The organism is Mobiluncus sp. (genome assembly GCF_034180645.1).
In the GTDB taxonomy this organism is placed as follows: domain Bacteria; phylum Actinomycetota; class Actinomycetes; order Actinomycetales; family Actinomycetaceae; genus Mobiluncus.
Genome location: NZ_JAXFNY010000006.1, coordinates 1 through 115,343, shown reverse-complemented (window position 1 = coordinate 115,343; position 115,343 = coordinate 1). Strand labels below are relative to the sequence as shown.

Annotated in this window: 92 protein-coding genes, 5 tRNA genes and 1 rRNA gene; 63 read left to right on the top strand and 35 right to left on the bottom strand. The window is 56.4% G+C overall.

Annotation, left to right across the window (positions count from 1 at the left end):
• Window positions 1-28 precede the first annotated feature (28 nt).
• The 4 genes from pth to eno all read left to right on the top strand — a co-directional run bounded on the left by pth (window position 29) and on the right by eno (window position 6,350).
• On the top strand, window positions 29-697 hold the full coding sequence (pth, locus tag SPI05_RS02265) for an aminoacyl-tRNA hydrolase (protein WP_321075755.1): 669 nt from the start codon (window positions 29-31) through the stop codon (window positions 695-697).
• Between the two features lie 51 nt (window positions 698-748).
• Window positions 749-4,246 carry a transcription-repair coupling factor gene (gene mfd / locus SPI05_RS02260; RefSeq protein WP_321075753.1) on the top strand — a complete coding sequence of 1,166 codons (3,498 nt, stop codon included), beginning with the start codon at window positions 749-751 and terminating at the stop codon, window positions 4,244-4,246.
• A 67-nt stretch (window positions 4,247-4,313) separates the two neighbouring features.
• On the top strand, window positions 4,314-4,904 hold the full coding sequence (locus SPI05_RS02255) for a hypothetical protein (RefSeq protein WP_321075752.1): 591 nt from the start codon (window positions 4,314-4,316) through the stop codon (window positions 4,902-4,904).
• A 168-nt stretch (window positions 4,905-5,072) separates the two neighbouring features.
• Window positions 5,073-6,350: a phosphopyruvate hydratase gene (eno, locus tag SPI05_RS02250; RefSeq protein WP_321075751.1), complete on the top strand. Its 1,278-nt coding sequence runs from the start codon at window positions 5,073-5,075 to the stop codon at window positions 6,348-6,350.
• Between the two features lie 116 nt (window positions 6,351-6,466).
• Here the strand turns inward: eno and SPI05_RS02245 are convergent, their stop codons facing one another.
• On the bottom strand, window positions 6,467-7,513 hold the full coding sequence (locus SPI05_RS02245) for an endonuclease/exonuclease/phosphatase family protein (protein ID WP_321075749.1): 1,047 nt from the start codon (window positions 7,511-7,513) through the stop codon (window positions 6,467-6,469).
• The gene (locus SPI05_RS02240) at window positions 7,510-9,066 is read right to left on the bottom strand and encodes a mechanosensitive ion channel family protein (RefSeq protein ID WP_321075747.1); all 1,557 of its coding nucleotides are present in this window, start codon (window positions 9,064-9,066) and stop codon (window positions 7,510-7,512) included. Before SPI05_RS02240 ends, SPI05_RS02245 begins: the two co-directional genes overlap by 4 nt.
• Window positions 9,067-9,176: 110 nt before the next feature.
• Between SPI05_RS02240 and SPI05_RS02235 the strand changes: the two genes are divergently transcribed.
• The 4 genes from SPI05_RS02235 (at window position 9,177) to SPI05_RS02220 (ending at window position 10,161) form a co-directional block, all read left to right on the top strand.
• Window positions 9,177-9,249 (top strand) — tRNA-Glu (locus SPI05_RS02235).
• Between the two features lie 30 nt (window positions 9,250-9,279).
• A tRNA-Asp gene (locus SPI05_RS02230) sits at window positions 9,280-9,353 on the top strand.
• A gap of 35 nt (window positions 9,354-9,388) precedes the next feature.
• A tRNA-Phe gene (locus tag SPI05_RS02225) sits at window positions 9,389-9,464 on the top strand.
• Between the two features lie 100 nt (window positions 9,465-9,564).
• A complete protein-coding gene (locus tag SPI05_RS02220; RefSeq protein ID WP_295027731.1) occupies window positions 9,565-10,161 on the top strand; it encodes an isochorismatase family protein in 597 nt (198 codons plus the stop codon).
• A gap of 89 nt (window positions 10,162-10,250) precedes the next feature.
• Here the strand turns inward: SPI05_RS02220 and SPI05_RS02215 are convergent, their stop codons facing one another.
• Both SPI05_RS02215 and SPI05_RS02210 read right to left on the bottom strand, forming a co-directional pair.
• Window positions 10,251-10,562 carry a DUF5692 family protein gene (locus tag SPI05_RS02215; RefSeq protein WP_321075786.1) on the bottom strand — a complete coding sequence of 104 codons (312 nt, stop codon included), beginning with the start codon at window positions 10,560-10,562 and terminating at the stop codon, window positions 10,251-10,253.
• Window positions 10,563-10,924: 362 nt separating this feature from the next.
• Window positions 10,925-10,997: transfer RNA gene (locus tag SPI05_RS02210), tRNA-Lys, on the bottom strand.
• Window positions 10,998-11,258: 261 nt separating this feature from the next.
• Here SPI05_RS02210 and SPI05_RS02205 point away from each other — a divergent pair.
• The 3 genes from SPI05_RS02205 to SPI05_RS02195 all read left to right on the top strand — a co-directional run bounded on the left by SPI05_RS02205 (window position 11,259) and on the right by SPI05_RS02195 (window position 15,576).
• Entirely contained in the window at window positions 11,259-11,894 is a 636-nt protein-coding gene (locus SPI05_RS02205) for a hypothetical protein (RefSeq protein ID WP_321075744.1), read from the top strand.
• Between the two features lie 96 nt (window positions 11,895-11,990).
• Window positions 11,991-14,465: an RNA degradosome polyphosphate kinase gene (locus SPI05_RS02200; protein WP_321075742.1), complete on the top strand. Its 2,475-nt coding sequence runs from the start codon at window positions 11,991-11,993 to the stop codon at window positions 14,463-14,465.
• A gap of 121 nt (window positions 14,466-14,586) precedes the next feature.
• On the top strand, window positions 14,587-15,576 hold the full coding sequence (locus SPI05_RS02195) for an NUDIX hydrolase (protein WP_321075741.1): 990 nt from the start codon (window positions 14,587-14,589) through the stop codon (window positions 15,574-15,576).
• Between the two features lie 74 nt (window positions 15,577-15,650).
• Here SPI05_RS02195 and SPI05_RS02190 read toward each other — a convergent pair whose 3' ends face one another.
• Window positions 15,651-16,685: an inorganic phosphate transporter gene (locus SPI05_RS02190; protein WP_321075739.1), complete on the bottom strand. Its 1,035-nt coding sequence runs from the start codon at window positions 16,683-16,685 to the stop codon at window positions 15,651-15,653.
• A gap of 12 nt (window positions 16,686-16,697) precedes the next feature.
• Window positions 16,698-17,318, bottom strand: a complete 621-nt coding sequence (locus SPI05_RS02185) for a DUF47 domain-containing protein (RefSeq protein ID WP_295026402.1) — start codon at window positions 17,316-17,318, stop codon at window positions 16,698-16,700.
• Window positions 17,319-17,769: 451 nt separating this feature from the next.
• Between SPI05_RS02185 and SPI05_RS02180 the strand changes: the two genes are divergently transcribed.
• The 10 genes from SPI05_RS02180 (at window position 17,770) to feoB (ending at window position 31,853) form a co-directional block, all read left to right on the top strand.
• A complete protein-coding gene (locus SPI05_RS02180) occupies window positions 17,770-18,720 on the top strand; it encodes a beta-carotene 15,15'-monooxygenase (protein ID WP_321075735.1) in 951 nt (316 codons plus the stop codon).
• Between the two features lie 48 nt (window positions 18,721-18,768).
• Window positions 18,769-19,872 (top strand): folate-binding protein, encoded by a 1,104-nt coding sequence (locus SPI05_RS02175; protein ID WP_321075733.1) that lies wholly within the window; start codon window positions 18,769-18,771, stop codon window positions 19,870-19,872.
• Between the two features lies 1 nt (window position 19,873).
• Entirely contained in the window at window positions 19,874-20,230 is a 357-nt protein-coding gene (locus tag SPI05_RS02170) for a DUF2516 family protein (RefSeq protein ID WP_321075731.1), read from the top strand.
• 50 nt (window positions 20,231-20,280) lie between these two features.
• Window positions 20,281-20,763 (top strand): D-aminoacyl-tRNA deacylase, encoded by a 483-nt coding sequence (dtd, locus tag SPI05_RS02165; protein ID WP_321075730.1) that lies wholly within the window; start codon window positions 20,281-20,283, stop codon window positions 20,761-20,763.
• A 77-nt stretch (window positions 20,764-20,840) separates the two neighbouring features.
• Entirely contained in the window at window positions 20,841-23,495 is a 2,655-nt protein-coding gene (locus SPI05_RS02160; protein ID WP_321075727.1) for an ATP-dependent Clp protease ATP-binding subunit, read from the top strand.
• Window positions 23,496-23,672: 177 nt separating this feature from the next.
• Complete coding sequence (locus SPI05_RS02155; protein ID WP_321075725.1) at window positions 23,673-24,173, top strand: RNA polymerase sigma factor; 501 nt, start codon at window positions 23,673-23,675, stop codon at window positions 24,171-24,173.
• 154 nt (window positions 24,174-24,327) lie between these two features.
• Complete coding sequence (locus SPI05_RS02150) at window positions 24,328-25,965, top strand: hypothetical protein (protein WP_321075723.1); 1,638 nt, start codon at window positions 24,328-24,330, stop codon at window positions 25,963-25,965.
• Window positions 25,966-26,243: 278 nt separating this feature from the next.
• Entirely contained in the window at window positions 26,244-28,976 is a 2,733-nt protein-coding gene (gene ppdK, locus SPI05_RS02145) for a pyruvate, phosphate dikinase (RefSeq protein ID WP_321075721.1), read from the top strand.
• Window positions 28,977-29,119: 143 nt separating this feature from the next.
• Window positions 29,120-29,509 (top strand): FeoA family protein, encoded by a 390-nt coding sequence (locus SPI05_RS02140; protein ID WP_321075720.1) that lies wholly within the window; start codon window positions 29,120-29,122, stop codon window positions 29,507-29,509.
• A 7-nt stretch (window positions 29,510-29,516) separates the two neighbouring features.
• Window positions 29,517-31,853 (top strand): ferrous iron transport protein B, encoded by a 2,337-nt coding sequence (feoB, locus tag SPI05_RS02135; RefSeq protein WP_321075718.1) that lies wholly within the window; start codon window positions 29,517-29,519, stop codon window positions 31,851-31,853.
• A gap of 378 nt (window positions 31,854-32,231) precedes the next feature.
• Here the strand turns inward: feoB and SPI05_RS02130 are convergent, their stop codons facing one another.
• From SPI05_RS02130 to SPI05_RS02105, 6 genes are all read right to left on the bottom strand, one after another.
• Window positions 32,232-33,698, bottom strand: a complete 1,467-nt coding sequence (locus tag SPI05_RS02130; protein WP_321075716.1) for an alpha/beta hydrolase — start codon at window positions 33,696-33,698, stop codon at window positions 32,232-32,234.
• Between the two features lie 140 nt (window positions 33,699-33,838).
• Window positions 33,839-34,972, bottom strand: a complete 1,134-nt coding sequence (metX, locus tag SPI05_RS02125) for a homoserine O-acetyltransferase MetX (protein ID WP_321075715.1) — start codon at window positions 34,970-34,972, stop codon at window positions 33,839-33,841.
• A 30-nt stretch (window positions 34,973-35,002) separates the two neighbouring features.
• Window positions 35,003-37,318: a 5-methyltetrahydropteroyltriglutamate--homocysteine S-methyltransferase gene (gene metE, locus SPI05_RS02120; RefSeq protein WP_321075714.1), complete on the bottom strand. Its 2,316-nt coding sequence runs from the start codon at window positions 37,316-37,318 to the stop codon at window positions 35,003-35,005.
• A gap of 92 nt (window positions 37,319-37,410) precedes the next feature.
• The gene (locus SPI05_RS02115; protein ID WP_321075713.1) at window positions 37,411-38,430 is read right to left on the bottom strand and encodes a methylenetetrahydrofolate reductase; all 1,020 of its coding nucleotides are present in this window, start codon (window positions 38,428-38,430) and stop codon (window positions 37,411-37,413) included.
• Between the two features lie 33 nt (window positions 38,431-38,463).
• Window positions 38,464-39,837: an O-acetylhomoserine aminocarboxypropyltransferase/cysteine synthase family protein gene (locus tag SPI05_RS02110; RefSeq protein ID WP_321075712.1), complete on the bottom strand. Its 1,374-nt coding sequence runs from the start codon at window positions 39,835-39,837 to the stop codon at window positions 38,464-38,466.
• Window positions 39,838-40,065: 228 nt separating this feature from the next.
• Window positions 40,066-41,721, bottom strand: coding sequence for a D-alanyl-D-alanine carboxypeptidase (locus tag SPI05_RS02105; RefSeq protein ID WP_321075711.1), 1,656 nt, complete (start codon window positions 41,719-41,721; stop codon window positions 40,066-40,068).
• A gap of 201 nt (window positions 41,722-41,922) precedes the next feature.
• Between SPI05_RS02105 and SPI05_RS02100 the strand changes: the two genes are divergently transcribed.
• On the top strand, window positions 41,923-42,438 hold the full coding sequence (locus SPI05_RS02100) for an inorganic diphosphatase (protein ID WP_321075785.1): 516 nt from the start codon (window positions 41,923-41,925) through the stop codon (window positions 42,436-42,438).
• Between the two features lie 49 nt (window positions 42,439-42,487).
• On the opposite strand, the gene SPI05_RS02095 is transcribed toward SPI05_RS02100, so the two are convergent.
• Window positions 42,488-42,919 (bottom strand): DUF3499 domain-containing protein, encoded by a 432-nt coding sequence (locus tag SPI05_RS02095; RefSeq protein ID WP_321075709.1) that lies wholly within the window; start codon window positions 42,917-42,919, stop codon window positions 42,488-42,490.
• Between the two features lie 164 nt (window positions 42,920-43,083).
• Between SPI05_RS02095 and SPI05_RS02090 the strand changes: the two genes are divergently transcribed.
• Window positions 43,084-43,581 (top strand): metallopeptidase family protein, encoded by a 498-nt coding sequence (locus SPI05_RS02090; RefSeq protein WP_297346100.1) that lies wholly within the window; start codon window positions 43,084-43,086, stop codon window positions 43,579-43,581.
• A gap of 8 nt (window positions 43,582-43,589) precedes the next feature.
• Here SPI05_RS02090 and SPI05_RS02085 read toward each other — a convergent pair whose 3' ends face one another.
• From SPI05_RS02085 to SPI05_RS02065, 5 genes are read right to left on the bottom strand one after another with little or no spacing between them, the layout of a single operon-like run.
• Window positions 43,590-44,924 carry a DUF58 domain-containing protein gene (locus SPI05_RS02085; protein WP_321075708.1) on the bottom strand — a complete coding sequence of 445 codons (1,335 nt, stop codon included), beginning with the start codon at window positions 44,922-44,924 and terminating at the stop codon, window positions 43,590-43,592.
• 51 nt (window positions 44,925-44,975) lie between these two features.
• Complete coding sequence (locus tag SPI05_RS02080) at window positions 44,976-45,935, bottom strand: AAA family ATPase (protein WP_297346102.1); 960 nt, start codon at window positions 45,933-45,935, stop codon at window positions 44,976-44,978.
• Entirely contained in the window at window positions 45,936-47,093 is a 1,158-nt protein-coding gene (locus tag SPI05_RS02075) for a DUF4350 domain-containing protein (protein WP_321075707.1), read from the bottom strand.
• Window positions 47,090-47,827 carry a DUF4129 domain-containing protein gene (locus SPI05_RS02070; RefSeq protein ID WP_321075705.1) on the bottom strand — a complete coding sequence of 246 codons (738 nt, stop codon included), beginning with the start codon at window positions 47,825-47,827 and terminating at the stop codon, window positions 47,090-47,092. Before SPI05_RS02070 ends, SPI05_RS02075 begins: the two co-directional genes overlap by 4 nt.
• A 34-nt stretch (window positions 47,828-47,861) precedes the next feature.
• Window positions 47,862-49,145 carry a hypothetical protein gene (locus tag SPI05_RS02065; RefSeq protein WP_321075703.1) on the bottom strand — a complete coding sequence of 428 codons (1,284 nt, stop codon included), beginning with the start codon at window positions 49,143-49,145 and terminating at the stop codon, window positions 47,862-47,864.
• A gap of 141 nt (window positions 49,146-49,286) precedes the next feature.
• Here SPI05_RS02065 and mtrA point away from each other — a divergent pair, with 141 nt between their 5' ends.
• The 6 genes from mtrA (at window position 49,287) to secA (ending at window position 58,071) form a co-directional block, all read left to right on the top strand.
• Window positions 49,287-49,970, top strand: a complete 684-nt coding sequence (mtrA, locus tag SPI05_RS02060) for an MtrAB system response regulator MtrA (RefSeq protein ID WP_321075701.1) — start codon at window positions 49,287-49,289, stop codon at window positions 49,968-49,970.
• A 47-nt stretch (window positions 49,971-50,017) separates the two neighbouring features.
• Window positions 50,018-51,709 (top strand): MtrAB system histidine kinase MtrB, encoded by a 1,692-nt coding sequence (mtrB, locus tag SPI05_RS02055; protein ID WP_414601957.1) that lies wholly within the window; start codon window positions 50,018-50,020, stop codon window positions 51,707-51,709.
• A 2-nt stretch (window positions 51,710-51,711) separates the two neighbouring features.
• The gene (locus tag SPI05_RS02050) at window positions 51,712-53,388 is read left to right on the top strand and encodes an LpqB family beta-propeller domain-containing protein (protein WP_321075697.1); all 1,677 of its coding nucleotides are present in this window, start codon (window positions 51,712-51,714) and stop codon (window positions 53,386-53,388) included.
• An 18-nt stretch (window positions 53,389-53,406) separates the two neighbouring features.
• Window positions 53,407-54,186, top strand: a complete 780-nt coding sequence (locus tag SPI05_RS02045) for a ComF family protein (RefSeq protein ID WP_321075695.1) — start codon at window positions 53,407-53,409, stop codon at window positions 54,184-54,186.
• 164 nt (window positions 54,187-54,350) lie between these two features.
• On the top strand, window positions 54,351-54,974 hold the full coding sequence (gene hpf, locus SPI05_RS02040) for a ribosome hibernation-promoting factor, HPF/YfiA family (RefSeq protein WP_282922161.1): 624 nt from the start codon (window positions 54,351-54,353) through the stop codon (window positions 54,972-54,974).
• Between the two features lie 250 nt (window positions 54,975-55,224).
• Window positions 55,225-58,071 carry a preprotein translocase subunit SecA gene (gene secA / locus SPI05_RS02035; RefSeq protein ID WP_321075691.1) on the top strand — a complete coding sequence of 949 codons (2,847 nt, stop codon included), beginning with the start codon at window positions 55,225-55,227 and terminating at the stop codon, window positions 58,069-58,071.
• Between the two features lie 10 nt (window positions 58,072-58,081).
• Here the strand turns inward: secA and SPI05_RS02030 are convergent, their stop codons facing one another.
• Window positions 58,082-58,891, bottom strand: a complete 810-nt coding sequence (locus SPI05_RS02030) for an Rv3235 family protein (RefSeq protein ID WP_321075689.1) — start codon at window positions 58,889-58,891, stop codon at window positions 58,082-58,084.
• A 185-nt stretch (window positions 58,892-59,076) separates the two neighbouring features.
• Between SPI05_RS02030 and SPI05_RS02025 the strand changes: the two genes are divergently transcribed.
• Window positions 59,077-59,586, top strand: coding sequence for a hypothetical protein (locus SPI05_RS02025; RefSeq protein ID WP_321075687.1), 510 nt, complete (start codon window positions 59,077-59,079; stop codon window positions 59,584-59,586).
• 85 nt (window positions 59,587-59,671) lie between these two features.
• Here the strand turns inward: SPI05_RS02025 and SPI05_RS02020 are convergent, their stop codons facing one another.
• Entirely contained in the window at window positions 59,672-59,890 is a 219-nt protein-coding gene (locus SPI05_RS02020) for a helix-turn-helix domain-containing protein (protein ID WP_282922157.1), read from the bottom strand.
• A gap of 103 nt (window positions 59,891-59,993) precedes the next feature.
• Here SPI05_RS02020 and SPI05_RS02015 point away from each other — a divergent pair, with 103 nt between their 5' ends.
• From SPI05_RS02015 to SPI05_RS02005, 3 genes are read left to right on the top strand one after another with little or no spacing between them, the layout of a single operon-like run.
• Window positions 59,994-60,629 (top strand): SAF domain-containing protein, encoded by a 636-nt coding sequence (locus SPI05_RS02015; RefSeq protein WP_321075682.1) that lies wholly within the window; start codon window positions 59,994-59,996, stop codon window positions 60,627-60,629.
• Window positions 60,626-61,954 carry an ATPase gene (locus tag SPI05_RS02010; protein WP_321075680.1) on the top strand — a complete coding sequence of 443 codons (1,329 nt, stop codon included), beginning with the start codon at window positions 60,626-60,628 and terminating at the stop codon, window positions 61,952-61,954. Before SPI05_RS02015 ends, SPI05_RS02010 begins: the two co-directional genes overlap by 4 nt.
• Window positions 61,947-62,474, top strand: a complete 528-nt coding sequence (locus SPI05_RS02005) for a DUF6912 family protein (RefSeq protein ID WP_321075678.1) — start codon at window positions 61,947-61,949, stop codon at window positions 62,472-62,474. Before SPI05_RS02010 ends, SPI05_RS02005 begins: the two co-directional genes overlap by 8 nt.
• Here SPI05_RS02005 and SPI05_RS02000 read toward each other — a convergent pair.
• The 3 genes from SPI05_RS02000 to SPI05_RS01990 are packed head-to-tail and all read right to left on the bottom strand — an operon-like array spanning window position 62,471 to window position 67,749.
• On the bottom strand, window positions 62,471-65,647 hold the full coding sequence (locus tag SPI05_RS02000; RefSeq protein WP_321075675.1) for an SMC family ATPase: 3,177 nt from the start codon (window positions 65,645-65,647) through the stop codon (window positions 62,471-62,473). The genes SPI05_RS02005 and SPI05_RS02000 overlap by 4 nt on opposite strands.
• Window positions 65,644-66,894: an exonuclease SbcCD subunit D gene (locus SPI05_RS01995; RefSeq protein WP_321075674.1), complete on the bottom strand. Its 1,251-nt coding sequence runs from the start codon at window positions 66,892-66,894 to the stop codon at window positions 65,644-65,646. The genes SPI05_RS02000 and SPI05_RS01995 overlap by 4 nt, the downstream gene beginning before the upstream one ends.
• A gap of 60 nt (window positions 66,895-66,954) precedes the next feature.
• Complete coding sequence (locus SPI05_RS01990) at window positions 66,955-67,749, bottom strand: inositol monophosphatase family protein (RefSeq protein ID WP_311497273.1); 795 nt, start codon at window positions 67,747-67,749, stop codon at window positions 66,955-66,957.
• Window positions 67,750-67,817: 68 nt separating this feature from the next.
• Between SPI05_RS01990 and aroA the strand changes: the two genes are divergently transcribed.
• The 3 genes from aroA to SPI05_RS01975 all read left to right on the top strand — a co-directional run bounded on the left by aroA (window position 67,818) and on the right by SPI05_RS01975 (window position 74,134).
• Window positions 67,818-69,203 carry a 3-phosphoshikimate 1-carboxyvinyltransferase gene (aroA, locus tag SPI05_RS01985; RefSeq protein ID WP_321075672.1) on the top strand — a complete coding sequence of 462 codons (1,386 nt, stop codon included), beginning with the start codon at window positions 67,818-67,820 and terminating at the stop codon, window positions 69,201-69,203.
• Window positions 69,200-70,258, top strand: coding sequence for a ribosome small subunit-dependent GTPase A (locus tag SPI05_RS01980; protein ID WP_321075670.1), 1,059 nt, complete (start codon window positions 69,200-69,202; stop codon window positions 70,256-70,258). Before aroA ends, SPI05_RS01980 begins: the two co-directional genes overlap by 4 nt.
• A 150-nt stretch (window positions 70,259-70,408) precedes the next feature.
• The gene (locus tag SPI05_RS01975; RefSeq protein WP_414601954.1) at window positions 70,409-74,134 is read left to right on the top strand and encodes a multifunctional oxoglutarate decarboxylase/oxoglutarate dehydrogenase thiamine pyrophosphate-binding subunit/dihydrolipoyllysine-residue succinyltransferase subunit; all 3,726 of its coding nucleotides are present in this window, start codon (window positions 70,409-70,411) and stop codon (window positions 74,132-74,134) included.
• A 123-nt stretch (window positions 74,135-74,257) separates the two neighbouring features.
• On the opposite strand, the gene SPI05_RS08980 is transcribed toward SPI05_RS01975, so the two are convergent.
• The 3 genes from SPI05_RS08980 to SPI05_RS01965 form a co-directional block, all read right to left on the bottom strand.
• The gene (locus tag SPI05_RS08980; RefSeq protein WP_370446369.1) at window positions 74,258-74,332 is read right to left on the bottom strand and encodes a 50S ribosomal protein bL37; all 75 of its coding nucleotides are present in this window, start codon (window positions 74,330-74,332) and stop codon (window positions 74,258-74,260) included.
• A gap of 103 nt (window positions 74,333-74,435) precedes the next feature.
• Window positions 74,436-74,711 carry a zf-HC2 domain-containing protein gene (locus SPI05_RS01970; protein ID WP_321075667.1) on the bottom strand — a complete coding sequence of 92 codons (276 nt, stop codon included), beginning with the start codon at window positions 74,709-74,711 and terminating at the stop codon, window positions 74,436-74,438.
• Window positions 74,708-75,298, bottom strand: a complete 591-nt coding sequence (locus tag SPI05_RS01965) for a sigma-70 family RNA polymerase sigma factor (RefSeq protein ID WP_321075666.1) — start codon at window positions 75,296-75,298, stop codon at window positions 74,708-74,710. Before SPI05_RS01965 ends, SPI05_RS01970 begins: the two co-directional genes overlap by 4 nt.
• Before the next feature lie 207 nt (window positions 75,299-75,505).
• Between SPI05_RS01965 and SPI05_RS01960 the strand changes: the two genes are divergently transcribed.
• The 13 genes from SPI05_RS01960 to thrB all read left to right on the top strand — a co-directional run bounded on the left by SPI05_RS01960 (window position 75,506) and on the right by thrB (window position 89,419).
• The gene (locus SPI05_RS01960; protein WP_321075664.1) at window positions 75,506-75,967 is read left to right on the top strand and encodes a DoxX family membrane protein; all 462 of its coding nucleotides are present in this window, start codon (window positions 75,506-75,508) and stop codon (window positions 75,965-75,967) included.
• Between the two features lie 127 nt (window positions 75,968-76,094).
• Complete coding sequence (locus tag SPI05_RS01955) at window positions 76,095-77,456, top strand: hemolysin family protein (RefSeq protein WP_414601953.1); 1,362 nt, start codon at window positions 76,095-76,097, stop codon at window positions 77,454-77,456.
• Window positions 77,449-78,483, top strand: coding sequence for a hemolysin family protein (locus SPI05_RS01950; protein ID WP_321075661.1), 1,035 nt, complete (start codon window positions 77,449-77,451; stop codon window positions 78,481-78,483). The genes SPI05_RS01955 and SPI05_RS01950 overlap by 8 nt, the downstream gene beginning before the upstream one ends.
• Before the next feature lie 235 nt (window positions 78,484-78,718).
• Window positions 78,719-79,501 (top strand): M23 family metallopeptidase, encoded by a 783-nt coding sequence (locus tag SPI05_RS01945; RefSeq protein WP_321075659.1) that lies wholly within the window; start codon window positions 78,719-78,721, stop codon window positions 79,499-79,501.
• The gene (locus SPI05_RS01940; protein WP_414601952.1) at window positions 79,492-80,478 is read left to right on the top strand and encodes a glycerophosphodiester phosphodiesterase family protein; all 987 of its coding nucleotides are present in this window, start codon (window positions 79,492-79,494) and stop codon (window positions 80,476-80,478) included. The genes SPI05_RS01945 and SPI05_RS01940 overlap by 10 nt, the downstream gene beginning before the upstream one ends.
• A 142-nt stretch (window positions 80,479-80,620) precedes the next feature.
• A complete protein-coding gene (locus SPI05_RS01935; RefSeq protein ID WP_321075656.1) occupies window positions 80,621-81,010 on the top strand; it encodes a hypothetical protein in 390 nt (129 codons plus the stop codon).
• Between the two features lie 70 nt (window positions 81,011-81,080).
• On the top strand, window positions 81,081-82,337 hold the full coding sequence (locus SPI05_RS01930) for an Nramp family divalent metal transporter (RefSeq protein WP_321075654.1): 1,257 nt from the start codon (window positions 81,081-81,083) through the stop codon (window positions 82,335-82,337).
• A 51-nt stretch (window positions 82,338-82,388) separates the two neighbouring features.
• Window positions 82,389-82,461, top strand: a tRNA-Arg gene (locus tag SPI05_RS01925).
• 110 nt (window positions 82,462-82,571) lie between these two features.
• Window positions 82,572-84,251 (top strand): arginine--tRNA ligase, encoded by a 1,680-nt coding sequence (gene argS, locus SPI05_RS01920; protein WP_321075653.1) that lies wholly within the window; start codon window positions 82,572-82,574, stop codon window positions 84,249-84,251.
• A gap of 55 nt (window positions 84,252-84,306) precedes the next feature.
• On the top strand, window positions 84,307-85,887 hold the full coding sequence (locus SPI05_RS01915) for a diaminopimelate decarboxylase family protein (protein WP_414601956.1): 1,581 nt from the start codon (window positions 84,307-84,309) through the stop codon (window positions 85,885-85,887).
• Between the two features lie 25 nt (window positions 85,888-85,912).
• The gene (locus tag SPI05_RS01910; RefSeq protein WP_321075648.1) at window positions 85,913-87,217 is read left to right on the top strand and encodes a homoserine dehydrogenase; all 1,305 of its coding nucleotides are present in this window, start codon (window positions 85,913-85,915) and stop codon (window positions 87,215-87,217) included.
• A gap of 86 nt (window positions 87,218-87,303) precedes the next feature.
• A complete protein-coding gene (gene thrC, locus SPI05_RS01905) occupies window positions 87,304-88,443 on the top strand; it encodes a threonine synthase (protein ID WP_321075646.1) in 1,140 nt (379 codons plus the stop codon).
• A 70-nt stretch (window positions 88,444-88,513) separates the two neighbouring features.
• Window positions 88,514-89,419 (top strand): homoserine kinase, encoded by a 906-nt coding sequence (thrB, locus tag SPI05_RS01900; protein WP_321075644.1) that lies wholly within the window; start codon window positions 88,514-88,516, stop codon window positions 89,417-89,419.
• 128 nt (window positions 89,420-89,547) lie between these two features.
• On the opposite strand, the gene SPI05_RS01895 is transcribed toward thrB, so the two are convergent.
• From SPI05_RS01895 to SPI05_RS01875, 5 genes are all read right to left on the bottom strand, one after another.
• Window positions 89,548-90,168 (bottom strand): CBS and ACT domain-containing protein, encoded by a 621-nt coding sequence (locus SPI05_RS01895; protein ID WP_321075642.1) that lies wholly within the window; start codon window positions 90,166-90,168, stop codon window positions 89,548-89,550.
• Between the two features lie 20 nt (window positions 90,169-90,188).
• Window positions 90,189-90,893, bottom strand: coding sequence for an ABC transporter ATP-binding protein (locus SPI05_RS01890; RefSeq protein WP_321075640.1), 705 nt, complete (start codon window positions 90,891-90,893; stop codon window positions 90,189-90,191).
• On the bottom strand, window positions 90,886-92,766 hold the full coding sequence (locus SPI05_RS01885) for a branched-chain amino acid ABC transporter ATP-binding protein/permease (RefSeq protein ID WP_321075638.1): 1,881 nt from the start codon (window positions 92,764-92,766) through the stop codon (window positions 90,886-90,888). Before SPI05_RS01885 ends, SPI05_RS01890 begins: the two co-directional genes overlap by 8 nt.
• A 3-nt stretch (window positions 92,767-92,769) precedes the next feature.
• Window positions 92,770-93,654 carry a branched-chain amino acid ABC transporter permease gene (locus tag SPI05_RS01880; protein WP_282922130.1) on the bottom strand — a complete coding sequence of 295 codons (885 nt, stop codon included), beginning with the start codon at window positions 93,652-93,654 and terminating at the stop codon, window positions 92,770-92,772.
• A 93-nt stretch (window positions 93,655-93,747) separates the two neighbouring features.
• On the bottom strand, window positions 93,748-94,938 hold the full coding sequence (locus SPI05_RS01875; RefSeq protein ID WP_321075635.1) for an ABC transporter substrate-binding protein: 1,191 nt from the start codon (window positions 94,936-94,938) through the stop codon (window positions 93,748-93,750).
• A 410-nt stretch (window positions 94,939-95,348) separates the two neighbouring features.
• Here SPI05_RS01875 and rho point away from each other — a divergent pair, with 410 nt between their 5' ends.
• The 4 genes from rho (at window position 95,349) to hpt (ending at window position 100,567) form a co-directional block, all read left to right on the top strand.
• On the top strand, window positions 95,349-97,052 hold the full coding sequence (gene rho, locus SPI05_RS01870; RefSeq protein ID WP_414601955.1) for a transcription termination factor Rho: 1,704 nt from the start codon (window positions 95,349-95,351) through the stop codon (window positions 97,050-97,052).
• A gap of 234 nt (window positions 97,053-97,286) precedes the next feature.
• The gene (locus tag SPI05_RS01865; RefSeq protein WP_321075631.1) at window positions 97,287-98,648 is read left to right on the top strand and encodes an NlpC/P60 family protein; all 1,362 of its coding nucleotides are present in this window, start codon (window positions 97,287-97,289) and stop codon (window positions 98,646-98,648) included.
• 12 nt (window positions 98,649-98,660) lie between these two features.
• Window positions 98,661-99,908, top strand: a complete 1,248-nt coding sequence (tilS, locus tag SPI05_RS01860; RefSeq protein WP_321075630.1) for a tRNA lysidine(34) synthetase TilS — start codon at window positions 98,661-98,663, stop codon at window positions 99,906-99,908.
• Window positions 99,909-100,012: 104 nt separating this feature from the next.
• Window positions 100,013-100,567 carry a hypoxanthine phosphoribosyltransferase gene (gene hpt, locus SPI05_RS01855; RefSeq protein WP_321075628.1) on the top strand — a complete coding sequence of 185 codons (555 nt, stop codon included), beginning with the start codon at window positions 100,013-100,015 and terminating at the stop codon, window positions 100,565-100,567.
• 8 nt (window positions 100,568-100,575) lie between these two features.
• Here hpt and SPI05_RS01850 read toward each other — a convergent pair whose 3' ends face one another.
• The gene (locus SPI05_RS01850; protein ID WP_321075626.1) at window positions 100,576-101,790 is read right to left on the bottom strand and encodes a glycosyltransferase; all 1,215 of its coding nucleotides are present in this window, start codon (window positions 101,788-101,790) and stop codon (window positions 100,576-100,578) included.
• A 99-nt stretch (window positions 101,791-101,889) separates the two neighbouring features.
• Here SPI05_RS01850 and ftsH point away from each other — a divergent pair, with 99 nt between their 5' ends.
• The 5 genes from ftsH (at window position 101,890) to SPI05_RS01825 (ending at window position 107,499) form a co-directional block, all read left to right on the top strand.
• Complete coding sequence (ftsH, locus tag SPI05_RS01845; protein ID WP_321075624.1) at window positions 101,890-104,172, top strand: ATP-dependent zinc metalloprotease FtsH; 2,283 nt, start codon at window positions 101,890-101,892, stop codon at window positions 104,170-104,172.
• Window positions 104,169-104,744, top strand: a complete 576-nt coding sequence (gene folE, locus SPI05_RS01840; protein WP_321075622.1) for a GTP cyclohydrolase I FolE — start codon at window positions 104,169-104,171, stop codon at window positions 104,742-104,744. Before ftsH ends, folE begins: the two co-directional genes overlap by 4 nt.
• A gap of 71 nt (window positions 104,745-104,815) precedes the next feature.
• The gene (gene folP, locus SPI05_RS01835) at window positions 104,816-105,706 is read left to right on the top strand and encodes a dihydropteroate synthase (RefSeq protein ID WP_321075620.1); all 891 of its coding nucleotides are present in this window, start codon (window positions 104,816-104,818) and stop codon (window positions 105,704-105,706) included.
• Between the two features lie 15 nt (window positions 105,707-105,721).
• Entirely contained in the window at window positions 105,722-107,017 is a 1,296-nt protein-coding gene (folK, locus tag SPI05_RS01830; protein WP_321075617.1) for a 2-amino-4-hydroxy-6-hydroxymethyldihydropteridine diphosphokinase, read from the top strand.
• Complete coding sequence (locus SPI05_RS01825) at window positions 107,017-107,499, top strand: DUF3180 domain-containing protein (RefSeq protein WP_321075615.1); 483 nt, start codon at window positions 107,017-107,019, stop codon at window positions 107,497-107,499. The genes folK and SPI05_RS01825 overlap by 1 nt, the downstream gene beginning before the upstream one ends.
• A gap of 37 nt (window positions 107,500-107,536) precedes the next feature.
• Here SPI05_RS01825 and SPI05_RS01820 read toward each other — a convergent pair whose 3' ends face one another.
• Complete coding sequence (locus SPI05_RS01820; protein WP_321075614.1) at window positions 107,537-108,046, bottom strand: hypothetical protein; 510 nt, start codon at window positions 108,044-108,046, stop codon at window positions 107,537-107,539.
• Between the two features lie 84 nt (window positions 108,047-108,130).
• On the opposite strand from SPI05_RS01820, the gene SPI05_RS01815 reads away from it, so the two are divergent.
• The gene (locus SPI05_RS01815) at window positions 108,131-108,943 is read left to right on the top strand and encodes a hypothetical protein (protein WP_321075612.1); all 813 of its coding nucleotides are present in this window, start codon (window positions 108,131-108,133) and stop codon (window positions 108,941-108,943) included.
• Window positions 108,944-108,947: 4 nt separating this feature from the next.
• Window positions 108,948-110,021 (top strand): DNA integrity scanning diadenylate cyclase DisA, encoded by a 1,074-nt coding sequence (gene disA / locus SPI05_RS01810; RefSeq protein WP_321075610.1) that lies wholly within the window; start codon window positions 108,948-108,950, stop codon window positions 110,019-110,021.
• 24 nt (window positions 110,022-110,045) lie between these two features.
• Here the strand turns inward: disA and SPI05_RS01805 are convergent, their stop codons facing one another.
• Together SPI05_RS01805 and SPI05_RS01800 are read right to left on the bottom strand one after the other, a co-directional pair.
• Window positions 110,046-111,014 (bottom strand): DUF808 domain-containing protein, encoded by a 969-nt coding sequence (locus SPI05_RS01805; protein WP_321075608.1) that lies wholly within the window; start codon window positions 111,012-111,014, stop codon window positions 110,046-110,048.
• 97 nt (window positions 111,015-111,111) lie between these two features.
• On the bottom strand, window positions 111,112-112,071 hold the full coding sequence (locus tag SPI05_RS01800) for a type II CAAX endopeptidase family protein (RefSeq protein WP_321075607.1): 960 nt from the start codon (window positions 112,069-112,071) through the stop codon (window positions 111,112-111,114).
• A gap of 290 nt (window positions 112,072-112,361) precedes the next feature.
• Here SPI05_RS01800 and rpsL point away from each other — a divergent pair, with 290 nt between their 5' ends.
• The 3 genes from rpsL to SPI05_RS01785 form a co-directional block, all read left to right on the top strand.
• Window positions 112,362-112,748, top strand: a complete 387-nt coding sequence (gene rpsL / locus SPI05_RS01795; protein ID WP_321075605.1) for a 30S ribosomal protein S12 — start codon at window positions 112,362-112,364, stop codon at window positions 112,746-112,748.
• 3 nt (window positions 112,749-112,751) lie between these two features.
• Window positions 112,752-113,261 (top strand): 30S ribosomal protein S7, encoded by a 510-nt coding sequence (rpsG, locus tag SPI05_RS01790; protein ID WP_321075603.1) that lies wholly within the window; start codon window positions 112,752-112,754, stop codon window positions 113,259-113,261.
• A gap of 314 nt (window positions 113,262-113,575) precedes the next feature.
• Window positions 113,576-115,343: ribosomal RNA gene (locus SPI05_RS01785) — 23S ribosomal RNA — on the top strand; the annotation flags it as partial.

The window sequence follows — 115,343 nt, the reverse complement described above, 5'->3', positions numbered from 1 at the left end:
GGTTTTCTGACACTTGCTTGGATTGCTGATGAGCCCCACTCACGAACCACGTTTGGATCCCTCTCGTCTGGTAGACGAGGAGGGAACCTGGCTCGTGGTGGGGCTCGGCAATCCCGGTGAAAAATATGCCGGAACCCGGCACAACTGTGGATACCTGGTGACTGATCGCTTCGTAAAGCAATCTGGCCAAACGTATCGGAATCAGTCTCTGGCGCGTGCGGGAGTGGTGGCGCGCGTGGCAACAGTGAGCTTGGGCTACGGGGTCGATGCCCCCAAGATTATCGTGGCTCACACCGGCTCGTTCATGAACGAATCCGGTTCGGGGGTGAAAGAACTGCTGGATTACTACCGGCTTGGCTCCGAGCGCCTGCTGGTGGTTCATGATGAGTTAGACCTCGAAATGGGTTACGCAAAGCTGAAAGTTGGCGGCAGCGATGGCGGGCACAACGGGTTGAAATCAATCCAAAAGTCTTTGGGTACGAAAGATTTTGCGCGTTTACGCATCGGTATCGGGCGTCCGGTCAAATTGCCCGGGGAGGGGTCTGACGTCATCAACTGGGTTCTAGGACGTATCCCGAAGTCCCAGCAAAGTATCCTCGATGAGGTTTTGGACCGAGCGGTACAATGCGTGACGGATATTGCGGAAAACGGACTGGCGAAAGCTCAAGCCAGGTTACATTTGGGCAACCCCAAGTAAGGGGCGGCGCGTTCCCAAGTCAGGTCTGAACTTAGGGGGTCAGGTTCATTCATGAGTTTGCACGGTTTACTGGAGGAGACCGGGGCTGCTTTGGCAGGCCTGGAGCCTGATGCGGCGGGTTCGGTGTGCGAATACGTGTCGCCCCCCGGGTTTTACGCCCCGCTCATTGCGGGTTTGCCTGGTGGCCGCGAAGGTCTAACCGTGGTCCTCGCGCCGAGCACTCGTGCCGCCACCCAATTGGCACGTGAGCTGGGAGCTTACACTGCTGGAGTGGAGCTGTTTCCTGACTGGGAAACCTTGCCGCACGAGAGGCTTTCCCCCCGGGCAGACACGATGGCGCGCCGAATTTGGGCTTTGCATCGGGTGACGCATCCCCATCCGTCAGATGCGGTACATTTTCTGGTCATGCCTATGCGAGCCGCTCTAGCCCCGGTGAACGCGCATATCGCTAACTATCCCCTGTTTACGGTGCGGGTGGGAGACGCTTATGAGCGTGACGCCATGGCTGCGGACCTGTTGCGTTTGGGTTACGAACGGGTTGATATGGTCGGAACGCGCGGTCAGTTTGCGGTGCGTGGGGGTCTGATTGATGTTTTTTCGCCCACAGCCGCCCATCCCGTGCGTATAGAACTGTTTGGCGACGAGGTAGACACCATTCGGGCGTTTACGGCAACGGATCAACGAACTTTTGGCGGCGACATCCGGGAACTGGTCGCCCCGGCCTGCCGTGAACTGCTCCTCGACGACGCGGCGCGAGAGCGGGCCGCCAGCCTGGCCGACCAAATGCCCCAAGCTGCTGAATTACTGAATCTGGCAGCCGAGGGCAAGTACGGCGAAGGATTGGAATCCTTGAGTCCACTGCTGGGAGCGGAAATGGTGCCCCTGTTTTCCCTGCTACCGCCCGGAGCCCGTCTGGTGGCAACCGATCGTCCCCGTTTGGAAGCACGCGCGAAAGAACTGGTGGAAACGACCCAAGAGTTCCTGGCGGCTTCCTGGTCAGCGGCCGCGGGCGGCGGGGAAGTGCCCCTGGAGATTGAACAGGCTTCGTTTTTGACCTTGGAACAGCTCCACGCCGCCGCCCAAGAGGCGCGTATGGACACCGTGTTCGTCTCTCCTTTTGCGGTGGGCGAGAACGCTCAGAACGTGGCGGCGCAAATCGTGATGGAGCCTCCCGCCGGAGAAACTGGACTGATTGGTACAATCGGCGATTTGGTGTCACAAAACTGGAATGTCGTGATTACTACGACAGGTAGGGGGATGGCGAGCCGTCTGCGGGATGTCCTCAGCGAGGCAGATGTCCCGGCGAAGGTGGTTGCGGATGCCACAGTGCCGAGCAGCGGCGCGGTACAGATTACGGTGGCACCCCTGGACGAGGGGTACCAGGTCCCCGCAGCGCAACTTTTGGTGGTAGGTGAGGCACAGGTCTTGGGCAAAAAGAAGTCCCGCCATGCCTCCGACAAGGCAAACCTCCCCGCCAGACGACGTAAAGCCATTGACCCTCTCACGTTGAACCAGGGAGACTACGTGGTTCACCTGCACCACGGCATCGGACGCTTTGTAAAACTGTCGAAGCGCACCATGGGACGAGGTCGAGAAACCACCTCGAAAGAGTACGTGGTTTTGGAATACGCCCCCAGCAAACGCAACGGGCCCGCTGATCAGCTCTGGGTTCCTACCGATTCCCTGGACTTGCTCTCGAAGTATGTGGGCGGAGAATCCCCGGCGCTGTCAAAAATGGGCGGGGCAGATTGGGCAAAAACGAAGTCCAAAGCCCGCAAAGCGGTGAAAGAAATCGCTCGCGAACTGGTGCGTCTCTACGCTATTCGCCAAGCCACCACCGGGTATGCCTTCAGCCCGGATACCCCCTGGCAACGCGAGCTGGAAGATAGTTTCGAGTTCGTGGAAACTCCCGACCAGCTCACGGTCATTGATGAAGTCAAGCACGACATGGAACAAACCGTTCCGATGGATAGGCTGGTCTGCGGCGACGTGGGTTACGGAAAAACCGAGATAGCGGTACGCGCGGCCTTTAAAGCTGTTCAGGACGGCAAGCAGGTGGCAATTCTAGCTCCGACGACCCTGCTGGTCAGCCAGCATGAGGAAACGTTTACGAACCGTTTTGCGGGATTCCCGGTGACGGTAGCCGCGCTGTCGCGCTTTACTACTGCCAAAGAGGCCACTCGGATTAAGGCCGGGTTGAAAGACGGCTCTATCGAAGTCGTAATCGGAACCCACGCCCTGCTGTCGGGCAATGTTCGGTTTAAAGACCTGGGTCTGGTGGTGATTGATGAAGAACAACGTTTCGGGGTGGAGCACAAGGAAGCCCTCAAGGCTTTGCGTGCTAACGTTGACGTTTTGACCATGAGCGCCACCCCGATTCCGCGCACCCTGGAAATGGCAATCACCGGCATTCGTGGCATGAGCACCCTCACCACCCCGCCGGAGGACCGCCACCCGGTATTGACCTACGTGGGAGCCTACTCGGATAAGCAGGTTGCGGCCGCTATCCGGCGCGAGCTTTTGCGTGACGGCCAGGTATTTTTCGTGCATAATCGCGTGCAATCCATCAATAAGGTTGCCGCTCACCTCGCCGAGCTGGTGCCCGAAGCGCGGATTCGGGTGGGCCACGGGCAAATGTCGGAAAAACAGCTGGAATCGGTCATGGTGGATTTCTGGAACCAAGAATTCGATGTGCTGGTGTCCACGACAATTGTCGAAAACGGGTTGGATGTGACCAGCGCCAACACAATCATCGTGGACCGCGCGGATCGCTTTGGTCTGTCCCAGCTGCATCAGCTGCGCGGACGAGTCGGCCGCGGGCGGGAACGAGGCTACGCTTACTTCCTCTATCCGTCCGACATTACTATGAATGAAACGGCTTTTGAGAGACTGAAAACGATTGGAACCAACACCGGACTGGGGTCTGGGATGGCTATCGCTACGAAAGACCTGGAAATTCGCGGGGCCGGCAACCTGTTGGGTGGCGAACAGTCCGGACATATCGCCGGAGTTGGTTTTGACCTGTATGTTCGCATGGTGGGCGAGGCGGTAGCGGCCTATAAAGGCCAGGAAGCCCCAGAAGACACCAGTGTGTCTATTGAGCTGCCCATAGATGCCTACATTCCAGAGGACTATCTGGATGTGCAGTCGCTGCGTCTCGATGCCTATACGCGTCTGTCCTCGGCTACCACTGATGAGGAGATTGACCAGTTAATGGAGGAAATGACCGACCGCTACGGACGACCTCCGCAACCGTTTGAACGATTGGGGGCAGTCGCGAAACTGCGTAACCTGGCGCGGACTCAAAAGGTGCAGGAAATAAAGGTCTTGGGTAAATTCATTCGCTTTGCGCCCGTTGAGTTGGCAGATTCACAGATGGCACGTCTGCGGCGCCTGTATCCGGGGGCTCGGCTGAAACTGACTACGCGCGAATTGTTCATACCCGCCCCAACCAGGAAAAATGGGTTGAGCGAAACTCCGATTGTGGACCTGGAGCTCATGGAATGGGTACAGAAAGTCATTCGAGGCGTCATCAAACCCCTGGTTTAAAATTCCCTCCCCAGTCAAAGAAAAGCTAAGATGGGAACGTTGGGCCGGACTATTGAAGGGAAAAACGATGGCGGAAAAGTCCCTCGTGACCAAAACCACAAAAACCGCAACCAAGCTGATGACGGGCGTTGCCGCGCTGGCGCTCGCGGGGGGACTGCTGAGCGGGTGCGAAGCGAAACCAGGAGTAGCCGCCTATGGTGATGGATGGGTCGTCACCGAAGCGCAAATCGGAACGGTCACCAAAGAACTGGCCGAAGCGGGAATTAACCTCAACGACACGCCGGATATGCAGACCGCACGCATTTATGCCCTACGTTATTTGCGGACTCTCAACGAAGGCGGCAAGGATTTGCTCTCGCAGTGCCCGCAGCTTGATGAGATTAAAACCGACCTGTTCAAGGTGGACCCTGCACAGATGTCCCCCGAAACTCGCGATGTCATGCAACTGTTGCTGTGCGCCACCGCCACAGATCAGGGAGTCGCTCACGAGTTGGGTGTGTCACCGGTCAATTCGCAGGTGGCAGCGCAGATTGAACAGGCTTACCAGGCCGGTTTCGACCTAGATAATGCGAAGCTGTCGAATCGGATGAATCAAACTATTCAGCTGATTCAGCAACGTGCCGCGCAAATGCAGATGATGGGTCAGGCCCAGCAGTAAGCGAAAACTGCGGCGAGAACTGGAAAGTTAAATCGAGAAAAATTTGTTTGTCCGGGGAGAAATCCCCGGACAAATGCGCATTTTAACGAAAGAATAGGAGTGGCTGCCTGTGCCCTCTTTCGGGCGGAGCGGCGGAAAAATAACAACCTGTCACATAAGGAGACTCAGTTGGCAATCATCGAAAGTATTTACGGTCGCGAAATTCTCGATTCCCGCGGTAACCCCACGGTCGAAGTCGAGCTTGAGTACGAAGGGGGTATGGTTCGCGCTGCGGTTCCTTCTGGCGCATCGACCGGCCAGTTCGAAGCGGTGGAACTCCGCGATGGTGATAAGGGACGTTACCAGGGTAAGGGCGTATTAAACGCGGTCAAGGCGGTAAATGACATTATTGCTCCCGAGCTGGTGGGATTTGATACCGTCGAACAGCGCAGTATTGACGCAGCAATGATGGACCTGGACGGCACTCCCAATAAGGGCAAACTGGGGGCGAATGCGATTCTGGGCGTGTCCCTGGCAGTGGCGAAGGCTTCGGCCGAGGATGCCGGTCTGGAACTGTTCGAGTATCTCGGCGGTCCTAATGCTCACGTCTTGCCAGTGCCGATGATGAATATCCTGAACGGTGGATCCCACGCGGATTCCAACGTGGACATTCAAGAGTTCATGATTGCCCCGATTGGTGCCGAGACGTTCGCCGAAGCGTTGCGGATGGGCGCTGAGGTGTACCACTGCCTGAAGTCCGTTTTGAAGGACAAGGGTCTGGCCACCGGTTTGGGCGACGAAGGCGGGTTTGCTCCGAACCTGGAGTCTAACGCGGAAGCTCTCGATTTGATTCTGGTTGCTATCGAAAAGGCCGGTTACAAGCCCGGCAAGGACGTGGCATTGGCTCTGGACGTAGCTTCTTCTGAGTTCTACGAGAACGGCAAGTATAACTTCGAGGGAGAAGCCCGCGATGCGGCTTACATGGAGAAATACTACGAGGAACTGATTGAAAAGTATCCGATTGTTTCCATTGAAGATCCGTTGAACGAAGACGCCTGGGAGGACTGGCAGAAACTCACCGCCGCCATTGGCGACAAGGTGCAGCTGGTGGGCGACGACCTGTTCGTTACGAACCCCGAACGCCTAGAGCGTGGCATCAAGGAAGGTGTGGCAAACGCTCTGCTGGTAAAGGTCAACCAGATTGGTTCGCTGACCGAAACACTCGAAGCTATCGAGATGGCCCACCGGGCGGGATTCCACACCATGACTTCGCATCGTTCGGGCGAAACCGAGGACACCACGATTGCGCATCTGGCGGTAGCGTCCAATGCAGGCCAAATTAAGACTGGAGCCCCGGCTCGAACCGAACGCGTCGCCAAGTACAACGAGTTGCTGCGTATCGAAGATATGCTTGGCGATGCCGCCGTTTACGCCGGTAAGTCCGCATTCCCGCGCTTCCGCGGCTAAGTTCATTTCGTTTCCATAAGTTTCCCAGGCTGGCGTCATCATCGGCCTGGGAAATTTTTTACCCGCTCGGGCTCGCGAGCTTCCTCCCGGATGGCTACTACTGCGATGCCAAAGGGCTATTGAGCGGCCTTTACGGGGCGCAAATCGTAGATGACTGCCTGGTGATCCGAGATGGGCAGACGCAAAGCTCGCGGTTCGCCCACCAACTCCCAACCGTTGCCCAGCAACTGATCCAGGGCAATCCACGGCTTGTCTGCCGGATACGACGGGATTGCCGCATGCAGTTCGGGGTGTTGTTCTGCGGGCAAAGGCTGTAGCACTTTGTCGATGTGGTAATCGCGCAGGTTGAAATCCCCCACTAGCAGGCATGATTCAGAACGCAGGTGGTAGAGGGAACGCCAGGCACGCCGCAGCTGAGAAGCGGCCGTGGGGCGGTGAATTTCGAGGTGGGTTGTGCCTAGAGCAACGGTCCCCAGCGGAGTAGCCAGCCGGGCCGCCAACAGCACTCGCATCTGACCAAACCGAATCCCGGTCCTTTTTGCAGCATCGGGAAGGTCACGTAAACCCTCGAGAAAGCCGTGAGAAAATCCCTTCCACGGGTCGCTGCCCCACACTATGCGGGCCCGGACTCTGCCGAGCCGTTTAAAGTGCCAAGATTTCACCGGCCAGCGGGAGAGCAGGGCGATACCGTACCCGCTTTCCGCCTTTAACTCGCTGTCCAAAGGGCGGCGGTGCAGGACTTGGGACTGACCCGCGTAAGACGCTCCGATACGCCAATAGGGCAGGTGCAAAGATTGCGCCAGTATGCGCGCCTGGTGGAGGTAACCAGAACGTCGCTGTCCTTTGTCGACTTCCTGCAACGCCAAAATATCCGGTTTCAACCGCTTGAGTACCAGGGCAGTCTGTCGCAGATTTTCCTCAGTCAGCTGGGTGCGAGTATTGACCGAACCCGATTTGAACAGACTGCGACAGCGTTCCCACAAACCTCGGATAAATGCTCCCGTTCTTGAATTCGCCTTTTGGATATCGGGCCAGCCCTCCGCTGGGGTACCCCACTGTAAATTGCAGGTAATAATCCGCAGGTAATCCGGATTCGGCGTATTTTGGGTGGTCGAGCGGGTTTGGGCGGGAGCAGGTTTCCGAGAGCGTTTACTCCGGCTCATTTCTGTGCCTCCTCAGAAGGTGGGATGGTGTCTTTAGTTGTGTTGTCACTGTCAGCAGTTGGCTTGCGGTCAGTTTGTTTGGGTCCCGTGACAAGTTTGCGGCGTTCCTCTGCATCGGGAGTCCCGGAATAGAGCCGGTCACAAGTCATCGTGGCGGTGGTACTCATCAACTTGGTATCTTGCAGGGCATCTTGGGAGGGGAGAAGCTGTCCGGGAGCTTCGCTCTGGGTTGCATCCAGATGCCGTGCCTTAGAACGCCAAGAGCGGCGTCTTTCCTGAATTTTGCGGGCATACTGGTCTAAAAGCGGCTCCCCGTAAGGATTAGTCGGGACAGCTTCGTGCTCCTGTTTCGCGGCGGCCGCGGTGTGGCGATCGCTGTTCGCTTCCCGGATTGTGGCGATAGCCAACTCGCGAGCCTGTTTCTCAATCTCGATTTCATCTACGGGAAGCTTGACTTCTGTCACTTTGTCGGTTTCAATGCGGCGGCGCGGCAGGGCGTAGGAGGCTTCGCCTTGAATCCACTCAATGAGGCGTTCTCGCAAGAAACACTTGAGATCCCACAAATCCCCGGAGTTCGCGGCGCTCGCCACCAAACGCACCAGCATGGTTTCTTCGGAACTGTCTGTGACCTGCACACTGGCGGTGCGTCCATCCCACAAATCCGTTTCTGAGAGCAATCGATCCACTTCGTTACGGAATGCCGCCAACGGCAGACGCCAATCCACACGCAGTTCCACTATCCCCAACAAATTGGTGTCCCGTTTGGTCCAGTTCTCAAAAGGTTCCTCGGTGAATTTCTTGGACGGCAGGATGAGGCGGCGTTCATCCCACAGATGAATGACAATATACGTCAGCGTGATTTCTTCAATCGTGCCTTGCTGGCCTTGCACAACGACTACATCACCCACCCGAATCGGGTCGGAGAAAGCAATCTGGAGCCCAGCGAACATATTGGCCAACACCCCTTGTGCCGCGATGCCAGCAATCAGGGAGATAATGCCGGCAGAAGCCAGCACCGACCCCATAGCGGCACGCGCTTCTGGAAACGTCAACGTAATCGCGATAGCCCCAAAAACGCCGAAGAAAACTTGTGAAACCCGGTGTAGGACCTGAGCTTGCGTAACCAGACGGTTCGGCTTCGACCCGCCCTCAATCTGCGTCCGGGTCATGTCCTCCAGGACAGCGCACAGTTCAATCATCCACACCGTCACGGCTACAATCATGAAAATCAGCAAGCTGTGTGAAACTATGTCGTAACCAGGAACGTTGGGGTTGCGAACTGTCCAATGCCACCCGATTGTCGCCCCCAGAGCAACACAGGTCAGAGATCCGCCCACCCGGGAACGACGCTCCAGATATTTAATCAGGCGGTGTTTGCGTCCCCAGCGACGCAACAAAAACCCGATGACCTGGGAAGCCACCAGTAAAGCTAGGATGCAGACCAAACTGGCAGCCAGAACTGCCATGATGTCCAGGGAAGTTTCCAGGACTTCCTTGACGGCGGTATCCGGGGTTGGATTCGGCTCCGGGGTCTGGATGAACACAAAACTCATGTCTCTAGCATAGGTTATCGCGCTCGGGATGACCGGGGGACGAAGTTTTGCACTCTAGGCTTTTTTCACCTAAACTATTTCAAGTCCTTAGCCCCCTGGGCTTAGGCGACGCTCCTATCGTCTAGCGGCCTAGGACTCCGCCCTTTCACGGCGGCAACACGGGTTCAAATCCCGTTGGGAGTACATGTAAACCTTCGGGTTTGCGCTTTGAATGGCCCTGTAGCGCAGTTGGTTAGCGCGCCGCCCTGTCACGGCGGAGGTCGCGGGTTCAAGTCCCGTCAGGGTCGCAGTTCGTCGATGGCCACAAGCTAAGACGAACGTTGGCTCTGTAGCTCAGTTGGCAGAGCGAACGACTGAAAATCGTTAGGTCACCGGATCGACGCCGGTCGGAGCCACCAAATCCTCGCGTAAAGCGGGGACTTTTGGTTTTTACACTTCGGTTAGATTAACGGCTGTTCCAGGTCATAATAGAGGTATCCCCAAAACAACGGAGGAACTATGGCCGAAATGAAACGCGCACTGCTGATTGTTGATGTCCAACCGACCTTTTGCGAGGGCGGAGCCTTAGGAGTGGTGGGCGGTAACGATGTCGCGGAGCGGATTGCGGACTTTGTCACCGAGTACGAGGACGAATACGAGATTATAGTCACCACTCAGGACTGGCACATCAATCCGGGGGAACATTTTTCCGACCATCCTGACTTCGTCGACACCTGGCCGCCTCACGGCGTGGCGGGCACGGCGCAGGCGGAACTGCACGACGCCATTGCCGCCCTCCCTTTTGACGACTCCGTTAAGAAAGGCCAGTACGCAGCTGCTTATTCAGGATTTGAAGGGGTGAACAAGGCGGGGGATACCTTGGAAGAGATCTTGCGTCGTGCCGACATCACCGACGTGGATGTGGTCGGTATCGCGGAATCCCACTGCGTGAAGGAAACCGCTCTGGATTCCCTAGATTTGGGTTGGCCGACACGAGTTCTTGAGGACCTCACTGTCCCGGTTTCGGCTGAGCTCGGTCAAGCTGCGCGCATAGAAATGGCGCAGGCCGGGGTAGACGAAATTCCTAGCGCTGACGCTTTCAAAGAAGAGGACTGATCCTCTGGCTTTTTGTGCCGGAGAGCATCTCGGGGGCAAAATGTAACCGGTTCGAGAGCGCGCCCTCGAACCGGTTACGGATAGCCTAGTTAGTCCAGATACCCCAGCTCCTGTGGCGTCTTTCCTAAACGAGCTGCGATACGCTCTTTGACTTCATCAGTCGCGGTGCGGCGGATAATCTTAACGTTTTGCGGCAAATCCGCGTACAGCTCGGTCTTGAACGGATTGCGCTTTGTCTTTACAATCCTCCACACGTGGTAGATGGCCAGTCCCGCGTTGGTTGCCAACGCCAAGAAAGACAGCAGGAACAGCGCGGTGTGGTTTTGACTCGCCACGTGGCTAAACATGGAGTCTTGGGTGAAGTGCGGGAACGAGAGCACGAACGCTGACCAGAAAGTCAGGGTGCATGCGCTACAACACGCGCAGGCGGCACTCCTGGTGCCACTACCTCACCCCCGACATGTTTGAAACCCTCACATCAGCTACAATGACCCACGCAGCATAACCACCCCCGATGTGTCCACTTTCCGGGGGTCAGGCCCAACTCGCCCGACCCCACAAAGGTAGGCCCAGAGGGACTTTTTCTGTTTGGTGCTTCGGCTAAAACGGCACATCGGTGCCGTTTTTTAACGCCTCCGCGCTGTAACGCGCTGACTCATGCTCCCTGCGGTCGCTGCCAGCGCGCGACTGCGTCGAGGGTCCGAGTCCCCAGAACCGTTAAATGTTTGAGTGGGATGGGCAAAGCCCATCCCACTCAAACAAGTAGGCCCAGAGGGACTCGAACCCTCGACCCACGGATTAAAAGTCCGCTGCTCTACCAACTGAGCTATAGGCCCGTAGGAAAGATTATAGGTAAAAAGTCTGCGTAACGACAACTGAGCGGCTGGTTCATTCTGGAACTCAGGCTCGGCAACGGATTGTCCCGAAATTCGGCCTTAATTTGCGCCTCTAGTGCGGGCACTGCAACTGTCAGTGGGGTTCGTCACATTTTTTACAGTCAGGCACGGTTCGTGGGGAAAATACCTTCCGCGTTACCAAGTCCACACAAAATCCCGGGTGAACGGGGATAATTAAAGTGAATCGAACAGGGAGGAACCATGGAAACCAGGAAACCGCGACGCCCGGCCATCATCGAACCAGAGACCTTGGAATACTTGGAAGGCGAGGAAGACCCGGCGCTGTCCAGCGAATCAGCCCACACCTCGGCCCGGATATTGGTGAAATCCCCCAATGGGGAGTGGTCTGATCCCGATCCGGAAACCAAGGAACGCCTGTTGAAGCATATGCAGGATAACGGCGTAGACGAACTGGCTGAGTTGTGGTCACGTTCCCCGGTCAATACCTTGCCGGGCGTTTTGTGGCGGCTGCTGCTGATAGACCAGTGGGTGAAAGGTTACCCCGAAGGCGTGAATACCCGCTTTAAGCAGGGTTTGAATTCGCCGCGACTGTCTGAACACCTTGATATCGAAGGAGCTCATTCCTTGGATTTTCCGGGATGGAAAAAACAGCTAGGACAAATCTTGGGAGGCAGTTTCGACGGTAATTTCGCCGATTTTCTGGATACGTCTCAAGCTGTGCTGCGGGTGTTGGCAGCCAGCGAGTCGGTCTGGATGAAAGAAAATCCTCAGGACGTGCTGGCCAACCCGGTGACCCTACGGGACAACGCTTTGCTGGCTACCGCCGACGAACTGCTAGATGCGGCGACGATGTACCGCGAAGGCCGCTTGGATTGACGACTGCGCCGCGCGCCGCGCTCAGCGGCGGCACAGAAACCTGTGCAACCAGGCAATACTTGAGCAAAATTAACGAAAAAGTTGAGGGGATATAAGGTGTCTGAGAACCAGGAAAACCAAGATACACAGAAAAACAATGAGACAGGAGTTCCGACTCCTCATCCCTTGCCCGGGGAAGCAAAGAAATCCCTTTTCGAGGGAGCTACCGCCGAGGAATTGTTCCCGAAAAAAGATCTCAGCTCAGGTGGTTCCCAAGAATACGATGACGCGGACTTCACGGAACCAGACACCCACCGAGAGGAACAACTGCCCGACTCGGTAGTGATTGCTCGTGCGGACGCCTTGGGCTCGAAGGTCAAAAAGAACAAATCATCAAAGAAATCCGACCACAAGCCCCTGGAGCTTAAGAAAGAAGACGGACTGACTCCCGACGGACTGCAGAAGCTACCCAAAGGACGCTTCGCCGACCGAGAGTTGTCCTGGCTAGCCTTTAACCAACGCGTGTTTGAGCAGGCCCAAGACCCCCGCCTGCACCTGTTGGAGCGGGCGTGGTTCTTGACTATCTATTGTTCCAACTTGGACGAGTTCTATATGGTGCGTGTCGCGGGTCTGAAGCGCCGCATCGCCGCTGGGTTCGCGACAGTGTCCGCTTCGGGGTTGACACCGCGTCAGCTGGAGGGCGAAATCAGCCGTCGCTCTCATGAGATGACCGGTAACGTCTACCGTTATTTCCAAGACGAGATTCGCCCGGCCTTGGATAAAGCTGGTTTGGTCATCACCGACTGGGATAGCCTGAACGAAACCCATCACGAAATCCTGCACCGCTACTTCCGCAACCAGGTGTTTCCTATCCTGTCGCCGCTGGCAGTAGACCCATCGCACCCTTTCCCATACATCACTGGGCTGTCGCTGAACCTGGCGATAATTGTGCGCAACCCCAACACCGGCAAAGAACACTTTGCTCGGATTAAGGTGCCGCCCATCCTGCCGCGTTTCGTGGCAGTGACCGAAAACGGGGTCGAAAATGACCCCTCCAGTGTAATTCTGGCGGGAGAAAAGGTCCATTTCGTGCCTATCGAACAGATTATTTCTGCGCACCTGGACCATTTGTTCCCCGGTATGGAAATTAAAGAAGCCCACGAGTTCAGGGTGACCCGTAACGAAGATTTGGAAGTCGAGGAAGACGATGCGGAAAATATTTTGACCGCAATGGAATCCGAACTCGCGAAACGGCGTTTCGGGCCGGCGGTACGTCTGGAAGTGGCAGAATCCATGCCGGCGTTCCTGCTGGACTTCTTAAAAGAAAACCTCGAAATCGGGACTTCCGACGTGTTCCGGCTCCCCGCGCCGCTGGACTTACGCGGTCTCAACGACCTGCATGATCTGGATATTCCCCAACTCAAATATCCTCCCTATGTTCCCGTGACCCCGGCCGGGCTGGCCGAAAAAGAATCATCGAAAACCGCGGATATTTTCAGCTCCATTCGTAATCACGATGTGCTGATACACCTTCCGTATGATTCTTTCGCCACCTCGGTGCAGCAATTCATCGTGCAAGCCGCTCAAGATCCGAACGTTTTGGCAATCAAACAGACCCTGTACCGTACTTCTGGCGATTCCCCTATTGTTCAGGCCCTGATTGACGCGGCTCGCGCCGGTAAACAGGTCGTGGCCATCGTCGAGATTAAAGCGCGTTTCGATGAGGAAGCCAATATCGGCTGGGCTCGCAAGATGGAACGCGCTGGGGTTCACGTGGTTTACGGTCTGGTCGGTCTCAAGACTCACTGTAAGCTGTGCCTGGTGGTACGTCAAGAACCCGATGGGCTGCATCGCTACTGCCACGTTGGTACCGGCAACTATCACCCCAAGACAGCTCGCGGGTACGAGGACCTGGGTCTGCTGACCGATGACCGCGAGGTTGCCCAGGACCTGACGCGTTTGTTCAACCAGCTCAGCGGATACGCGCCGCGTTCGTCTTTCCACCGTTTGCTGGTCGCGCCCCGCTCCATTCGTGATGGCTTGATTGAGCGGATTAACCGCGAAATTGCTAACAAGAAAGCGGGTAAGAAAGCGGAAATCCTGTTCAAAATCAACTCGATTGTGGACGAACGCCTGACGGACGCACTCTACCGGGCTTCCCAAGCGGGGGTTCCGGTGATGATTCAGGTTCGCGGCATTTGTTCCATTAAGCCAGGTATCCCCGGCCTCAGCGATAACATTCGGGTCGTTTCTATCTTGGGACGATTCCTGGAGCATTCGCGAGTCTATGCGTTTAAGAACGATGGGGATCCGGAAGTCTGGATTGGGTCCGCGGACCTGATGCACCGTAACTTGGATCGCCGCGTCGAGGCGCTGGTGAAAATTGTGGACCCGGAACAGATTCAATATTTGGTTGATCTGGTCAAACACGGCATGGCAGACACTACCGCTTCGTGGCGGTTGATGCCCGACCAGCAGTGGGTGCGAGTCAATACGAATGAGGCTGGGTTGCGTCTGGAGGACATCCAGGAAACCTTGATGAGCCGCGCCTCCTCGCGCGTGTCGGGACGTGGCGGTGTCTCCCGGAATTGAGGTCGACGTGACGCGGTATCCGAGTTGTGACGTAATGAGCCAGGCTAGACCGTGTCGGAACGGTACGGAAAAGCCTGGTCGGTGAGATTTGCAAGGTTGGGTGGACAGAAAAGGGAAGTGAATGAGCAAAGTTTTAGCTGCCGGCGGGGTGGTTTGGCGCGGTGGGGAAGTTCGTCCTGCCTTGGAGGGGACACCCACCCAAACCCCTTATGAATTTTTGGTCGTCCACCGGCCAAAGTACGACGACTGGTCCCTACCAAAGGGAAAACTGGAACTCGGCGAACTGCTACCTGCTTGTGCGGTACGTGAAATCGCCGAGGAGACGGGAGTTCAGGTTTGCCTGGGCCCCCAGCTTGGGGTCACGACTTACCCGGTGGAGGGTGCCGAGAAACAGGTGACGTACTGGTTGGCTCAGGTGCGCCACAGCGCGGCGATACTGGCCCGCTCCTATGCGGAACCGGCCTCGCCATATGAGATAAACGAAACCCGTTGGGTCGACCAGGCCCAAGCGCAGGAGCTTTTGACTCAAGAATACGACCGCAATCTGGTAGCACACGCGGAGCAATGTCTGTCGCAGGGGTGGGGTGACTCGACTCCAGTCATGTTGGTTCGCCACGGAAAAGCCAAGAATCGACTGAAGTGGAAGACCGATGATTCGCTGCGTCCCTTGAAAAAACGTGGTAAGCACCAGGCCGCGGCATTGGCCTCCACCTTGAGTGCATTCGGGATTTCTCGGCTGTATTGTTCGCCGTGGAAGCGTTGCGAGCAAACGGTACGCCCGTACTTGAAAGCTAGCGGGATTAGGTGTGAATACCCGGATGTGTTGAGCGAGGACGGCTTTGCCGCCAATCCTTATGGCGGCTTGGAACTGTTGCGTACACAGCTCAAGGCGGCGCTGACGGAAGGCCCAACTGCCCTGTGTTCCCACGCTCCCGTCCTGATTCCGCTGATTCGGGCTTTGGGTAACGACTTCTTAGAAGAAACCCTGGTGCCTCTGGAAACCGGGGAATCCTTGATTGTTCACGTAATCTCAGACGCCGAGGGCAGCCCAAAGCTCATTGCCGCCGAGCGCGCAGGAGCCGAACCTCCTGTCGGTTACGTGCAGGATTAATGTGATTTTTCGGTAATCACAAGTTTATTCGGCCGGTTTTTCGAGTTCTCTCGGTTGCCGGTGGGCGGCGCTGCCTAAATCCGAAACAGGAATTCCAACAGGGTGTAGACCACGGCTGCAACCGCGGCGGCGGCGGGGAGAGTCAGAACCCAGGCCACCACAATGTTTCCGGCTGTTCCCCAGCGCACTGCGGAAAGCCTGCGGGTCGCGCCCACTCCCATGATGGCGGTGGTCACGGTATGGGTGGTGGAGATCGGGGCGTGCCAGATGAAAGCCGTGAAGTACAGCACCCCCGCGGCAACCGTCTCGGAGACGAAACCGTCGGCCGGATTGACATGAATCACCCTCGAACCCAAGGTTTTCATGATGCGAAACCCGCCCACGAAAGTGCCGGCCGCGATGGCTGTAGCCGCCGCGAACTTGACCCATAGAGGAATCGGGTCGTCCAAGTCGACGTGACCGGAAGCTACCAGAGCGATGAAAATGACCCCCATGGTCTTTTGGGCATCTTGCAAACCGTGACCCAGGGCTAGAGCCGCGGAGGAAAACTTTTGACCAACCCGAAATTTACGCATGGTTCGGTGGTAAGCCAGGTTCTTCATAGACACCATAACCAGGCTCATCAGCACATACGCGAAAGTGAAACCGATGAGCGGGGAAACCACCATCGGAATCAAGACGTGAGAAGTAATCGTCGCCCAGTTCACCGTGACGCCCGCAGCTAAACCCGCTCCCGCCAAGCCGCCAATCAGCGCGTGAGAGGACGAGGAAGGCAATCCGAAATACCAGGTGATGATGTTCCAACAAATGGCCCCGATCAAGCCACCAAGAATAATCAACAGGCCGTGGGCTCTTTCAGCGTGGGAAACCGCCGTAGCATATCCAGACATATCAATGATTCCAGACCCGATGGTCTTTGCCACTTCAGTTCCCAGTAGAGATCCCGCTAGGTTCATGACCGCAGCCATAGCCAAGGCGGTACGCGGTTCCCAAGCTCGCGTGGAAATTGCGGTGGCGATGGCGTTGGCGGCATCGTGAAAACCATTGGTGAAATCAAAAGCAACTGCGATGATAACGACGCAAACAACCAGTACCAGAGAAATGTCCATCTGGGAGAACCCTCAAGATTCCTTAATCGCAATGCCTTCGACCAGAGCAGCCAGATGCTCGAATGCGTCGCAGGCATCCTCCAGCCGCTCGGTGACATCTTTTAGTTTGATGACCGCTATCGGGTCAGGATTATTATTCACAATGTCGGACAGGCAGTGCATATAAATCTGGTCGGCTTGGTTCTCTAAGCGGTTGACTTCCACCCAGTACTCGCGCAGCTCGTCCAAAGTTTTCAGGCGGGGCATAGCACTAGCGGTAACAGCGGCACACTTTTGGAGGATAGCCGCCTGTTTGTGCAAGCACTCGGGGATTTCTTGCAGCTGGTAGACCACGATGAGGTTCCCGGCTTCATCAATCAAATCCATGCAATCATCGAGTCGGTAAGCCAGTTCGCTGAGGTCATCACGATCGAGAGGGGTGACAAAAGTCTGGTTGATTTTGTTCATGAACGCGTGGGTCAAATCATCGGAGGAATTCTCGACCGCGTGCAAGTCGTTGCGCTCTGCGTCGCGCTGAGCGGGGGGGAGAGCCATCAACTTTGCCAAGATATCGGTACCTTCAATCAGGTTGCCGGCAATTTCGGTGAGCTGCTCGAAAAATCTCTCGTCTTTGGCGCGATGGAACAGGCCCATTTTTCACCCTTCTTTGTGATGGATTCGGCGAACTTGGGGACTTTGAGAACCGGTTTTAACAGTTCTGGCAGAATCTGTTTTGTCAGCCTTGACTACTCTATCCGTTCGGAGCCTTCATTGTAAAAACGGTGTAAATTCTGGAGCAATGCGCGCGGTACTGAGGGCATCGCCTGGAGCTTTGTCAGGTTAAAGGGTAGTTAAAGAGAAATTTAATTTAAATCTAGAGACAAAGTTTCGCGGGTGTGGTAATTTAAATAATAAGACATCGATGTCCGTAGAAGCCCCGGGCTCCATATACTGCCGCTACGAGCGGCCTTCGCGCCGACAGGCGCTTTACGGTTTCGGTGTCGTTGAAGGCTCCGCTCGTCGGAGCCTTCAAAGTTTTAACCCTCTCGGAACACGTAATCCGGTCAGTTCCTGAGAGTTCCCCAACTTATGAGAGAATCGGAATATGACTTCCCAGCCCAACGCGGAGATACCGAATCCTTCGCTGACCGACACGGTAAAAATTACGCGCCGCGTGCGGCGGGAGGAACACCAGGCAGAAAAGATTGAAAAGCTGCCGAAAGTTCCTGAGTCCCTGATAGGGCGAGTTATCTGTGCCCACCCCGAGATTATTACCGCCCTGGCTGCTTTGGGAATGTCCCTGATTTTTTTGCTTCCTTCCGATTTTCTGACCGTAGCTGCAGCCATCGCGGTGGTATGTTTTGCTTACGGCTGGGCGCATTTGGCGCATCTGCCCGCCCCGCGAGCCTCTTTCATCTTGCTGACCGTATTCGGGGTGTTGGCTTTGTTGTCGGGAAGAATCTTTGGAGATTTCTCGATAGTGGCAGAAGTCGTGGGATTGGGAGTCATTGGGGCTTTCATCGCGGAAATGGTGCGTCGCCCCCGGCAGGACTTGCTGAACTCAGTTGCGGGCAACGTGGCGGGAATCCTCATCGTTTCCACTGCCGGGGCTTGGGTCATGCTCGAGACGGAAACACTGTGGTACTTCCTCTTGGTGCCCGGAGCAGTCACTCTCATCGGAGGATGCATCGGGATGGCGATGAGCGCCAACTGGCACTTGAAATGGAGAGTTTTCACGGGAATCCTGTTCTCGGTAATTTTCGGTTTGGCAGCCGGGGCCGCCATCCTTGTGATGGAAGGAACTTCCCGGGATCAGCTGGTGCTTTTCGCTGGAGGCCACCTTCCCAGCCTGACCGTGGCCCTAGTTTCCGGCCTGCTGTTGGGAGTGGTGTTTGGAATCGCGTTCGCGTCATTGACCGTGCTTTTCAGCGGAGACTTGGCTCCGTCAACAGTTTCGGCTGCGGTGAGCCAGGCTTTCATTCCCGTTCTGGCGGCGTCCGTTCCGCTATACATTCTGGCGCGGCTCTTAGTGGGGCAGGGCCCTACACTTGCTTGAGGGATTGTTTCTCACGTCAGCGTCCAAAGTGGTGAACAGGGGGTAAAAATGCAGGTCACCTATCCGAGTATCGACCGGATCTGGCCGGGAACGGCGATAGAGGCGGGCTGGAATCACGGCACAGAACTGCTCGAAGGCCGTGGCTACGCCACTATTCCTCTGGGAGTGCTAAAAGTCTCCGGGCCGGATCGCTGGGCTTGGCTGAACTCTATCAGCACCCAGGACTTCTCCAACTGGGAGCCTGCCTCACCGCGCGAAGCCCTCATCCTCGACCCCACCGGACACATAGAGCTGAGTTTTTTCGCAGTCGATGATGACAGCGCCGTGTGGATTTTGACTGAAGAACCGGGGGGTGCCGCCATTTTTTTCCAGTCGATGCGATTCCGTTCCCGCGTTGAAATTGCCGATGTGAGCGCGGACTTTGCGGTCTTGGGCTATCTGAACACTGGCGATGCTATCTCCCCAGCGGCCCGGTTCTGGAGCGAACATTCCTCTGTGACCTGGACTGATCCGTGGCCCGGTCCGGTGGGAAACACGACTACTTTCGCCACAGCGGGCACAAGCCATCCGGGAGACGACCCCGCAGCCCCGCACCGTAAACTAGCGGTAGTTTCGCGTATAGATCTGCCCAAGTTCGAGGCCAAAGCGGCCGTGAGCGGTCTGGTAAAAGCGGACTTGGGTGCTTGGGAAGCCGTGAGAATTGCCCTGTGGCGCCCCCGCCTGGGACGTGAAGGCAAACCGGGGACCCTCCCTCATGAGTTGGACTGGCTGCGCGTCGCCGTCAGTTTGCAAAAGGGTTGCTATCCCGGTCAAGAAACCGTGGCGAAACTAACCAACCGGGGACGTCCTCCGCGCCGACTCACGTTTTTCGACCTTGATGGGTCCCGCGAGGAACTTCCAGCCATAGGTTCCCCCCTGACTTTGGAGTCTGACGGTTGCGAAGTTGGGGTGCTGACCTCGGTGGCGTACCATCCCACGGACGGGCAAATCGGTCTGGGGTTGGTCAAACGTCAGGTTGACCCTGCGGAAATGCTGCTGGTGGAAGGAATGCGTGCCGCCCCAAGCATCATCGTGGATCCGAGCGGGGAAAACCCGCGCCGCCTGGATGATAGCCAGCTGGGCGGCTTACTGGGCTTGAAAGCGAGGAAATAAAATGTCGAATGTTTTCGCGGCCATCAACTCGGCGCAAACGTTACTGGTGCTGGGATTGGTCCTGGTTGTGGTGGGAATGAGCCTGTATGCCTTGATACACGCCCTGACTACCCCAGCCCAAGCTTTTCCAACGGAGGGTAAACGAACTCGCAATTTTTGGGCTCTGCTGAATCTGCTGGCACTCGTGATTTCCTTTCTGGGACTGACGCCCAACGCTTTTGTTGGCTTGTTCGGGGTGATGATGGCTCTGATTATTCCCGCGGTTTATCTGGCGGATGTGCGTCCCGCCGTGGCTTCGTGGCGCCGGCGGGGCAAGAACTCGCGAGGAACCGGTCAACGTCCCCCCACGCCCTGGTGAATCCCGGAACAGACCGGCCAAAACGGCACAGAACAGGAGAACGAAAACTCATGCGGGCAGTGATTCAACGTGTTGCAGGCGCAAAATGCGCGGTTAACGGCGAGGTTACCGGCGAATTTGCCGGACCTGGACTGGTGGTACTGCTGGGGGTCACGCATACTGACGGTACGGCACAGGTCGAAAAAATGGCGCGCAAGATTGCGAATTTGCGTATTTTTGACGCTCCCGGTGCCTACGATGCTGCTGGCGGGTCTGAGAAGCTGGCACAAGCGCGTGGTGCGGAAGTTTCCGCGCTCCAGCTGGGTCTGCCGGTGCTGTTGATTAGCCAATTCACGCTCTACGGAGACGCTCGCAAAGGCAATCGCCCCTCGTGGGTGGCAGCGGCACCGGGAGAGGTCGCTCAACCGCTGGTCGATGCGGTGGGAGCAGCGCTGCAGGATCAAGGAATGCAGGTGGAACGGGGAATTTTCGGGGCAGACATGAAAGTTAGTTTCACCAATGACGGGCCTTTCACGATTCTGTTGGAAGTGTGAATTAGCCGGTAGTGAACACGGTCGCGTTTTCACGGCGCGGGGGCATAAATTGGTTACGAGTGTAAAAGGGAGTGCGTATGTTTGAAAGATTTACCGACCGAGCCCGCCGGGTGGTGGTGTTAGCCCAAGACGAAGCCCGCCGGCTGAACCAAAACTACATCGGCACGGAGCACCTGCTGCTGGGGCTAATCCACGAAGGTGACGGTATTGCGGCGCGGGCTTTGGAAACGATGGGTATCTCGCTGGAGGCCGTGCGCGCTCAGGTCATTGAGATTATCGGCGAGGGTGAACAGCCTACCACCGGCCACATTCCCTTTACGCCGCGCGCCCGCAAGGTGCTGGAATTTTCTATGCGTGAGGCTCTGCAGCTGGGACACAACTACATCGGCACTGAACATATCCTGCTGGGGCTGCTGCGGGAAGGCGACGGGGTCGCCGCCCAAGTCCTCATTAAACTCGGCGCTGACCTGAACAATGTGCGCCAGACTGTCATTGAACTGCTGTCTGGTTACCAAGGCAGCCAGCCTCAACAGAGCGGTCGCGACACGGTGGGTGTCGGCGGCGGACGAGCGGATAACCCCAACGCGGGGGGCAACTCGGCGATTTTGGACCAATTCGGACGCAACCTCACCCAGGCTGCGCGCGAGTCCAAACTTGACCCAGTTATCGGGCGGACCAAGGAAATGGAACGCGTCATGCAAATCCTGTCCCGGCGCACCAAGAACAATCCCGTCTTGGTCGGCGAACCCGGGGTGGGTAAAACCGCCGTGGTGGAAGGCCTGGCTCAGGGCATTGTCCGCGGCGACGTCCCGGAAACTTTGAAAGATAAACAGCTTTATTCCTTGGATATGGGTTCCTTGGTGGCGGGCTCGCGCTACCGCGGTGACTTCGAGGAACGTCTCAAGAAGGTACTGAAGGAAATCCGCACCCGTGGGGACATCATCTTGTTCATCGATGAGATTCATACCCTGGTTGGTGCGGGGGCGGCAGAAGGTGCGATTGACGCCGCCTCGATTCTGAAGCCCATGCTAGCGCGTGGCGAGCTGCAGACTATTGGCGCTACCACCATTGACGAGTACCGCAAGTACATTGAGAAAGACTCCGCTCTGGAACGCCGTTTCCAGCCGGTGAAAGTCGAAGAACCCAGTGTAGAAGAAACCGTCGCCATCCTCAAAGGGCTGCGGGATCGCTACGAATCCCACCACCGGGTCATGATTACTGACGCGGCTCTCGCTGCCGCGGCTCAGCTCGCTGACCGTTACGTTTCTGACAGGTTTTTGCCAGATAAGGCGATTGACCTGGTTGACGAAGCTGGGGCGCGCCTACGCATCAAGCGGATGACGGCTCCTCCGGAGCTGAAAGAAGTTGACGAGAAAATCGCCAAGGCTCGTCAAGCGAAAGAGGCCGCCATTGACGCCCAGGACTTCGAAAAGGCTGCCCAGCTGCGTGACGAAGAAAAGAATCTGACGGAAGAACGCGCGGCGAAGGAATCCCAGTGGCGACAAGGTGAAGACACCTCCGAGTCGGTGGTTGACGAAGAACAAATCGCCGAGGTTTTGGCGATGGCCACCGGCATTCCGGTGTTCAAACTCACTCAGGCAGAATCCTCGAAACTGCTGCGGATGGAGGACGAGTTACACAAGCGCATCATCGGTCAGGACGAAGCGGTCAAAGCTGTGTCCCAGTCCATTCGCCGCACCCGTGCTGGTCTGAAAGACCCGAAGCGTCCCGGCGGCTCGTTTGTGTTCGCCGGCCCGACCGGGGTGGGCAAGACCGAGCTCGCCAAGGCACTGGCAGAATTCCTCTTTGGAGACGAGAACGCTCTGGTACAGCTAGATATGTCCGAGTTCTCGGAAAAGCATACGGCTTCCCGACTGTTCGGTTCGCCTCCGGGCTACGTCGGCTATGACGAGGGCGGTCAGCTCACCGAAAAGGTGCGCCGCAAGCCCTTCAGCGTAGTGCTGTTCGATGAAGTGGAGAAGGCCCACCCGGACATCTTTAACAGCTTGCTGCAGGTATTAGAGGAGGGCCACCTCACCGATTCACAAGGTCGCCTGGTCGATTTTAAGAACACCATCATCATCATGACCACGAACCTCGGCACTCGCGAAATCAACAAGGGGGTGCTGACCGGTTTCCAGGCCAGCGGTGAGCTGTCCACGGACTATCAGCGGATGAAGGGCAAGGTTCAGGAAGAACTGAAACAGCACTTCCGGCCCGAATTCCTCAACCGTGTGGATGAAATCGTGGTGTTCCCGCAGCTTGAAAAGGCCGAAATCCTCCAGATTGTTGATTTGATGGTCGCCAAGCTCGACGATCGGATGCTGGATCAGGGTATGGCTTTGCAGCTGACGCCCTCGGCGCGAGCTCTGTTGGCGCACAAGGGCTTTGACAAGACGTTGGGGGCTCGTCCGTTGCGTCGGGCCGTGCAGCGCGAAATTGAGGATGTCTTGTCTGAAAAGATTTTGTTCTCTGAACTACGTGAAGGTCAGACCGTCACGGTAGATGTCGAGCCGAAGTTCATCAAGCACGAATCTGCGGACAAGCTCAATGGGACGGATTGGGAGTTCACCGACGACGCCGAGTTCAAGTTTACCGGCGAGGATGGTCTGCCCGAGGGCCGGACGCAACAGCGCCGCAAGCTCGAAGACGTGACCGCGGCGACGATTCGGGAGGCCGAACTGGCGGCTAAGGAAGCGGAAGAATCCCCGGACAAGGAACCCGCTTCGTAAACGCCTTGATGCCAGCACGCGGGTCCGCCCCGGCGGGCCCGCGAAACATTTATTCCCAACGCCAGGTTCGATTCTTTTCAGATTCAAACCAGTGGTGGGTTCCTGGATGAGCACGTTACGGGGTATATTCGTATGAGTTAACTATTTTTGTGCAGCGTCAAGGGAGAGGCCGAACGTATGTCCACCGCTATCCACGATGAACAGTGGTTTGAGCGGGTATTTGCGGAACACAGCACGGCCATAGTGCGATTTCTCTATAGACGCGGAGCCTATAGCGATGCCGAGGACCTCGCCGCCGAAGTCTTTACCGTGATGTGGAAGAAAAAAACCGAGATCCCCGATGGAGCCGAACTGCCCTGGCTGTACAAAACCGCCGGCTTGACCTTGGCTAACTGGTACCGCAAAAAGAAGTCCCTGCCGATGGGAGATAACCAGGAAAACTTGGATTGCACCGATTTTTCCGACCCTGCTCAACTCGTTGTTGAGGATCAGGGAATGCGAGCTGCCCTGCTGAACCTCAGTGAACGCGACCGCGAGATTATCTTGGCGGTCGCGTGGGAAGGGCTGAGCGGCGTTGCCTTAGCGCAATACCTGGGAGTGAGCCGTTCGGCCGCGGATGCAGCCTTATCTCGGGCACGAAAACGGCTGGAGGAAGCAATTGAAAAAAATACTTCTTAAAAAAGTGTAAGAAACGCCAGGCCAGTTACATGTATATGTTGCAAGGTCGAAACTGCGCCGGGCCTGAGGACGGTTTCGACCAGCCAATCTTGAATAAATAGAACGACAAAATACGGTAATCACAGCGATTGCTGTCCAGAAGAAGGACGGGGAAGTGGACAACCACGAAAATGAGATGAGCGGGCTGGAGGCTCTGCGCTCACTCGACCCTGCCCGGAATCTGCCCGTCAATTTGGATTCTTTGCGCGCTAAGGTTGCTGCGCAGATGGAGTCCGAAGGTCTGGCTTTTGAGGCTCAGCCGCCCACGCATGTGGTTCCGGTGGAAGCGGTGGATGCTCAGGCCCCGGTGGCTGAAGTCGTTTCTCTGGCGGTGCGGCGTCACACCTTGGCGGTGCGGCGCAACTGGCTGGTTGGTTTGAGCGCGGCCGCTGCTGCGACGGTGGTAGGTTTCACCGGGTGGAGCGTGCTTTCCCCCGGCGAACCGGGTGAAGTGCCCAGTCAAGACGACGGTGTCGTGGTTACGGATGGGCCGCTTATTATCGCCGCCGGCTCTGAGACTGTGATACCCGGAGCCAGTCAGCGTTTGGAACACATCGGCGATGTAGAGTTCGTAGCGACGGGCAATTTTTCCACGGTTCCTACCAAAGCCCCGATTTCGCGGGTCGGGAAAGGTGCCAAAGTATCCGCTGGTCAAGTCCAGAAAGTCGCAGACTCTTTGGGGATGAAGGGTTCCGTTAAAAAGAGCGGCGCCGGATTTACGGTTACTGACACCAAAGGGGCGACCTTGACGGTCACCGTGGGTCAGCTGACCTCTTTGAGCTTTGATAATCCCTCCGCGGTGCGGATGGAATGCGTACCGGTGAAGCCCGGAGACGGCACTATAGAGCTGCCGAATCCCGACGCGACCAGGAATCCCTCGGGGAACTCCACTCCGAGCCCCAATAACCCCGCTACCCCGAGTACCCCTAGTACTCCCAGTACCACCCCTTCGGAACCTAGTGACCCGATTGAGATCACACCGACACCGAAGTGGACTCCAACTCCGACTGAAACTCCGACGGAGACGGTCCCGCCGGCCGTGCGTCCCGATGGGCCGGAACCGAGCCACCCCAACACAGCGGGAGCTCAGCGCAACGTGGAAACCTCTGATACCGCCAACTTGTCGGGGACAGCTGTCGAGGTCGGACAACTGCAGGTATTGCTGATTGTGACTGAAACTACGGATCCTTCCGGGTCTTCCCTGGTGGAGTCCGTTGAGCCCCAGTCGACCCAAAACCCTTCACCTGGCCCGACACCCTGTGTCATGAAAGTGGTGGGCAACGCGCCCTCTTCTGAAACAGCCATTGCCCAAGTTGAGAAAGTGGCTGCTTCCCTGGGCGCTACCGTGATGAGCCGCTCGGCAGGAACCAGCCAGAAAGATGGTCTGACCACGGTGAGTGTCCCGGTTAAGATGCCCGGTCAAGCACAAGCCCAAAACTGGAAAGCCGTGGTTTCAGAAACCGGAGTGGCTTCGATTCGCGCCAATCTGGGCAAGGAAACGAAGATTGGCGAGTACAAGGTCATTTCTGAGGCTCAGGCAGTGCAGCGCCTCAACGACCCGAAGTATGGTCCTTTGGATGTACGCAACCAAAAGGGTTTGCCAGCCAAGATTGACGGCAAAATCGACTTGGTGAGTGCCCGGCTGATTAGTCAGCCAGTCAAGCAAAGGGACGGTTCCATACTGGACATGCCGGTCTATCTATTGACTGACGCTCAGGGGCGGGTCTGGACCGTCTTGGCAGTAGCGGAATAAGCCCGTTCCAAAAACTTTTATATTTGTTCCTTTCAATCAAGCAGGTTCCTCGCCCGTTGTCGCGGGAGGGGAACCTGCCGCATTTTCCGGTGTTCCCGTTTTACAGCGCGACCAAGGGGCGATTAAACCGGTTAGGACGTTGGGCCGTACCAGGCTCGAGACGTGGCGAAACCCGTGAGGGGGCGCAAATAGGGCGGTGTGAGTGAGAAGGGAAATATTGCTAGGATGGTTTTGGCGCGTGGTGCGCAGATAGTTCGAAAAAGTTGGAGGCTTAACACATGCCCAAATTCGTTTACCGTTTTGCAGAAGGCAATAAGGATCAGAAGGACCTGTTGGGTGGCAAGGGTGCAAACCTGGCGGAGATGAGCAACCTCGGGTTGCCGGTTCCCCCGGGATTTACGATTACTACCGATGCCTGCCGAGCTTACCTGAAGGAAGGTAAAGTCCCGGAGGAAACTACCGTGCAGGTCACCAAGGCTTTGCGTGAAGTAGAAGAAACCGTTGGCCGCGAGTTGGGTGCGGCTGAGGACCCGCTGTTGGTGTCGGTGCGTTCTGGCGCAAAGTTCTCCATGCCCGGCATGATGGAAACCGTTTTGAATGTCGGTCTGAACGACAAATCCGTGGAAGGCTTAGCCAAGGTAGCCGGCAGTGACCGCTTCGCTTGGGATTCATACCGTCGCTTGATTCAAATGTTCGGCAAGACCGTGCAGGATATTGATGGCGACCTGTTCTCCGATGCGTTGGACAACATGAAAAAGAACCGCGGAGCTAAGGCAGACACCGATTTGAATGCCAGCGATCTGAAAGAACTCACCGCTCAGTTCAAAGAAATCGTTGAGGCACAAACCGGCAAGCCGTTCCCGCAAGATCCGCGCACCCAGATGGACATGGCGATTGAAGCCGTGTTCCGTTCCTGGAACTCTGAACGCGCTCGCATCTATCGTCGCCGCGAGCGGATTCCTCACGACTTGGGCACCGCCGTCAACATTGTGACCATGGTGTTCGGCAATATGGGCGAGGACTCCGGCACCGGGGTGTGCTTCACCCGTGACCCCTCCTCGGGCCGTCCGGGGGTGTACGGCGACATCCTCATGAACGCTCAGGGCGAAGACGTGGTGGCCGGTATCCGCAACACCGAAACCCTGAAAGACCTGGAGGGACACGACAAAAAGTCCTATGACGAACTGTTGGGTATTATGCGGAAGCTCGAAACCCACTACGAGGACATGTGCGATATCGAGTTCACCATCGAACGTGGCAAGCTGTGGATGCTGCAGGTGCGTGTGGGCAAACGCACCCCGGCCGCGGCTTTCCGAATCGCCACCCAGCTGGTTGATGAAGGTTTGATTACCACCGATGAAGCTCTGCTGCGGGTCACTGGTGAACAGCTGCAAAACTTGATGTTCCCGATGTTTGACATGTCCGGTAAGCCCGAGGTGTTCACCAAGGGTATGGCTGCGTCTCCCGGGGCTGCGGTGGGCAAGATTGTGTTTGATAACGACGCTGCCGAGGCTTCCGCTAACGCGGGAGTGCCGTGCATCCTGGTGCGTCGTGAGACGAACCCTGACGACCTGCGGGGTATGGTTGCGGCCGCGGGCGTGTTGACCAGCCGCGGTGGCAAGACTTCCCACGCTGCGGTAGTGGCTCGTGGCATGGGCAAGACCTGTGTGGTCGGGGCAGAAACCATCGTGGTTGACCAAGCCGCTAAGACCGCTACCGTAGGGGACACCGTCCTGCACGAAGGGGACGAAATCTCCATTGACGGCGGTACCGGCGAGGTGTTCCTCGGCGTGGTTCCGGTGCAGGATTCCCCGGTGACCACTTACCTGTCTCACGGTTTGCAGGCCGGTTTGGATGCTTCGGCCACCGAAGATGAGAAGGACTTGATTAAGGCAGTCGATCGGTTGATGACCCACGCTGATGAGGTTCGTCGCCTGGTGGTGCGCACTAACGCCGACACTCCCGCGGACACGCAGCGGGCTTTGGACTTCGGTGCGGAAGGTATCGGCTTGTGCCGTACCGAGCATATGTTCCTCGGCGATCGTCGACCCCTGGTAGAGAAACTGATTCTTTCCCCAGAAGGGTCCGATGAACGTCAACACGCCCTGGACGCCTTGGAGCCGCTGCAAAAGGGCGACTTTACGGAAATGCTTAAGATTATGGACGGCAAACATATGACCGTTCGTCTCATTGACCCGCCGCTGCACGAGTTCCTGCCGGACTTGACGACTCTGGAAATTAAGAACGCGGTGGCTAAAGCACAGGGTGAAACGCTCTCGGAGGAAGACCAGCACATGCTGGCTGCCGTGCGCCGGATGCATGAAGAAAACCCGATGCTGGGTCTGCGCGGCGTCCGCTTGGGTATTTACCTGCCGGGCTTGTTTAAGATGCAGATGAAGGCGCTGGTTTCGGCGGCTTGCGAGTTAAAGAAGGAGGGCTTGGACCCGCATCCGGAGATTATGGTTCCGCTGATTGGTTCCATTCGTGAGCTCCAGCTGGTGCGTGATGAAGCCGAGGAGATCATTGCTCAGGTTCAGGGTGAATACGGCGTTACCTTTGATGTCCCGGTGGGCTGCATGATTGAGCTGCCGCGTGCCGCCATGACCGCTGACACCATCGCCAAGGAAGCCGAGTTCTTTAGCTTTGGCACCAACGACCTGACCCAAACCACGTGGGGATTCAGCCGTGACGACGTGGAAGGCGTGTTCTTCCCGCAGTACGTGGAAGCCGGAATCTTCGGGGTTTCCCCGTTCGAATCCATCGACACCCACGGGGTGGGTCGCGTTGTCGCCGAAGGTGTGAAGCGCGGACGGTCCACCAAACCGAATCTGCCGATGGGTATCTGTGGTGAACACGGTGGCGATCCGATTTCGATTCACTTCTTCCACCAGGTCGGGCTGGATTACGTGTCCTGTTCGCCGTTCCGGGTGCCGGTGGCTCGCCTCGAGGCGGGTCGCGCCGCTGCGGAACATCTGAAGTGGGACGAGTCCGCCACGCAAGGTGTGGAGTAGTCCGCAGCCTCCAATTAAATAAACCGCATTTTTTGGTGCCGGGTTCCGTCAAGGGCCCGGCACCGGCGGTTTTAGAAAGAACGAGTTTTAATAACGAAAGACAATTGTTGAAAAAAGATTTTAGCTAGGTTAGGCTTAGTTTCGTGCGATTGTGTGAATGTCCTGTTGGGGTTCCTATGATTATGGTGGATTTAGGGTGTCACAACAGATTCTGTGGGCGGATTCACGAGCTGGGTCTGCGTCCCGGCACGCGTTTCACAGTCACGCAAAAGGGTGCTTTTGGAGGTCGTGTTCTCTTCGTGCGCGGGACTCGTTTGGCGGTGGATCGCGGTTTTGCCAAGACCGCCTTGGTGCGCCCCTGCATCCAGTTTGCGCAAAAGCTCGGTTTGGACCAGGAAAAGGCCGCCCTCGAAGCCGCGTTAGCTCTCCACGACCTTTCGCCGCAATTCGTGCCCCGTTTGGCGGCCTGTGGCATTGCGGCACACCTCGAGGACTCCCCGAAAGATATCCTCGCGGCAGACAACGGAGAGTAAACATCCGATGAACTGCCCCAAATGCAATCCGCTACCGCCCGAATCTGCCGATCTCTTAACCACAATGGCAGTCGCGCAGACACATCGTGTTTACCTGCCCAAGCGCGACACCACCAACGTGGTCTTGGTAGGAAACCCCAATGTGGGGAAATCTTCGCTGTTTAACACCCTGACCGGAATGCATCAAACGGTCGTGAATGCACCCGGAACCACGGTAGAAGTCTTTACCGGTTTCAATAAGTCGCTGGGGGTGCGTTTTATCGACACCCCCGGAACGTACTCGCTGGTGCCCAATTCTCCTGATGAGTCCGTGGTGGTTCAAACTTTGGCGGGACAACCCGGTTCGATAACCGACATCGGACGAGACGACGGAGGAATTGACCTGGTCGTAACCCTTTTAGACGCCAGCGCACTGTCGCGCTCCCTGTACCTGTTGGCACAGGTAGCCCAGACCGGTCTACCGGTTGCGGTCATCCTGACCATGCAGGACGTTGCCGCGCAAAGCGATGAGGCTATTGACGCGGATAATCTGTCCTGTCTGCTGGGAGTCCCCGTAGCGACGATGAATCCGCGGACCGGCGAAGGTTTGCAGGACGCGACACGACTCATTGCCGCGGCATTGCAGAATCCGACTTACATCAGCGGTTTGCCCTGGGATGTTAATGCCCCCGGCTACAACCAGGCGGCAGTCACGGCGGCCAAAGCCTTACTGTCCAGGATGCCCGCGCCAGTTGAGGCCGAGACCGAAAGCGGCTCTGGCCTTTTGACCCATGATATTTCCGCAAGTCTCAGCCCCTGCGGCGGGACAAATTGTCAACCGGGTGAACCATCGGGTCGCCCGCTTCCAGGGCTAATCACCGAACCAATGGAAGAAACACAGCGGGCAGCTTTGCTTTTCGACTGGATTGAAAATATCGAATCCGGTTTGCGTCAGGAACGTATCGAAGTTCCGCGGGCGACGCGCTCGGACAAAGTCGATCGGGTGCTGCTCAATCCTTTTGCTGGTACTTTGCTTTTCATGTTGGCTATGTACGCGGTGTTTTGGCTAGCCAATACATTCGCGGCAATTTTTCAAGATCCTCTCGAGGGGATTTTTGATGCTGTCGGCGGCTGGGATTTCACGATTCCCGCCCAGCTTCTCAAGGTGCCATTTACCTCCATCGGAGCTCCCGGCCAGGACATCACAGTGTTTCATGCCCCTTCTCTAGCCGATGGTGTGTTGACTTGGTTGACATGGATGGGCTGGGATAACCCGATTTTACAGGGTTTATTGATAAACGGACTGTTGACCGGTATGGGGGTCGTACTGTCTTTCGCTCCGCTGATGCTGGTCATGTTCGCCGCCATAGCCGTCATGGAGGACTCCGGTTATATGGCTCGCGTTGCCTTCCTGGGTGACCGCATGATGCGTGCCATTGGTTTAGACGGCCGAGTCATCATGCCCTTCATCGTGGGATTTGGCTGTAACCTTCCCACTTTGGCGGCGCTGCGTACCGTTCCGGATTCCCGCCAGCGCATGATGGCAGTCATCCTCACCCCATATATCACCTGTTCGGCGCGCATGATTGTCTATATGTTCATCGCCCAAGTGTTCTTTGGCACTCATGCCACCGAAGTGGTGTGGTTGATGTACTTCCTGTCCATAGTCATGGTGGTCTTGGGAGGGTTGCTGTTGCGTCCGCTGTTCATGCGCGCTTCCACCGGGGCGCCGCTGATGCTGGTTCTTCCCGCTTACCAGACCCCTCGAGGCATCATCTTGGTGCGTTCAGCTTTGCAGCGCACCTGGGCTTTTCTCAAGGGCGCGGGTAAGGTCATTGTGGTGATGACCATCGTGATTTGGCTCCTGATGGTTACGCCTGTTACCGGTGAGGGCCGTTTTGGGGAGGCCCTGCCAGCCGATGAATCTGCTTACGGGGTGGCGGCTTCGGCGATAGCTCCTGTGTTTGCCCCCGCCGGTTTCGGCGACTGGCACCTAACGGGATCGCTGATAACCGGGTTTGTCGCGAAAGAAACCATGCTGGGCGCGCTGGCGGCGACCTACACCGATGTCGATATTTCCGAACAGGACGTAGCTGCTGCCCAAGACGCCGGAAGCCCCACCCCGACTATGCGCGAACTGACCCGCGAAACGTTCACCGATTCCGCAGGCTCCGCGGCGGCGGCACCCGTGGCTGCCCTAGCGTTCCTGATTTTTGTTTTGACTTACACCCCGTGTCTGGCTACCGTCGCCGAACAGTGGCGTCAGCTGGGGGCGAAACGCGTCTGCGCGGCGGTAGGCGGACAGCTGATTATCGCCTGGCTGCTCGCGGTAGCAGTGTTCCAAGTGGGCCGCATCTTTGTTTGAGATAACCTTATGAACAGCGCTGATGACCCTAAATACGCAATGCAGGCCGCGGGAAAAACATTACGGAGCGCGTCTGGTGAATCTCGTGCCGCGATCTTTATCGACTCTCTGAGCCAAGGTTCTACTTTCTTAGCGGCGGTGAGGCGTAGTGGGGTGAGTGTGGAACACGGGCAGCTGCTTTTAGAGCACCTGCGCCGCACGGGACTGTTGGCGAACCGAAATAACTCGGTAAACACGTCTTGTGCTCACGGGGCTTGCGTGCCGGGAGAAGTAACCCCCATGAGTGACCAACAGCGTCTTCACTGTGTTGGCTGCCCTCTAAGTCAGCTTTAAATAAGGATATCAATCCAGGTAATAAGCGTTTGGAAACAGATTTGCTTATTTATTTAGGATGCCGGAGTGAGAAATCCAAGCCGCCACTTCCGCGAAAAACTCGGCACGTTCCAGAGGCTGGGACAGTGTTAAATCGTGCAAACCGGACATCTGCTGCAGCGTTAATCCGCCGCCCACCCGACCGTAAAGGGTATTAATCCGATCTTCGATGAGATTTCCATTCAATACCGTGTCAGTATGGCGCGCCGCCTCAGTCCAGTCCACTAAGGCGGTTTTATAAGAATAGTCCCGCTCAGAACTGTTGTCACGCTCACGAATATGCCTTGACATGGTTGACAGGTAAAGACGGCGCTTTTCCAGGTTTCGGCACAGCGGTGTCTTCCCGGCAGACTTCCACTTTTTTCCCATCAGAGAGTCAATTCGGGCAATCTCGGGATGATAAAAAGCATCCGGGTCATGCGCTGCGGTCAGGCAGAGGACCGGTTGGTTGGAAAAACGAGCATGATCCACCAGCCATTGCTGGGTGCTGAGGATGGCAGAGAGCCATCCAAATAGAATCGGTGCTCCGTCAATAATGCGCCACTGCGGGTTTGTGACCCAGCCGCACACGGCCGGATCATTGCCAAAGGGAACCAAGCGGCGGGGCAGGGGAGAACCAATCGTGGTATACCCCGCCAAAGAATCCTGGTAAACCGTAGAACCAGGGCCAAGCATCGGTACGTGCAGCCCCTTCAAATATTTGGAAATGATGGTGCTTACAGTATTGCCGGCGGGGATTCCGGATACGTCTTGCACCACCCAGGGAGAAATAAAGATGAGACCGTCATAGGCATCGTGGTGGCGTGACGCCCACCCGGAAACTACGGCACCACCGTTGGAATGAGCCATCACGACTACAGGCAAATCAGGGTGTTCCTGGCGAGCCGTGGCGAGGGCCCAATCCAGCTCCCGGTCGTAGGTTGTGTAATCGTCTTCGTAGCAGTTGAAAGGAATTAAGCCGGAGCGTCTCGGCATATTTCGACCATAACGGTGCAGGTCAATCCCGTAAAAGGCGGCGCCCATATGGGTCATCATCCGGGCTAGATGAGCTTGATAAAAATAGTCATTCCACCCGTGGACATAGACGGCGATAAATTGCGGAGCTGAGGGTGCGTCAAGCTCGTCAAGAACTGTAATTTCGCGACCCCGCAGCTCTGGAGTTAAGTAATCCTGCAGGTAATCCAGGTTTCGGGCGGGTGAATCATCCCACCGTGATGAAACGTCAGACTGAGAATTGCTGCCTGCACGCTGCTGCGGGCTGGCTGAGGGCGGAAGAATCCGGAAACTGCCCTGGTTGGGCTCCCCTCCCGGCTTCACGTTGACCGGGACTATGCGGTCGGGTAGCTGTGATTTTGGATCCTCAGTGGGGGTGTAGCGCACCAAAGTAGCGGAACGCGGGGAAATCTGATCAGGTTCCAACTGGAGTTTAGCGGCGCCAAATCCGGGACCCAGTACATCAGGAAGGTATCGCATTCTCGAATTCTAACGTGCCTCGCGTGTCGCGGCGGGAGAATGGCTGATTTCCCGAGGCTGTGGCGGCAGAACAGCGTGACCGCAGTGTTAGCCGGCGAGGCGGGCGACTGAGCCACCCTGTTGGGAGCCAACGGGGTGTCCTATGCGGCGAGGAACTCACCGATGGCCTGACCGACAGGTTCGTTTTCAATTAAGAAACCATCGTGGCCGGAATCGGAATGAATTATGACCGCCTCGCCGTGCCGGGTCAATCTAGCCAGCTGCTGCGTTTGGGAAGGGTAAAACAGGCGGTCAGAGTCCACTCCCAGTGCTAGGACGCGAGCCTGCACCCGAGAGAGCGCGACTTCTAAACCGCCCCGGCCTCGCCCCACGTCGTGAGTCAGCATCGAGCGAGTCAGCACCCGGTAAGACCCGGCGTCAAAGCGTTTCGCCAACTTCACTCCGTGATAGTCCAGGTAAGACTGCACAGCCAAGCGGCCTCCCGAAAGCGGATCTTCACGGTAGCCCGGATCGCGCCCGAACCGCTCCTGCAGTTCCTTGGGGCTGCGGTAGGTAGTGTGCGCGACCTCCCGCGCCAAAGCCAACCCCCGGAAGGGTCCCTGACCAGGGGGATTATCGTAGTAGTCGCCGTTGTGAAAATTTGTGTCCAGTTCCAGCACGTGCATCTGTACATGGCACCAAGCGGCCTGTTCAGCGGTGGTGGCGCAGCCGGTAGCCACCGCCACCAGCCGCTCCACCTGCTCGGGATAAGTCACCGCCCACTCCAGTGCCCGGTGTCCCCCGTGCGAACAGCCGATGACCGCAAACCAGCGGGGAATACCGAGCTGATCCATGAGGATTTTTTCCGCCGCCACCTGATCGCGAGTCGTCAGCAGGGGAAAGCGCGACCCCCAGGCTCGCCCGTTCGGAGCCAAAGTAGCGGGGCCGGTAGAACCTTGACAACCTCCTAATACATTGGGACAAACCACAAACCACCGATTCGTATCCACCGCGGCACCGGGCCCGACGACTTCGTTCCACCATCCTGGTGTAACGTGGCCCGGCCCGGCTTCACCGTACACATGAGAATCTCCGGTGAGGGCGTGATTGATGAGGATAGCGTTGGACTTTTCCGCATTCAAAGTGCCGAAAGTCTCAAAGGCGAGCCGGGCGCCCGGCAGAGCAGACCCGCCCTCGAGCTTCAGCATCCCCAGAGCGGCGAACTGACGATTTCCCTTGGGGTCAGTGGGTTTCCAAGCCCCACTGACCGGTATTAACTCACTGGTTTGCGGCATCGCTATCCTTATGGTCTACGGTTTTCAGGTTCAGGCTTCGAGCTTCGCGCGCACCGCCCTCGCGGCTCCGACCAAGTTCTCTAAGGTGGCCACCGTTTCGGGATAGGCGCGGGTTTTCAACCCGCAGTCCGGGTTGACCCAAACTTGGTGGGGGTCCAAAGCGGCGACGGCCTTTTCCAGCAGCCCTACTTCCTCATCGAGTTTCGGTACCCGGGGAGAGTGAATATCCCAAATTCCCGGTCCCAGTCCACGCTCGAAACCGTGCTCGTGCACAGCCGGCAAAATGTCCATCTTGGAACGACTGGCCTCAATCGAAGTGACGTCCGCATCCAGGTGATCGATTGCGTCCACCACCACGTTGAACTCCGAATAGCACAGGTGAGTATGGATTTGTAGCTCTTTAGGAGCCCCGCCGGTGGCTAAACGGAAAGCTCCCACGGACCATTGCAAATATTTCTCCCGTCCCGCTGCGCGCAGCGGCAACAGCTCGCGGATGGCCGGTTCATCCACCTGCACAATCTTGATGCCAGCCGCATTGAGGTCGGCGATCTCGGCTCGCAGCGCCAACCCCAGTTGATCCGCCACCTCCGCACGAGCCTCATCATCGCGGACAAAAGACCACGCCATGATGGTGACAGGGCCGGTCAGCATTCCTTTCATTGGTTTTGCGGTGAGGGATTGGGCATAAGTGGACCACTCAACCGTTATCGGGTGGGAACGTGTGATGTCCCCCCACAAAATCGAGGGTCGAGTACAGCGTGAGCCGTAGGACTGTACCCAGCCGTGCTCCGTGGTGGCGAAACCTTCCAGGTTTTCGGCGAAGAACTGCACCATGTCATTGCGTTCTGCTTCCCCGTGTACCAGCACGTCCAAACCGAGATCTTCCTGCAGTTTTACGACCCGAGCAATCTCATTGCGGATTTCCTCATCATATTGAGCCTCATCGATTTCGTGGCGGCGGAACGCGGCTCGAGCCTGGCGAATCTCGGTGGTTTGCGGGAAAGAACCAATCGTAGTGGTGGGCAGCAGGGGCAACTGCAAAATCTCCGCTTGTGCCGCCAAACGTTGCGGATAGGGGGCGCGAGTCCGGTCGGCAGCCGTCACGGCCGCGGTAGCCTGACGCACCTCGGCACGTTTCACTCCTGGATGGTTGGCGCGGGAAGCCAAGATTTTGGCATTTTCCGCCAGTTCAGCGGTGATGGAATCGGGATCCGCCAAGCCGCGCGCCAAGGTCTGTACCTCGGCAATCTTTTGGTCCGCAAAAGCCAACCAGGAACGCACTTGTGGATCCAGGGACGTTTCTTTGGTCGCATCGTGAGGGACATGTTGTAGCGAAGTCGAGGTCGACACGCTGAGGTTCGGGACGACCTGGTGAATTGCTTGCAAAGTCTCGAGGGCCTGTCGCAAGTCGGTACGCCACACGTTGCGACCGGAAACGATGCCCGCCACCAGGGTTTTGTCCCCGAGGGCCTGTAGGTCCTCGCGGCTCGGGACCGGGCCGGCGACCAAATCCAGGCCGATGGCTTCCACATCGGTGGCGCTCAGCACGTTTAGCCCATCGAGGCCCAACGGTCCGTACGGGGCATTGACAAAAATTTGGGGACGATTGGTCAATTTGCTCAGGAATTCATAGGTTTTACGAGCTGCCGCCAGCACTTCCTCGCGGGAAGTCGACCAGGTGTCACACACCAAAGCCGGCTCGTCAAACTGAACCCAAGTTACTCCGGCCGCCGCGAACTGGCTGAGGAAAACCTCGAATCCAGCCAATACTGCGTCCAGTCGTTTCAGGGGATGGAAATGAGCGGGGGCGTCCGCGCTGGCTTTCGCTCCCAACAGATAGGTAACCGGACCGGTGAGGACCGGACGCACTGCGCTACCTCCGGCCTTCACCTGTTCCAGCCAAGGATTGGCTACGGCGGAAATCTGAGTGTACGGGCCGATTTCGGGGACCAGGTAGTGATAATTCGTGTCGAACCACTTAGTCATTTCCAAAGCTGGTTTATCATCAATGCCCCGGGCTAGAGTGAACTCTCCGTCCACGTCCAGGGAGCCGTCGGGGCGCACCAGGTTACCAAAACGCTGGGGTACCGCCCCTAGCGCACAAGTCAGGGCCAAAACCTGGTCGTAGAGGACAAAGTCTGCAGGATTGGCCCCCGGTTCGTTCAATCCCAAGTCTTTCAGGTGGCTGATACGTGTCGCCAACTGTTGTTTTATCTGGGTGTCGAAGGTGGCGCGGTCGATTTTTTGAGCCCAGTAGTGCTCCAGGCTTCGCTTCAGTTCGCGGTTTGCGCCAATCCGGGGGTAACCCGCTACGGTCGCGGCGGGAAAAGGCTGCTTTTCAGTCATTTTCTATAAATCCCTTCAATAGGTTCGAATGTATGTTTTTCTTTGTTAAGTTCGGTTTGGTTCGGTCTGCCGGGTTTATCGAGCAACAGAACTTAGGGAGAGATGCGGTGCATGGCGGCGTTCATCAGCCCGAGCAGGTCGTGCGAATCTTCCTGGTCCACGTGGGCAAATCCGCGAGAACGCAGGTGCTCCACCAAGTCCAATACTGGCCGGGGTCGGTTAAACGTGTAAAAGTGAATGCCGGGCGCGTTGGCTTCGATGAGATCGTTGACGAAATCCAGGGTGGCACCCAGGCTCTCCAAGATTCTCTCGGCAGGATCGGCGATATTAGCTAAGGTCATAATCTTTTCCGGCACCGGTACCCCGGTGAGACCCTCGAGACGCTGGAGACGGCGCACATCTGTAAACGGAATGATTCCCGGAACAATGGGTATCGTCACGCCCTGGTACGTTGCTGACTGAACCAACTCGGCATAGTCCTGGGCTCGGTAAAACACCTGAGTGATAGCAAAATCAGCGCCGGCCGCCTGCTTTTGCGCCAGAGCCTGAACCGCATCCGTGCGGGTCTGAATGCTTCCCGCCGGATAGGCAGCCACCGCGATACTGACGGCGTGTTCGTCCCCGAGGTAATCAGCGGAAACCTCTCGAATCAGCTGCACAAGTTGGAACGCTCGGTCAAATTCGCCCGATTCTGCTTCTCCTGGCTCATCCTCCGGTGCCTCATCCCCGCGCAGTGCGAGGAAATCGCGCACTCCTAAGTCCATCATGTCTTGAACGATTCCCACCAGCTTGGCCCGGGTTTTCCCCACGCAGGTCAGATGAGCCAGGACAGGCCGCCCCGAACGCTTCAAAGCATGCCAGAGGACGGATTGTGAAGCATCCGGTGCTGTACCACTCGTTCCAAAAGTTACGGAGACGTAATCGGGACGAGAATCTAAAAGCCGGTCTATGCCTGCCCAGGCCTGGGAGGTCGGGCGGGCATTGCGCGGCGGATACAGCTCGTACGATACCCGCAAGTCTCGCCCTGACCCGTCCCCGCGAGGGGTAGAGCCAGCCTCACCGGGAGGCGATAGCGCGGGGCGGTGAGCCGCGTAGAGGTCTTTGATAGTCATCGGTTTTCCTAAGCGAGAGATAGTTTCATCCAGTTACGCGGCATTCGCCTGCCGTGCCGCGGTCAGACCGCGCTGAATGTCAGCCAAAATATCCTTGGGGTCTTCGGTGCCAATCGACAGCCTGACGGTACCGGGCGTGATGCCCTGCGCCAACAGTTCGGCTGTAGTCAGCTGAGCATGAGTGGTGGAAGCCGGGTGAATCGCCAAGGAACGCACATCTCCGATATTAGCGACATTTGCCAGTAATTCCAGGGAATTGATAAATGCTTTACCGGCTTGTAGGCCTCCGGCCAAATCGAAGTTCAACAGGGAACCGCACCCCTTCGGGGTATATTTTTGGGCCAGGGCATAGAACGGGGAGGAAGGTAGCGAGGACCACCGCACCGTCTCCACTAAGCCCGCGCCCACCTGAGACTCCAGGAATTCAGCGACCAGACGAGTGTTGGCAATATGGCGTTCCATCCGCAGGCTCAACGTATCCACTCCCAGTCCGACTGTCCACACCGCGAAAGGTGAAGCCACGAAGCCCAAGTCCCGCTGGCCTTCTACACGCGCTTTCAAAATAAACGCCAGGTTCGCCCCCAATGCTCCCTGAACACCGAAATCGCGGGCATAAATAACCCCGTGATAGGAAGGGTCGGGAGTGTTGAAACCGGGGAAACGCGAGGCTGCTTTCGCTGCAGCGTAATCAAAACGGCCGGAATCAACCACGATACCGAGCATGGCTGACCCGTGTCCGCCCAGGTACTTGGTGGCGGAATGCACTACGATATCCGCCCCGAACTCGATGGGACGGCACAGATAAGGGGTAGGCACCGTATTGTCGACAATGAGTGGAACCCCGGCTTGGTGTGCGGTTTGGGCTAACGGTTCGAGATCCAGTACATCGCCTTGCGGATTGGGCACCAGCTCCCCGTAGTAAGCCGCCGTGTTTGCGTCCGTGCGGGCTGCCCACTGGCTAATGTCACGAGGATCGTCAACAAAACGCACTTCGATGCCGAGGCGTTCTAAAGTATGGCCCAGGAGGTTGAAGGTGCCCCCGTAAATCGAGTTTGAGGCCACCACATTTTGACCTTTCGATGCCAAAGTCAAAATAGTTAGCGTGATGGCAGCTTGACCCGACCCGGTGGCAATCGCCCCGGCCCCGCCTTCCAGCGCAGCAATCCGAGCTTCCAAAGCATCGTTGGTGGGATTACCCAGGCGGGAATAAATCGGTCCCAGCTCCTGCAAAGCAAAACGGGCAGCCGCCGATTCCACACTGGGGAAGTGAAACGCGTTCGTGGCATAAATCGGCACCGTTTGCGTGCCGGTGGTCGGATCGCCGGTGTAGCCGGCATGAATTTGCAGAGTATCGAAACCCCATTCGGGGTGGTCGACCCAGTTGGGTCCAATAGTGGTTTTAGACATCGTAGTTTCCTTTGCGTGAGTTATGGCTGTACAAACTTGTCCCAAAGATTTTGACTCTGACGGGCACGCAGGAACATGGAGATACGAATGCTCAGCACCGGACGTGGCGCTGGACGTTTAGAGGCTGACGTGCACGTCAGCGAGGCATTCGTTTAGTCATGTTGCGATTGTAGCAATCTCGCAGCCAAAAAGCGAAACCAGTATTTCAGAATGTGGGATGCGGCTGTTTTAGTCGACGGGAGCAGCGGGATTCGCCGGCGCGGGGGCATTTGGAGCAGGGGTGGACGGCTGGCTCTTCGGGTCGACGTTAGAGAAAGAGGTTGTCGCGCCGAGCAAACCGTTGATGAACATCTGTTTAGCTTGAATACTGGGTCCGCCCTGAGATTCCGGGTAACCGGAGATGACCAGGGCATAGACGAACTCCTGGTTATTGCGCACGAATGTCCCTGCCAGAGAATTCGTAATTCCCAACGTGCCGGTTTTGCCGCGAACCACTCCCGCGGCAAAAGTGCCCTGGTAAACGTGTTCCAGAGTACCGTCTGCCCCGGCTACCGGGACATTGGCAGTAACAGAATGCAGTTCGGGATGGTCTTTACGCATTGATAACCGCACCGCATCCGCTAAAACTCGGGCAGGTATCCGGGTGTCATAAGCCAGCCCCGAGCAGCCTTTCAATTCAGTTTCGCCCAAGTCCAAGCCCAATTCCCGCAGAGAATCCATGACCGCCGCCCCGGAGGCAGCGAATGTCGGTTTTGCCTTACGGTGCAGCGCTACCAGCCGCCCAAGGCTTTCAGCCAAAGTATTATCCGAAATCTTTAACATTTGCCGTTCCACCTGAGCGAGCGGTGCCCCTTGTGCGTAGGCAATCGGGGTCGGACCGTGACTGGTGGAAACCTCAGTAGCGATTTGCGGTAGCTCGGAGAGCGGGTCCAGGAGCTTATTCGAGGCCAAACCAGATTTTCCTACCTCGATTTTGGCTGGTCCTGCCCCGCCTAAACGATTCAAGGCCTCGGCAAATGCCTGACCTACAACCTGTGCAGCATCCGGGTGATATCCATTGTCAGAGTTCGGGTCGACCAGACCGGTATTGATGGCCATGCCTTGAATAGGGCCGACCCAGCGGTTATCTCCCTCACGCCAAAATGGAGAGGCTGTTTCAGAGCCAAACCAGGAGGTGTCCAACACCAACGTGTAGGGCTTTCCATTCAACAGGCTGCCCGTGGGGGCATTGTTCTCAGAGGCCGGTGCGTTCGTGATCGAGGCCACCGATTTGTTGGTGGGGGAGGCCTCGTGATGTTCAGATTTCCCTGGAGTTTGGGAGGAAAGTGCCACAATCGTGTCAGTCGCGAGAGTGTCTAGGCCGGCGTAGCCTTTTATGGAACGCGGAGCGTCCGCCCCTAACCCCAGCAGCGCATCGCCGCCGCCGATTAAAAACAGCTTGCGCTTATCGTTATCCCAGGCCACTACCGTGCGAGCTCGCGCCTCCGGGCCGAATTCGTGCAGTGCCGCCACCGCGGTGAGTAGTTTTGTCGTAGAAGCAGCAGTAAGTGCGCTTTGGGGCTCATAAGAGGCCAGTTCCACACCATCCCGGTCGCCTACCCAGAAGGAGAGTTTCGCGTTGGCGAGGCGGTAATCTGTGGCGAATTGGCGCACTAAGGTTTTATAAGTATTGGCATCGAAATCGGTGGATTTGGCAAAGAGAGGAATCTCGGTAGGCTCGGGGTTGACTGCGGGGGAATCAGGGAATGGAACCACTCGGGGGAGAGGTGGTTTGAAGGTCAAAATACCTGGCACTAAGTCCGCTCCGTCAGCACCGACGTAAGCGCCGCCGAGAATCAGGGCGCCTGCGATTATCGTTGCGTTTAGTCGTCCTTTGGCGCGCACCGACCCCCCTTGTCAAACGGTTTTCTGTTCGGAAACAACCCCATCTAGTATAGAAGATGTCGCTCTGGGGGGCGGGTGTGGCACAATGGTTTTACAGAGATGCTCGCCAAAGCAGGTGACATCGATGCAAAGCAATGCCAATCCGGAGACACCGGTGGCACAAAAGTAAGGATGCCGAAGAAAATAATGGCTGAAGATTTTTTGACGTTCAATGTGACCATTGAGATTCCAAAGGGGAATCGCAATAAGTACGAAGTCGATCACGAGACAGGTCGGATTGTTTTGGATCGAATGCTGTTCACCTCTACACGCTACCCTGATGACTACGGTTTCATTGATGACTCCCTGGGTATGGATGGCGACCCGCTCGACGCCTTGGTCCTTTTGGAAGAACCAACGTTCCCCGGATGCGTCATCAAGTGCCGGGCGCTGGGAATGTTCCGTATGACTGACGAACACGGTGGCGACGATAAAGTCCTGTGTGTTCCTGCTACCGACCAGCGCGCTGCGTGGCGCACCGAGCTCGAGGATGTTTCGGAGTTCCATCGCCTGGAAATTCAGCACTTCTTTGAGGTTTATAAAGACCTGGAACCTGGCAAGTCGGTGGAAGGAGCCAGCTGGGTCGGCCGAGAAGAAGCGGAGAAAGAAATTCACGCCTCGTGGAAGCGTTTCCGGGACAAGGAAGGCTCTGACGCGCACACCTACATTCACTTGTGAACGAATCACAATTAGACCGGTCAGCAGCTAAGTTAGCCGGTCTAATGTTTTAGCTGACTTGTTTCGGGGGCGGCACTAAAGTCAGGTGACCGTGGCGTTTCCCGGCGGTATCGGGCGTTCCGGGCGCGCTATCCCCCCACCCGGGCTGAGGTTCCCTTCCCAAGGGGCCGCGATAGCCTTCGGGATGCACAGTTTGGCGGGGGGCGGGATTTTGCGCCGCTGCTTTCACCGCGTTGGCCAAAGCCATCAGTTCCTCATCGTTGGGAGGCGGGGGTGTAAAGGAATTCGTCAAATGGACGACCTCCCAGCCCCGTGGCGCCGTCAGTTTTTCGGCGTGTTCACGGCAAAAATCGTATGCTCCAGGATTCCGATGGGCAGAGAGTGGGCCAACGATTGCGCTGCGCTCCCGATAGTCAAAAGTCATCGTCGCCACCGCCGGATTAGGGCAGCTCGGTTTGGAACAACGGCGCGTATAAGTCACTTTCCCAGCATACTGCCTACCAGTGCCAGATGCAGTCAGGCTCGCTTGTTAACGCCGATTCCGAGCTGGGAAATAGCCTGGATTGAGAGCTTGACTTGGGCGTTCGCGGCGATTTGTACGGGACATCCTCGACCCGAGTGCCGCCGCGGGATAAGCTAGGAGCAATGAGTGAAAAAACTGGAACCAACCGGGTTCGTGTCTTGGATTTGGGCGGCGAGATTTGCTGGGATGTCAGCAGCGGGCCGCGGCTGAGGCGTGCCTATGTTTGCCGCGATCGACATGGCCGGGGCAATCGTGGAGTCTTGGTTCCAGCGATGCTGCCGCGTTACCGAACCCGTCGAGAAACCTTTGATGAACTGGTCATTCAGGAAGTTCGCTCCCTGGTGGCGGCTTGTCCAGAACTAGCTGCTATCCAGTACGGGGTGGAGGACGTTCCGCCTTCGGACCCTGCACCTTGGGAGAGCGAGTCAGTGGTCTTGGGCAGAGGTTTCGGCGCTGACCCGGGCAAAAGTTTGCCCGCCCAGGTAGTGGTGTATCGCCGTCCCCTGGAGCAGCGGGCTCGCTCCACGGATGATCTGCGTTCTCTCATTCACGGAGTGGTGCTGGAGGAATCTTCCCAGCTCATCGGCAAACATCCCGAAGATATCGACCCGTACTGGTAAACCGCGTCTCAAATCTGCCCGCGGCGTTTTAACGAAATGTAGGCATCTGCCAAGTTGGGAGGTAGCTTTTCAGGGGTGGCGTTCAACAAATGTCCCCCCAATAGAGGCAGCAGATTCCCCGCTTCCTCGTGTTCGTTCAACTCCGCCATCGCCGCTGCCGCCAGGAAAGCGTCCACGGGATTGAACCGACTCAGCGACTGCTTGGCGTCATTGAGATTCCATTGGCCAGGCAGTTGAGCCAAACGGGTCAACTCGGGATCCAAAGAGTTCGCCACCAGCACGTGATGTCGGGAGGACAGCGCTTCTACCATCGGCATCAAACCGGACCGTTCCGCCCCGCCTTCCAAACCTGTCAAAATCACAACCAGAGAACGTTGCCGCAATCCGGAGAGCAAAGTGTGGCTCAGTCCAGACCAGTTCGCTTCGGTGAGTGAAACCTGCAAATCGGCCAAGGCCTGCGCCATCTCGGTGATGAGTCCGACACCTCGATCCGGTTGAATATGAAAACGAATCTGATTGTCGAACGCGATAAGGTGTACCCGATCCCCGGCGCTGCCAGCCAATGCTCCGAGCAGCAGGGCCGCCTCCATAGAGGCATCCAGCCGGGGGTATTTATCAAGCCGCACCGCGGCGCTGCGCGAGGAATCCAAGCAGATGATGACGTTGCGGTCGCGCTCGGGGCGCCAAGTCTTTACCACCGGAGTGCGCAACCTTGCGGAAGAGTGCCACTCGATATCGCGCACGTCGTCGCCAGGGACGTATTCCCGCAGGGAATCGAACTCCGAGCCTTGCCCGCGTTGCATCACTAGGGAGTTGCCCTCCAAACGGCGTAACGTTTTCAGGCGCGAGGGCAGGTACTTGGCGCTGCGAAACTCCGGCAGTACTTTCACTTCCTGCACGATGGGGGCAGAAAACTGGCGGGCGCCCAGCCCCAGGGGTCCATAAGAGCGTACGGTAACGGCATCGCTACGCAGAGTGCCTTTGCGTTGCGGGGTAAAACTGGCCTGCAAAGTGGTCGAGCTTTGTGCGTCCAGTGTTAGACGCTGCTGGCGTGGCAGGGCTTGGAGCGAGGGCGGCCACGCGTCGCGTATCTGAGCGCGGAATTTACGTTTGGTGGGATTTTTCACGCTCACGGTGTAGGGCGTTTCGGTGCGTTGACGCAGTGTGTGGGGTAGGGAGCGCGTTATCGCGAGGTGGCGGGGACTGGGCGCGGCGATGACGTCAAACAGCCACACCAGCAGGCACACCAGCAGCCAGAAAAAGGCGCCAGAGTTCCAGTGAGTCAGCAGCACCAGCGGAATACCCAGCGCGATCAAGAACGCCAGGCGTTTGGAAACTGCCATTTCGCCTCCCCTCTATAACTCTTTGACGGTGGAAACCGGGTTATGCTGCGTTTATCGCGGTACCGGAGTGGTAGCCAGGACGCTGTCCAGGACGGTCTTGGCGTTGACGCCTTCCATTTCGGCTTCGGGACGCAGCCGGAGACGGTGGCGGAATGTGGGCAGGACCAGGGACTTGACATCGTCTGGGGTGACGTAGTCGCGTCCGGACAGCCATGCCCAAGCCCGGGAAGTCGACAGCAGGGCCGTCGCGCCACGGGGCGACACTCCCAACTCCACTTGCGGTAACGCGCGAGTGGCTCGCACGAGGTCGACTATGTAGCCCAACACCTCGCTGCTGGCCTTGACTTCCTTGACGGCCTGGCGAGCCGCCGCTATGTCTGCCGCGTTGGCAGCCACGTTCACTCCCGCGGCGTCGAGGTCGTGAGTGTTGAAGCCACTCAAATGCAGCTGCAAAACCTCCAACTCCGTTTCCCGTGTCGGGAGAGGCACGTCTAGTTTCAGCAAAAACCGGTCCAGCTGAGCTTCGGGCAGGGGATAGGTGCCTTCGTATTCCACCGGGTTCTGGGTTGCGATGACCGTAAACGGTTCCGGCAAAGCGCGGCTCACCCCATCGGTAGTGACTTGGTGTTCCTCCATGGCTTCCAGCAAGGCAGCTTGAGTTTTCGGAGGGGTGCGGTTAATTTCATCCGCCAGCAGTAAGTTTGTGAAAACGGGACCTTCTCGGAAAGTAAACGAAGACTCTTGAGCATTAAAAATCAGCGAACCGGTCAAGTCGCCGGGCATCAAATCCGGGGTGAACTGCACCCGCTTGTGGCTCAGGTCCAGCGACTTTGCCAAAGTCCGCACCAGCAGGGTCTTGGCGACTCCGGGAACGCCTTCCAGGAGCACGTGCCCTTCCGCCAACAACGCGATTACCAGCCCGGTTACCACCGCATCTTGGCCTTTCACCACCTTGTTGATTTCGGTACGCAACGCGATGAGCTTGCGCAAAGTCGGATCTTGCATATCCATTTAGCTTTCCTTTCGCGGATTTGTTTTGGTCAGAAGGTATAAGTCGTGCAATAGGTTTCCCAACCCGCGAGCGGTGGCGGGCACCTCACCGTAGAGGAGGTCATAGACCTGAGACTCGCCAACCCCGGTGTATCGCGACACTTCTCGCACCATGACAGTTGGAGTCGTCGGGGTCGGAATATGCAAAGCGGCACCTAAACGTCGAGCCGTGTATTCCCGAGCCTTGTGGGCGGCTACCGAGACGGCCCCGGTTTTTTCGTAGAGGCGCCCGCGACCGTAAACTGCCTCGGCGCCATGCACCACGACCGGTAACTCTTCGGGAACCACACGACCCAAGCGACGCCCTTGTGCCAACGTAAACACGAAAGCTGCCGCGAATAAATACACTAGGGCAATGAGGAAGAAATCGGGCAACAGAGGCTGAGCCTCGCCGTTTTCGTCAAAACCCTGCTGGAACGTGGTGCCGTTGACCCAACCGACCCGGGGGCTGGAACTCAACAGATTCAACAGCAAAGCGGCATTGCCGGCCTCGGTGATAGTGTCGTTGCGCGCCAGGCTGTCCTCGGAAAGCAAGGCTAAGCGGAAACCTTCAGGACGTTTGAACGATACGTACGCGAAAGCGTTATCCTGAATCGGAAAACACGCGGTTTCGGGCTGCCGCAAAGGGCGGAGCGAACCACGAGTTGAAGAAATCGTTCGGGCTGCTTTCGCACCAGGAAAATCGCACTGAGCACTGATTTCCTTGGGAGAACCCGTTGGTGCGGATTCCACATAGGGGTCGAAACGTTTCCCTTGCGCCAAAGTCCCTATTACCAAAAGGTTTGTGGGGGTGTGCAGGATTTCTCGCAGGGTAGCATCGTTGATTTCATTGGTATTGGTGATGACAACAGTGTCCTTGGAACTATAGGACTCCAGGTCACGTACGGAATACGCCTCACCGACCAGCACGCCCTCGTGGCGAAGCACTTCGGCCAGAGCCATCGCCCCGCTGCTTTTTGGGTTGCGGATAGAAAGACTGATTTCGTCGGTGGGAGTACGCAGCACGGCGCTGAGGAAAGAAAAAACTGCCAGCAACACCAGACCGCCGATGACCCAGCGACCCCGAAGAATTGCTTCCGAGATGCGCGGTGTGGCTGTAGGTGGGGTCGTACTGCTCACAGGAGCGCACCTCCTGCCTGCGCCAGCGCGTCCCGTGGTGAATCGGTGGGGTTAACACGGATGCGGGAGTGCGAAATGAAAGAATCTAGGCGGGAATCCAGGGCAATCAATCTTTGCACCTGGGTGTTGTCCGACTGTCGTCGCCCATACCGTATTGCGTTAAACACGTTGGCTGCCCAAGCTAATTCCTCTGATTCTGCAGGAACTGCCTGGCTGAGAGCGGCGCTACCCTCCCCGGCAGTGAGTCCGGGAGTGATTACCAACAGTTCGTTGGCTTCACAAAGACGCAGCAGATGGCGAAATTGTTCCAAGAAAGCCGTGGAGTAGTCCCCGCGGGAGAGGGCATTTTTGGCTGCCGCCAGATATTGCACCGCGCTGCGGTTATCCTCGAAAACCGCAGCATCATCAGTGAGGGTCGGCTTGACCTGTTCCCGGAACTTCCAGTTACCCGAAAACAAAATCATGATGATGATGACCAGCATAGCTACGACTAAGGCGGCAATGAGCCACAGCCAAGAAGGCAAGACGGGATTGACGTTTGCGGACGAAAAAATCTCGGCAAACCACTCCCAAATTATTTTCAGTAGGGAGGGTCGTTCCTGGTAAATCGGTTTGGAGAGTTCCTCTTCGAGCGTCTCGCGCCCGTCCCGGTCCGACACGTCAGAGAACACTAGGTAGCACAAATCAACGTGATGGAGCCGTAAGCCCTCCAATTGCGTCGAAATGTTCAGCATACCTACCCGAGAATCCCTTCTGTGGTACCGTTCGTCAGCCCTGCTGGACCGCCTGGAGCAAACTTACCGCCAGACCCTCGCGGCGCATCCGCGTATCGATATAGAGCAGACCTAGAACTGCCCCGTAGAACGGCATGGTCAGTCCGGTAATGATGGTGCCTAAAAAGGCGGAGAGAGTCATTACTATCGTTACATTCTGGTTTATCAGTAGCACTGCGGAGAGAATCAAGCCAATCACGGTGTTCAATCCGTTGGCCAGGAACGAAACTATGAGGGAAGTTAGTAAAATGACGCCAAAAATCTTCCAGAAACTGCCTTTGGTCAGCGTCCAGGAACGTTTCAACGCGGGGACGATGCCGATATCTTCCATGATGGCAGTGGGGATAGCAAAAACAAGTTTTACGTAGATCCAGGTGGAAAACACGGCAACGGCAATGAGGGTGAGGAAAGTAAGACCCAACAAGCCCAGAGAGGCCCCGAGATCTTTGATGTTAAGCAGGAAAAACCCGCCCAGCGGAAGCAGGCCCAGCCCTAGCAACAGGGCTGATCCCAAGATGAGCAACAAAGAATAGCCGACGATACCCCAGAGGTGGCTTTTCAAAGTCTGCCACGCATCGGCTACCGTGGGGCGGCGTCCCAGAATCAAGGGTCCCAATCCGGCAACACAAATTGCCAAAGTCAGAAAGACGATAAATAGTTGGAGCAGGCCGGTGATGACACCAATGAGTATCGTTGATTCGGTAAATTCCAGAAAACTGTCCACCGTGGCTTCCGTGCCGTCAAAATCGAAGTCGTTAGCCAGGTAGGTATTGAGGTCAGGAGCGAGGAAATAAAGCAGCACTCCCATCAACCCGCCAAGTCCTGCCCAGAGAGCCAAAACCAGACCGAACATGACAGAAGGAGCCTGGCGAATCGCGGAGAATGCTCCGTTGTAAATATCCCCAAGTTTCAGCGGACGAAGCGGAATAATCCCGGGTTGGACCTGCTGATAGTTCAAACCATAAGGGTCGAATCCGGTGTTGTTGGCGCCGTTCCTATAGTTTGTACCGCTCGTTCCAAAATTGGGGGTGGAGGTTTGCGGGGTGGCTGCGGCGGGGTATCCGGACGGAAGAAGATTCGGGAGGGACTCTGGCTTACCGGTGCTGTCCTCCGGGGTCAGTGTCCACGAGCCCGTGTTGAAACTGCCTGGGGCGGGCGTGGGAGGAGACGTAAATGAAGGTTCCGGCGGCACCGGGCTGCTCTGACCCGGTGTCTGGGGAACATTACCATAGCTGTTCTCCGGGGGGGTGCTCTGATTGAGGTAAGAGTTGTCGCTCATAATGCCTTTCCAATAACTGGTTCACTTAATATTGCCACGACACCGCGCAGATGCGCTCGTTTAAACCGAAAAACTCTATAGCAATGCCAAGCTCCTCTGCGGGTCTTCTCGCAAATTGTGAAATCGTGACAAAATAGGAATATGAGTGCAAAAATCCTGGTAGTAGATGATGACCAAGCCCTAAGCGAGATGATTGGCATTATTCTGGAATCATCCGCCTATGAACCAAGTTTTTGTGCCGACGGCGCAAAAGCCGTGGATAAGTTCCGGGAAGTTGAACCAGACTTGCTGCTGCTCGACCTGATGCTGCCAGGAATGGATGGTATCGAGATTTGCCGTAGAATCCGTGAATTCTCGAATGTGCCCATCATCATGTTGACCGCAAAATCCGACACCACTGATGTGGTCGCGGGGTTGGAAGCCGGTGCTGACGACTACATTCCTAAGCCTTTCAAACCCAAAGAACTGCTGGCGCGAGTCGCCGCGCGGCTGCGCAACCTAGAAGCGGCCGAACATGACATTCTGAAAGCTGCGGGGGTGGAAATTAATCTGACATCTCACGAGGTGAGCCGGGACGGAAAGCCTTTAAACCTCACCCCGCTAGAGTATGACCTCTTGGTTGCCCTAGCCACAAAGCCCGGGCGGGTGTTTTCCCGCGAAGAATTGCTGGAGCAGGTCTGGGGGCTGCGCCACGCTTCCGACACCCGTCTGGTCAACGTGCATGTCCAGCGGTTGCGCGCCAAGGTAGAGCTTGACCCGGATAATCCTACTGTGGTTCTCACAGTCCGTGGGGTGGGCTATCGAATCGGGACTGAACCTCAGTGAGTTCCTCGCAATACACGGTGTTTCGCCGGACTCGCCGGCAGCGAAGAATCTCGCAATTCTTCGGTAGCGCCACCCGCTATTTAGTTGGCGTCACGCAAGCTACCTGGGTTCCAAAACGGCTTCGGCGTTCGTTGGCTCTGCGGATGGCTAGTATCATGCTGGTCGCAACGTTCGTGATTCTGTTCGCGGTAGGGATTTATGCTTCCACAGCCATCAAAAACGGCATCTTTCAAGAGCGGCTGAATCAGGTGTTGGAGGAGGCTGCCACCCAAGCAAGGACGGCGCAAAATCGTTTCGACCAGGCTCCGGCCTCGACTGTGGAACAGGTACAGTCCCTCGCTCAGGACGTTGTCACCTCAATCTCCACCCTCACTTCCGGTTCTAGCGCCCCCGCCGTGCTGCTTTTGCGCAACCCCAGCGAAACCTCCTCCTTTGTGATTAACGAAATCGCTACCCAAAACATGCGGGAAGTCATTACTTCCCAACTGCGTGAGGCGGTACAGCAAAAGACCGGCCAGCATTGGCAGTCTATTGAGATTACGGACGCACAAGGCAAGCGGCATCCCGGTATTGCGGTAGGGACTGCTGTGAGCCTGCCCTTAGCGGGGGCTCACGAACTTTACCTGGTGTACTCCCTAGCTGACGAACAGGCGGCAATAAACCTGGTGATGGGGGTTTTAGGCGGCGGCGGCCTCGCTGTGCTGGTGCTGGTGGCGGGCATGACCTGGGTAGTGGTTTATTCCGTGCTGGTGCCGGTGCGCCGCACGGTGCGCACGGCGGAACGTTTGGCAGCTGGGGATTTGAACGCACGCGTACTCTCACAAGGCCAGGATGAAACCGCGCAACTGGCTGATTCCTTCAATAAAATGGCGGATTCTTTGCAGTCCAAGATTGATACTTTGGGTCAGATGTCCCGGCTGCAGCAGCGTTTTGTCTCCGATGTGTCCCACGAGTTGCGCACTCCGCTGACCACGATGCGGATTGCCGATGACGTCATCTATGATGCCCGCGAAGAACTCGACCCTGCCGCGCTGCGAAGCGCGGAACTGCTGCATGACCAGATTGATCGATTCGATGCCATGCTGGCGGATTTGCTTGAAATTTCGCGTATTGACTCCGGATCCGCCCGGCTTGATTTTGAGATGGTGAACCTGAACAAACTCGTTGAGCAAGTTGTGGAGGATAACGCCACTTTGGCTGAACAGGTGGGGTGCCGGGTCATTTTTAACCCGCCAAAGTACCCCTGCGCAGCGGAGCTTGATACCCGCCGAGTGACCCGTATCGTGCGAAATTTGCTGGTTAACGCCATTGAGCACTCCGAAGGAAATCCCGTAGTAATTACTACCGATTCCAGCGAAACCGCCGTGGCTCTGCGGGTTTCTGATCACGGGGTGGGGATGTCACCGGAAGTGACCAGCCGAGTGTTTGACCGTTTCTATCGTGCTGACCCGGCACGAGCGCGGACCACGGGCGGTACCGGGTTGGGCTTAGCCATCTCTTTGGAGGATGCTCGCCTGTCAGGGGGCACTCTGCAGGCATGGGGCAAAACCGGCTATGGCTCGTCTTTCTTGCTGACCCTGCCACGGCGTCACGATATGGAGATTGGCCCTTCGCCTCTGGATATTACTGACTATGTGGAACCTACCTTGGATAGTTACGTTCCTCCTCAGCCTGCGCCGGAAAAAGCAATAACACCAGCGAACGTGTCGGACGCTCTGGGGAAAAATGGGGAGGTGTAGCCATGTTAAACAAAAATCGAACTCGGTGGTGGGGCGCTGTCCTCGGGGGCATTTCTGCTCTCAGCCTGGTCGGTTGTGCCGCGTTGCCAACTGCCGGTCCCGTCAATGATTCCGAAGTACGGGTCGGCATGAATCAGCCGCTGCTAGGCTTGAGCGCCCCCGGGCCTGTCCCGAACGCAACTGTGGAACAAATTGTGACCGGTTTTATTCGTGCCTGTTCGGCGGGATATTCCGATGACTTCACCGTGGCACGTTCCTTCCTCGCTCCCAAAGCGGCGATAGACTGGCGCCCCGATGTCCAAGTGGAAATTTTCGATACGGATTCCGCGCTGGAGACTCGTCAACTGGGAGATGGCTCTGTTGAAGTGACAGCTCGCGCGCTCGGAAGCGTCGACGAGCATGGAAACTATACCGTGGCAGGTCCCTCCGAGAGAGTTCGTACCGTGTTTTCCCTGGTGAAGCCCGCCGACAATCAGTGGCGTATCGCCGCTTTGGAGGACGGAGTGATACTTTCCCAATCGGCTTTCAGTTCGATTTACGCTTCGGCTCCCGTGTACTTCCTCACCAACGATGCGGGAGCTCTGGTCCCGGATCTGCGCTGGTATCCGCGTCGACGGCTACCTACCTACCTGGTTAATGCGCTCTTGGCAGGGCCGCAAGCTGGCTTTAAAGGGGCGGTTCGTTCTGCTTTCCCCGCCGGCAGCACTTTGGCAGGGGGAGCGGTAGATGTTTTTGACGGTGTCGCTAACGTGTCTTTAAATATCCCGGATGCTTTCAGCGATTCCACCACGATTAACTTGGCGTATTGGCAGATAGAATCGACACTGCGCGATGTTTCGGGAATCTCTACCGTCAGTTTGAGCATCGGTAAAGTGCCTTTGGAGAACACGAATCCAATCACGCAAAGTACCACTCCGCAATTCCCCATAATGGTCAAAGACGGCAACGTGGTGCGTCTGAACTCCGGAGCCACCGAGGTCCTGGTTCCTGCCGGTGTGGTGGCTTCCGGTGTTATCACGAATCCGGCTATTTCTACCGCTGGCAACGAAATCGTTTTTACAGATTCCAGTTATCGCCGGCTTTATGTGTGGGGGCACGGTGCGGTGACGCAGCTGTATAACGGTCGAGAGCTGTTGGCTGCTTCCATCGATAGAAACGGTTGGATTTGGACTCTGGATAAAGCCAATCCGCGCCAAGTTATTGCGTTGCGTCCCGATGGAACCAGGGCGAATTTGGAAGTGCCGTGGGAGACCGGAGACCCGGTCCATGCTTTTACCGTTAGCCCGGACGGAACACGGGTTGCCTTCGTGCGCCACGTAGGTCAGGCAGATATTGTGAGTGTCGCGGTCGTCATTCGGGACGGCTCGGGCACTCCGAAATCTTTTTCCGCTCCGGTGACGTTGCAGGCTGGGAACGAGGTTGTTCCCGCAATTGCATGGCTACAAGGAGATTCCCTGGTGCTGCTGACCGGTTCAGGAGATAACACTACCGTTCGGATTGCTCCGCTTTTTGGACCGGTATCAACTTTGCCGGGGGTTAAGAACGCCGTAGATTTGGCTGCCGGCGAGGAGGAAAACCAGATTTATTTGATTACTACGGGTGGCGATTTATACAAGCGTTCCGGTAGGAACTGGCAGCAAGTCCTCAACGGGGTCGCCGATCCCAGTTACCCCGGATAGCCAGATAAGGAACGCGCTATGGTGGTTTTCTCGGGTTTCTGGGACGCGGCAGGGGAACTGGGAAAGGTATTGCTGCCCACGGAATGCGTTGGCTGCGGGGCTTGGGATGAAGAAATCTGTGACACCTGTCTGGCGCAGATGCTGGGACGACCGTTCCCGCTGCAGATTGCTGAGGACGAAGATAATGTAACAGACGTTCCAGTATTTGCTATCGCCAAATATGACGGCCCGATGCGGCGCGTAGTTTTGACTGGTAAGCATGATAAACGGCGGGATCTACGCCGGTATTTCACGGCGGCGGGTCAATCGGCAGTGCAGGGCTTGGTGACAGAAGGCCTGCTGGCTAGGGACAAATTTGGAACTGACGGTACAATCCGGCGGGAGGTTTTCGTAGTCCCAGCCCCTTCCACCCATCCCCGTGATCCTTCTGAAGTCGCTGCCGCATTCGCTCAGGGCGCGGCGCGGGGATTGGTGCGAGCGGGACTGTGTCGTCAGGCGTCAGTGCTAGAAATCCTGGAACTCGCGGCAGGCTCCACGACTCAAGCTGGCCTGGGGTGGGAATCTCGCAACTTGAATCGGCACGGCAAAATGCAGGTTCGTGGCAGTACAGCGGTGGCAAAACGCGAACTTGCCGGCAAGAGCCTGCTGATAATCGATGATGTCAGTGCCACCGGGGCGACTTTGAGAGAAATGATTCGCGTTTTGTCCGGTTTAGAGGCAACTGTCCTCGCGGGGCTGGTTTTTGCTTCATCACGGCGCGAAATGCCAGTATCGTTCCCGGAGAATTCCGAAAAGTAAGTGGAAGTCCTGCACGGCTTTGCGGTGTGCTCTAAAATATAAAGCACATGCAAAAATCGCAGGTGACACACCGGAGTGCACCTGTGTGAGAAAGAGGTGAGAACCGAACACTCCGTCCCAGCAAATGATAGTTGGAACCCAATTCCTAACCTAAGGAGGCCCTCATGGAAATCACCGTGAAAGCACGTAATGCTGAAATCCACCCGAATTTTCGGGAATACATCGAGGAGAAAATGGCCAAAGTGGAGCAGCTGGCTCCCCGTACGCAACGTGTCGATGTGGAACTGACACATGAAAAGAATCCGCGACAAGCTGATACTGCGGAACGTATCGAACTGACTGTTCTCGGCAAAGGGCCGGTGGTGCGGGCGGAGGCGTCTTCGTCAGACCGCTACGCCGCTGTGGATATTGCCGCCGGAAAACTTTTTGAGCGTTTGCGCCGAGCTCGGGATCGGGCTAAGGACCACCGCAAATACGAGATTCCACCGGACGTGGAATTGGATGTGCAGATTCCGGAAACGGCTGAGGCTCCCGTCGCCAAGCCGCCCTTGAAACTGGGTGAGTCTCGTGAGGAGCAGTTGGGTGATTCTCCCGTCATTGTGCGTGAAAAACTGCACGAAAGCCGGGCTATGAGTGTTGAGGATGCCCTGGATGAGATGGAATTGGTGGGCCACCCGTTCTACCTGTTCATTGACTCCGAGACCGCGCAGCCGGCGGTGGTTTACCACCGGAAAGGCTGGACCTATGGCGTGATTCGCCTAGACGCCACCTGCAAGCTCAACGACTAAGTTTAAGGCCGGATCCTGGGACGCAATCCCAGGGTCCCTCTTTATTTATCTTCGGTGAGCCAAAGCAACTGCCCCCAAGAACCGGAGCTTCGCGCCTCGCTTTCGCGAAGCTAGGCGCTTTCAACTAAAATGGTCGAGGCTGAGTCATCACGGTCGGGTCAAACCCCTGACAATCGTAGATAAAAGGCTGTTTGACCTCAATGGATAGCCCCGTAAGGCCATCCCATAGACCTGAAAAGGAAGGCGAAACGTGTCCTTACTTGATAAGTTCATGCGCATCGGTGAAGGTAAAATCCTCAAGAAGCTGGTGAAAGTAGCTGATGCGGTGGACCTGCTTGAAGACGAATACCGCGAGCTGAGCGATAGCGAACTGAAAGCAAAGACTGACGAGTTCAAGCAGCGCCTGGAAGAGGGCGAGAAACTTGACGACCTTATGGTTGAGGCTTTCGCAACTGTTCGTGAAGCCTCCGATCGAGTGCTCGGACTGCGTCACTTCCGGGAACAGATTATGGGCGGGGCGGCCTTGCACTGGGGCAACATTGCCGAAATGAAAACCGGTGAAGGCAAGACTCTGGTAGCCACGCTGCCCTGCTACCTGCGGGCGCTGAGCGGCAAAGGCGTACACGTCGTCACCGTGAACGACTACCTGGCGTCTTACCAGGGCGAATTGATGGGACGCGTATACCGTTACTTGGGTCTGAGCACCGGCATCATCATGGCTCAGATGGATCCCGAGGAACGCCGTAAACAGTACAACTGCGACATCACCTACGGCACCAACAACGAGTTCGGTTTTGATTACCTGCGCGACAATATGGCGCAACGAGTCGAAGACCTAGTGCAGCGGGAACACAACTACATCATCGTCGATGAGGTGGACTCCATCCTCATTGACGAAGCCCGTACCCCCCTGATTATCTCCGGTCCCGCCCAGGGCGATGTCAACCACTGGTACACGGACTTCGCCAAGATTGTCCAGGATTTGCATCCTGGCGAAGACTACGAGGTGGACCAAAAGAAACGCACCGTGGGGGTCTTGGAACCCGGCATTGACAAAGTTGAGGACTACCTGGGTATCGACAATCTCTATGAGGTCGCCAACACCCCCCTGATTGGGTTTTTGAATAACGCCATCAAGGCTAAAGAGCTGTTTAAGCTGGATAAAGACTACATTGTCACCCCGGAAGGGGAAGTGCTGATTGTTGATGAGCACACTGGGCGTGTCCTGCCCGGAAGGCGCTACAACGAAGGGATGCACCAGGCGATTGAAGCTAAAGAAGGCGTAGAAATTAAGGCTGAAAACCAGACTTTAGCCACGATTACTCTGCAGAACTACGTGCGTCTCTACCCGAAGGGCTCGCGTGCCGGCATGACCGGTACCGCTGAGACTGAGGCCGCCGAATTTAACGATGTTTACAAGATGGGCGTGGTCCCGATTCCCACACACAAACCCATGATTCGCGAGGACAAAGACGACGTGGTGTACAAAACCGCCGAAGCGAAATTCAACGCGGTCGTTGAGGACATCGAAGAAAACTATCACCGCGGTCAGCCTGTCCTGGTCGGCACCACCTCGGTGGAGAAATCCGAATACCTCTCGCACTTGCTGAACCAGCGGAAGATTCCCCACCAGGTCTTGAACGCGAAACAGCACGAACGTGAAGCTGCAGTTGTGGCGATGGCTGGCCGAAAGGGCCAGGTCACGGTCGCGACCAACATGGCCGGGCGCGGTACCGATATTATGCTGGGCGGCAACGCCGAATTCTTGGCGGTACAGGATTTGAAAGATCGCGGGCTGGATCCGGAGGAAAACTCTGAAGAATATGAGGCCGCTTGGCCCCAAGCCTTGAAGGATGCCAAAGCCAAGGTGGCTCAGGAGCACGACGAGGTTGTGGAACTTGGTGGACTCTACGTCCTAGGCACGGAACGCCACGAGTCACGCCGTATCGACAACCAGCTGCGTGGCCGTGCGGGACGTCAAGGAGACCCCGGTCGCTCCCGCTTCTACCTGTCGATGGAAGACGAGCTGATGCGTTTTGCCAACCAAGGCTGGCTCGGCAACGTGATGCGTTCGAGTCTGCCCGAGGACATTCCCATGGAGTTTAAGATGGTTTCTGGCGCGATTCGTTCGGCGCAAACCCAGGTGGAGGGTCGTAACGCGGAAATCCGTAAGAATGTTTTGAAGTACGACGATGTGATGACTGAGCAGCGCGAAACTGTCTACGGGGAACGGGGACGAGTGCTGCGTGGGGAGGACCTCTCGGCCACGGTTGACTCCTTCATCGAGGGCACAATTGCGGATGCGGTTGCGCAGGCCACGGACCTTCCCGATACTAGCGAATGGGATTTGAAGACCTTGTGGGCGGGGCTAAAGAATCTCTACCCGGTGTCGCTTTCGGTGGAGGATTTGGAAAACGCGGTGGGCGGTAAATCGGCTTTGACCACGGATTTCATCACCGAACAGCTGGTCGATGACGCCAAGTTGCAGTACGAGCTAGCTGGTAAGTCTTTGGCGGAAAATCCCATTGCGCAAGCCCAGCTGGGCGATGAACCGATGAAGGAGTTGGAACGGCGAGTTCTGCTCTCGGTGGTGGATCGGCTGTGGCGTGAGCACCTGTACGAAATGGATTACCTGAAGGAAGGCATCGGGCTGCGGGCGATGGGCCAGCGCAACCCCCTGGTGGAATATAAGACTGAGGGCTACCTCATGTTCAGCGCCATGATGGGACGTATTAAGGAAGAGACTGTCCAGAATGTATTTGGGTACGTCAAGGCCTTTGTCGATGCCCTGGAGCGCGCTGAAGCCGCAGCTCAGGAAGCCGGAGAAGCTGGCGAAGGCCAGGCGGAAGCAACGGAAGAGCCGACACCGGACAGTAAAGCGCCTCTCTCTAAGAGCGCGGCAAAAAAGAAAGCCCGCAACTTTAAGAAATCCGGGCGCAGGGCCGGCCTGAAATCGGTATCCGCTAATCGCACGGTTATGGGCGATACCGGACATCAGGCTATGAACTCACAAATCTCTTATTCCAGCGATGGCTCCACTGAACAAGCCCCGCAGGGCAACAGAGCGCAGCGTCGTGCGGCAAAACGGCGGGGCTGAGGGTCTCAGTTTAGCCCAGGCGAATCGCGGCAATCATCCATTGATCGCCATGATTTTCTAAGGTTAGCGCGGCGGCACGAGTCCGCTGGCCATCGTTGAGTACGACAACCGCTTCGTGAGTGGTCGCGGAGGTAGCCCGGCTGTGGGCACTGAGCACTCTCACTGGTGACACCCGGCGTGTCTTGCCTCCGACGAGTCCCGGCTGTGGCTTTTGCTTGGAGCTAATAGCGTTTCGGCGCTGTTCGAGGTAGCGATAAGCCTGCGGCGAGGCCCAGCGGGTCATCTGGGACAAAGGGCGCATGCCCTCAATGATTTCTAGCCCGCACCGAGCCATCTGAGCGGCCCAAACTCGAGGGGAATGTTGAACATCCTCGATGAAAGATTTCCCTTGGGGCCTTACGACTGGGGCTGGGTCCGTCCCGACGTTTCCGGTTTTTTCTGTTTGGCGCTGCGGAGCTATCGATTGCCATGTCTGGCCCCTTTGGGCATAAGTCGCCTTGACTAAACTCCGCAAGGACGGCTTGGCAACCTGACGGCGTTTCAAGGCAGGACCGACTACTGGCTGGAGTCGTTGGTTCGTCACGAGTGCGGCGGCGTGCTTCAGATCATTTTGGCCAGACTCATGATGCTTGACCTCCTGCTGGAATCCCCGTTCGGTCTCCATCAGTAGATTTTCGGTAACTTCGGTGGACATCGGCTGCGAGCTCACCTCAGAAGGGAGGGATATTGAGGACGCGGGAGAGGTGCTGAGCGCAGGGCGAGTCGCCTCGGCAGAGTCATTGGTTTCGGCAGTATTGGGTTCAAGAAGTGCGGTTTCCATAGTATTTCCCTTTGTTAGCAAGTTTTATTTAGTTATTGCACGTTTGATAGCGTTTGATTCCTTATCCTAAGATTCTTTTCGTTTCTTTGTCAATATCCGGCTTTTTAAGGCTATTTACAGCATTCTTGGTAGCCAGTAATATGTTTTGCTTCTCCCGATGCGGCGGGTGAGCTAGACTACAGTACGTGGAGCATGACGATTATCTTGATGATCTCTCGGCTGATTTCGCGGCGAAGCTGCGCGCACAGCGGCAAGCCGAAGCGACTGAGTTGTCGGCGGCGGATGCGGCGGAGGTGACTCTCTCCGGTCGTTTGTTAGCCAGTAAGGGCACTGCGGTCGAGATTCGGCTCATCAACGGGGAATCGCTGCGTGGTGAAGTCGCTGATGCTGCAGCGAGTTGGCTGATACTGCGCTTGCTGCGTATGGATATCTTCATAAGGTACTCGGCCATCGAAGTCGTTTCCGGCCTGGGGACCGCACCGCAATGGCCCACTTTGGTTGAAGCGAGAATTCCAGGCACAGTGAAGCTGCGCGAGTTTGCCGCCACCCGCCGCGAAGTCCAATTCACCACTCACAACCAGACTTTGAAAGGCTACATTGAGAGAGTTGGTGCGGACTTTGTGGATATTGTCGATCACGGTCGCCATGAAGCCATTGCACTGTCTGGACTGCTCTATGTCTCTTGCCCGCGTTGAGGAGCGCTACTGGGAATAAAAAGCGTCAACCCCCGCTATGTGTAACCAGGAGCGGTTAATCAAGCGGGGGCTGCGAAAGAAGGGGCTAGTCCACCAAGGCTGCACCGGAAGCGATTTTTTCCTCGCTTTGGGCGTATTGTCCCTTGATGTATTCCTCCATTGCGGATTCCTCGATGCGCCAGAGGCCGCGCCCGCCAATCTGGATAGCTTTGAGCTCTCCGTTATTGATGAGGTTACGCACTGCGCCGTGAGAAACCTTCAGCATGTCAGCAACATCAGCAATCGTGTAAAAATTATATCCCATGAGTTTATGGTACATCAAATGACACAAAACCACAACAAAAACATTCCTATGCTTCGATAGTTTAATGATATAAAGCCTATAAGGAGATTTCAGGGAGGCCTGTATGCCCATTGGTTCGGAAATATCAAGCAAATCTCGGTACTTGAATCGGCGTACCGCACTGGGAATCGGTCTGATGGTACTGGCTGTAATCCTGGTCATAGTTACGGTGCGGCTGGCCAGCCACCTGGAAGGTTACTTGGTGGCAAAAACAACCCTCGTTGCAGGACATACCGTGCAATCCAGTGATGTTGAAGTTATTTCGGCAAACCCGGGGCGGGCAGCGGGTCTGTACCTGCGTGAAGGCGAGCTTAAGGAAGGCAGCGTGGTCGTGCAAACTATTGCCGGCGGACAGTTGCTCCCCAAAACCTCTCTGAGCCAAACCGAACCCTACAACAAACGGATTGTTCTTGAGCTAGCAGCACCCCTGCCAAGTAGTGTAAAAAAGGGAGATTACCTCGAAATCTGGCAACTCCCTGACGAAAACTCCGCCAGTGTCTTTGACAAGAATCTCCCGTTGAAAAATGCTCAAAAGCTGGCAGATAAAGCCGTGTTCCTGGCGGAAAAAAGCTCGGAAACGGCGCTCGGGTCGAAAAATAAAACGAATGTAGAAATAAGCGTACCGGAAGAGGACTTGTCGCCTATCTTGGCTGCTATCGGTACAAAAACCCCGCTGATGGCGATACCGGTGGCATCATGAGTTTTATCGGGGTGGCGACTTGCCTGCATCCAGATTTGGAAGCGGACATCATCAGGACCATTGAGTCAGATTCTCTGCCCCTGCAAGTCATCCGGCGCTGCCGTGACGCCACGGAGCTATTATCGATAGCCAAGGCGCACCTGGTGCAGCTGGTAGCGGTGGATACCGAGATGCTGGAACTGGAAGGAGCCACCATCCAGGAACTAGCCGCTGAAAATGTTGCTATCATTGCCTTTGCCCCTCTGGAGGACGTGGATCAGTTGAACAGCCACGGGGGGATTTCGGTTTTAGCCAAAGCGGATCCCCGAGTGGAAGAGCCTGAACAGAGTGAGGCAGCCCGTCTGCTGGAACAGATGATGTCCACCCTGATGCCTCCGCCGCCCCCCAACCCTCGTGAGGAATTCGGTAACGATAATGCTGAATTGGCCGGTTCAATAGGTCAGATTGTCGCTTTTTGGGGTCCGGTGGGCGCACCGGGAAAGTCTACGCTAGCTTTGAACATCGCCTCGCGTTTACGTAACTTTGGTCGGGTTCTGCTGGTCGATGCCGATACGGTCGAGTCGTCTCTGGTACAGATGCTGGGGATTGCTTTAGACACTTCCGGGGTGGTGACCGGTTGTCGTTTAGCGGAACAAGGAAAGCTAAAGCCAGATAGTTTTCCGCAGCTGGTGACGCGGGTGGGCTTTGGAGTTGATTTGCTGACCGGACTGACAAAGGCGGAGCGGTGGCGTGAGGTCGGCCAGCACGCGTTGTCAGCTCTTTTAGAGATGGCTCGGATTAACTATCGCTGGATTTTGGTGGATTTAGCGAGTGGTGCTGACGACCAGTCGGATTTGCTGGCGGCTATGGGGCCGACCCGTTACGGAGCTGCCTTAGGAGCTTTTGACGTTGCCGACTTGGTGGTGGAAGTCGGTCTGGCTGACCCGGTGGGGATTCGCCGGCTGCTGGTCAACCACAATTGGGCTCGTGAACAGGAACTTTGGAGCTGCCCGACGTTGGCGGTAGTGAATCGCGGGAGGGCTTCCGTGGGAGGGGCGAACTGGCGCAATTCCATAGTTCGTGTCGTGTCCGCTTCGGTTTCAAACCTGCCGGTGACGGTGGTGCGAGAAGCCGGAGAAGATTTTGACCGTGCTCTGGTGGCCGCTTGTGATGTGATGACGGCGAATCCTCGCGCTGCGGTTCTGGAGGACCTGGAAGGGCTGCAGAATGACATTTTTAAACAACTCGGTTTGCTTCCCCGGCGCGGCTCGGGACGGAGCAGGATTCGGGAGAGCAAACTGTTGAAGTTCAAACGTGGCGAACAGAAGGAACCAGAAAATGAGTAAAGCCCCCCAACGGACGAAAACGATTCGTGCCTACATCGCGCTGTGTCCCCAATCCCTACAGGACAAGACCTGGGAGGGTGCGCCGGTCACGGTCGTGGACGGGGCCTGGTGCGCCGCTGCTGGTTTTCCTGCTCCCAGCGAGCTGCACGGGGAGGACCGAGAGGTGGCGGAAGACGAGGCTTTACACGTCGCCGCTTTGAAATCTTTAGACGCGCAAACCGAAAGCTCCCAGCCTCTCCGGGTGGTGGCGGTGGCGGAAGTCGCGGACACGGACCTGCGACCCTGCCACCCGGAATTGGCCGGAGGATACATCCTGACCAGACCGATTCAGTATTCTGAAGTGGTTTCCTACCATGTAGACGAACCGGCGGCTGGCGCAGAAGTGGCAAAACTAGCATCGGGGCAGGCCGCCCGCGCGGCAGGGGCGGGGGAATCCCCCCAGGACTTAGAGTTGCCGGAACTGTTGTGGTTCGACGGCTCCGAGCTCGGGGTCCTGCGAGAATTCCTGGGCTTGAGCTAGACCGTATCTAAACCGTTGATTTGTAGGTAGGAGCCAATCTTGCGTTTTCCGCCTGGTTTCAGTTCCGTGGTGTTGCCGCTGTGGTAGTTTCGCACCTGAACCTGGAGGGGAATTTCCTCTTGTAGTTCACTGACATGTGAGATGATTCCTACGCAACGTCCTCCCTCCTTCTGCAGACTATGCAGCGTGTACATGACCGCCTCTCTGGTGTCATTGTCCAAGGTGCCGAAACCTTCATCGATGAAAATGTTTTCCAGAGTGATGCCGCCCCTTTCCCGTTGCACGACTTCGGAAAGCGCCAAGGCAATAGCGAGTGAACAGTAAAATTTTTCGCCCCCGGACAGCGACTTTGGCGGTACCACCTTGTCCTGAGCGCCGTTGTACATTTCGATGCCCAGTCCGTGATATTTCTGATTGCGGTCCGACTCATAGTTTTCGTTATGCCTGATTTCGTAGTATCCCCCGGAAACATCAGAAATCAGCTGGTTAGCTACAAAAGTCACCTGTCCCAGACGCTTGCTCAAGTAGTAAGCGCTCAAAGTAGTTTTCATCGTGTTTTCCCCATTGAGTACTTGAGATAAACGTTCATAGCCGGCAATCTTTGGCGCTTCTTTGTCCCATTCCTGTTTGGTCTGTTCGTACCTTTCCTTGTGGGTGCACAAATTCTGGTGGGAACTATCCAAAGACGCCGACTGTTGGGTGAGAGAGCGATATTCCTGCTTGCTGGCTTCGGTAGCTGCTCGAAGGCTCTCCAGTTCGGGGGGCTTGACTGCAGCTTTGTCTCGGTACACGTCGGTATCCAGTTTCGCGCGCAGTTCAGCTACTTCGTTGCGGTGAGAAGAAACTGTTTCTTGGTCAGTTTCCAGAAGCTGGCGAGGTTTGGCATAGGTCTGGGCTTCGGCTACTGACTCGAAACCGTGGTCTGTCAATGACTTGCGCAACGTTTCATGAGCGCTAATCCACTCTTGGCGGATTGGCAGCCAGGAATCATAAAACTTGGCGAGCTGTTTGACCGCGTCCAGACTGTGCTGGTTCGTATCTAACAAGTCTTGCGGGTCAGAATTGGAATCAAAATCAGCCAACTCCGCTCGAATTTTGTCAGCAAGTGCCTGAATATCCTCGTGGAGGTTTTCAACCTCCGAGCTTAATCCTGCTTCCTGTTTGATGAGTTTTTCACGCTCGGTTTGGTTTTGTTTGTCTGATTCTTCCAGTTCGGAAATTTTCTTTTCCAACTTGGGTACTTGCTTGCTAGCTACGGCGGATTCACTGACGGCCTTCTCAGCCACAGAGAGGGCCGCAGCCAAAGACTGTATATTCCGGTCCTGGAGCTGATCCGTAACTGTTTGCAATCTGGCGCTAATCTCAGTTTCCTTATTGTTTGCCTCAGAGAGCTTGTCGTGAGTTTTTTTGGCTTCGCTCGCAGCTGCTTCATAGTCCTGAAAGGTTGTTTTGTCAGCCGTTTCGGCTGCGGGATGCGGATGATCCAGAGAACCGCAGACCGGACAGGACTCTCCGTCCTGCAACTGTGCCGATAAGCGAGACGCCGCGGTATCAGACCATTTTCGCAAAACGGACTCGGCGTTTTCCTGTGCCCGGTCGTAGCTTTCTTGCAGCCGGGCAGCATTTTTCGTGGCAGCTTTCAAATCCTTGGCTAACTTTTCAGCCGATTTTGCCCAATCGTGGTGCTCCTGAGCATTTTTCAGCTCTGTCTGCCGGCTGGGTAACCCGTCCGCAAGCTGCTTCTGTTCTCGCAGTATCTGGCGCTGTTTGTCCAGCGTTTCTGTGGTTTTTTTAGCAGTGTCGCTGAGCTGGCGAATCTGACTGCGCAGAGACTTCAGCTGTTCTTCCTTACTGTTGGCAGCGGTAGTTTTTTGACTCTGAAGGGAGAGATTGGCTTTGATGGCCTCCAGCCTCTTTTGGTTGTCATTAATCTTTTCGCTCATCTCATCACGCAGGTCAGACAAATTGGTACTGGGTTCCTCCCTTTCTAACCAGGTTTGCAATTTTGTGTCCGACAGATTTGATACTTGGTCCCTAAATTCGGCTAAATCCGTATCGTTATCGACCAGCTGTGTCAAAGAACCAAGAATACTGGCACGCTGGTGCTCGGCTGACCGGTAAGGTTTCTGCTCTGCTTTCTCGCTGTCCATGACGGCGTTGGCATGCACGGCTTTCTGGTTGCGTTGGTCCAGTTGTTCAATTTCGGTTGTCTTTTCGGAAAGTTCGGCAAGTCTTTCAGTCATCCGTCGTGCCTCTGAGATGACGCTCTGCTCGGTTTCCGCTGTAGTGAGTTTTGTCTGAGCCGCTTGGTATTTTTTCTGAGCTTGCTCGGCGGCGTCCCTAACCTTAGCGGCTTCTTCGCGCAAAATTTTGGCGGCGCTAGCAAAGAGGGGCTCTCCGGCTTGCTCCAAGGCGGAAATCGATTGCGCCGCCCCGTCTTTTGCCGCTGCAAATTCCTCCAAAGTTTCTTTCCAAGCGGTTTCATTTTCACCAGTAATCTCAATGTTGGAAAGATCCGCATACACAGTTGTGAGAAGCTCACCTAGACGTCTGGTGTACTCTTTGGTGGTTTCCTTGCCTTGAGAGGCACGTTCCTTAGCGGCTTTTTCCATGGCAATAAAGCTTTCCGCCCCGAAAAGATTGGATAAAACCTCATGCCGTTCGGCGGCCCCTGCGGTCAGGAACTGCTGAATCTGACCTTGGGGAAGTATCACCGTCTGCAGAAAATGTGATTTCTCCAGGCCGAGGATTCTCACTACCTCTTTCGTGACGTCTCTACCTATCGCAATGGGTTCGGTAACGTTGTCAAAATCCGGGGTAGTGGACACCTTAAGCTGGGCTATGGATTGAGTGACAGTCTTACGCCCTGGCTTCGTAAAGGTCACCGTGCGACGTAGCTCATAGAACTTGTCGTGGGCAGAGAACACCAGCACGACCTCAGGAGGATAGTCCTTGTCCCAGTAGTAGGAGAGAATACGATCTGTTGCGGAATCTCTCTCACCAGCTACGTCTCCATACAGAGCGTAGACAATTCCGTCCAGGATAGTGGACTTTCCCGATCCGGTATTGCCCGTAATTAAGAACAGTCCCGACTCGGCCAGTTCGTCCAGATCCAAGGTGGTGCGCTCGTAAAAACTCCCCACTCCTTCAAGAGTAAGTTTATGGAATTTCATTTCTCTGTCCCCCCAACGGCGTCTTCATATATTTCGGTTAGCAAAGCGAGGTCTTCCTCCTCGTCAATGCCACAGGTACGTAAGAATTCGGTGGCAATCTCTAGCTCAGATAGTTCCCGAAACTCTGCGCCAGATTGCAGCGTCCCGTTCAGAGTGCCCTGGGAATGAGTGAGCTTCAACATTCGCGGGAAAACCGCTTTCAGTCGGTTATAAGCGTTTGGCGGCAAGGTCGTTTCAGTCAGGTTGATGCTGCAAAAGGCCTGATGCCAGGACTGGTAGCGGGAGTCGTCCGGGTTCGTGAGGTCCTCAATACTGCCCTGTAGTCGTGTGACTTTATAAGGCACTATCAAGGGTAGCTTCTCGACCTCCACCTGGTGATCGGGGTGAACCTCGACCAAAAGGGTGCATTTCTCGTTGCTCTCACTAACCCGATAAGGCAGAGGAGACCCCGCGTACCAGGCCGTGGCTTTAGTGCCCCGTATCTGATACGCCCCGTGAATGTGTCCCAGAGCTAGATAATCAATGCCGTTGTATCCTTCCGGGCCTCCGGCGAAATAATCCAACATAGAAACCGGGATCGGAGAGAGATTTCCCAGCGGTTCCACTTCTTTATTCGGATCTACCTGTGTTAGATAGTCATGAGCCATCGCGAGGACCGGCACGTCCGTGTTCCTCCGGTCCAGATCCCTCCCGATGCGGCGCAGTGCCGCGCCAAACAGTACTTCCGGTTTTCCCGGGAGCAACGGCGCCGGGTCGTCTTTGCTGGCGGGCTGCTTCAAAGTGTCATCGAGATGACAAACCCCGTCATTGTCAACCCACGTGGATAGCTCCGCGCGATCCTGGTAGGGAGACAGGTAAGGTATGGGGTAGACCAGCGCGCCGAGTTCACCGTCGGGTCCCGGAATCTCGATAGCGGTGCCAACCTGGGCAGCTTTCGTCACGATATTGACTTCCGGCAGAGTGAAGCCCTTGGCAAAACCAAGCCTGGAGGCCCCATCGTGATTACCGGCAATGAGGATGATTCGAGTTATTTGTCGTGCCTCATTCAAAAAACCGGACAATTTGTCCAAATCCGCATCACTCGGATTTGGTTTGTCCAATACGTCGCCCGTAATCAGCAAAGCATCAGGACGGTGCGCTTCAATTTGCGTCAGGATTTGCTCCAGGAAGTAATCCTGGTAGGGGGCTAGGTCATAGTTCATAAAGTCCCGGCCGAGATGCCAATCAGAGGTGTGTAAAAACTTCATGACTCAAGCATAAGAGCAACCCCGGGGGCGAAAATTTAAGAGTTTTGCAAACCTCACAAATTAGTCTGTTTCCGAGCCGATATACTGCAAAACTTGGGAATGCAGACGTCCGTTAGTAACTACTGCCCCCGGCCCGTTCACGCCATCCTCACCGGTGAGGGACGTGAACTTACCGCCAGCTTCGGTCACGATGGGGTAGAGCGCCCCCATGTCCCACAGATTCAAGTCCGGTTCCGCCGCAACGTCCACCGCGCCTTCTGCCAGCAGCATATAGGACCAAAAATCGCCGTAGGCACGAGTCCTCCATACCTGCTGAGAGAGATTCATGAAGCCCCGCAAACGATGAGCCTCGGCCCATTCGCCGATAAGCGCGTAGGAAAAGGAAGCCTGATTCAGGTTAGAGATACGTGAAACTTGCAGCTGGCGTGCCGAGGAACGCGACCGGCCGGTCCACGCCCCACTGCCCGCGGCAGCCCACCACCTAAATCCTAGGGCGGGTGCGCTGACCACCCCCATCACCATCTTGCCGTCCTCCATTAGCCCAATGAGAGTAGCCCACACCGGGACCCCGCGGAGAAAATTCGCGGTGCCGTCAATCGGGTCGACGACCCATTTTCGGGCTGCTAAACCGGTACTGCCTTCTTCCTCACCCACGATGGCATCTCGAGTTCGCGAATGTGACAGGTGTCGCCGGATGAGTTTTTCGGCGGCTTTATCCGCGTCGGTTACCGGCGTCAAATCCGGTTTATCGCTGACTTCCAAATCGGGAGCCAAGAAACGCTTGGTGGTCAGGGCGTCTACCTGGTCTGCCATGATTAGGGCTAACTGTAAATCTTCTTCCCAGCGACTGCTCATGTTCTAAACCTATCCCTTGAAGGGCTGTAAAACGGTCAACGGCGCGATTTTTCCATTAAGCTGAACCTATGCAAGCAACAGTTTGGCGGGCTCCCCGCGCGAAAGGTCCTGTTTTCGGTGCGGTGACCCTGCCGGGTTCAAAGTCTTTGAGCGCCAGAGAATTGTTGCTCGGTGCCATCAGCGATACTGAGGCTTCTCTCACGGGGGTTCTGTATGCCCGCGACACGGACCTCATGGTGCAAGCGCTGCGCTCATTGGGGGCGGTTATCGAGCCGTGGCCTCCCGTTTTGGACCAACCGGTACAGATTACCCCTCTGACCCAACTGTGGTCGCAGTCAACTTCCGCAGTTTCTCAGGGTGTTTTGCGGGATAATGTTCCCGTTACGGTGGATTGCGGTTTGGCTGGAACTGTCATGCGTTTCATTCCCGCCGTGGCGGTGGCATTGGGGCGCGCCGTGCGGTTGGTCGCCGATACACAAGCAAATACTCGCCCGATGCGGCCTTTGTTGGATGCTCTGACCCAGTGGGGAGCCCATATCGAGCACGAATCCTCGGATGGGAGCGTATTTCCCTGTACGATTTATCCTCCCGCGGGGCGCCCCGCCACGGAAGTCACCATAGATGCTACGGCTTCCTCGCAGTTTGTATCAGCTCTGTTGCTGGCTGCGCCGCTACTGCCCGATGGTTGTACCGTTCGTTCCAAAACTGCGGCGCTACCTTCGCTGCCACACATCGAGATGACTTTAGAATGCCTGTCTCAACACGGAGTTACCGTTACGCCGGGGAGCTCCGAGGAGGGCAAGCCTTTCTGGCATGTGGCCCCAGAGCCGGTTTTGGGCCAGGACGTTCTCATCGAACCGGATCTCTCGAACGCGGGACCGTTCTTGGCTCTGGCAGGTATTGCCGGGGGGCGGATTTCTATCCCCACTTGGCCCGCGAACACCACGCAGGCAGGGGCGGCTTGGCTGGAGATTTTGCCAAAAATGGGTCTGCATGTGGAGTGGAACTACGGGGTATTGACGGTTTCCAGTCTGGGTCCGCTGTGGCCGATAGACGCCGATTTTACCGCGGTGGGTGAGCTGGTTCCCACCGTGGCGGCTTTGGCTGCTTTCGCCCCCGGAACTTCCCGATTGCGCGGTTTGCACCACCTGCGGGGTCACGAGACGGATCGTCTCGAAGCGCTGCGCACCGAACTTACGACCGTCGGGATTCCCTGCGAAATCACCCCGGAGGACGACCTCGTGATTACCGGTGTCAGCCCCTCCGGGCTTGTGGACCAAGACCCGGAATCTCCCCCGCTGCTGTTGCACAGTTACGGGGATCATCGGCTGGCGACTTTTGCAGCGCTCCTAGGATTGTACTATCCGGTACAAATCGATGATATCGGCGCCACCTCCAAAACCCTGCCAGATTTCACAAAAATGTGGGAACGTCTGTTGGGAGCAGCCTCTTGAGTCGCCGCGACATCGGTACGGATGATCCGCGAGTCCGCGTGCGACCGGGGAAAGGTAGCCGCCCCCGCACTAAGAAACGTCCCAGTTTTGCGCACGCTGAGCCCGGTATGGTCATCGCCGTGGATCGGGGCCGGTTTACGGTAGCGCTTGGCGCAAACCGCATGGTGCAAGCCGTTAAGGCGCGGGCGCTGGGACGAAAGGGCGTCATTGTGGGGGACCGGGTGGGCGTGGAAGGAGACACTTCCGGCACTCCCGACACTTTGGCGCGCATTGTCACCCTAGAAGATCGCCAAACCATCCTGCGCCGTAGCTTTGACGAATCCGAGGCCGGAGCGCGCGAAAAACTCATCGTCGCCAACGCCACTCAGATACTAATCGTGGTCGCAGCGCGTGACCCAGAACCGAAACGCGGCATGATTGACCGGGCGATAGTGGCGGCTCTGGACGCGAAAGTCACCCCACTGCTGGCGGTGACGAAAACGGACTTGGACTCCGCCCAGGAACTTATCGCAGACTACGAAGCTATCGGAATAACAGTGTTTGCCCTGAACAGAGACCTCTACGAACCCGCTGTTCCGGCGCTAGCACTAGCCGAGACATGCTCGCAGACCGCACCGGCCCCCACTGTCGCCCGGGGACTGGTGGCGCTCCAGAAACAGCTGACCGGTGAAATCACGGTAATGCTAGGCCACTCGGGGGTCGGCAAATCTACACTGGTGAACGCGCTGGTGCCGGGCGCAAATCGGGCGACTGGGACAGTCAACGAAGTAACCGGTAAAGGCCGGCACACTTCGACCTCGGCGGTCGCCCTTCCGGTGGCTGCACAAGGGTGGCTCATCGACACTCCCGGAGTGCGCTCTTTTGGCTTGGCACATGTTGATGCGGCGGGATTGCTGCGCGGATTCCCGGAACTTTACGCGATAGCCCGGGACTGTCCGCGAGGTTGCACTCACGGTGCGGACTCCCCAGATTGCCTATTGGATGAGCACCCGGAACTAGCGCTGCGTTTGGCGTCCTTCCGAAGCCTCTTGACCGAGATTCCGCCAGCCTACTGAAAAGGGAAAGTCCTTAAATCCTCAAGGATAACTCGAACTATAGTAAATCTTTGTCAAGGTCTGAGAAATAAGGTGAAATTCCTAGGCTAAAAGTCCTAAATTAGGAGCACAATGGAGAAAATTTCCAATGACCTTGAAAGGGAAAATATAGTGGCCGAGACACAGTCGTCGAATAATTCAGCCTCCGAAGAAGTTATTGCTCAGCTTCACGCCCAATACCTCGCGGATAAAAGTTCAGTTCCCCCCGAATGGCAGTCGTATTTCCAACAGATGGAAAGCCTGGGATTGTTGCCGGGAGCAACCGCTGGCGCCGCTTCCGAACTCACGGAAAGCGGTGAAACCGCCGAATCCGGTGAGGAATCCCGACCCACCGGACTTGATGCCCAACACTCTGACCGCCCGCCACTGCCACGTTCGGTCGTTCACGCTCCGACTTCGCCCTACGCTGCAATGGTGGCAAAGCAGCACTATGATGCGGCAAAGGCCACCGTTAAAGGGGAGGATCGTTCCGAACGGCTGAAGGGTGTCCCCGCCGCGATTGCGAAAAATATGGATGCTTCGCTATCAGTGCCGACCGCGACGTCTTACCGCCAGATTCCGGCGAAAGTTTTGATTGAGAATCGTACCCAGATTAATGACCACCTGAAGCGGACTCGCGGCGGCAAAGTATCCTTTACCCACTTGATTGGCTACGCCATCGTGGAAGCCTTGGTGGAAACTCCTGACGTCAACGTGCGCTACCGCCTGGAGGACGGTAAACCGCATATTGACCATTTCGCGCACGTTGGTTTTGGACTGGCGATTGACTTGCCCAAGGACGATGGTTCGCGTCTGCTGGTCACACCGGTCGTCCACAAAGCCGACACCCTGTCTTTTGAAGAATTCGTCCGCGCATACGAAGAACTCGTGAAAAAGGCTCGTGACGGTAAGCTGGGAATGGAAGACTATTCCGGCTGCACGGTGACCCTGACCAATCCGGGAACCTTGGGTACCCTCATGTCGTCGCCTCGCCTGGTGCAGGGCCAGGGCTGCATCATCGGGGTCGGGGCAACGAATTACCCGGCAGAATGGGCCGGTGCTTCGGAAGAACAGCTGGCTCAGGCCGGTATCGGCAAGATTATGCACATGTCTTCGACCTACGACCATCGGGTCATTCAGGGGGCTCTGTCCGGCTCTTTCCTGGGTCTAATCGAAAAGAAACTCAAAGGCGAAGACGGATTCTACGAACGTGTCTTTGACTCCATGAAGGTTCCCTACGCGCCTTTCAGCTGGGCGCGTAACAACGATTACAGCGGGCCCGGGGAGCTGTCCAAAGACGCGCGAATCACGCGGTTCATCCACGCTTACCGTTCCCGTGGACACTTGATTGCGGATGTGGATCCCCTGGATTATCGGGTGCGTAGCCATCCAGACTTGAAACTCGGGGCCTACGGTCTTTCTATCTGGGATTTGGATCGGTATTTCCCGGTGGGACGACTGGGCGACAAACACAATGTTGACATGAAGCTGCGCGACATCATGACCCAGCTGCGTGATACCTACACTCGTACCGCGGGCATCGAATACATGCATATTCAAGACCCCGAACAGCGCACGTGGATGCAGGAGGAAATTGAGCGTCCCTACGAGCCGCCGAGCAAAGAAGTCCGTCACGCCATTATGAACCGCTTGAACGCGGCTCAGGCCTTCGAAGACTTCTTGCAGACCAAGTATGTCGGTCAAAAGCGCTTCAGTTTGGAGGGCGGCGAATCGCTAATCCCTCTGATGCTGCGGATTATGGACGATGCCGCTCATGATGGCTTGGCTGGGGTGACCATTGGGATGGCGCACCGTGGCCGGTTGAACATGCTGGTGAACGTGGCCGGTAAAACTAACAACCAGATCTTTGCCGAATTTGAAGGCAACATGGATCCCGGTTCGGTTCAGGGCTCCGGGGACGTGAAGTATCACTTGGGCACCGAGTCCATCTACGAGTCTTACGAAGGCAAGACCACCAGCGTCTATATCGCGGCTAACCCCTCCCACTTGGAAGCTGTGAACCCGGTGGTTGAAGGCATTGTCCGAGCGCAACAGGATAAAGTCGGTATCGAGGGCGACTACGGTTACCTTCCCGTGCTGATTCACGGCGACGCAGCTTTCATCGGTCAGGGCGTCGTCTATGAGACGCTGAACATGAGCCAGCTCAAGGCCTACGCCACCGGCGGGACGGTGCACATCATCGTGAATAACCAGATTGGTTTCACGACTTCTCCGACCAATGCCCGTTCCACAAACTACTGCACTGATTTGGCTAAAGGCTTGCAGGTGCCGATTTTCCACGTGAACGCTGACGATCCTGAGATGGTCACGCGGGTAGCTGGTCTGGCTTACCGTTTCCAGCAAAAGTTCCACAAGGACGTCATAATTGACCTGATTTGTTACCGTCGCCGCGGGCACAACGAAGGCGATGATCCGTCGATGACTCAGCCCGTGATGTACCACCTCATTGACACCCATCCAACCACTCGCACGGTTTACATGAATAACCTGATTGGTCGTGGCGATCTCTCGGATGAGGAAGCGCAAGCGGCAGTAGAGGATTACCACCAGAAACTGGAAAAGATTTTTGAAGAAACCAAGGAAAAGGGCTACACCCCGACGCGGCAAGGCGAACAGGGCGGCAACGATTGGGATTGGACCCTGCCCGCCGCTCAGACCGACGAGTCCGACGATATGATTGCTTGGACTTCAGCCATTCCGCGGGATGTAGTGGAAGCTATCGGCGATGCGCACGTGGATTACCCCGAAGGCTTCACCATGCACCCCAAGATTGAAAAGCTCTACAAAAAGCGTCAACAGATGTCTCGTGAAGGCAATATCGACTGGGGATTCGGTGAGCTGTTAGCGTTCGGGTCAATCCTGATGGAGGGCGCTCCCATTCGGATGTCCGGTGAAGATGCTCGTCGTGCGACTTTCGTGCAGCGTCATGCGGTCGCTCACGACTTCAAGACTGGTGAGGAATGGACCCCGCTGGAATTCTTAAGCGACAAACAGGGTAAGTTCATGATTTACGACTCGTCCCTGTCTGAGTACGCGCCCATAGGATTCGAGTACGGCTATTCGGTGGAGCGCCCGGAAGCTCTCACTATCTGGGAGGCCCAGTTCGGCGACTTCTCGTTCGGCGGCCAGACCATGATTGACGAGTTCATCAGTTCGGCTCAACAGAAGTGGCATCAGCACTCCTCTCTGGTGCTGTTGCTGCCCCACGGCTTTGAAGGCCAGGGACCCGACCACTCCTCGGCGCGTATTGAACGTTGGTTGAGTTTGGCCGCTCAGGACAATATGTGGATTGTCCAGCCTTCCACTCCGGCTAACCACTTCCATATGTTGCGTGAGCAGGCCTATCGTCGGCCGCGGACCCCGCTGGTTGTCTTTACCCCCAAGCAGCTGCTGCGTTTGAAAGCGGCGGTGTCTTCGGTGGAAGATTTCACTTCCGGTCAGTTCCAACGGGTCATTGGCGACCAGGGAAATCTGGATCCCAATGCGGTGACTCGCGTGCTGATTTGCACCGGCCGGTTGTATTACGACTTGGCGGACGAACGCGCCAAGACAGGTGACAAAACCACAGCAATCGTGCGTTTGGAACAGTACTACCCGCTACACGAGGATCTGAAGCCGATTTTGGCACAGTACCCCAACGCCGAACTGGTGTGGGCGCAGGACGAACCGGAAAATCAGGGGGTCTGGAGCTTCCTGAAGATACACCAGGATGTCTTCATCGGCGACCGACCGATTCGCGTGGTGTCTCGCCCGGCGATGGCCGCTCCCTCTACCGGTTTGGCTTCCGTACACAAGCAACAGGCCGCTGACCTAGTGTCGCGCGCTTTCGCCCGCTAAGAGCAGTCATAGTTTTCCCCGGAAGATATCGTTTCTTCCGGGGAAAACTGCGTTTCGGGTCCTTCAGTCTAAAAACACTGCGGGTGCGGGAAGTTTTCACTATCCTGCACCCGCGTTCAAGCTTTAAGCATTGGGGCGTTTGCCGTGATTAGCGGCACTCTTGGACCGCGCCCGACGCTTGCGACCGCGTTTCGACATAACAGCCTCCTTCTGAAGTTCGTAATCAACCTGCCTATTTTCACACATTCCCGGCCTTCCCGCAAACCCGGAGGCGTTGTAGTGCTTCGAAAAATCTGTGCGGCTAACCGATTTTACGAATCTCTATCATGATGCGTTCTCGCAGTTCAACCGGGGCTTCACAGCGGCAGGATTGTCGCAGCAACGTGATGTAACGCTCCACCCGCAGGGATTCTTCGTGGCAGTTCGGGCAGTGGCGCAAATGCTCGTGGAAATGTTGGGCGGTGAGCAAGTCCATTTCCCCGTTCATGATTTCACGCATATTTTGCGTCACGGTATCGCAGTCGCAGTCGAACTCAGACGCGGGGGACATCTGTGAATCAAGTTTTTCTTTGCTCATGGCACCATCACCTCAGCTTCCAGACGCTCACTCAACATTTTCCGCAGCTTCGCCCGTCCCCGGTGCAAACGGGACATGACTGTCCCGGAGGGAATATCGAGGATTTCCGCGATTTCTTTGTAAGCCAGACCTTCCACATCGGCTAGATACACCGCCTCGCGGTATTCATCGGGTAGGGAATCGAGGGCATCGAGGATATCTTGGGTCCCCAGACGATCCAAAGCTAGAGACTCCGCCGAAAGGGCTTCTCGATTGGAATCATCTTGAGCCAGCTGATAATCCGTAATCTCAGCCATCGTTTCCGTGCGCGGACGACGCTGATTCTTGCGATAAGAATTAATGAAAGTGTTGGTCATGATGCGATAAAGCCACGCCAAGAGGTTCGTTCCCTCCTGAAAAGAATCGAAACTTCGAAAGGCTTTCAAAAAGGTTTCTTGAACCAGGTCTTCGGCGTCGTGCGGGTTCCTGGTCAGACGCAGCGCGCCGGAATAGAGTTGATTCAAAAACGGCATAACTTCCGTTTCAAAACGCTGTTCCGGTTTGGGTGACGTCTCATGTTGGTGTACAGAGTCTATTGTTTCGCTCATCGTCATCCAGTCTAGCGTGCGAGTCACAAGTGGGACGGGGTGTGTTCGACTCGTTGTGCCAGCTTGGCGGGAAGCGGATTTAGTGAGGGTGTTTGCCAAAAGTTGTCTCACCTCTATTACAACCAGCGGTAGGGATTTTTATTCCACAGCGGTAAACAATTGTTTTGAAAAAGTGCGAATTCGTCTAAAAATGGGGACAATAGTACTATGAGGACTTTGTTGCGGTTTATATCACGTCCGCTACTGGCGGCGGTTTTCATTCATGATGGTCTCGACGCTTTGCGCAATCCTGCAGACCATGTGGAGCGTTTCCGAAAGATGGAACCAGCGTTGGAGAAAATTGGGCTTCCCCCCATGTTGACCTCGGATGCAAAATTGTTATCTCGTCTGGCTGGAGCCGCCACGGCAGCAACCGCGCTGGGCTTGGCTATCGGAAAATCCCCGCGGATTTGCGCCCTCATTTTGGCACTAGTGAACCTGCCAATTAGTGTGGTTAATAATCCAGTTTGGGCGGCTAATTCCCCAGAGGAACGTAGAGAATACCTGCGTGGTCTGGTGGCTGGATCCTCGCTGGCGGGAGGGCTAGGCATGGTGTTGGTTGACGCTAACGGTCAGCCTTCCCTGAAAGTTCGTCGGGAAATCATCAATGCTGCCAAAGCAAGCAAATGAGCTAGGTGGTTAAACTGCAAGACACCCCGCGATTATCTTTTTTTCTGTTCCACACCCCGGTTCTCAAGTTTCATACGGGTCGGTTCGCCTCGGTCTGCGATGAGGATGCACGAGGACGGTGGTTCAGGTGAGTCCCATATTGGTGGATTGGCTGTTGGTGGCAGTGGGAGTGCTATTGACTCTGGCAACGGCAGTGTTTGTGGCAGCTGAGTTTTCCTTTGTAGCTGTGGATGCCACTCAGGTATCTATGCGTTGCGCTAATGGAGACAAGCGTGCCGGGTTAGTGAAAAAAGCTATCTCACAGTTGTCTACACAGCTATCAGGAACTCAAGTGGGGATTACGCTCACGACCATTTTGTTGGGATATACCACTCAATCAGCTTTGGCTCGCCTGATTACCGGGGGATTGGGGCATACCCACATGGCTCTGGGAGTTGCCATCGGAGTTGGTAGTGCGGTCGCATTAGTGTTGACCAACCTGTTTTCGATGATATTTGGAGAATTGCTTCCTAAAAACCTGGCTTTGTCGGATCCTTTGGCTACGGCAAGTGCAGTGGTGCGTTTCCAAAAAGGCTTCACATTTTTATTTTTGCCGATCATTGTTTTGTTAAACGGTTCAGCTAATTGGGTGTTACGCCGTCTGGGGGTGGAGCCTGCCGAAGAATTGTCATCTGCCCGCTCCGCGCAGGAACTTGCAGCCTTGGTACGTCATAGTGCGGAGGCGGGTAAGCTCGATGTTTCAACGGCTTCCTTGTTTACCCGTTCGGTGCATATTTCCGGCTTGGCGGCAAAAGACGTGATGACTGACCGTGGGCGGGTACACTACCTGACCCAGGATGACACCGCGGATGACCTCATTGCGAAAGCGCGGGAAACTGGGCATTCCCGTTTCCCGGTGATTGGACCGGACGGTTTGGATGACATCCTGGGATTCGCCAACCTGCGCCGGGCCGTATCTGTCCCCTATGAACGCCGCAGTGAAGTCGTGGTCACTTCATCGTCGCTGATGTATGAAGTCCCCAGGGTTCCTGAAACGATGGGACTGGCGGATTTGATGGTGCTGCTGCGCGATGCCGGCAGCCAAACGGCGGTGGTGGTCGACGAGTACGGAGGCACTTCGGGAATCGTCACTTTGGAGGACGCGGTCGAGGAAATCGTGGGCGAGGTCGCGGATGAACACGATCAACACGCCGCCGGGATTAATCATCCCGTGGAAGGTGAATGGCTGGTTCCGGGGCTGATCCGTCCCGATGAACTGTTGATTCAAACCAAAGTGGAACTGCCTGACGAGGGCCCCTATGAAACCTTGGGGGGCTTGATTATGAACGAACTGGGCCACATTCCCTCGCAAGGCGAGACAGTCCTGGTGAACGGATACCTTTTGCGTGTTGAACAGATGGACGGTCGGCGTATCGATCGGGTACGTATCACTCGCCATGCGATTCCTGATACGCTGACACGTCCACAGGAGGTTGAGAGCCATGAATGATTGGCTAAGTCTCTTGGTTATGTTGATTCTTTTGGCTGTAAATGGCTTCTTTGTGGGAGCCGAATTTGCTATAACCGCTTCTCGTCGGGCTGAAATTGAACCGCTAGTAAAAGAGGGCAAGAGGGGAGCTAAAGGCGCTCTTTTTGCGGTTGAACATGTTTCGGAAATGCTGGCGACCTGCCAATTAGGCATTACGCTGGCTTCGACTGGATTGGGTGTGGTGGCAGAACCTGCATTAGCGCATCTCTTGACGCCTCTAGTAGCTCGTGTGGGGATTCCCCCCCTCAGCGCCCATCTGGTCGCAGTACTATTGGCGTTGCTGATTGTGTTGTACCTGCACGTGGTAGTGGGAGAGATGATTCCAAAGAATCTGTCCGTCAGTGCGCATACCTCACTCGTGTTGTTCTTTGGTCCCGCCATGACAGTCATTGCGCACAGTATGCGATGGTTAGTTAATGCTATGAACGCCTTCGCTAATGTGTTCGTGAGGTTGTTTGGCAGAGAGCCCAGAGACGAAGTCGCTAGCACTTTTACAGTTGAAGAAATGTCATCAATCGTTGAAAATTCCCGAGAGGAAGGGGTTTTGGAGGATGACTTGGGGTTGCTTTCCGGGACACTGGAGTTTTCTGCGGAAGTTGTGTCGGGAGTGATGGTCGGTTTGGAGAACTTGGTGACTTTGCCAGCCGACGTAAATCCTGTAGAAGCGGAAAAGACCGTGGCACACACAGGTTTTTCACGGTTTCCGATTACTGATGAAACCGGAAAGATTACCGGATACCTGCATATCAAAGATGTCATTGCGGTAGGGAAAGAATCTCGTGAACACCCTTTGGAGCCTTGGCGGATTCGGTCGTTGATTCCCGTGACACCTCAGATGGAAGTGGAGGATGCTTTACGGGTGATGCAAAAGCAAGGCACTCACCTTGCTGGGGTGGTCAATCCCGATGATTCCGGGACAGTCATTGGGGTAATCTTCCTGGAGGATATTCTCGAAGAATTGGTTGGAGAGGTTCGAGATTTGCTCTGAGTAACCTGAAACTGTTCATGCAACACCATTGAGACCAAAAATGCACGACTTTTTCAGGTATTTTTCGGAAACAAGCGTTTAGTGTTAACAAATGTTGCTGAAGTGAAAATTGATGCGCTCATTTAATTGCAAATCGTTATCTAGTTGTTATAAACTTGAGCTCGAGTTGTTATCCAAAGTCGGAAGGTAACCCGTGGAAAGCGAAAGGCCTCGCACTCGTCGGGAAGCGCGTGAATTGCGTAACCGCGCTCAGTCCGCTCATATTAGTAGGGAAGCTCATGTTTTCAACGCTCCGCGCCTGATACTTCTGGGTGTAGTTTCAGCCATCACCGTAGTCGCGCCGCTGTCCGGGATGGTTTCCCCTAACCTGTCCATTGCTTCCCCAAATTTTGACTTCAGTACCAATCAGACTCTGCTGTCTGTTGTGGCTAAAGCCAGCGGTATTACCGGTTACGATTCCGACTTAAACGCAGTTCCTGCCAGTTCTCGCTCTCGAGTGGTGGAGGCCTCTGCTTTGGGTAAGTGTGCTGCACAGGGATCTGCCAACGGTGACTCTGCCGCTGCCCCGGAAGAATACCTCCTCTTATGGCCGATGTTGTCGGGCAGCTACACGTTCACCTCTCCGTGGGGGATGCGCATTAATCCGGTGACCGGTACTCGATTGATGCACGAGGGAGTTGATTTTTCCGCTCCTACCGGCACGAATATTTACGCAGTCGCTGATGGAATAGTGACGGAAGCGGGAATGCTTGGGTCTACTGGCACAATTACTGTCAAACATGTTCAGGATGGTGAGGTGTTTTATTCCCGCTACCTGCACATGTATGCCAACGGAATCTATGTACACGAAGGCGATGAGGTGAAAGCCGGAGAAGTTATCGCCGGAGTGGGCTCGACCGGACGCTCTACTGGAGCACACTTGCACTTTGAGATTCGTAATTCTGACAAGGAATCTGTCGATCCAATGGGCTGGATGAAGCGTCATGGTGCTCGGTTCGTCAATCAGATTTGCTCCTAGATTCACGCCTGATTTTGCGACCCGCTCCTGTTTTCCCTGTTTCGCGCCATCGGCCGGTGCTGTTGGCTCACCGTGGATCAGCGGTGTCTGCCAGCGCGGCTGTGGGGTGTTCGGTTCCGGAAAATTCGCGGGCTGCCTTTGACTGGGCTGTTTCTTGCGGGTCAGTAGCTGGGCTGGAAACTGATATTCATGCCACCAGCGATGGGATTCCTGTCATCAGCCATGACCCGATGTGGCACGCGGTCGATGGGGAAGTAACCATTGCCGAAGTCACGTGGGCGCAACTGTGCCGTCATCAACTGCCTAACGGCGAGCGGCCTTTGAACCTGGAAGAGTTTCTGGACCGATACCCCGACATTTACTTGAATATTGATGCTAAAACAGATGCGGTTGTCCCCGGTACGCTACGCGTCTTACAAGGGCGCCGTGACTTGGAGCGTCTCGCTTTGGCGTCCTTTTCAGCCCGCCGAGTCTGGCGAATGGCCCGGCACCTGGGACCGGTGTGTGGCTTTTTACCGGGAGCGCGAGACGTTGTGCGAATCTGGGGGGGAGCTTCCTCCGGTTTGGTGAGGCGAACCCGCCCGGAGATTCGTAGCATAGACATTTCCCCTGACGCATTCTTTTCCCTAGTAGAGCGGGGAACCGCGGCAATGGCTCAAATCGAAGCCAACGCTCACCGCGTGATGGCGGGGTTAGCGGAAAAACGCCATTTGGAACGGCTCTATCGCTTCGGTATTGTGCCGCGTCTACTCAGGGATTTTCACTGTGCGCTGGCAGTACCGGAAAGTATCCGGGGGGTGAAAATCGTGACCCCACGGTTTGTGGCGGCCGCGCACACCCTAGGCTGTCCGGTTTATGTGTGGACGGTGAATGACACTTCCTCATATCAACGTCTAGTTTCCCTTGGTGTTGATGGGATTTATACCGATATTGTCAGTACATTAGCCCAAACTGACATTGAGGAATCTTCCAGCTAATCGGTGAAAAACTGTTGAAATATCAAGGAATACTTAACGTAATCTGAATGAAATATCAGAGAAATCTAAGAATAGCCTTGGAACTGACGAAGGTAACTGGTAGATTACTGACATCGACATACTTTCAATGAAAGGTTAGGCAATGGAACAGCAGCGCTCGGCAGTTCGTTTAGCAGCCGTAGTAGCTAAGCAGCGCCAAAACAGCGATGCGTTGCGCGGAGCGCAGACTGTTGTCGATGAACACACCCAGTGGGTGCTGTCGCACCTTTCTCGTGGCGATCGTGACCTGATTGAATCCGTCACCGGTGAAGTCATTGAACCCGGTGCCGATTCTGCCTCTCTGTTTGCTTTGACTTTGGCTGAATCGCGGATAAACCGGGCTTCTGTTTCCTCTGCGCATCCCCAAAATCAACAGCTACTGATGCGTCGTCCGCAGCCTCTGAGCCAACACGATCGCCTGGCTACCTTCACATCTATGCGCGCCATGCTGGGTAACGGCTCGGTGGGGCGGGCCTTGGATACCGAAGCCTAAATTTCCCGTCTCTACCTCCGCGTTTCGCGTCGGGGTTTTACTGCCTGCCGGTTTTGCGTAGGGTTTATTTATGTCTCATTTCGCCGACGACCCGAAAGCCTCTCAAAAGTCTCTGGTTGCCCTGATGGGGCCGGCTTTCGTGGCTGCTGTCGCCTACGTGGATCCGGGCAACGTAGCCGCCAATATCACTGCCGGAGCTCGCTACGGTTACACGTTAGTGTGGGTACTGGTGCTGGCTAACCTGATGGCTATGCTGGTCCAATATGAGAGCGCAAAGTTTGGGATTGTCACCGGCCAATCCCTGCCGCAAGTCCTAGGCAATCGTTTGCGCCGGCCAGCGCGGCTCGCCTTTTGGATCCAAGCCGAAATCGTGGCAGGTGCCACCGACTTGGCCGAAGTCATTGGTGGAGCCATAGCACTCAACCTGTTATTTGGGACTCCGCTGCTGGTTGGCGGCTTGATAATCGGTGTGGTGTCTTTGGGCATGCTGTTTTTACAAAATACCTCCGGTCAGATTGTGTTTGAACGGGTCATCATTGCCCTGCTTCTGGTCATCACCCTGGGATTCGTGGGTGGACTGGTAGTGGCACCGCCCTCCTGGCAGGCTGCCGTGGCCGGGTTACGTCCGACATTCCCCAATGCTGACTCGGTTTTAGTGGCTGCCTCGATGCTGGGAGCCACCGTGATGCCCCACGCGATTTATCTGCATTCCTCCCTGACGAAAGACCGCCACGGTTCGGAGCATCCTGACGACCGCAAGCGCAGACTCCTCCGGGCGACGAAACTGGATGTGTTCTGGGCCTTGCTGGTGGCTGGTTCGGTTAACATTGCCCTGGTGCTGCTGGCTGCCGCTGCGTTGCGCGGACCCGGAGCTGGGCAGGAAGATACGGACACAATCGAAGGTGCTTATCACGTTATCTCCCTAGCTCTCGGTGGTGGGGTAGCTACGGTGTTCGCAATCGGGCTGCTGGCTTCGGGGCTTGCTTCCACTTCGGTAGGAGCTTATGCGGGTTCAGAGATTATGGCCGGTTTGCTGCACATTCGCGTTCCGCTGCTGGCGCGGCGCGTGGTGACCTTGATACCGGGATTGGCCATCTTGGCGCTCGGCTTCGACCCCACCTGGGTGCTGGTACTCAGCCAGGCACTGCTGTCCTTAGGAATTCCTTTTGCGTTGCTGCCCCTGGTTATCTATACGTCGAAAAAGGACATTATGGGACCTTTCGCTGACCCCAAATGGTTGCTGGCCATTAACATCTTGGTAGCTGCTCTGATTATTGCCCTGAATCTGGGACTTTTAGTGCTGTTAGTGTTGGGCATAGGGGGTTAAAATTTACCTTCTGGAAGCAAAGCGGTAAACTGTTGAAGCTGGCTGCAGCAAGCCCCGGTAGCTCAGTGGATAGAGTGTTTGCCTCCGGAGCAAAAGGTCATGGGTTCGAATCCCATCCGGGGCGCTGAATCAGGTGCGATAGGCGCACTTAATGGACACCAATCGTTTTCGATTTTTCGCCCCTCTAAACGGGGTAATTTTGATGTGCTCAGGGCAAAACGTTAGGCTTATGGGGTGACTCCTGAAGAATTAACTCAGCGCATGATTGCGCAGCTTGGCACCGCAGCGGCGGAAAACAATATCGATATAGCAGACGGCGTCTTGGCCGAAAAAATGCGCGTGGAGCGTCCCAAGAATCGCGACCACGGAGATTGGGCGACGAATATCGCCTTGCAGTTGGGCAAGTCTGTGGGCCGCAACCCTCGAGAACTGGCGGAAATCTTTGCTTCTGCCATCACTCAAATTGACGGGGTGTCCTCCGCGGAAGTCGCCGGTCCGGGGTTCATCAACATCCGGCTTGAGGCCGGAGCCGCCGGTGCTTTGGTAGCTGAGATTCTGGCTTCCGGCAACGATTACGGCCACGGCGAAAACCTCAAAGGAATCCATATCAACCTGGAGTACGTTTCCGCTAACCCGACCGGACCGCTGCACATTGGCGGTGCGCGCTGGGCAGCAGTGGGGGATTCTTTGGCTCGTCTGTACAAGTTCAGCGGCGCTAAGGTCACACGCGAGTACTACTTTAACGATCATGGCACCCAGATTGACCGCTTTGCGGTTTCTTTGCTGGCAGCGGCTCGCGGCCAGGAAACCCCCGAAGATGGTTACGGCGGGCAGTACATTTCCGATATCGCGTCCAAGGTTCAAGCCGAAGCGAAAGCTGCGGGCGACCCTGACCCGGTAACTCTGGACGACGCAGCCGCCCAAGAATACTTCCGCTCTCACGGCGTCGAAATGATGTTCGATGAGATTAAAGAATCATTGCGCGGTTTCCGTACCGAATTCGATGTGTTCTTCCACGAAAATTCCCTCTATGAAACCGGGGCAGTCACCAAGGCGCTGGATTACTTGCGTGAGCGTGGCGAGGTGGCCGAAAAGGACGGCGCGACCTGGCTGCTGACAACCAAGCATGGAGACGACAAGGACCGTGTGGTTATCAAGTCCGATGGCAACGCCTCCTACTTCGCTTCTGACGTAGCCTACTATCAGGACAAGCGCCGGCGCGGGGCGGATCGCACCGTGTTCCTATTCGGGGCTGACCACCACGGTTACGTTGGGCGCATGATGGCAATGTGCGCCGCTTATGGCGATAAGCCGGGCGAGAATATGCAGATTATCATCGGGCAGCTGGTGAACCTGTTTAAGAACGGTGAACCGGTACGTATGAGCAAGCGTGCCGGAGACATCGTTACGCTGGAGGACTTCGTCGAAGCTGTAGGCGTCGATGCGGCCCGTTATGCCCTGGTGCGTTCTTCGATGGATACCCAGTTGGCGATTGACCTTGATGTGCTGGCTTCGCATACCAACGAAAATCCCGTTTACTATGTCCAATATGCGCATGCCCGCACCTCAAACGTAGCCAAGAACGCTGCTGAACATGGGGTTTCTTGCGCGGATGGTTTCGATCCGAAAGAACTCAGCGATCCGGCAGATGCGGCCCTTATCGGTGTTCTGGCGCAGTTCCCGTCCGTAGTGGCGACAGGCGCGGCTGAAAACGCCACGCACCTGGTGCCTCGTTACTTGGAGAACTTGGCGGGGGCTTACCACACCTGGTACGGCAAGCGCCGCGTCACCCCCGCTGGTGATGAACCGGTAACGGCTGAGCACGCGGCGCTGCTGGCGCTGAACAACGCTGTTGGTCAGGTCCTGCGCAACGGCTTGGACCTGTTGGGTGTGACCGCACCCGAGCGGATGTGAGCGGCGCCGTTTTTCGAGGAAGCCGCGCCACGTAAGGAAGGAACGGGCGGTGGATTTGACGGCTGATGACCCAGCACGTTTACACCCGGGGGATTCTGGCTTAAGAACTTGGGTTGCCCCGGACCCGCAGGCGCGCGCGGACTTGTGGCCCAGTGGGCTTCAGCGCGATTCACAGGGAGAACTGACTCTGCACGGACGAAGCCTGAGCGAGCTTTTGAGCCAGGCTCCGCAGGTGGACGGTCGGGGCGGACAAACCCCGATTTTTGTGCTGGACATGGCGGATTTTCAAGACCGTCTCAAGGCTTTTCGCGAGGCTTTTGCCGCAGCGTTTGGCGAGCATGAGGTGCAGGTACACTATGCCGGAAAAGCCTTCTTGTGCGTGGAAATAGCCCGGCTGGCGGCTGGGGCAGGACTCGGGTTAGATACGGCTTCTGCTGGGGAGATGGCTTTGGCGCTAGCTTCAGGCTGTCCACCGAGTTTGATTGGCTTGCATGGGAACGGGAAATCCCCCGAACTGCTGCGACAAGCAGTTGAGGCTCACCTGGGGAGGATTATCGTTGATTCCCCCGCGGAAGTCCGGCGTATTCAGCGCGTCTTAGATGAATTGGAGCCGCAAAGCCGGGTGCCGCTGATGGTGCGTGTCACCACGGGAGTTCACGCCGGCGGTCACGCATTTATTGCTACCGCCCACGAAGACCAAAAGTTCGGGTTGTCCCTCACCCCTGGGGCTCACGGTTTTGAACCTATCGATGACTCCGATTCTCCCCGCGGCGCAGCCCCGGCTTTTGATTCCCCCGCCTGGCGCGTGGTGCAGTCCATTTTGGCTGATGAACGCTTGGAGCTGAGCGGTCTGCATTCTCACATTGGTTCTCAGATAGTGAATCTTGACGGTTTTTTTGCCGCGGCTCGGATAATTCTGGAGTTTCGGGGTCTGGTGAAACAAACGACCGGTTATCTCATTCCAGAAATCGACCTGGGTGGCGGCTACGGCATCGCCTATACCCCTGCCGATGCCCCCGCGCCAGGCGCCGCCGACTTCGCCGCTGGACTGTACCAAGTGATACAAAATGCCTGTGATGAGTTAGAACAACCCTTCCCGCGGGTTTCCGTAGAACCGGGACGAGCTATTGCTGGTCCCAGCACCATTACTTTGTACCGAGTGGTCAATATCAAGGATCAGCCGGTGGGCCAGCATCGAGACGGCAGCCTCAGCTATCGTCGCTACGTGTCGATAGACGGTGGAATGAGCGACAACATTCGTCCCGCGCTGTACGATGCCAACTATACGATTGCTTTGGCCAACCGCCGTTCGACGGCTCCGCTGACGCCCTGCCGTGTGGTGGGTTCTCACTGTGAATCGGGTGACATTGTGGTTAAAGACGTGGCCCTGCCCGCAGACTTGACCGAGGGAGACCTGCTGGCGGTACCTGCTACAGGAGCCTATGGGTGGGCCATGAGCTCGAACTATAACTGGTTTACGCGCCCGGGAGTGCTGGGGGTAGATCAAGACAACAGTGGAACGGTCATTACAAAGTGGCTTTTGGAGCCGGAAACTGTGGATGCGATGCTGGCTCATTTTGACCCGCAGTACCGCGAATTTTTAGACGCCCGCCCTGCTGATACAGTGAACGTATAGAGGGATACCGAAAGGGAAAACAGAGATGGCGCAAAAACAAGACGTAAAAATTGGACTGCTCGGTGCTGGCACGGTAGGACTGCAAGTCGCGCGCATTTTGCATGACCAACAGCAGGAACTCGCGGCACGGGCGGGAGCAAACCTGGTGCTTAGCGGCGTTGCGGTCCGCGATACCAGCAAGGCTCGGGAGGGCCTGGACCGAAATCTGTTGACCACCGATATTGATGCGGTGATTGACTCAGCCGACCTGGTCATCGAGCTGATGGGAGGCCTGGAACCGGCTCGCAGTGCCATGTTGAAAGCCTTGGAGGCAGGCAAAACGGTGGTGACCGGCAACAAAGCGGTCCTCGCACAATACGGCCCGGAACTCTATGAGGCTGCCGCCCGCACAGATTCGAATTTGTATTTTGAAGCCGCGGTGGCCGGGGCGGTTCCCGTGGTTTATGGACTGCGGGAATCCTTGACCGGAGACCGAATCAACAAAGTTCTGGGTATCGTCAACGGCACCACCAACTACATTCTCGATCAGATGACCACCCAGGGTTGGTCTTATGAACGGGCTCTGCACCAGGCTCAAGAGCTTGGCTTTGCCGAGGCGGATCCCAGCGCGGACGTAGGCGGTCACGATGCGGCAGCCAAGTGCGCCATCCTAGCCTCCCTGGCTTTCCATACCCGGGTGAACCTGGAGGATGTCCCCGTGAAGGGGATTACCGAGGTTAGCCCTCAGGACATTCAACAGGCTACAGAGTCTGGGTACGCGGTGAAACTGTTGGCTCGCGCCCAAAGGGTCACCGTTGACGGGCAGGAACAGATTGCCCTCGGTGTGGAACCGACCCTGGTGCCAAAGAGTCATCCGCTGGCGGGCATCAGCGGACCCTACAACGCCATAGTTTTGGAAACCGAGTTTGCTGGTCGGCTCATGTTTTACGGGGCGGGCGCAGGTGGGGCTCCCACCGCCTCCGCGGTACTTTCCGACGTCGTGGCGGGTGCCAACCACCTGGTCTCCGGGGGGCATGCCCCCCGCGAAAGCGTGTACGCAGACCTGCCGATTTGCGAACCGGGACGAGTGGAAACCTGCCGTCAGGTACGTTTGCAGGTTGCTGACCGGATTGGGATGCTGGCGGAAATCGCCAAAATCTATGCCGCCGGGGAAGTCTCCATTGCGTCTTTGACTCAACCACCGACCGAGACCGCACCCGACGAAGCGACATTGGTCATTTCGACCCATCTGGCACAGAATTCCAAGCATGAGGGAATTACTGCCGCTTTGGCGAAATCACCATTAGTGCATAAAATCGCCTCAGAGATGTCCATTGAGGAAGACCAATGAGAGCCTCAGTTTTTTCGTGACTAAGGCGTGGCCGAGAGCGAAAACTGTAGAGGTTATCGAAACCGCGAATAAGGAGCAACCAAAACATGGCACAGATGTGGAGCGGTCTGCTGGAAGAATACCGGAATCGACTTCCCCTGGAACCAGGCGACCCCGTCGTGACCCTGTTTGAGGGCAATACCCCCTTGATTCGGGCGCGCCGCGTGGAACAGCGCATTGGCACCCTGAGCGAGAAAGCTGGCGTAGACACCACCGGTACAGAAGTCTATGTGAAGTTTGAGGGTGCTAACCCCACCGGTTCGTTCAAAGACCGGGGCATGACTATGGCCATGACGAAAGTGAAGGCGGCGGGCACTCAGATGGTGGCCTGCGCTTCCACCGGCAACACCTCCGCTTCCGCGGCGGCTTATTCGGTCGCGGCAGGGGTGGGATGCGCGGTCATTTTACCCGCCGGAAAGATTGCTCTGGGCAAGCTGGCTCAAGCCGTGATGCACGGGGCCAAGCTCATTGCGGTGGACGGAAACTTTGACGACTGCTTGCGAATCACCCGGGAACTGACCGAAAAGTACCCGGTGGGTTTGGTGAATTCAATTAACCCCTACCGGCTGCAGGGACAAAAGACCGCCGCTTTTGAAATTTGTGACGCCCTGGGTGATGCCCCCGATATTCACTGCCTGCCGGTGGGCAACGCCGGAAACATCAGCGCCTATTGGATGGGATATAACGAGTACTTCGGTCGGAAAGTCGCCTCCTCGATCGAGGATTCAGCCCTGAAACTGAAACCACAATCCACCAAGCTGCCTCGAATGTGGGGGATTCAAGCCACCGGAGCCGCACCCTTCGTGGCGGGACACCCTATCAAGAATCCGGAAACCATCGCCACCGCTATCCGGATTGGTAACCCCGCGTCTTGGGATTACGCCACCGCGGCCCGCGACGACTCCGGCGGGTTGATTACTGCGGTCAGCGATGCAGCCATTATGCAGGCCCAGTCCATTATCGCCGCGGAAGTCGGAGTGTTTTGCGAGCCGGCCAGCGCGGCCCCGATAGCGGGTCTGTTGGCGTTGGCCGAGCAAGGCAAAGTACCTGGAGGAGTGCGAATTGCCTGTACCTTGACCGGCAACGGCTTGAAAGACACCGCCACCGCAATGGAAGCGAAAGGCAACGTGACCCCACCCGTAATCGAACCCAGCCTGCAGGCGGCGGTACGGGAACTTGGCCTGTAACAGTAACGTCCCCATCAGGCCGATGCTGGGCCCAAACCAAGCGCAAAACCACCGAACCTAAGGAATTACCATGAATTTTGTGCGTGACGAAGTAACGGTCAGCGTTCCGGCCTCCTCGGCTAACCTGGGGCCGGGATTTGACGCTCTGGGCCTCGCCTTGGAACTGCGCGATGAAGTCAGTGTGCGGGCCACCACCGGAGCAACCCACGTCACGGTGGAAGGCGAAGGCGCCGGAAAAGTACCTGAGGATGAAACCAACATGGTGGTGCAGGCTTTGCGAGCTGGGCTGGAATCTGTAGGAGCTTCCCAGATTGGGATTGAAATGCATTGCGTGAACCGGATTCCGCACGGCCGTGGTCTGGGTTCGTCTTCCGCGGCCCTAGTTTCCGGGTTGGCTGCTGCTGGGTCTTTGCTGGAGCCTGGAGTGTTGGACACGGAGGCGATTTTTCAGCTCGCGGTCCAGATGGAAGGCCACCCCGACAATGCCGCCCCTGCCGTGTACGGGGGCGCCGTGGTGGGCTGGATGGAACCGAGTGCGAATGGGGGTACGCCGCGAGCCTATGCGCAACATTTTGAGGTTTCCCCGCAAGTACGGCTGACCGTGCTGATTCCGGAATTTGAACTCGCCACCTCCAAGGCACGCGGGTTGCTGCCCGAGTCAGTTCCGCATCGGGACGCGGCCTTCAATGCCGGACGCGCCGCGCTGCTGCCTCTGGCCTTGGCTAAATACCCCGAACTACTGTTTTTCGCTACTGAGGATCGGCTGCATCAGGAGTATCGCCGTGAGGGCATGCCCCAGTCCCTAGAATTAGTAGACCGGCTGCGAGCCGCTGGCGCTCCCGCCGCCATCAGTGGTGCTGGGCCTACCGTGATACTTTTTGACCATCTGGACCCCGCCACGCGCCAAGATCTCGAACATCTGGGCTGGAAGCCGCGAGAATTACCGGTGGCGCCACAGGGAATCATTGTCAGGTAACCACGGGGAACCACCACGTGGTCAATCCAGTCACGGATACAGGCACCCCCGAAACTTGTGAATAAGACCCTACCCCGCCAAGAAAGGCAATGACGGGGTAGGGAGATTTTTTGGAGATGAACGACGCTTTAGCGTCTGAGGACGTAACGGACCTGGAATCCGGCTTTCGTAAACGCCTCCTCCAGGTCGGTGGTATTCACGGTATTCACACCCAGAAGCACGAAAGAACTCTCCATCCCGGTGCGGTACACCGCAATATGGGTGATGTTGGTCTCCAGTTCCCCGGTGACCCTCGCTAGGCGGCTCATCACCCCGGGCTGGTCGTCAGCCTCAATAACCAGGCGGGTTCCGGGCTCGCGAGCCCCGTTAATGTCGATAAACGCATCGAGGACATCAGATTCGGTAATGACCCCGATAACCTTGCCTTTATCCATGACCGGCAGAATCTCGTCTTTCGAGTCACGCATGACGATGGCGGCTTCCTCCAGCATGGCATCGGCCGAGATGGTGGGGGGATTCTTTTTCATAATCTTATAAATCTTCAGTTTGGACAACAGGTAGGCCACTTCGCCAAAAGATAGGGAAGTTGCGTCAGAGGGCAGAGCCCGGTTGATGTCCGACTGAGAAACTACGCCGCACAGTTTGCCGTCACGCAATACCGGCAGCTTCGTGATGCCGTGTGTCTGCATCATTTCGATAGCGTCGGGTACGGTGGCACCCGAATCGATAGTAAAAGGGTTGGCTGTCATTCTCCATTTTACAAACATGGTTATCCTCCCAGGTAGGCATGCTTAACTTCGTCGCTAGTGAGCAACTCTGCGGCATCGCCTTGCAACACAATCTTGCCGGTTTCCATCACGTAGGCGCGTGAGGCAATCTGCAAAGCCATGTTGGCGTTTTGCTCTACCAATAAAATCGTAGTTCCCATTTCTTGAATTTTGACGATGATGTCAAAGATTTCTTGGACGAACAGCGGTGCCAAACCCATCGAAGGTTCGTCCAACAGCAGGACGCGCGGTTTGGCCATCAGCCCGCGGCCCATAGCCAACATCTGCTGTTCACCGCCGCTCAAGGTCCCCGCCAGCTGATTTTTCCGGTCAGCCAAGACCGGGAACCGTTCAAACACCATTTTCAGGTCCGCGGCCCAACCGCTGCGGTCTTTGCGCATGTAGGCGCCCAAATCGAGGTTTTCCATCACGGTCATTCCGGGGAACACCCGACGCCCCTCCGGGACGTGAACCAAACCGTGGCGTACCCGCGAACGTGGTGAGGATTTGGTAATTTCCTTGCCGTCAAGCCAAATCGAGCCTTCCAAAGGGCGTTCCAGGCCGGAGGCGGTGCGCAACGTCGTGGTTTTACCCGCTCCGTTGGCGCCAATCAGGGTCACGATTTCACCTTCTTCCACGCGCAGGGAAATGCCTTTGAGAGCCTGGATGCCGCCGAATGAAACCTTTAGGTCCTTAATCTCAAACATTTTCCACCTCCTGCCCCAGATAGGCTTCGATAACCTTCGGATTGTTACGAACTTCCTGAGGCGTACCGGAAGCGATAACCACGCCGTGGTCGAGCACGTAGAGGCGCTCGCAGATGGTCATCACCAGCGACATGTCGTGCTCAATGAGCAGGATAGTGAGGTGATAGCGCTGACGCAGCATCGCAATCAACTCCGTGAGCTGGGCAGTCTCGGCTGGGTTCATTCCTGCCGCCGGCTCGTCCAGCAGCAGGAGCTGCGGGTTAGTCGCCAGGGCACGAGCAATCTCCAGGTGACGCTGTTCACCGTAGGACAGGTTCCGAGCTGATTCACCGGCTTTTTCAGCGAGGTTCATCATCTGCAGTAACTGCATAGATTCTTCGTGGACGCGTTGACGCGACTGGGACCAGGACGGCAGATGGAAAAAGGACGCCAGGAGGGAATACTTTTCGCGCTGTTCCATGGCAAAAACCACGTTGTCCAACACCGTGAGGTCCTTGAACAAACGGATGTTTTGGAAGGTGCGGGCGATGCCGCAGCGAGAAATCACAAAGGGTTTCTTGCCGGCAATGGAGACGTCCCCGCCCTGCGGGTCGGGGCGGAAAGCGATGGTTCCCGACGAGGGGGGATAAACCCCGGTCAGCAGGTTGAAAACGGTGGTTTTCCCCGCTCCGTTGGGTCCAATCAGACCGATTAGTTCACCGGGCTTCAGATACATATCCACGTCCGTTAGTGCGGCGAGCCCGCCGAAGTGCCGTGTCAGGCGGCGCACGTCCAAGATAGCGTGGGCGCGTTGCTCCTCGGTCGGGGGTTCGGTGGATGCGGATTCTTTCCCAGTTTCGGGACTAGCCTTGGCGCGGAGTGCCTCCGGAGGTGTCTCCGCGGTTGGGGGAGTTGGCAACGCACTGCCATTTTCCGGTTTGCCCTCCCCGGTCGGCTTGCGCAACAACCGACCAAAGACCTTAAATGTCAGCTCCTTGGTACCCAACAGACCCTGGGGACGGAACACCATGAGGATAACCAAAACTAAGGCGTAGAGAATCATTCGGATTTCAGGGAAGGGCTGGAGCAGGGTCGAAACTACAGCCAGCAATATGGCGGCGATGATCGAGCCGGTCAGCGAACCCAAACCGCCCAAAACCACTATCACCAGGATGTTGATGGACATCATGAAGTTGAACAGGTCCGGTTTCACAAAGAAGAAGTTGCCGATGTACAGGCCGCCCCCGATGGCTCCGAAGAAAGAACCGACTACGAAAGCCAGGGTCTTAATCCGGGTGGAGTAAACGCCGATGGATTCAGCGGCGATTTCGTCCTCGCGGACCGCGATGCAGGCGTGCCCGTGACGGGAGTTCAGGAAGTTACGAATCAGCAGGATGGTGCCCGCTGTGAGGATGAACAGGATGTTCCAGTCCGTGAACTGCAGTTGGATGAACAGTCCGGCAGCCCCGCCGGAGAACTCCAGATTCAACAGCAGCACGCGGATAATCTCGGCCAGTCCCAGGGTGGCGATAGCCAGGTAGTCTCCTTTCAGACGCAGGGTCGGCAAACCGATGAGGAAACCGATACCGGCGGCGAAAAGTCCGCCTATGCCCAGTCCCAGGAAGAAACCACCGTAGGTAGGAATCGCGGTAACGATGAGGCCGGTGGAATAGGCCCCTACTGCCATGAATCCGGCGTGGCCCAGAGAGAATTGCCCGGTAAACCCGGTGACCAGGTTCAACGACACAGCCAGGATAATGTTCACGCAGATGGTGACCATTGTGTTAAAGATGTAAGAGTCGATGACCCCCACCGTGATGAGGGCGTACCCCAGCCCCCAAAGAACCGCGAGAATGACGGCTTGTGCAATGATACCTTTTATTCCAGTTTTCATGGCTCAGACCTTCTCCTGTACGTTCTTGCCGAGGATGCCGGCGGGCTTAAAGATGAGCACGATAATCAGCACCATGAACACGGCCGCGTCACGGAATGTGGACAGACCCAAGGAGTTCACGATGGTCTCTAAAAAGCCGACCAGATAGCCGCCCACCAATGCTCCTGGAATCAAACCGATACCGCCCAAAACAGCGGCCACAAAGGCTTTCAAGCCCGGCATAATGCCCATGAGTGGGGTAATCGAAGTGTAATACAGCCCCCACAGCACCCCGGCGGCGCCAGCCAAAGCGGAGCCGAGAGCAAAAGTGAAGGAAATAGTGTTATCCACGCTGATTCCCATGAGTTTGGCGGCGTCTTGATCCTGGCTGACCGCGCGCATGGCTTTACCAATGCGGGTTTTCTTAATGATGAACTGCAGGACAATCATCAGTACCACGGAAACCACCACGATGATGATTTGAATCATGGACAGGCTCACCCCGCCGAAGCGGTAAGTTGCTCCCAGCCAGCCAGTTTGGGCGGGATAGGCGCGGGCTTCAGCCCCGACAAAGTACATCATCACGTACTCAATCAGCAGGGACATGCCAATAGCGGTAATCAGTACGGCGATTCGGGTCGAGTGGCGCAGCGGTTTATAAGCCAAACGCTCAATCAGCATCCCCAAAATCGCGCAGATAATCATTGCTGCCAGCAAAGATGTGAACGGGTCGAGGTGCAGCAGGACCATTCCTGCGAAACCAACGTAAGCCCCGACCATTAGGACGTCGCCGTGGGCGAAATTGATGAGCTGAATGATGCCGTAGACCATGGTGTATCCCAGCGCGATTAGCGCATAGATACTACCCAGCGACAGGCCGTTAATCAGCTGTTGCAGTATCAAATCCATGAGGAACGTTCCTTCTCGAGGTCCCGAGGGTGGGGGCCCGAACCTGGTGAAGACTCGGATCAACGGGCCGCCCCGCCCTTGGGAAACACTCGATTACTTCAGGGCGTAGGCCTCAGCGGAGTCCTGGACACCGTCCTTCAGAGAAACCACGACCGCCGTCTTAATCGGGTCATGAGTCTTGGGATCCATATCGAAAGAACCGGTCACGCCCTCGAAGCCCTTAGCGTTAGCCATCGCTTCGGCAATAGCCGGACCGTTCAACTCTTTTGCCTCACCAATCGCCTTGGCCACGAAGTAAGCCGTGTCGTAGCCGAGGGCGTTGAACGAGGACGGATCCTCGCCGAACTTATCCTTGTAGGTCTTGATGAAGTCTTGCAGTTTCGTGTTGGAAGTGTCCAAAGCCGAGTAGTGCGACGTGAAGTACACGTTGTTCAACGCCGAGGCACCGGCCAGTTCCAGAAGGGTAGGGGAGTCAAAGCCGTCACCTCCCAGAATCTTGGCGTCAATGCCCAGCTCGCGGGCTTGCTTGATGATGAGGCCGACTTCCTGGTAGTAGCCGGGGATATAGAGCACATCGAAATCCTTGCCCTTGATGTTGGTCAAGGTAGCCTTGAAATCGGTGTCACCAGCCACGTAGCCTTCTTCCGCTACGACCGAACCGCCGGATTTGGTGAAGTTTTCCTTAAAGTTCTTGGCCAGGCCTTTCGCGTAGTCAGAGGAGGTGTCTCCCATGATAACCGCGGTCTTGGCGCCTAACTTTTCAGCGGCGTATTGGGCCATCACGCCGCCCTGGTAGGAATCAGAGAAGCAGGTGCGGAAAGCAAATTCTTGGAGCTTGCCGCCGGTGACGGTGACGTCATCCGCGGTAGCTGATCCGGAAATCACCGGAACTTTATTCTGGTTACCGGCGGGGATGACTGCCTTGAAAGAACCGGAGGTCGCCGGACCAATCATGGCGAGGACCTTGTCCTGGCTCATCAACTTGGTGGCCAGAGTAGTGGCTTCGGCTGGCTCTGACTTGGAATCGTATTTCACAATTTCAATCTTTTTACCGTTGACACCGCCCTGGGAGTTGATTTCATCAACTGCCAGTTGGATGCCGTCAACATTTTGTTTACCGTAGGTGGCTACCGCACCGGAAAGCTCGTAGTTCACGCCGATTTTGATTGTGTCTCCAGTGGCAGTGTTACCGCCGCCGGCGGGTCCTGAGCTGGGCTGAGTGCAGGCCGTCATGCCGACCAAGGTTAGTGCTGAAATTGCAGCAGCTGCAATTATGCGTTTCATTAGAGTGCCTTTCTTTGAATAATGAAGTTTTTCGGATGGGGAGATAAAAAATCCAGTTCCGCAAAAGCATTGAATGTGAAAATAACGCATGAAGCGGCGGAAACCACTCCCTAGTGCCCCGAAGTTGCGTTGCTGCTGTAGCTTCCGTTCCTGATAGACCATTGTGTGGTCCGGGTCATGACGGGGTCACGCTCACGAAGTTGATACTCGTTTTGTTGAAACCTTAGCGCGGAGGTATGATTTTATCAACACGGCTCAGCCGCGGGTCCGTAGATATCTTCCGGGCCAAACCCGATTCGTATTCTTGAGTCGGTCTGCTTGCGAACCTTCGTATTTGGGGACGTTGCGCAAGTTTTTACCCATTAACCTTTGAGATAAGGACACTTGTGAACGACAATCAACTGGCTGCTATGAAGCTTTCGGAACTGCGCGAACTGGCAAAGTCGCTGGGCATTAAAGGCATTTCTCAGGCTCGAAAACCGCAACTTATTGAAGCGATTATTGAAAAACAGAAGTCTGGAGGTGCAGCTGCTGACTCCGCACCCCATAAAACTGCGACTCCGGAACAGTCTCGGGCCTCTGAACATGATGGTGAGCAAGACTCTGCATTTTCCGCGAGTCAGGAGCGTGCGGCGCGTCGTCACCGTCGCGCTTCCGCACCGGCAGGCGAACCTGCCGCCGAAGAAAACTCCGAAAACGTTGCTGCCCCCCTTGACGTAAAGGCGGCGTTGGAGCATGACCTGGGGGCTAAGCCTTCGCGTCGTCAACGCAACCATGATGATGCCGAGTCCGCCACGGAAAACAATCCTCAGCTGGAAGCGGTGGCCCAGGGAGCCAGCGCGCGGCGCGAACAGACTCAAGACGACCGGGGCGAACGCTATGACCGTCGTAATCGCAATGATCGCCGCGGGCGTAACCGCAACCGTAATCGTGGACGCGATCGCGATGACAGCGACAATAACGGTAGCGAGGAAATCAGCCCTGAAGAGTTACTGCCCATTGCCGGCATCTTGGAGGTGAAAGAAAACCACGCTTTTGTCCGGACCTCCGGTTATCTTCCCGGACCCAACGATGTTTACGTGACTTTGGGTCAGGTGCGCCGATGGGGACTGCGTTCCGGCGATGCGATTGTGGGTGCCGTGCGCAAGCCTCGTGAAGGTGAAGAACGCCGCGTCAAGCACAATGCTCTGGTGCATCTGGAGTCCATCAACGGTCAGAGTATTGAGGAAGCCTCGCAACGAATTGAGTTTTCCAAGCTGACCCCGTTGTATCCTGATGAACAGCTACGCTTGGAAACATCTTCGAAGGTATTAGCTCCGCGGATTATTGACCTGATGGCTCCTATCGGCAAGGGTCAGCGCGGCCTGATTGTGTCTCCGCCGAAAGCCGGCAAGACTATCATCTTGCAGCAAATTGCCAACGCGATTTCTATAAACAACCCCGAAGTTCACATCATGGTGGTTCTGGTGGATGAACGTCCGGAGGAAGTCACCGATATGCAGCGTACGGTCAAGGGGGAGGTTATTGCCTCGACGTTCGACCGCCCTGCCTCGGAGCACACCACGGTGGCAGAACTCGCCATTGAGCGGGCCAAGCGCCTGGTGGAACTGGGCGGCGATGTTGTGGTGCTGCTGGATTCCATTACCCGGTTGGGGCGTGCTTACAACCTAGCTGCCCCGGCTTCGGGCCGGATTCTCTCCGGCGGTGTGGATGCCTCCGCACTGTACCCGCCCAAGCGGTTCTTTGGTGCCGCCCGCAATGTTGAAAACGGCGGTTCCTTGACGATTATCGCCACCGCCTTGGTCGAAACCGGCTCCAAGATGGACGAGGTTATCTTTGAGGAATTCAAAGGCACCGGCAACATGGAGTTGCGACTGTCCCGCGAACTGGCCGAAAAGCGTTTGTACCCAGCGGTGGACGTCAATGCTTCGGGTACTCGCCACGAAGAGGTGCTGTTCACGAAGGAAGAGCTGAGCGTACTGTGGCGGCTGCGCCGAGTGCTGGCGTCTCTGGAACTGGAACAGGCCGCAGGCGTGGTACTCCAGAAGCTGAAAGATACCCAGAACAATGCCGAGTTCCTAATGGCTGTCGCCAAGACGACTCCCGCGGAATAGGTTTTCTACTGTTCAAAAGGTTCCCCTCTCGCGTTTGTGTGGGAGGGGAACCTTTTTTCGTGCTGGAGTGCGGCAAAAAATCTGGCAATTGTCAGGACAAATGTTACCAGTGTCACGAGAGTGAAAGTTGAGGCCCATTGTGAAAACAGTGGTTTTTGTTTAGAATCGTTAAATCTGTTGTAAACTGCCGATGGATGTGGTTAGAGTTATAGAAGCTGTTAAGGGAGGCAGGCTTTGCGTAACACAGACCAGTTTGGACGATGGAAGCGTCGCTTGGCGGCGATGAGCGTGGCTGCAGCAATGACGCTGGGGATGGGAACAATTCCCCTGGCCGTGGGTGCCCCGAGCGCCAAACCAGACCGCATTGCCCAACTGGAAAGTGCCATTGCCCGCAACCGGGTGAAAGTCGATGAAGCCCAGTTACACTATGCCCAAACAGCTGAGGATTTTGCCGAGGCTACCGATGCTCTGAATGCGGCCACCGCCGAAGCCAGTGAAAGCGCGAAGAAAGCCCAAGCAGCGAAGCGAGAAGCCGATGCGGCCAAAGCCAAATTGGGTCGACTAGCTGTTGCGATGTATCGCCAAAACAGCAGCGGATTATCTGACTTGGCGGCTATCACCGAATCCGACGCCTTCCGCGATGCCGCTTTGAAAGAAGCCGTCACCGATGCTTTGGGTAATCAGGCAGACAGTCAAACTCAGGGATTGATGGCGTTGCAAAATGTCGCCGAAGTTTTGAGCGACAAAGCTAATCGCGCTGCCAAAGCTAAGAAAGATGCCGCAGCCAGCCTGGCTACTACGGAAAAAACCGCTCGTGCTCAGGCTCAAGAAGCCTTGGATGAGTTAAAGAAACTCGAATCTCAGCGGGAAAAAATCATTGTTGAACTGGCGCGGGAACGCGAAGTGACAATTGCGGAAGAGAAAGCCCGTCAGGAAAAAGTCGAGCAGGAACGTCAAGCAGCACTAGCGGCCGCGGCACAGCGCCAACGTGAAGAACAAGAAGCTCTGGCGGCCCAGCAGGCCGCAGCCCGGGCAGCCCAGCAGGCAGCGGAGCAAAAAGCCCGCGAGCAGGCCGCGAGAGAGCAGGCAGAACGTCAGGCTCGCCAGCGCGCAGCTTCGGGACAATCGCCGCAAGTGACCTCACAGCCGAGCGTTGTACCCTCCCAGCCGACAACGGCACCAGCACCGACTTCTCAGCCCGCTTTGCCTCCCAGCAACGCCGCGAGCGGGGGATTCGGGCCGAGCTTACTGGAGTGGGCCAAAACGAAAACGGGCCTTCCTTACATTTGGGGAGGAACGGGGCCTGATGGCTACGACTGCTCCGGACTGGTTTATGCGGGGATGAAAGAACTTGGCAAAGGGGTGCAGCGGTCCGCGGCCGCCCAATACAACGCCTACGCCAATGTTCCCTTCAGCGAAAAACAGCCGGGAGATTTGGTGTTTTGGTCGAATAACGGGACTGGTAACGGGGTCTACCACGTGGCCATTTACTCCGGTGGCGACACCATCCTGATGGCGCCGAAGCCCGGTAGTACGGTGGGTACTTTCAACTTCTATAACCAGAATAGGATTATGCCTTTCGTGGCGCGCCTCTAATAGAATGCGTCCATGAGTTCTCTGCCCCCTTTTGTTAGCCCCAAGGGCTCAGAAGTGCGCCTTTGGGAGCGTGATGCTGGGGGTGCCCTAGGTGAAATCCAGCTTGCGGTGCGCCGCGTGCTGCAATCAATAGATTCCCCCGACAGTACTCTGTTGTGTCTGGCGCTATCGGGCGGCCCTGATTCGCTGAGCCTAGCGGCGGCGCTAATTCGTGTCGCCCTGCGTCATCCTCGCCCGTGGGCTATCAGTTGCCTTACGGTAGACCACGGCTGGCGGCCCGAGTCTGCGGCAGAATCCCAGGCCGCCCTCCGGTGCGCCCACGAACTGGGGTTTACTGCGGCGACAGTGTTGCGAGGGGAGAGACGTGGAGGCGCAAACGGACCAGAGGGAGAGGCTCGCCTCCTGCGCTGGGGATTGCTGGCCCAGGCAGCTGTTTCTCAGGCCAAAGCCCAGGGAAAGGACCACGCGGTTATCCTCACCGGGCATACGCTTGATGACCAGGCAGAAACCGTCTTGTTACGTTTGGCGCGCGGCTCCTCGCTACGTTCGATTTCGGCTATGAGAGAGTTTGAATCCCTGGATTGCCAAACCGGCCTACCCTTACGTTTTGCCTGGAGAGAGGAAGATTCCAGGGCTGATGCCGCGGTGGATTTGCGCCTAGCGCGTCCGTTGCTGGGAATTCGGCGGACCTGCACCCAAGCCGCTTGTGAGCAGGCTGGGCTCGTAGCCGTCAACGATCCGAGCAACCGAATGGAAGGCCCCGTGAAAACTGCCGCTGGTCAGCCGTTACCTCGTGCTGCCATCCGCGAACAGGTTATGCCCGCGCTCGCGGCCGCGCTCGGCCAAGACCCCGCTCCCGCTCTGGCACGTCTGGCCGGTCAGGCCGCCGAGGACGACACCATACTGGAAACCCTCGCGGAACAGGTCTTTTGGGAAGTGCTGAGCGACGAGCCCGGCGATGGGGAACCGGGAGACAGTGTGAAACTGGACCTCACTGTCATTGAAGGCTACAAATATCGCGACCTAATCCGCTATTCCGCCCCGGTCCTGCGCCGGGTGGTACGCCGAGCGAGCCTGTTAGCAGGGGCGAGGGTGGATTCCCTTACTGAAGCCCACCTGCGTGGCGTAGTGGACCTGATTCATGATTGGCATGGCCAAGGCTCGCTGGCTCTGCCCGGGATTACCGTGACCCGCCGGGAAGGCTTCTTGGAATTTGCTCGCCACCGCGATGTTTCTGAGCGCGAAAATCTTTCGGATTGAGTCAGATTCTGTCGCATTTAGGCAATGCGGAGGGAAAGTCTAAAATAGACACGGACCAGCAGTAAAACTTTTAGAATGTACCTGCAACTCGAGGGAGGCATGTGATGGACGCTGCAGACATGGGTGCAGACATGGAACGGGTCTTATTGACCGAGGAACAGATTCAATCAAGGCTCGCCCAGATGGCGGCCGTCATTGACAGAGACTACGCGGGCCACGAAATCCTGCTGGTGGGGGTGCTGCGCGGGGCGGTCATGGTGATGGCTGACTTGGCTAGGAAGCTGCACTCGCCCATTCAGATGGATTGGATGGCGGTGTCCTCCTACGGTTCGGGGACAAAATCTTCCGGGGTGGTGCGGATTTTAAAGGACCTGGACACCGACATCAAAGACCGTCACGTTTTAATCGTGGAGGACATTATCGATTCCGGTTTGACCCTGTCTTGGCTGGAGGCAAACCTGCGTACCAGGGGGTGTGCCTCCCTGAACATTGCGACTTTGCTGCGTAAACCCGATGCTGCCAAAGCGGTGGTGAATCCGCGCTACGTCGGCTTCGATATTCCCAACGAATTCGTGGTTGGATACGGTTTGGATTATGCCGAGCGCTATCGCAACCTGCCGTTCATCGGGCTGTTAGCACCCCACGTTTACGAAAATTAGCCTCACGGCTATTCTTGGGGGAACACGTAGTCGGGATCGATAGCGTCCAGATGCTGGCGCGCTGTAGCGTTTTCTTCCTGAGCACAGCGGTATAGGGCTTCGTAGCTGTCTAGAGTATTTTCAAAGTCATGGGGTTGGGCTATTTCTAAGCTCATCTTGCCCATAAACTTGCGTTTTTGCTCGTTTATAGCCAGGTCCTCCAGGTAATCAGAGAGGGCCTCAATATCTCCGGGCTGGAACAGGTAGCCATTGACTCCGGGACGCACCAAGTGCGGCAGACCCACTGCATTCGCCAGGACTACTGGAATGCCCGAACTCAACGCCTCCAAAGTCGCCAAAGACTGCAACTCCCCGGTGGAGGCATTGACAAAAATATCGCTGCGCGCGTACATCTCGATGAGGGCGTCGTCGTCCAGGTAATCATGGAAAGTTACCCGGTCTATGACCCGAAGTTCCGCCGCTTTCCGCCGCAAGTCCTCTTTCTTAGTGCCGGTTCCCACAATGTCAAAGTGTAGTTTGGTAGAGGGCTGCAACAGGGCCAGGGCAGTGATGATGTCGTCTACGTGTTTCTGTTTTTCTAGGCGTCCCACGTACAAAAGGTGGGGAATTGGGTCTTTTTCAGCCTTTTGAGCGGCAGCTTGGTAAATCGGCAGATTCACCCCGTTGCTGATGGAAACGCCACCGCCGAGATGCGCGTGTTCTTTCATGACTTCGATAGCGGTAGGGCTGGGAGCAACCAAGCGATCGGCTCGCTGAAACACGTTTCCCAGGTCCCTCCAGGCCATGTCCGCCAGCAGCTTGCTGATGAACTTTGGGACGCAGCAAGAGAGGCGATTAAAGAGGTTTTCGGGAGTGAAGTGGTTCGTGACGATTAACGGCAGTCCCAATTCGTTGGCGTATTTGCACGCGACCCGACCCACACTGAGGTGAGATTGCACATGTACCACGTCGGGGTTCAAGCCCTGCAGAATTCGGCGCACGGTGCGACTGATTTCCCAAGGCATGCTCATACAGAAACCGCGGAGATAGGCGAACTCGTGGGAACGCATCCGGTGTTCGGTAATACCCGCCACGTTGGCGATGTACGGCCGGGAAACCGGGGAAGGAGCGATTACATGAACGCTGTGGCCCCGAACGCGCAGTCCGCGAGCCAGGTTCTGGGAAAAAATCGCATTCCCGCTCACATCTGGGGGATATGAATCTGCCGCGATAACAATCTTCATGATGCTCTCTTTGTGGTTAGCCTAAAACTGCGGGAATGCACCCATTGTATAGCTGTTTGGTAGGCTTAAGGTGTTGTACCGGATAACGGAAAAGTGAACATGGACAAGACGAATAAAACTCAAAAGAAAAAACAAATCTCTGGCGGCATAGCGGCTCTTGTAGTCATCGCCATCATTGTGGCTTTCATGGTTTTTTCTGCCCAAGGCGGTCCTACTCGCATTACTACTGACGAAGGTTTGACGCTGCTGCGGGGCAACACCGTTGAAAAAGTCGTTATCAACGATGGCACCCAGACCGTCAGTATGGAGTTGACCAAGTCCTACCAACGTCCGCGGGCATACCTGCCGAAAGACGGTCCCTTCGGGATGAAACCGAATGCTGACGCGGGGAAAAAGGTCTCATTTTCTTATGTTCGTCCCCAAGCGGAAACCGTTGCGAATGCGGTAGCCGACGCGAAACCAAAGAAGGGTTTTGATTCTATCTATCCGGTGTCCTCCTGGTGGGAGTCCATGCTCACTTTGATGGTGCCGATGATTATCCTCTTTGTGGTGTTTTTCTGGTTTGTTTCGCGCATGAGCGGGGGAATGGGTCCCCTCGGAATGGGTCGAGCCAAGCCACGGATGTTCAACAAAGAGGACGAAACGAAAGTGACTTTCGCTGACGTTGCGGGAGCCAATGAAGCTGTGGAGGAATTGGAGGAAATCAAAGAGTTCCTAGCGGAACCCGAAAAGTTCCACAAGCTCGGGGCGAAAATTCCCAAGGGAGTGCTGCTCTACGGTCCTCCCGGCACGGGTAAGACCCTATTGGCTCGCGCTGTCGCCGGAGAAGCCGGGGTACCGTTCTTTTCTATGAGCGGTTCCGAGTTCGTCGAGATGTTTGTGGGTATGGGCGCCTCCCGGGTGCGGGATTTGTTTGAGCAGGCGCGGGCGGCAGCTCCGGCCATCATTTTTGTTGACGAGATTGACGCGGTAGGCCGTCACCGCGGCACCGGCCTGGGCGGGGGGCACGATGAACGTGAACAAACTTTGAACCAGCTGCTGGTAGAGATGGACGGATTCGACGAACGCACCAACGTCATCATGATTGCCGCCACAAACCGTGCCGACGTACTCGATCCAGCTTTGCTGCGTCCCGGTCGTTTTGACCGTCAAGTAGCAGTTGAAGCGCCGGATCTAAAGGGGCGCGAAGCGATTCTGGCGGTTCACTCGAAGAATAAGCCCCTGGCTCCCGAGGCAGATATGAAATCACTGGCCAAACGCTCCCCGGGATTCACCGGCGCGGACTTGGCCAATGTTTTGAACGAAGCGGCCTTGCTGGCGGCACGACACAGCCGGGAAATCATCACCGCTCAGGATCTCGATGAAGCGGTAGACCGGGTTATTGCCGGACCCCAAAAGCATTCCCGGATTATGAACGACCACGACAAACTGGTCACCGCCTATCACGAGGGTGGCCACGCCTTGTGCGCTGCGGCATCCAACTATTCCGACCCCGTGACGAAAGTGACGATTCTGCCCCGCGGACACGCCTTGGGCTACACCATGGTCATGCCTACCGAGGATCGCTACTCCGAAACCCGTAATCAGTTGTTGGACCAGCTAGTTTACGCCATGGGAGGTCGAGTCGTAGAGGAAATCGTGTTCCAGGACCCCTCCACCGGGGCGTCTAACGACATTGAAAATGCCACCGCTATCGCCCGCAAGATGGTGACCCGCTGGGGCTTGTCGGCCGGGTTGGGGGCGGTTCGTTATGGCAGCTCCCACGATGAACCTTTCGTGGGTATGGATTACGGCAAAGCGCAGGAGTATTCCGATTCCACTGCCCATGCTATCGATGCGGAAGTGCAAGCTCTAATGGAAGCCGCCACGCGAGAAGCCTGGTCCATCATTACTGAGAATCGTGACATTTTGGACACGTTGGCACGCCGCTTGCTGGAGGAAGAAACTCTGGACGAGAAAGCCTTGGATGTCGTCTTTAAGGATGTTAAGAAAGCGCCGCGCCGTGCCGTCTGGCAGTCATACGAGGGCTTGACCTCTGACGACCGCGGACCCATCGAGATTCCTGAAGCCGTGAGGATTCGTAAAGCCAAAGCTAGCGCGAAACCAGGAGAATGTTTTGCTCTGGACGGAGCCGACCGCCCGTTGGCGGATTCTGGGATTGGGGGGACCGTGCCGTTTGGGCAGGGGGAAGTGAAAACCGAGGAAATCCCGGCAGCTTCGCAACCGAACGCCGCAGCTCCGGATGATTTGAGTCTGCCGATTCCTCCGGCCAGGAAAGAACACGAGGTGCGTATTCTCGACGACACGGACCCGTTGCCTCCAAGTGAAAACCCGACCGCGGAACCTTTACCGCCAGCACCTAGTGAGAGAGAAAACAAATGAACGCGACCTATGACCCTGAAGGGGTGACCCGGGCAATCCGGGATCTGTTGGCGGCCGTAGGGGAGGACCCCGACCGTGAGGGCTTGCGCGAAACCCCGGACCGGATGGCTCGCTCTTTTGGAGAGCTGCTGCAAGGCTACCAGGAGGATCCGCGAAGGCACCTGGAGCGAATGTTCCCGGTGGAACACAACGACCTTGTATTGGTCAAAGACATTCCGTTCAACTCCATGTGTGAACACCACCTGCTGCCGTTTGTTGGTCTGGCGCACGTGGGCTATATCCCGCAGGGGAAACGGGTTACGGGACTGTCCAAGCTGGCGCGGCTGGTAGACGGTTACGCCCACCGTTTGCAGGTGCAAGAACGCCTGACCCAGCAAATCGCTGATGCGATGTGGGAGGTGCTCCAACCGCAAGGGGTCATCGTGGTGTTGCAGGCTGAGCATATGTGTATGACGGTGCGCGGGGTAAAGAAGCCGGGGGCGCGGACCACGACTTCTGCAGTGCGCGGGGTGATGGAACAATCCAGCACGACGCGTTCTGAGGCCATGAGTCTCATTTTGTCCGCGGATTAAGACGCTGCCAATAATCGGTTTGGATTCTGCCCGAGCCGGTTCAGAAACGAAACAGGAAAGAGGAATCGGGGATGACTATTGTAGCCCAGACACAGCCTGAGACCTCGACATCAGCGCTGCCGGACTATCTGCAACCGGAGCGCACCTTGGTGATGGGGATTTTGAACGTGACCCCGAATTCCTTTTCGGATGGTGGAAAATGGCTTGATCCGAGTCAGGCGGTGGCTCACGGTTCGGAAATGGTGGCACAGGGAGCTGACCTCATTGACGTGGGGGGTGAATCGACCGCGCCGGGTCGCAAACCCGTAGCAGTCGAGGAAGAAATTGCCCGTATCCTACCGGTTATTGAGCAGTTGGTTGCGGCCGGGGTGACTGTCTCAGTGGATACCCTGCACGCGAAAACCGCTCAGGCAGCCGCGGCGGCAGGAGCCAGCATCATAAACGATGTTTCAGGCGGCATCGTGGACGACTCTATGTTTACCACTATCGCCGGGCTACAGCTTCGCTACCCGCAGCTGAGCTATATTTGCCAGCATTGGCGGGGTAGCCCGGAGGTAGCCAACCAGTTGGCGGTTTATGACAATGTTGCGGTGGAAACCTGGAATGAGTTGGAGCGTCGCCTGGAACTGATGCGCCACAGCGGCATTGATATGCGCCGGGTCATTATCGATCCTGGACTGGGATTTTCCAAGGTCGGTGAGCAGGATTGGGACGTGTTGGCTAACCTTGGCGTGTTTTTACACCGCGGCTACCCGGTGTTGGTCGGCCCGTCACGAAAGCGATATCTAGCAGATTTGGAAACGGTGGCGAGTGACCGTCATCCTCGCGACGATGCCACCGCGGCAGTTTCCATGTTTTGCGCGCTTCACAAGGTTTGGGCGGTGCGCGTACACAACGTAGCCCCGGTAGCGGTGGCCGTCCAGGCGGCAGCCTTCCTTGATGCCCACCATCATCCCTGTTGAGAGGCGGTTTTAAAGATGACTTTACATGATGTATCCATATCGAATTCTCTAGGGGGAATCTCCGGGCGCTCCGTTGACGTGGTTGACCGTTTGGATGGGCTGGATTCCATCACTCTGCGCGGGATTTTCGCGCGGGGCATTCACGGAGTTTTGGAATCTGAGCATCACGCCCCCCAGGATTTTTCGGTCGACCTCACCCTATGGTTCGATTCGCGGCGGGCTGCCAGCTCGGACGATGTGGCCCACACCGTTGATTACTCGGTCGTGGCTGAAAAAATTGTCGCGGTCATTGAAGGGAAAAGCGCCTCCCTGATTGAACGTCTGGCTACGCACATCGCCCTGTCCGTGCTGGAGGATTCGCGCATTGCGGCGGTCCAAGTCACCTTGCATAAGCCTCATGCATGCATGGACGTGCAATTCGAAGATGTGGCGATAAGCATTTTGCGCACGCGGGCGGATTTTGCAGCGCACCTAGCTGATTTTCCAGCCAATCTGACCTTGCGTCCCGAGCAAGCCCGCCCCGCAGTTTTGGCTTTGGGGGCAAATCTGGGCAATCCTCTGGGAACCTTGCGAGAGGTAGTGGCCGTCCTGCAGTCTGCTCCGGAGTTTGAACGGGTGGAAGTTTCGCCCTTGGCTCGGACCCGTCCAGTGCTGCAGCCCGGCGCTGCCCCGCAGCCTGATTATTACAACGCGGTGGTGCGAGTGTGGTCGCGTCTGTCCGCGGCCGAGTTGTTGGATTTGGCGCATCATCTGGAAGATACTCACGGGCGGGAACGTCCCTATCATTGGGCAGCGCGCACTTTAGACGTTGACGTGATTGACGTTAAAGGGGTAACTTCAGAGGACTCTCGCCTGGTCTTGCCTCACCCGCGAGCCGCTACTCGAGCGTTTGTCCTGGTGCCCTGGTCCCAGCTCGACCCTCACGCGACTCTGGAGGGTCGCTCCGTCTCCAAGCTTGCGGCTTGGGCACAAGACGCCAACGGAATCGTGAATCTGTGGACAGACTGGTTGGCGACCGACCCGGAACCGGAGCAGACCGCACCGAACCTCCCTTCTGTATCCGCTTCCCCGGCCGCCCCCGAAGTTTCCCCGCTGGCTGAGACGCAAGTCGGGGATCGCGATGCTTTCGATCTGCCGTCTTGGCAAGCTGCCATGCCCCAAGCGGAGGCGCGGCTGCGCGTGGTCGACAATGACACCGAAATCGACATTATTCGTCAAGATTACAGCCCATCCGCCGGGGATTCTCCTTCCTCCTCTCAGTCCGAGCTGCCGGCTACACAGTGGCAGCGTGTCAGGAAGCGGCGGCACTGATGAGCCACACGAAACCCATCGTTCTGGTGCTCTTGACCGTGGTGGTGGGAGCCCTAAGCGCCTCGTTGTTGAATTTCATGTACAACCAAGGCGCCTCGTTGCCGCGTGACGGTGTGGAGTTTGGTTTGGTCGCCCTGATTATTTCCCTCTTGAGTGCCTGGTTGGCGGCGCACGTGCAGAGGCTCAAGAAGCGTCAGGCGACCTGGATGAGCGCGGTGGGGGCCGCTCGGGTGGCGGCGCTGTCTCTAGCCCTGTCGCACACCGGTGCTATTTTCTTGGGCTATTTTGGGGCACAGAGCATCTTTATCCTGGCAAACCTGGGAAACGATGCTCTGGCAGAGACATTATGGAAAAAGATTGTGGCGGTTATCGGCGCGGTATTTATGGTGGTAACCGGGCTGGTCATCGAAAAAGTCTGCACCATTGACCCGGAGGACCCGAAATCTCAATCCTCGCCCGGAGCGACCCCGGAAGCAGCTTAGATAGGTGGGGCGAAAGCCTCTCAAACCGGCGCTGGCATCAGTTTGTTTGTGCGTCGTCAACCAAGTAGCCCGCGGCGAACAGCAGGGAAATGGGGATAGCTTGACGGGTATGAGCCAGTTTCACCCCGGACTTACGGCGACGCTCGCCACGGCGGAACAACCAGAACTCAAGCCAAATACTGCAACCCAGTAATACCGTTCCGAAAGCTCCCAGAAGTATCAGCACGCGCCAATCCAGGTTTTTCGGATCAAACTTCACGTTGTCGCTGGTCATTTCCCACGCCTCTTGATCGGGACTTTCCGAGGCGATGTCATCACGTACTGCGGTGACAGTATCCCGTGCCACCAAAGCGGTCAAAGCCGTCAAAGCGGGGATAATACCCAGGCGCACCAAGGCTCTCGGTTTCTTTTCCGTAAATAAATCCGGGGAGGCGTACCAGGCAAAGGTCAGCAGGGAACCGATGCCGGTGATTGCGAGTTGGTGGGGGGTAACTATCTGGCCATGTGAACCCCGGCCGGAGGACTCGTGCCTTGTGGACGCGCTCATGAAAACTCCTTCGTTTTGACAAAATTCTAACAACTAACGGCGTGGACTTTCGGGTTTTGCGTTTCTAAGCCGTAACTTAGGAGCATGGTGGACACTGACACAGACAAACAACGCGCGGCGAAACAGTCGCGCTCTACGGTGTCCCCAAACGGTAGGAAATCCGGAACCACCACAGCGCGTAAATCACCGTCCAGGACCACCGGAAAAACGCCGAAAAACCATGGAAAGCCGCGTCCGCCAAAGTACACTGAGGCCCAAATTCGGCGCAACCGTCTGATTGCTCTGGCGATTGTAATTCTGGCAATCGTGGGAATGGTGTTAGCGATTCGTGAGGTCGCGGCCGCATTTACCCGGTGGCAAACCGCCCAGACGGCCGAGGCTAAGGCTTATCAAATGCGGATGGAAGAACGCACTTTTCCCCCACCGAAGCCCTGCCCGGACAACTCCCTGGAGGTTGCACTAACTCATCCCAGCGCCGTGATTAATGTCGGGGCTGGGGATCAGGCTGAAATGACTGTGCACAACACCGGTAAAACCGCCTGCACCGTGATGATTGACCCCGCGAAGGTAGGGATGCAAATCATTTCGGGCAACCAAATCATTTTCAACTCGACTAGCTGCCAACCCACGGATGCCCCGACACAGCAACTGTTGCTGGACCGCGGCATGACTTGGAAACAAATTCTGAACTGGGACGGTCTGGTGCATAACGCGGATTGTTCGCCAGCCAGTAACGTCGCAACTGCCGGTACTTATCGCCTCAACCCGGTGTGGAATGGAGCCGTTACCGGGCCAGAAACCGTCTTTGCTCTGCAGAATCCGCTCCCCGCTCCCACCCCAGCGCCGGAAAATCCGCCGGAAACCAGTAACGAAAACCCCGCGAAAACAGTAGGATAAAACCATGAACGACGCGCAGAGATTCCGGGAAGTGATTACCATGTTGGCTCCGGGCACGGAGCTGCGCGACGGACTCGATCGGGTCATCCGGGCTCATGCCGGCGCCCTAGTGGTTTTGGGCTACGAGGACCACATCAGAAGGATTTGTTCGGACGGCTTTGAGTTCGACATTGATTTCTCGGCCACGCGGCTGCGGGAACTGTGCAAAATGGATGGCGCAGTCATCATCGACCCAAATAAATGGCGGATTCGCCGCGCTAACGTCCAGCTGCTTCCAGATCCTTCCATACCCACGACTGAATCCGGGATGAGACACCGCACCGCCCACCGCGTCGCGGTGCAAAGCGGCAACCCGGTCATTGCCGTATCGCATTCCCTCCGGGCCATTTCGCTGTATCTGGGCAATAAACGCTACGTCTTGGAAGACCCGGAAACCCTGCTGACTCGTGCGTCTCTGGCGATTGACACCTTGGAAAAATATCGGACTCGTTTGAATGAAGTCTCTGACTCGTTGACCGCCATGGAAATCGATGACATGGTTACTGCTCGTGACGTGGCGCTGGTGGTGCAACGTCAAGAAATGGTGCGCCGGGTCGGACATGAAGTTTCCGATATGCTCATTCAGCTGGGTGAACACGGGCGTCTGCTGAAAATGCAGCAATCCGAGCTGATGCGCGGCTTTGCGGTGAACCGTTCCCTGTTGATTCGTGACTATATTCCCGATGAATATTCAGAGGAAAAGATTGTGAATCGACTGGGTGAACTGGACGATGCGGAACTGTTGGATTTGAGCTTGGTGGCCCGCATTATCGGGGTGAACGGGATGGGTTCGGAAATCCTCGAGATTCCTTTGAGCGCCCGCGGTTTGCGGATGCTGGCGCGGATTCCGCGGCTTCCCGCCCATATCGTCGAGGCGATTACGCGCCGGTGGGGGACCTTGTCTGAGCTGCTAGAGGTTTCCACCGAAGAACTGATGGAAATCGATGGAGTGGGACCGGGACGCGCCAAAATTATTCACGACAGTCTGGAACAGGTCGTGGAAAACTCGGCTTTGGAACGAATCACCTCCCACTCCTAAACCCGCCTCGGTGACGGTGTCTCGCTAGGGTTCTTCCGGCCTATTTTTCCGACGAATTCGCTTTACGATGGCGCTAATACCCCAAACCGTTACCGTCACCATGGCACCGAGACCCAAGCCCAGCAACATAGCTAATAAGGTTTCTGTGAGCCAAGCACCGGCCGCGCCAGCCACCGGCAGAGTACTCGCTATCGCGTGACCACAAGCCTGCATAAATCCAAATATGAGAGGCATCCCCAGTTCAGCTAGTCCGCTAAAGAACAGGTGTCCTCCCACCCACAGCATCGCCGCGACCCCGACTGTCGAAAGAACCTTGAGGACAGTGGGCATCAGGCGAATCAGCATCAGCCCAATGACCTGGGAGACTTTGTGATGGGTGCGGCTCAGCGCCAAGCCCACGTCATCCATTTTTACCAGCAGCGCAACCACTCCATAGACCAACGCTGTAATCAGGATAGCTACCACAATCAGGACCCCGATTTGCGTTGCCAGGCTCTGCGTGCGGACCTCATTTAGGGCCACCACCATAATTTCGGTGGACAAGATGAGGTCCGTGCGGGTGGCTCCCCGGACGATGCGTTTTTCTTCCTCTGCGGCGTTAGTTGAGGTTGGAGTGTTGTCGACAGCGCCAGTCTGGTGGTGGAAAAACTGGCCCAAAATTTTTTCGGAGCCTTCAAAACATAAGTATGTCCCTCCCACCATCAAGATGGGGGTGAGGGCGGCGGGCAGAAAATAATTCAACAGCAGCGCAACCACCAGGATTCCGGCTTTATTAATGATTGAGCCGCGGGCAATCTTGGCGATGACCGGAAGTTCTCGTTTCGGGGCTATCCTTGCTACATACTGCGGGGTGACGGCAGTATCGTCAATCACGACCCCAACGGCCTTGCCGCTGGCCCGGGCCGCTACCCCCGTCACGTCGTCAAGTGAAGTGGCTGCGGCTTTCGCCAGAGCCGCCACGTCATCCAGTAGCGCCAACAACCCAGCTGACAATATTTACCTCCCCAAATCGGTTTTCAGTCTAAACGTATTCCCCCGAGACTCGCGACCGGTGCAATCATTACCTGCCGGGTTACTCCAGTTCACCAGCTCATTTCTGAGGCAAATCCGGGCTTTCAGGGTGCCGGCGCATTTGTAGCACGATTAGTGTCGTGGCGACCAAGCAAACGATGGCGGTTAGGAAAGAACCTTCCACCCCGACGCTGCCGCCGGTAATCCATTCGGGGCCGACGAAAGTCCCTTGTAAGAGCCCGCGTTGTTCCCCGGTACCGGACACAATCGACCCCCAAAAAGAGCCCTGCATCGCGTTCCATCCAAAGTGCAGCCCGATAGGAAACCACAGCCGGTGTTTCCACAGGTAGGCCGCTCCCAGTAGCGGTCCACCGCTGAGAGCCAGGGCGACGACGCCCATTCCAGTCATTCCGGGATTCATCAGGTGTAGCCCTCCGAACACTACGGTGGACATGGTGATGGCCCACACCGGCCCCCAGGCTCGGTCAAAGAGCCGCACCATTACCCCGCGGAACAGCAGTTCTTCCCACACGCAAGACATGAGACCCATAGCTATGCCCAGACCCACGCCGGGCTCGATACTGACCTTTACCAGCTGCCAGTGCCCGCTGGCCCACAAGATCAGCATCGGCAGGCTCACCAGTCCCGCCCCCACAGCAATTCCCGCCAGGGTTTCGGGCAATGCTGGTTTGACCGCGAGCTCCGACACTTGGCGTTTCGCAAACAAGCCCACCAGGAAGCGGTACACGGCAATCTCTGCGATGCACAGGATCAGACCGCAAAACCCTAGCGCTAGAGGCGCGTCAAAAATTCCCTGGGGCGAGTTGCCGGTGCCCGCCACGGCATCATAGATATTCAATGCCAAACCGGTAACCACCAGGTAGACCCCAATCAGCGCCAGGGGCAGCAAAGTCGCTTGCATCCACACGCCCTTTTCCCCGGCCAAGCGTGCTTTGGCGGTACTTGCGGCTGCCAGGGGACTGTCCGCGGCGTGTTCGACGGGCTCGGAGTGCTGAGGTTCGGGCTGGTCTTTGCTCATGACTGTATTATAGTGCAGCCAGATTTGGTCAGCTTCACGACCGGTTTTGTCGCGGCTGTGCTGTTTTGGTAAGATTGCTTTTTGGTGTCTGTTTTTAGTCACCCAGAGTCGTGCGAAGAAACTCGCGCGAACAGCGGGCTCGCTCCGTTCGAGCTCCGGACGCAACCTAAAATGCCGTTCTTGAACCAAGGACTCAAAGGAAGGCGGACCGGCCCCCGGACGGTACAGCTATGTCCGCGGGGCGGCTACAAAGCCTTAGATTCCAGACAAATTCTAGAAACGGAGTTACTGTGCCTACCATTGAACAACTCGTCCACCAAGGACGTACCAGCAAGCGCACGAAGTCCAAGACCCCGGCCTTGGCAGGCTCTCCGCAGCGTCGTGGCGTGTGCACTCGTGTGTACACCACCACCCCGAAGAAGCCGAACTCGGCTCTGCGTAAAGTCGCTCGTGTGCGTCTTTCTTCCGGCATCGAAGTCAGCGCCTATATTCCCGGCGTTGGCCACAACCTTCAGGAACACTCCATCGTGCTAGTGCGCGGTGGCCGTGTGAAGGACCTTCCGGGCGTTCGTTATCACATTGTTCGTGGCAAGCTCGACTCTCTGGGCGTTGCGGGCCGCAACCGTAGCCGTTCGAAGTACGGCATGAAGCGTCAGAAGAAGGAAGAGGGGAAGTAATCCATGAGCCGCAGAGGTAAAGCCATTGTCAAGCGCATTGTTCTTGACCCGAAATACAATTCGGAACTTGTCGCGCACATGATTCGCGTCATCATGAAGGACGGCAAGAAGACTGTCGCGGAGAAGATCGTCTATGGTGCGATTGAAAAGATTGCCGAGAAGATGAAAGATGATCCGTCGAAGTTCGTGAAAGACGAGAAGACCTTTGCGTCTCCGCTTGAGGTCGTTCAGTCCGCAATCGAGAACATGAAGCCGCAGGTCGAGGTCAAGACACGTCGCGTTGGTGGCACGACCTATCCGGTCCCGACTCCGATCAAGGAGAATCGTCAACTTTCGCTTGCGCTCCGCTGGACGACGCAGTATGCGTCGGCACGTCACGGTATGGGTATGCCGGCAGCTGTCGCTGCCGAAATACTCGATGCATTCGCTGGTCAGGGTAATGTCATTAAGAAGCGTGATGACGTCCACAAGATGGCCGCTGCGAATAAGGCGTTTGCGCATTACGCTTGGTAATCACATCGATTCCACTTTTTCAGGCATCAGGGCGCTGCGGTTCACCGCAGCGCTTTTGTTGTTCTTCTCATTCAGTCTTGTATTTCACCTTATTTTTACTGTTCATCGTATATTTGTGTGATTAATTGGAAATCTCTCAAGATTTGAATTTCCCCCCTTGCGCGGTAGGCCGAAAAATTGATATACTATGCACCTGTTCGCCCGTGAGGGTTGAATTCGTTCCTTGAAAACTGCTGGTTGGAGAATAAAGAGAATTACAACTCATATACGAGACCGGGCGGCTCGGCCGTCCGGAAGCGAGGCGAAAAGTTTCTTGCTAAGCGTATACGGGCGTACGACGGATGCCTTGGCATCGGTAGGCGAGGAAGGACGCGGAAGACTGCGACAAGCTCCGGGGAGCCGTCAACAGGCGCTGATCCGGAGGTTTCCGAATGGGGCAACCCAGTGGGGCTCATCCCCCACTGCCCTCGGGCGAACACATGGCCCGCGGGAGCGACACGCAGGGAAGTGAAACATCTCAGTACCTGCAGGAAGAGAAATCAAAAGAGATTGCGCGAGTAGCGGCGAGCGAAAGCGCAGGAGCCCAAACCGGGGGGCCTGCCCCCCGGGGTTGCGGGACCGGGACGTGGTACCTGAACGGTTAGGCGAAGCGACTGGAAAGTCGCGCCACAGCGGGTGAGAGCCCCTTAGCCGAAAACCCGACAGGACCTACCGGCATCCCAATTAGGACGGTGCACGTGAAACGCCGTCCGAATCAGGGGAGACCACTCTCCAAGGCTAAACACTCACCGATGACCGATAGCGAACCAGTACCGCGAGGGAAAGGCGAAAAGAACCGCTGCTAGCGGAGTGAAACAGACCTGAAATCGTACGTCCACAAGCTATGGAAGCGTGCTTCGGCACGCGACCGTTTGCCTTTTGCATAATGAGTCCGCGAGTCAGCGCAGCGAGCGAGGCTAACCGAAAGGGGAGCCGAAGCGAAAGCGAGTCCGAACAGGGCGATCCCAGTTCGTTGCGCTGGACCCGAAGCCCATGCGAGCTATCCTTGGACAGCGTGAAGCCTCCGTAACGGGAGGTGGAGGCGCGAACGAGTGACCGTTGAAAAGGTCTTCGATGAGCTGAGGATTGGAGCGAAAGACTTATCAAGCTGGGTAATAGCTGGTTCTCTCCGAAATGCCTTTAGGGGCAGCCTCGGACAACACTTCCGCCGGGTGTAGAGCACTGATCGATCTAGGGTCCCTACCGGGATGCCGAAGTCCGTCAAACTCCGAAGACCGGCGCGACTGCATATCCGGGAGTGAGACAGTGGGGGCTAAGCTTCATTGTCGAAAGGGAAACAGCCCAAGACCGCCGAATAAGGTCCCAAATCTGCGTTAACACACTAAGGCAGTGAAGTCTCTCAGACAGGTAGGATGTTGGCTTAGAGGCAGCCATCATTTAAACAGTGCGTAACAGCTGACTACTCGAGAGACTCCGCGCCGAAAATGATCGGGAGTAAACGCGGAACCGAATTCGCGGGCCGTGCCTTGTGCACGACGGTAGGAGAGCGTAGCATTCAGCGTCGAAGCGGTGCGCGGAAGCGGCCGTGGAGCGGATGCTAGTGATTATGCGGACATGAGTAACGAAAAGCCAAGTGAAAATCTTGGTCGCCGGAATCCCAAGGCTTCCCGGGGCAGGTTCGTCCGCCCGGGGTCAGTCGGGACCTAAGACGAGGCCGAAAGGCGTAGTCGATGGACAGCAGGCCAACATTCCTGCACATGTGGGGGTTTAAGGACGGTTTGGAGAAGGACAGTGACGAGGGTCAATGGTTATCCCTTGGGGCCGCGGGAACGCGGCTTCCGAGCCTCCGGCACGCCGGGGGCAAGGCCATGTGTCCACGCTTCCCAGAAAAGGCCGTCCGCACTAACCCGCATCCCGTACCAAAACCGACACAGGTGGGAGGGTACAAAGATACCAAGGCGCGCGAGAGAAACCTCGTTAAGGAACTCGGCAACATAGCCCCGTAACTTCGGGAGAAGGGGTCCTCTGGGGTAATGCCCAGAGGGGCACTAAATGGGCCCATGCGACTGTTTAACAAAAACA

Excerpts from the sequence above, each read along its gene's own strand:
- SPI05_RS01895 (WP_321075642.1), bottom strand. The coding sequence starts at position 90,168 with ATGACAGCCAACCCTTTTACTATCGATTCGGGTGCCACCGTACCCGAC.
- thrC (WP_321075646.1), top strand. The coding sequence starts at position 87,304 with ATGGCACAGATGTGGAGCGGTCTGCTGGAAGAATACCGGAATCGACTT.
- SPI05_RS02220 (WP_295027731.1), top strand. The coding sequence starts at position 9,565 with ATGGCCGAAATGAAACGCGCACTGCTGATTGTTGATGTCCAACCGACC.
- SPI05_RS01970 (WP_321075667.1), bottom strand. The coding sequence starts at position 74,711 with ATGAGCAAAGAAAAACTTGATTCACAGATGTCCCCCGCGTCTGAGTTC.
- SPI05_RS02170 (WP_321075731.1), top strand. The coding sequence starts at position 19,874 with ATGTCGAATGTTTTCGCGGCCATCAACTCGGCGCAAACGTTACTGGTG.
- SPI05_RS02245 (WP_321075749.1), bottom strand. The coding sequence starts at position 7,513 with ATGAGCCGGAGTAAACGCTCTCGGAAACCTGCTCCCGCCCAAACCCGC.
- SPI05_RS02240 (WP_321075747.1), bottom strand. The coding sequence starts at position 9,066 with ATGAGTTTTGTGTTCATCCAGACCCCGGAGCCGAATCCAACCCCGGAT.
- metE (WP_321075714.1), bottom strand. The coding sequence starts at position 37,318 with ATGACTGAAAAGCAGCCTTTTCCCGCCGCGACCGTAGCGGGTTACCCC.
- SPI05_RS02050 (WP_321075697.1), top strand. The coding sequence starts at position 51,712 with ATGTTAAACAAAAATCGAACTCGGTGGTGGGGCGCTGTCCTCGGGGGC.
- SPI05_RS02160 (WP_321075727.1), top strand. The coding sequence starts at position 20,841 with ATGTTTGAAAGATTTACCGACCGAGCCCGCCGGGTGGTGGTGTTAGCC.
- SPI05_RS01825 (WP_321075615.1), top strand. The coding sequence starts at position 107,017 with ATGAGCCACACGAAACCCATCGTTCTGGTGCTCTTGACCGTGGTGGTG.
- mfd (WP_321075753.1), top strand. The coding sequence starts at position 749 with ATGAGTTTGCACGGTTTACTGGAGGAGACCGGGGCTGCTTTGGCAGGC.
- SPI05_RS02090 (WP_297346100.1), top strand. The coding sequence starts at position 43,084 with ATGAGTGAAAAAACTGGAACCAACCGGGTTCGTGTCTTGGATTTGGGC.
- SPI05_RS02085 (WP_321075708.1), bottom strand. The coding sequence starts at position 44,924 with ATGGCAGTTTCCAAACGCCTGGCGTTCTTGATCGCGCTGGGTATTCCG.
- SPI05_RS02195 (WP_321075741.1), top strand. The coding sequence starts at position 14,587 with ATGAGCAAAGTTTTAGCTGCCGGCGGGGTGGTTTGGCGCGGTGGGGAA.
- SPI05_RS01935 (WP_321075656.1), top strand. The coding sequence starts at position 80,621 with ATGGAACAGCAGCGCTCGGCAGTTCGTTTAGCAGCCGTAGTAGCTAAG.
- SPI05_RS01960 (WP_321075664.1), top strand. The coding sequence starts at position 75,506 with ATGAGGACTTTGTTGCGGTTTATATCACGTCCGCTACTGGCGGCGGTT.
- SPI05_RS01880 (WP_282922130.1), bottom strand. The coding sequence starts at position 93,654 with ATGGATTTGATACTGCAACAGCTGATTAACGGCCTGTCGCTGGGTAGT.
- SPI05_RS01890 (WP_321075640.1), bottom strand. The coding sequence starts at position 90,893 with ATGTTTGAGATTAAGGACCTAAAGGTTTCATTCGGCGGCATCCAGGCT.
- SPI05_RS01910 (WP_321075648.1), top strand. The coding sequence starts at position 85,913 with ATGGCGCAAAAACAAGACGTAAAAATTGGACTGCTCGGTGCTGGCACG.
- SPI05_RS02185 (WP_295026402.1), bottom strand. The coding sequence starts at position 17,318 with ATGGGCCTGTTCCATCGCGCCAAAGACGAGAGATTTTTCGAGCAGCTC.
- pth (WP_321075755.1), top strand. The coding sequence starts at position 29 with ATGAGCCCCACTCACGAACCACGTTTGGATCCCTCTCGTCTGGTAGAC.
- SPI05_RS02255 (WP_321075752.1), top strand. The coding sequence starts at position 4,314 with ATGGCGGAAAAGTCCCTCGTGACCAAAACCACAAAAACCGCAACCAAG.
- rho (WP_414601955.1), top strand. The coding sequence starts at position 95,349 with ATGAAGCTTTCGGAACTGCGCGAACTGGCAAAGTCGCTGGGCATTAAA.
- SPI05_RS02015 (WP_321075682.1), top strand. The coding sequence starts at position 59,994 with ATGCCCATTGGTTCGGAAATATCAAGCAAATCTCGGTACTTGAATCGG.
- metX (WP_321075715.1), bottom strand. The coding sequence starts at position 34,972 with ATGCCGCAAACCAGTGAGTTAATACCGGTCAGTGGGGCTTGGAAACCC.
- hpt (WP_321075628.1), top strand. The coding sequence starts at position 100,013 with ATGGACGCTGCAGACATGGGTGCAGACATGGAACGGGTCTTATTGACC.
- folP (WP_321075620.1), top strand. The coding sequence starts at position 104,816 with ATGACTATTGTAGCCCAGACACAGCCTGAGACCTCGACATCAGCGCTG.
- SPI05_RS01850 (WP_321075626.1), bottom strand. The coding sequence starts at position 101,790 with ATGAAGATTGTTATCGCGGCAGATTCATATCCCCCAGATGTGAGCGGG.
- feoB (WP_321075718.1), top strand. The coding sequence starts at position 29,517 with ATGAACTGCCCCAAATGCAATCCGCTACCGCCCGAATCTGCCGATCTC.
- aroA (WP_321075672.1), top strand. The coding sequence starts at position 67,818 with ATGCAAGCAACAGTTTGGCGGGCTCCCCGCGCGAAAGGTCCTGTTTTC.
- SPI05_RS01930 (WP_321075654.1), top strand. The coding sequence starts at position 81,081 with ATGTCTCATTTCGCCGACGACCCGAAAGCCTCTCAAAAGTCTCTGGTT.
- rpsG (WP_321075603.1), top strand. The coding sequence starts at position 112,752 with ATGAGCCGCAGAGGTAAAGCCATTGTCAAGCGCATTGTTCTTGACCCG.
- SPI05_RS02175 (WP_321075733.1), top strand. The coding sequence starts at position 18,769 with ATGCAGGTCACCTATCCGAGTATCGACCGGATCTGGCCGGGAACGGCG.
- SPI05_RS02070 (WP_321075705.1), bottom strand. The coding sequence starts at position 47,827 with ATGCTGAACATTTCGACGCAATTGGAGGGCTTACGGCTCCATCACGTT.
- SPI05_RS01815 (WP_321075612.1), top strand. The coding sequence starts at position 108,131 with ATGGTGGACACTGACACAGACAAACAACGCGCGGCGAAACAGTCGCGC.
- SPI05_RS02000 (WP_321075675.1), bottom strand. The coding sequence starts at position 65,647 with ATGAAATTCCATAAACTTACTCTTGAAGGAGTGGGGAGTTTTTACGAG.
- SPI05_RS01990 (WP_311497273.1), bottom strand. The coding sequence starts at position 67,749 with ATGAGCAGTCGCTGGGAAGAAGATTTACAGTTAGCCCTAATCATGGCA.
- mtrA (WP_321075701.1), top strand. The coding sequence starts at position 49,287 with ATGAGTGCAAAAATCCTGGTAGTAGATGATGACCAAGCCCTAAGCGAG.
- SPI05_RS02110 (WP_321075712.1), bottom strand. The coding sequence starts at position 39,837 with ATGTCTAAAACCACTATTGGACCCAACTGGGTCGACCACCCCGAATGG.
- folE (WP_321075622.1), top strand. The coding sequence starts at position 104,169 with ATGAACGCGACCTATGACCCTGAAGGGGTGACCCGGGCAATCCGGGAT.
- SPI05_RS02190 (WP_321075739.1), bottom strand. The coding sequence starts at position 16,685 with ATGGACATTTCTCTGGTACTGGTTGTTTGCGTCGTTATCATCGCAGTT.
- SPI05_RS02205 (WP_321075744.1), top strand. The coding sequence starts at position 11,259 with ATGGAAACCAGGAAACCGCGACGCCCGGCCATCATCGAACCAGAGACC.
- SPI05_RS02080 (WP_297346102.1), bottom strand. The coding sequence starts at position 45,935 with ATGGATATGCAAGATCCGACTTTGCGCAAGCTCATCGCGTTGCGTACC.
- ppdK (WP_321075721.1), top strand. The coding sequence starts at position 26,244 with ATGCCCAAATTCGTTTACCGTTTTGCAGAAGGCAATAAGGATCAGAAG.
- SPI05_RS02130 (WP_321075716.1), bottom strand. The coding sequence starts at position 33,698 with ATGCGATACCTTCCTGATGTACTGGGTCCCGGATTTGGCGCCGCTAAA.
- tilS (WP_321075630.1), top strand. The coding sequence starts at position 98,661 with ATGAGTTCTCTGCCCCCTTTTGTTAGCCCCAAGGGCTCAGAAGTGCGC.
- ftsH (WP_321075624.1), top strand. The coding sequence starts at position 101,890 with ATGGACAAGACGAATAAAACTCAAAAGAAAAAACAAATCTCTGGCGGC.
- SPI05_RS01800 (WP_321075607.1), bottom strand. The coding sequence starts at position 112,071 with ATGAGCAAAGACCAGCCCGAACCTCAGCACTCCGAGCCCGTCGAACAC.
- SPI05_RS02045 (WP_321075695.1), top strand. The coding sequence starts at position 53,407 with ATGGTGGTTTTCTCGGGTTTCTGGGACGCGGCAGGGGAACTGGGAAAG.
- SPI05_RS02115 (WP_321075713.1), bottom strand. The coding sequence starts at position 38,430 with ATGACTATCAAAGACCTCTACGCGGCTCACCGCCCCGCGCTATCGCCT.
- SPI05_RS02155 (WP_321075725.1), top strand. The coding sequence starts at position 23,673 with ATGTCCACCGCTATCCACGATGAACAGTGGTTTGAGCGGGTATTTGCG.
- SPI05_RS01820 (WP_321075614.1), bottom strand. The coding sequence starts at position 108,046 with ATGAGCGCGTCCACAAGGCACGAGTCCTCCGGCCGGGGTTCACATGGC.
- SPI05_RS02020 (WP_282922157.1), bottom strand. The coding sequence starts at position 59,890 with ATGGGATATAATTTTTACACGATTGCTGATGTTGCTGACATGCTGAAG.
- SPI05_RS02180 (WP_321075735.1), top strand. The coding sequence starts at position 17,770 with ATGACTTCCCAGCCCAACGCGGAGATACCGAATCCTTCGCTGACCGAC.
- SPI05_RS01885 (WP_321075638.1), bottom strand. The coding sequence starts at position 92,766 with ATGAAAACTGGAATAAAAGGTATCATTGCACAAGCCGTCATTCTCGCG.
- SPI05_RS02005 (WP_321075678.1), top strand. The coding sequence starts at position 61,947 with ATGAGTAAAGCCCCCCAACGGACGAAAACGATTCGTGCCTACATCGCG.
- folK (WP_321075617.1), top strand. The coding sequence starts at position 105,722 with ATGACTTTACATGATGTATCCATATCGAATTCTCTAGGGGGAATCTCC.
- SPI05_RS01950 (WP_321075661.1), top strand. The coding sequence starts at position 77,449 with ATGAATGATTGGCTAAGTCTCTTGGTTATGTTGATTCTTTTGGCTGTA.
- disA (WP_321075610.1), top strand. The coding sequence starts at position 108,948 with ATGAACGACGCGCAGAGATTCCGGGAAGTGATTACCATGTTGGCTCCG.
- SPI05_RS01875 (WP_321075635.1), bottom strand. The coding sequence starts at position 94,938 with ATGAAACGCATAATTGCAGCTGCTGCAATTTCAGCACTAACCTTGGTC.
- SPI05_RS02010 (WP_321075680.1), top strand. The coding sequence starts at position 60,626 with ATGAGTTTTATCGGGGTGGCGACTTGCCTGCATCCAGATTTGGAAGCG.
- thrB (WP_321075644.1), top strand. The coding sequence starts at position 88,514 with ATGAATTTTGTGCGTGACGAAGTAACGGTCAGCGTTCCGGCCTCCTCG.
- SPI05_RS01995 (WP_321075674.1), bottom strand. The coding sequence starts at position 66,894 with ATGAAGTTTTTACACACCTCTGATTGGCATCTCGGCCGGGACTTTATG.
- SPI05_RS02065 (WP_321075703.1), bottom strand. The coding sequence starts at position 49,145 with ATGAGCGACAACTCTTACCTCAATCAGAGCACCCCCCCGGAGAACAGC.
- SPI05_RS01965 (WP_321075666.1), bottom strand. The coding sequence starts at position 75,298 with ATGAGCGAAACAATAGACTCTGTACACCAACATGAGACGTCACCCAAA.
- SPI05_RS02030 (WP_321075689.1), bottom strand. The coding sequence starts at position 58,891 with ATGGAAACCGCACTTCTTGAACCCAATACTGCCGAAACCAATGACTCT.
- dtd (WP_321075730.1), top strand. The coding sequence starts at position 20,281 with ATGCGGGCAGTGATTCAACGTGTTGCAGGCGCAAAATGCGCGGTTAAC.
- hpf (WP_282922161.1), top strand. The coding sequence starts at position 54,351 with ATGGAAATCACCGTGAAAGCACGTAATGCTGAAATCCACCCGAATTTT.